A 111,007-nucleotide genomic window follows, 5' to 3' on the forward strand; every position below is an offset into this window, starting at 1 on the left:
GTCCGAGTTTTAATCGCCTGTCCCCGGCCCCGCCGACTGGCCGGCGCACCGCGCTCCCAGTGTTATTACTGGCCTGGTGGCCGGGGGTACCCCCGCGAAAGGGCCGGTACAGGCTGCACAATCTTTGTTAGCTTTGGCGCACAACTACAGGGAATGTGCCATGAGCAGCCTCACCCAACCCGCCACCGCCTTTCGCCACACCGCAGCCGACGGCTACAGCCTCGGCGGCTTCATCTGGCGCCACGCCCTACCTGACCGCCAGCGCCCGCTGGTGATCATCAACGCTGCCACTTCGGTACGCTGCCGCTATTACTCACGCTTTGCCGACTACCTGTTCGCCCAGGGCTGCGATGTGCTGACCTACGACTACCGTGGCATCGGCGAATCCCGCCCGGCTTCGCTGCGTGGTTTTCAGGCGACCTGGAGCGACTGGGGCCGGCTGGATTTCGAAGCCATGCTGGCGCATGCGGCAGAGCGTTTCCCCGGCCAGCCGGTGGACGTGGTAGGGCACAGTTTCGGCGGTTGTGCAGTAGGCCTGGCGCCGTCGGCGGGCCAGGTACGCCGGGTGGTGATGGTGGGCGCACAGTTCGCCTACTGGCGTGATTACGCCGCCGACCAGCGCTGGCAGTTGTTCGGCAAATGGCATGTGGTGATGCCGCTGCTGACTCGGGTGTTTGGCTACTTCCCCGGCAAGCGCTTGGGTTGGCTGGAGGATACGCCATCTGGCGTGGTGCATGACTGGACCACCCGTACCCCGCGTTATGAGCAGCGGCCCAGCGGTCGGGTGTTGGCGATGCTACCGTTCGCCCAGGTGCGGGCGGCGACGCTGGCCATCAGCCTGACCGATGATCCCTTTGGTACAGTGGCGGCGACCGAGCGGTTGCTGGGTTATCTGCAGGGGGCTGAACGCCGGCACCTGCGCATTGCACCTGTGGATATCTCGGTCGAGGAAATTGGCCATTTCGCGTTTTTCCATGATCGGTTTCGCGAAAGCCTGTGGCCGGTGGCGTTGCAGTGGTTGGAGCGGGGCGGGTTGGTAGAGGGAGTGCCGGGAACCCTGATCGATTGATGTCGGTTTTGATAATTTGGGGCCGCTTTGCGGCCCATCGCGACGCAAGGCCGCTCCTACAGGAGACCGCGTTCCCTTGTTGGAGGGGCTTGGTGGCGCGATGGGCTGCAAGGCAGCCCCGACTACCTCAAGCCTTGCGCGACAGCGGCTGCGCGGCAAACTTGACGCCGGCCAGCCCATGCTTGATCAGCGCACGGATGTTGCCGTGATCACTGCCCTCAGGCGTGGCCAGCACATCCCGGTAGTGCTCGCCAAAGGCCAGCAGTGCTTCCTGATCGCTCAACCCTTCCAGCAAGGCCAGGCCCAGGGTCTTGCACGAACCTTCGTTCTGCCCGGAAGCATTCTCCACGCCGCCATTGTTGAAGGCCTGCGGCTGGTAGCTGTAATTGTCGGCAATGAACGCCAGGGTGTCGGCGAATGCGTGTTGGCCGCCGGCCAGGCTGGTGCGCAGGGTGTTCAGATCAGTCATGAGGTTTTCCTTTTTCGAACGCCGCTTGTTGTTCGGCGCTGGCTTCTTTCTGGTATTGGTCTTTCCACTCGGCGTAGGGCATGCCGTATACCGCTTCGCGGGCGTCATCCAGGCTCAGGTCAAGCTGGCGCTCGTCAGCCGCGGCCTTGTACCACTTGGACAGGCAGTTACGGCAGAAACCGGACAGGTTCATCAGGTCGATGTTCTGTACGTCGGTGCGCTTTTGCAGGTGTTCGACCAGGCGCCGGAACGCGGCGGCTTCGAGTTCGAGCTGTTGCTGTGGGGTCATGGGCGTCTCTCAGGTCATGCGACTCTTCAGGTGGCGGCCACCGTTGATGACCACCTGGCTGCCGGTGCTGTACTGGCTGGCGAGCAGGTACTTGACCGTCTCGATCAGCGGGCCGGCGCCGGGTTCGAATTCCAGCAGGGCCTTTTTCAGGGTTTGCTGGCGGTAGGCTTCATCGCCCCCTTCCTTGAGGATCAGCAGCCCGGGCAGGATACCGTTGACATGCACCTTGGGCGCATATTTTTCGGCGAACGACAGCACCATGTTCTGCAACGCGGCCTTGGTGGCGGCATAGCCAATGTGGCTTTTGCTGCCGCGTGAAGAGGTCTCGTCGCAGATGTGGATGATGTCGGCCTTTTCCACCTTGGCCAGCAGGTCGCCCAGGGCCAGGTTGAGGTGGTAGGGCGCTTCGACGTGCAGGCGGAACATGGTCTCGAGGTTGTCGAGGCCATCGTCCAGCCACAGCGAAGCATTGTGGACAATGGCACGCAAGCCGTCGTAATGGTTGTGCAGGTGGTCGATCAGCGCCTGGCGGTCGGCCGCCTGGCACAGGTCGGCCTGGAACTGCACGATGTTAGGGTGGGCCGCTTGTGGCTGGACACTGCGGCTGGCACTGACCACCGTATGGCCGGCCTGTGCCAGTTCTAGGGCCAGGGCCAGCCCGACGCGCTGGCTGGCTCCGGTAACGAGAATGGGGCTGTTCATGTTCGGGGCGGTCAACTTGTCTGTCCTTTGGTTGCCGCCCAGCATACCCGAACTGTTTCCCTGTTGTATGGCCTGGCCTCAGCGGCTGCGCAAGGCACCCGCGGTGGCTGGGGTGGCATGCAGCCAACCGGCCAGCAGGCGGGTGGACAGAGGGATGAACAGGTAGACCATCACCGGTGTCAGGGCCAAGGTGCTGAGCAGTACCCGGGGCACCAGGTCGAGCCCTGCCAGCCAGTGGCCGAACACCACGTTGAACGCCAGCGAGACCGGGAAGAACGCTAGCCAGATAGCCGCGGCCTGTTTCCAGCGCGGCGGTTTTTGCACCATGTTGGTGCCGAACCAGTCATCGATGCCGCTTACGCGCGCCTCTTTGGGGCGTTCGAACAGGCCATTGCCGCGTTGCAACCAGGCCCGACGCGAGGCGGAGTGCTCCCAGGCATGCAGGGTGGGCTCGTCGCTGAAGCGGAAAATGATCTGGAATTCGTCGCCATCGCGGGGCGGGGCGAGGATGCCCGAGCCGAGGTAGCCGGGGAAGTCGGTGGCCAGCTGCTCGCCTTCATGCAGCCAGGCCAGCAGGTCCTGGTAGCGGCCATGGGCGGCGCGGCGCGATACCATCAAGGTGACGGGTGGGGTAGACATCGTGTATCTCCTGGCAACGGGGCTGGCGGGTAGCTGGCCCCTTTGGCTGCGTGGCCCGGGGTGGTGGGCGACGCAGGCGTGCATGCAAGAATCGGGCGCGGATTATCGCGCATGTAAGATCTTCGGCAAATGTCAGCCGGCAAACGGTTGCAGCCCTGTGGGCGCTGCAGTCGTAGTAGACTACGCGTTCAACTTTCGCGCACAGGGTATCTCGTGCAGATGAACGAACAGGGACGTAATCCGGCGATCGATGCGGGCCTCGTGCAGCAGGACCTGTTTCCGATCCGTGAAGTTTCCCGCCTGACGGGCGTCAATGCCGTGACCTTGCGCGCCTGGGAGCGCCGCTATGGTCTGATCCAGCCAACCCGCACCGACAGTGGCCACCGCCTGTACTCGCAGGCCGACATTGATGATATCCGCCGCATCCTCGGCTGGCTGGAGCGCGGTGTGGCGGTGAGCAAGGTCGGCAGCATCCTTGCGCGTGGCCATGCCCTTGCCGGGCAGGCTGTCGGCCTGACAGGCACCTGGCTGCACTGGCAGCAGCAAATTCGCCAGGCGGTGCAGCACTTTGACCTGGTGAGCCTGGACCGCCTGTTCGACGAGGTATTTGCCGCCAGTACCCTGGACCAGGTGTTCGCCGAGGTGTTCATGCCTGTGTGGCACGACCTGGCGGTTGGCCTGGGCGGCTACGGGCAGGCCAGCGAGTGGCTGTTCCTCGACCAGTTCCTGCGTGGCCGGGTGTTTGCCCGCTTGCAGCTTGCCCATGTGCCGCGTAGCCGCACGGTATTGCTGGCGCCGTTGTCGGGGCAGTGCCAGGAGCTGGAGTTGCTGGTGACCAGCCTGACCCTGGGCAGCGACGACATTGGCGTGACGCCGCTGGCGAGCGGGCAGCCGCTGCAGGAGCTGGCGTTGGTCTGCGAGCGCCTGAAACCGGATGCTTTGGTGTTGTTTGCCCACCAGCCGCTCACGGCGGAACTCACCCGGCGCCTGGTGCGCCTGGCGGCCGTGCTGGCATGCCCTTCGTTATTGGCCGGTGAAGCGGCGGAACTGGCACAACACAGCCTGGCTGGCAGCCCGATCGCCTGCCTGGGTGCGCAGGGGGGTGTGATGCGTCAGCGTTTGCGGCAGTTTCTGGCCGGTCAGCTCGATACTTGAGTGTGCAGCTCGGGGTGGGCCTGGCGATGGGCCTGGAGGATGTAGTCGCGCAGGCGCTCGATCTCTTCGGTCGGGCTTTGGCTGAAGTCGTAGGCCGCCAGGTCTGGGCCGATGCGCCGGCCCAGTACGCCATGCAGTTCGATAGGGCTGATGCCGCCAGGGGCGAAGCTCAACTCGAAGCGGGCAGGGGCTTGCGGCAAGCCGCGCAGTTCCAGCAACGCGCCCTTGAACGAAATTTCACGCACCCACAGGCCGCTTTCCTGCTCATGGGCATCGAGCAGTGCACTCGGCTGATCCAGCGTCAGGCGCCAGGGGCGCAGCATGGGGCCGTCTTCGTAGATTTCCGGGGAGCCCACTTGCAGGTGCAGGGCGTGGAATTCGTCTTCCACCAGTTGCAGTGGGAAGCTGATCTGCTGGTTGTTGAACTGGGCCTGCAAGGTCACTTGTTCATTGGTCACCAAGCGAGTGAGCAAGCTCTGGATGCGGCGGTCGCCATTAACCAGCAGGCTCGACATGGAGTCGGCCAGGTTCAATTGCGGCGAATGCTGCATGTTCTGTATGAAGTCCAGCTCGTCCTGGGTCAGGAGCGCTTCTGCTTGCATGATCGAACTCGGTGGTAGCGATTTCTTCAACGGGATTGACCGTGCATGGCGTACTTGGTTCAGGTACGTTCGTCGGGTTTCGGACGAGCGCGCAGTTCGGCCAGTTCCCGTTCCAGTTCGACCTGGCGGCTGACGTCTTTCTGGATACCGATAAAATAGGTGCGTTGTTCGGTGTTGTGCCTCACCGGGGTGATCGACAGCTCGTTCCAGAAGGCGCTGCCATCCTTGCGGTAGTTGCGCAGTATTTCGCGGCACGGGCGGCCTTCGGCCAGGGCCTTGCGGATACGGGCGCGGCCAAGCTGGTCACGGTCGCCGGCCTGCAGGAAGCGGCAATCCTGGTAGAGGATTTCGTCACGGCTGTAGCCGGTAAGGCGTTCGAAGGCGGCGTTCACGTAGATGAGGATGGTGTCGTCGCCTTCCTGTTCGGCGACCACGATCCCGTCATTGGACGCATCGACCATGGATTGCAGCAATTGCGCGTTGATCATGTTCGGGCCATTTGGCGAAGAAGGGCTGAGGCTGGCGACTTTGGTAGAGGCGGCCTTTTGCCAGCGCTGGATGCTAGTATCCTACGTTTTCACTCAGTTTCGGAATCCTCTACCCGATGAAAGTCGCCATTATTTCCGGATCGGTCTACGGCACCGCCGAAGAAGTCGCCCGTCACGCTGAATCGCTGCTCAAGGCCGCGGGCCTGGAGGCCTGGCATGCAGCGCGTGCCACCTTGCAGGACCTGGAAGGTTTTGCCCCCGAGGCCTTGCTGGCCGTGACCTCGACCACCGGCATGGGCGAGCTGCCGGACAACCTCATGCCGTTGTACAGCAGCATCCGTGACATTCTGCCTGCGGCCTGGCGTGGTTTGCCGGGTGCAGTGATTGCGCTGGGCGATTCCAGCTATGGCGATACCTACTGCGGCGGTGGCGAGCAGCTGCGTGAGTTGTTTGCCGAGCTGGGTGTGCGCGAAGTGCAGCCGATGCTGCGCCTGGACGCCAGCGAGACGGTAACCCCGGAGGCGGATGCCGAGCCTTGGTTGGCTGAGTTGATCACTGCATTGAAAGCCTGACGGGCCTCTTTTGCTGTACCGGCCTCTTCGCGGGTAAACCCGCTCCCACAGGGGGAGCGCAGCTTCTGAGTGCTGTGCAGTACCTGTGGGAGCGGGTTCACCCGCGAAGAGGCCAGCAAGGCCAATTCATTCCTTGCTATAAGGCACTGGCCATTCGCGCAATAAGGCCAACCACGCCTGCGCCGCCCGTGACAGGTACGCCCCGCGCCGCCAGATAAAGGCGATATCCCAGCGCAAATCCCCCGGCGAACGCAGTGGCAAGCGCACCACCCCGGGGCGCTCCAGCGCTTTTGCCACCACTCGGGGCAGCAACACCACGCCTTGGCCTGCCGCTACCAGCGCCGCCAAAAAATCCGCCTGGCCACTGCGCCCACCTTCCTTCGGGGTAAACCCCTGCTGCTGGCACGCCTTCATCAGCCGGTCATTCAGCACGAAGCTGCGTTGGTACAACAGGAACGGTGTATCGGCCAGTTGCCCCAGGTCCACTCCGTCCAGGCCCGCCAGGTCATGGCCGGCCGGTAGCAAGGCATCCAGTGGTTCGTTGCAGAACGGTTGATAGTCAAACGCCTCGTCACTGGGCGTCAGGCTGCCGCCCAGCTCCAGTTCGCCAGTTCTGACCGCCTGCTCGACGCTGCGGCTGCCGCCTTCAAGCAACTGGACCGCGATGTTCGGGTGGCGCCGCCGATACTCGGCGAACAAGCCGGCGAACAAGGCGTCACTGCCCAGCATCGGTAAGCCCAGGCGCAGCTCGCCACGCTCCATCTGGCTGAGGTCGTCCAGTTCGTTGAGCAGCGCCTGGCGCTGGCGCAGCAGGGTTTCGCCACGCTCCAGCACGATGCGCCCGGCAGCGGTCAGGTGCAGCTGCGAAGCCTGGCGCTCCAGCAGTGGCTGGCCCACATCTTGCTCCAGCTGGGCCACCTGCTTGCTCACGGCCGACTGGCTGATGTGCAGGGTCTGCGCCGCCTGGGTAAAACCACCACGGTGGACCACTTCGATAAAGCTGCGCAGCTGTTTGAATTCCATGCTTTGGATTCCATTCTGGAATGGCAATCAGTCTAACAATTCGCTTCTGGCCTAGGCAGCCGAATCTTAAAATGAGGGCCTGTCGAGGAACCCGTCCATGAAACCCGCGTTACTGAAAAAAGCCCTGCGCCTGCTCGTCGAGCTGGCCATTCTCTGTGCCCTGTTCCTGCTGGGCGGCCAGCTTGCCACCTGGCTGGGCTGGCCGATTCCTGGCGGCGTGGTGGGCCTGGCAGTGCTGCTGTTGCTGTTTGCCTCAGGGGTGCTCAAGCCGGCCATGCTGCAACTAGGCGCCGGCTGGCTGATGGCCGAGATGCTGCTGTTCTTCATCCCGGCACTGATGAGCCTGCTCGATTACGGCACCCTGCTGCGCGAAGAAGGCTGGCGCATCTTGCTGGTGATCGCCGTGAGTACCCTGATGGTCATGGTGGTGACCGCGCTGACCGTGGAGTTGGTGTGCCGTTGGAGTCTGCGCCATGAGCCTTGAACCGATGCCGCTGTTCTGGCTGGCCCTGACCTTGCTGGCCTATCTGGGCAGCCGCTGGCTGTACCGGCGCAGCAAGCGCTACCTGCTGTCGCCGCTCATTCTGGTACCGGTGCTGCTGCTGGCGGTTGCCGTACCGCTGCATACCGCCTATGCCGAATACGCGCGCAACACCCACTGGCTGATGAGCGTGCTTGGCCCGGTGACCGTGGCCTTCGCCGTACCGATCTGGCAGCAGCGGGCCATGCTGGCGCGCAATTGGCCGGCATTGATGGTGGGCATGGTGGCCGGTAGCAGCGCCTCGATCGCCAGCTCCTGGGGGCTGGCGCATTTGCTGGCGCTGGACAGTGCCACCAGTCTGTCGTTGGTACCTCGCTCGATCACCACGCCGTTTGCCATGCCGCTGGCCCATGACCTGGGGGGCGTACCGGAACTGACGGCGGTGTTCGTGATGTTCACCGGCGTGCTCGGCGCCATGTTCGGTGGCGTGTTGCTGCGTTGGTTGCCACTGCGCACACCGCTGGCGCGGGGCGCGCTGTTTGGCGTCGGTGCGCATGGAGCCGGGGTCAGCCGGGCACAAGAGGTGGGCCGCGAGGAAGGCTCGGTGGCCGGGCTGGTCATGGTCCTGACCGGGCTGTTGAACCTGTTCGCGGCACCGCTGCTGGCCATGCTGCTCTGACCGTTCGTGCCACTGACTCGCTCAGTCATCAAGCTGGCTGGCAATGCAACTTCCAGCCTATGAGCTGCTGGCTATGCTCAGCCTCGACATAGAGAGCACATGTAAGTGCCGAGGTGACATGCAATGACCGCAGCCTTGCCCTATTCCGCCAACACCACTTCACCGGGACCGTTCTGATGCCTATGGCCGAAATTCCATTGTGCGTCTGGCGTACCCGGGGACAAAGTTTCACTTTCCGGGGCCAGAGCATCCGCTACTGGACCGCAGGGCAAGGAGAGCCCCTGCTTCTGTTACATGGTTTCCCCACCGCCAGCTGGGACTGGCACTACCTGTGGGGGCCCCTGAGCCAACGCTTCCGGGTGATCGCCTGCGACATGCTTGGCTTTGGCGATTCGGCCAAACCGGTCGATCACGCCTACAGCCTGATGGAGCAAGCTGACTTGCAGCAGGCCTTGCTCAGCCACCTGCAGGTCGACCAGCCGGTGCACTTGCTGGCCCACGACTACGGCGGCAGTGTGGCCCAGGAGCTGCTGGCGCGGCGCCATGAACAGCGTGCCGACATTGCCAGTTGCGTATTCCTCAACAGCGGGTTGTTCCCCGAAAGCTGCCGCATGCTGTTGATCCAGAAGCTGCTGCTCAGCCGAGTGGGTTGGCTGGTGGGGCGCTCGTTCGGGCGTGACGACCTGGTACGCAACGTGACCCAGGTCTACGGCCCTTGCACTCACCCCAGTGAAAGCGCGTTGGATGACTGCTGGAGCCTGATCGTCGCCAACCGGGGCACGCGCATCCTGCACAAGCTGGTGGGCTACATGCCCGAGCGCAGGTTGCACCGCGAGCGCTGGGTCGGGGCGATGCAGCGCGAAGGCGTGCCATTGCGCTTCATCAATGGCGCGGTTGATCCGCTTTCCGGTGCACACATGGTTGAACGCTACCGGCAACTGGTGCCGGAGCCAGACACCGTGCAATTGCACGGCATCGGCCATTACCCGCATACCGAAGCGCCGATGCAGGTGCTGCGCCATTACCTGGCCTTTCGTGAACAACCGCTGAGCTACCCCCAGCAGAAGGTGGCGTGGTCCTGACCGGGCCCCGTATCCATCGCCCTGCGTTATTGCCAGGCATTCAGCCTGCGTGAGCTTGATTGTCCGCCCGTCGTTGGCGGCGGACACTCGGCTTACCTGAACCTGCCTGGAGCCCTGAGCATGAGCGAACCTGTCCGTCTGCAAGATCGCGTGGTGATCGTCACTGGAGCCGGCGGCGGCCTGGGCCGTGCCCATGCGCTGCTGTTTGCCGCGCGTGGGGCCAGGGTCGTGGTCAACGACCTGGGCGGCTCCACCCACGGTGAAGGTGCCAGCGCCTCTGCCGCTGACCGGGTGGTGGCGGAGATCCGCGCTGCCGGTGGCAGCGCCATTGCCAACCATGACTCGGTCAGCCACGGCGCACGTATCGTCGAGCAGGCGCTGGACAGTTTCGGCCGGGTCGATGTGCTGGTGAACAATGCTGGCATCTTGCGCGACAAAACCTTCCACAAGATGGATGACAGCGACTGGGAGCAGGTCTACCAGGTGCACGTCGAGGGTGCCTACAAAGTTACCCGTGCCGCCTGGGCGCATTTGCGCGAGCAGAACTGGGGGCGGGTGATCTTTACCGCCTCTACCTCCGGCATCTACGGCAACTTCGGCCAGGCCAACTACGGCATGGCCAAGCTTGGCCTGTATGGGCTGACCCGCACCTTGGCCATTGAAGGGCGCAAGCATGGCATCCTGGTCAACGCCATCGCCCCCACGGGCGGCACCCGCATGACCGAAGGGCTGATCCCGCCCCAGGTGTTCGAGCGGCTCAAGCCGGAGCTGGTCAGCCCGCTGGTGGTGTACCTGGGCAGCGAGCAGTGCCAGGGCACCGGTGAACTGTTCGAAGTGGGCGGTGGCTGGGTAGGCAAGGTGCGCTGGGAGCGCAGCCTGGGGGTGGGCTTTGATCCGCGCGAAGGCTTCACCCCGGAGCAGGTGGCGGAGAGCTGGGCACGGATTGGCGACTTCGAGGGGGCCGTGCATCCGCAGGACAGTTTGCAGGCACTGCAGCAGATGATGGCCAACCTGCAGAAGTATCCGCTGAGCTGACAGCCCAAGAAGTTGCGGCTCAGCCGGGCAGGGCCCCCTGCAAGGTGATCAGCGAGCTGCCCAGCAGGGTATTGATCAGCGCCAGTGCGGCGACCACTACCAAGGCTACCAGCAGCACTGTCATCTGGATCCAGCGCCGGTGGCTGGCTGCGGCGATTGGGGACAATTGCACGGCCATTTCGATCTTGCCCGGTGAGCCCATCAGCAGGAACGCGGCGGCTACGTTGTGCACCGCGATGAAGCCGAGTACATCAACGCCGAGCGAGCGGGCGATTTCACCCTGGGTGGTGGCGAACATTGCATTGGCGCCGCTGTTGGAACCGGTGACGAAGCCCCCAATGGCGCCAACGAAAGGTGCCGCAACCAGGTAGGCCGAGCCGGTTTGTGCCAGCGCCTGGGCCAGGTAGGCCGCCATGCCAGAAACCGCCATCAGGATACCCAGGCCGATGAATAAGCCGGTTACAGGGGCCACCTTCGTCCAGGAGGACCACGCGCGTTGGCGCACCGCGCACAGCGGCAACCCGCGGCAGAACCAGAGGGCCGCGACGAACAGCCACAGCGCGGGTGAAGCCAGGTAGCGCCAGTGCTCGGGCAGCCCGGCCGTGCGCACCAGCGCACCCGCCGCCAGCACGCCGCCCAGCAGGATCGCGTAGCTGCATAACGCACGGCGCCCTGCGGGGTCGAGTGCCACCGCCTGTGCGGCAACGTTGCCGCGCAGCAAGTGCAGGGTGATCACCAGCAGTGAGCCCAGCGCGCCAGCAGGTGCTGTACCGAACAGCATGTTGGCGACCAGTACCGCGACGGTCAGCAGGATGCCGGACAATAGCCCCTGCAGCACCGCTGCCAAGCGGGCTTCAGGTGGGCTGGCGAGCCAGGCCGCAACCACCCCGGTGACAACAAACGGGACCAGGCTGAGGATGGCCGAGGCCACGCCCAAGTCGTGGAATGGCACCTGGGCCATGGTGGCCGCAATCAATGTGCCCGGCCCCATCGAGCCCCAAGGTACGGCGCACAGCCCCAGCAAACCAATGACGGCAACCTTGCGTGCCGGCAGGCCGAAATGCGCCAGCAGCGGGATGGCGATGGTGACGCCGATACCAAACCCGGTCAGCGACTCGGCAAACGGCGTGATGCCATGCATCACCAGTAGCACTGCGCCAACACCTTGGCCAGAGCGCCCACGTATCCAGTTGGCCAGTGCGGCCTGGCCCCCTGCCTGCTGCAAGGCTTCCGACAGCAGCAGCCCGCCGCCGACGATCAGTAGAACCTCGGCCAGGATGGGCGCCCAGCGCAGTATGGCAGGGGCGATGCCCTCTACGGGTATCGGAAACGCCAGCAGAATTGCCAGCAAGGCTGACGCGACACCGAGCACGGCTGCGTACAGGGAGCGCAAGCCAAGCGCTAGCGCCAGAAGGGTGGAGAGTACGGGCAAACCAGCGAGCAGAGAGGACATGGTGAAATCTCTATTTGCGTATATGCAATAAGATTTGCATATATGCAAATATTCCGCAAGATGGCGCCATGCCTTCCTGTGCTGTGCCAGAATGGCCAAGGCCGCTGGGCCAGAGCACAAATTAGCAAGGGGCACGGTTTGGAAAGTGAGCTGCAAGAACAGGACATTTATTTCGGCAACGCGGTGCGCATGCGCCGTACACAGCTCGGGGTTACCCTCGACCAGTTGGCCGAAACCAGTGGCGTATCGGCGGCGGCGTTGTCACGGGTCGAACGCGGCCTGCTCAGCCCCAGCCTGCGCAATGCTTTGGCTATCGCCCGCGGGCTGGGATGCGAGCTCAACGAACTGGTGGAGCGCGAAGGTGCGCAGGTTACGCGTGCTGGCGACAACCTGCGGTTCTACGATGAAACCAGCGGCATCGAGCGATTGGCGTTGGCCCGCCCCAGCGCCGATGTCGAGTTGCTCGCCTACACCGTCCCGGCGGGGGCAACCTCAAGCCGTTTTGCCGCGCATGCGCCGGGCACCCGCGAGATTTTCCACATTTTGACCGGGCGCCTGGAGATTCATACTGCGCAGGAAACCATCACCCTGAACGCGGGGGATACGGCGATCGTGCGAGTTGACTCGGAACACTGGTTCAAGGGTATTGCAAAGGGGCCGACGCGGGTCATTTTGACAGTGGTCGGGGGCTAGGGCAGGTGCATGGCTTGATGTGGGTGGCGGCGCTCGATCTCACAGGCAATGAAAATGATAGGGCAAGCACCCAGCAGCCCAAACGCATTTTCACTCAGCAAAAAAAAAGGCCACTGCAAGCCGCAGCGGCCAATCGAGACGTCAGATCAAGGAGCTTCAAAATCTACGTCGGTGAACCTCGCAGGCCTGAAAGGCGGGGGGGAGTGCCCTTCATGCCGGCCAGTGAGTTAAGAATAAGCGCTTGATCCTGTAGGAAAAATAGCCGCTTATGACATTCACCTTTACGTATCGGGCAATAGTGCCGCAGGCACTCAACCGGCGGGCGAATAGCCCATGCGCCAGCTGGTTTCCCGCGCTGCCGCCAATAGCCTTTGCGCCGCCGGGCCATGCTCGTCGGCATGGAAGATCGACGTGGGCCCGACCACGGTCATTACCGCAGCGACTTGCCCCATGGCATTGAACACTGGGGCCGACAGCGCATCCACGCCTGGCATCAGCAGCCCGTGCACATGGTGCAGGCCACGTTCGCGAATGCCCGCCAGTACCGCCTGGTAGTCATCGGCGCTGTGCTGCAGGGCGGCCAGCTCCTGGTCACGCAACTCCACGGTCTCGCGCTCGGGCAAGTAGGCGGCGAATACCAGGCCGGTGGACGACGTGAGCAGCGGCAGTACTGAACCGATCTGCGTCACCACGGTGACTGCCCGCACCGCCGGTTCAATGCTGACCACGGTCGCGCCCCGGTTACCCCACACTGCAATGAAGCAGCTCTCGTTCAGTTCATCGCGTAATTGCGACAGCGGCAGCGCGGCGATCTTCAATACGTCGATGCTGCCCAGCGCCGCCAGCCCCACCCGCAGTGCCTCGCGCCCCAGGCCGTAATGGTTGGTGGCCGCATCCTGCTCGGCAAAACCACTGGCGATCAATGCCTGCAGGTAACGGTGCACCTTGCTCGCCGGCATCTGCACATGTTCGGCCAGGCGTGACAGCGAGGTGGAAGGGGAGAGTTCGGCAAGAGCCTTGAGGATGTCGGTGCCTACCTCCGCCGAGCGGACTTTCTGCTTGCCGTTGTCGGCGGGGGAGCTGGCTTTGGTCATGGACATTTTCTTCCGGATTCTTCAAGTCGCGCCTTTATAGCTTGACGCATTGCTCGGAGCAAATTACGTTATTCGTAATCTGATTACGATAAAAACAATGCAGACGTGCTGCCACCCCACACCGGGCCTGCAGCCAGCTGCCAGCAACGGCTCGGCCAGAGCCCGGAGGCATCGATGAATCGCGACACGTCACCCGACCTTCACTACCTCAGCGGCTTCGGCAACGAGTTTGCCAGCGAAGCGCTGCCAGGTGCCCTGCCGGTCGGGCAGAACTCGCCGCAGAAAGCCCCTTACGGGCTGTATGCCGAGCTGCTTTCGGGCACGGCGTTCACCATGACCCGCAGCGAGCTGCGCCGCACCTGGTTGTACCGCATTCGCCCGTCTGCATTGCACCCGCGTTTTGAGCGCCTGGCGCGCCAGCCGCTGACCGGGCCCCTGGGGGCGATCAACCCCAACCGCCTGCGCTGGAGCCCCCAGCCGATTCCTGCCGAGCCGACCGATTTCATCGAAGGCTGGCTGCCCATGGTTGCCAACGCCGCGGCGGAAAAACCGGCCGGCGTAAGCATCTACATCTACCGCGCCAACCGTTCTATGGAGCGGGTGTTTTTCAACGCCGACGGTGAACTGCTGCTGGTGCCGGAACAAGGCCGCCTGCGCATTGCCACCGAACTGGGTGTAATGGAAGTCGAACCGCTGGAAATCGCCGTGATCCCGCGCGGCATGAAATTCCGCGTCGAACTGCTCGACGGCCAGGCCCGTGGCTATATCGCCGAAAACCACGGCGCACCGCTGCGCATCCCGGACCTGGGCCCGATCGGCAGCAACGGCCTGGCCAACCCGCGTGACTTCCTCACTCCGGTGGCGCACTACGAAGAGGCCGAGGGCCCGGTGCAGCTGGTGCAGAAATTCCTTGGCGAACACTGGGCCTGCGAACTGCAGCATTCGCCGCTGGACGTGGTCGCCTGGCACGGCAGCAACGTGCCGTACAAGTACGACCTGCGCCGCTTCAACACCATCGGCACGGTCAGCTTCGACCACCCGGACCCGTCGATCTTCACCGTGCTGACCTCACCGACCAGCGTGCATGGCTTGGCCAACATGGACTTCGTGATCTTCCCACCACGCTGGATGGTGGCCGAGAACACCTTCCGTCCACCATGGTTCCACCGTAACCTGATGAACGAGTTCATGGGCCTGATCAACGGTGCCTACGATGCCAAGGCCGAGGGCTTCCTGCCGGGCGGTGCTTCGCTGCACGGGGTGATGAGCGCCCACGGCCCCGACGCCGAAACCTGCGAAAAAGCCATTGCCGCCGACCTGGCGCCGCACAAGATCGACAACACCATGGCCTTCATGTTCGAGACCAGCCAGGTGCTGCGCCCGAGCCTGCAGGCCCTTGAATGCCCGCAATTGCAGGCCGACTACGATAGTTGCTGGGCCACCTTGCCGAGCACCTTCAACCCGAACCGGAGATAACCCATGAACCAGAACGCCATTGCCCGTAGTTGGGTCGAGCACGCCAATGGGCATAGCGATTTCCCGTTGCAGAACCTGCCATTGGGCATCTTCAACCGGCCGGGTGAAGCCAAGCGCTGTGGCGTGGCCATCGGCGACGCCATCCTCGACCTGGAAGCGGTGCTGGCCGCCGGCCTGTTCGACGGTGCCGCCAAGACTGCCGTCGAAGCCACCCGCGGCGGGGCATTGAACGCATTCTTCGCCTTGGGCCGCAGCGCCCGTGTCGCCCTGCGCGAGCGCCTGCAGGTGTTGCTGGGCGAGCACAGTGAACACCAGGCAGCGCTGCAAGCCGCGCTGTACCCGGCCAGCGCTTGCCAGCTGCATGTACCGGCGCAGATTGGTGACTACACCGACTTCTACGTGGGCATCGAGCACGCCAAGAACGTGGGCAAGTTGTTCCGCCCCGACAACCCGCTGCTGCCCAACTACAAATACGTGCCGATCGGTTACCACGGCCGCGCCTCGACCATCCGCCCGTCCGGCACCGACGTGCGCCGGCCCAAGGGCCAGACCCTGCCGGCTGGGCACACCGAGCCGAGCTTCGGCCCATGCGCACGGCTGGACTACGAGCTGGAACTGGGCATCTGGATTGGCCAAGGCAATGACATGGGCCAGGCCATCCCGGTCGGTGATGCCGCCGAGCATGTGGCCGGCCTGTGCCTGCTCAACGACTGGTCGGCACGTGATATCCAGGCCTGGGAATACCAGCCACTGGGGCCGTTCCTGTCCAAGAGCTTCATCACCAGCATTTCGCCCTGGGTAGTCACCGCCGAAGCCCTGGAGCCGTTCCGCTGCGCCCAACCGGCACGCCCGGAAGGCGACCCGCAGCCACTCTCGTACCTGCAGGACAAGCGTGACCAGGCCGCTGGTGCATTCGATATCGAACTTGAAGTGCTGCTGCTGACCGAGCGCATGCGTGAGCAAGGCATTGCCCCGCACCGCCTTACCCTGAGCAACACCCGCAGCATGTACTGGACCGTGGCGCAGCTGGTTGCACACCACAGTGTCAACGGCTGCCAGCTGCAGCCGGGTGACTTGTTCGGTTCGGGCACGCTGTCGGGCGCTACGCCGGGTTCGTTCGGCAGCCTGCTGGAGATCACCGAAGGCGGCAAGCTGCCGGTGGAGCTGGGCAGTGGCGAGGTGCGCAAGTTCCTTGAAGACGGCGACGAGATCATCCTGCGTGCGCGCTGCACGCGTGACGGCGTGGCCAGCATCGGCTTCGGCGAATGCCGTGGCACGGTCATCGCGGCCAACTGAGGAGGCTGGGGCATGGAGCTGTACACTTATTACCGTTCCACCTCGTCCTACCGGGTGCGCATTGCCCTGGCACTGAAGGGGCTGTCTTACCAGTCCCTGCCGGTCAACCTGCTGCAGGGTGAACAGCGCGGTGCGGGCTACGTTGCCGTCAACCCGCAGGGCCGGGTGCCAGCCTTGCGCACCGACGGCGGTGAATTGCTGGTGCAGTCGCCGGCGATCATCGAGTACCTGGAAGAGGTTTATCCACAGCCTGCGCTGCTGCCGGCCACGGCTGAGGCGCGCGCCAAAGTACGTGGCGTGGCGGCAATCATCGGCTGTGACATCCACCCGCTGCACAACGTCAGCGTACTCAACCGGCTGCGCCAGGCCGGCCAGGACGAAGGCCAAGTCAACCAGTGGATTGGCCATTGGATCAGCCAGGGGCTGGCGGCAGTGGAGCAACTGATTGGTGATCACGGCTTCTGCTTTGGTGATAAGCCGGGGCTGGCGGATGTGTACCTGATCCCGCAGCTTTACGCCGCCGAACGTTTCAACATAGACCTCGACAGCTTCCCGCGCATCCTGCGGGTTGCCGCCCTTGCAGCCGGGCACCCGGCGTTCGCCAAGGCCCACCCCGCCCAGCAGCCGGACAGTCCGGCTCAGTGAAGCGAACGGTTCGCCGCCGGAAGCTTGCCGATCCGCTCGGACAGCTTCAGGCGCTGGACCGGGTCTTCCGTTAGCAGTAACGCATGCTCCAGGTCGAAGCGCTCGGCCTGTGGGCAATCCAGGTGCTGATAGAGCGAGGCGCGGGTCACGTAGTCGCTCACCTGCACCGGCCCAAGTTGCATGATCCGTTCGGCATCGATCAATGCCGCCAGATGGTCGTCGTTGCTGATGTGCAACTGGCGCAGGTTACGTGACAGGCGTTGCAGCATCTGCAGCGGGCTGGCACTGCGCATGTGCTCTGCCGTCAGCGCCACGTGCGGGCCGAACTGGCGGGCCAGCAGTTCACGGCAATCGTTGGGGTACAGGCGCCGGCCACCGCAGGGGTCGAGCAGGTGGTCGGCACCCGGTACGCGCAGCAGGAAATGGCCAGGAAAGCCCACGCCCTCCAGCGGGATGGACAGGTGGCGAGCCAGTTCCAGGGCGAGGATGGCCAGGGTCAGCGGCTGGCCGCGGCGGCGTTGCAGCACCTTGTCCATCATCGCTGCCTGCGGGCGCAGGGGGTGGTACTCATCCTGCTGGAAGCCCAGTGCATTCAGCTGGCGCAGCAGTGGCTGGGCCAGCTCGCACAGCGGCAGCATCGGCAGGTTGGTGCTGATCTCGCGCTGCAGGGCGTGCAGCGTGGCAAGGCTGGCTGCGGGCTCGACACTACGGTCGTGCTCGGCAGCAATCCACAATGCGGCTTCCAGCAGGGCGACAGGCTCGCGTTCCAGGCAGGCCAAGCAGGCTTGACGTGGCTTCATGGGGCTTCTCCACACACGCTTGAGTATTAGCTGTGGCGCGTGGTTTCGTCCAGTGGTCCGGCGGCGGCGCCTGCCTCGGGGCCGTGCCTATACTGGAAGGAGCACCTCGTTGGGGGAGCCCGTCTATGTTCGCACTGATGCAAAGCACCCGTACCCAGTCACTGCACCTGTTCAACGACCCGTCCACGGGCCTGAAGGCCGTGGTGGCGATTCACAGCGAGCAGTTGGGCCCGGCCATGGGCGGTTGCCGCTACCTGCCTTACGCCGATGACGAAAGCGCCATGACCGATGCCATTCGCCTGGCCCAGGGCATGAGCTACAAGGCCGCGCTGGCCGGCCTACCGCTGGGTGGCGGCAAGGCAGTGATCATGCGCAACCCGCATGTGGAAAACCGCGCGGCACTGTTCGAGGCCTTTGGCCGCTTCATCGATACCTTGCAAGGGCGCTTCATCATCGCCGTGGACAGTGGCACCTCGACCGTAGACATGGACTGCATAGCCCAGAGCACACCGCATGTGACCAGTACCACGGCTTCGGGTGATCCCTCGCCGCATGCGGCGATGGGCGTATTCGCCGGTATCCGGGCAACCACGTCGTTCCGGCTTGGCAGTGATGACCTGAAAGGCCTGCGGGTGGCGGTGCAAGGGCTGGGCAATGTCGGTTTTGCGTTGGCGGAGCAACTGCATGCGGTGGGTGCGGAACTGCTGGTGAGCGACCTGGACCCAGGCCGTGTGCGGCTGGCAATGGAGCAGTTCGATGCCAAGCCGGTGACCAACGATGCGTTGATCAGTACCCCCTGCGACATCTTTGCCCCGTGTGGTGTGGGGCCGGTGCTGAACGGGCAGAGCGTGATGCAGCTGCGTTGCGCTGCAGTGGCGGGGGCGGCGAACAACCAGCTGACCACCTTGCAGGTGGCCGACCAGCTGGAATCGCGCGGGATACTGTATGCGCCTGATTATGTGATCAATGCCGGCGGGCTGATCTACGTGGCACTTACCCATCGTGGCGAAGACTTGGGCACCATCACCGCGCACCTGGCGCGGATACCTACACGGCTGACCGAAGTGTTTGGCCATGCGCAGGCTGAGAAGCGCTCGCCGGCGCGGGTGGCGCAGATGCTGGCGGAGCGGTTGCTCTACGGCTGAAAATTGATGTTGGCCTTGTCGGCCTCTTCGCGGGTAAACCCGCTCCCACAGGTATCGCACAGGTCTTGAACACTGTGGAGTACCTGTGGGAGCGGGTTTACCCGCGAAGCAGGCGCCGCCGATATCACTCGGCAGCCCCACCCTCGAGCAGTTCGGCCAAGGCATCTGGCTGGCTCTTGAACGCTCGGGCAAACACATCGCGGTTCTTGGCCATGAAGATACCGGCTTCCTCGACCTGCTGCTCGGTCAGCGATGGCACTGCCTTGTGCAGCACTTCGGCCAGGCGCTCGGCCAGTTCGAGCATCTTGTCGTGACGGTCTGCTTCGGCCTTATCCATGAACAAGCGCTCCGGGTCGCGGCTGCTGCGGTACACCACTTCGACGGCCATTCATCACCTCTATGCCTTTTTGCTGGTTGTGTTGCAGTTTACTGTATCTATATACAGTAATGGCATTTGCCATCCCTGTGCAACCTGATTCTCAGCCTAGTTCACAAGTGCCTTGCGGCAATCGGTCGCCTTCCAAGGCAGGGGCCTGGCCCTTTAACTGCATGGCACAAGCGTCACACCGGTGACGCATCATCCATCAAGACGTATCGGGGAATGGAACATCGTGAACATCAAATGGGCAGAAAAACTGCGCAAGGGCTTGCACGGCTCGGCGGACTCGCTGGGCAACCTGTGCGTCGAGGCCTTCCATTACCTGGCATTGTTCGGCATCGGCGCAATCACCGCCTATGCGGCGGTAATGACCTTCCTGGATATGCTCGGCAAGGGCGGGGTCAGTGTCGATGACATCCTGCTGCTGTTCATCTACCTGGAGCTGGGGGCAATGGTTGGCATCTACTTCAAGACCAACCACATGCCAATCCGCTTTCTGCTGTATGTGGCGATCACTGCGCTGACCCGCCTGCTGATCGGCGATGTTTCGCACCACAAGGCGCCGGACGAAGGGCTGCTGTACCTGTGCGGCGGCATCCTGTTGCTGGCGTTCTCGATTCTGGTGGTGCGCTACGCCTCGTACCGCTACCCCTCGACCAAGGTGCTGGACGCCAACGGCAAGGAAGTGGAGGAGGGCAAGTAGCCTTCAGTTGGCGACGAAATGGCGCGGCTGGTGGCGGGCGTCGCGGGTCAGCGCTGCCAGCACCTGCATGGGGTTCTGGCCCAGTTCGATGGCCAGCCCCAGGCGGATGCTGTCGATCACCCGCTGCAGGCGCACTGGGTTGTTGCGCTGGGCCTGGGTGATGAGGCGCTTGGCGACCACGCCGGCGTCGTCGGACAGGGTCAGCATAATGCTGCCATCGAGGTTTGCAATGCTCAGGTTGACCCGGTATTCGGGGGCGAATGCAGCACTGATTCGTTCGAATGGGTTGTTCATGGTCATGCTTCTACGCTGAATGAATGCAGAAGTTGACCGGGAAAGTCGCCAATTGGTTCAGCGCCATTGATCAATACAAACGAAAACGCCCGGCATCAGGCCGGGCGTTTTGCATTGCCGATCAGGCGTCTGGGTCACTCAGTTCCAAGGCGCCGCGCTTGCTGCGCAGTTTGCCGTAGAAGTGTTCCAGCGCGTGGTTGAGCTTGGTGGCGGCACCGTCCACTGCCTGGTCCAGCGAAGTGGCGGTGTGGGTCACGGAAATCGGTTGGTGGCCTTTGGGGCGAGCCTCCATCTGGCAGCGTTTGTCATGCGGTCCGGGCTTGGCGCCGTTCTCGTCGCGCAGGTGCACCTCGATGCGGGTGAGGTCGTCCTCGTAACGTTCAAGTGAGCTTTCCAGTGTACTGCGGACCCACTGGTCGAGCCGGGCGTTGCCTTCGAAATGGTTGCTGCTGTTGACCTGGATTTGCATGATTCAATCCTTATTCAGCTTGCTCGCATGGAGACGCGCCTAGGCCCTTGAGACCCTTGGTATTTCTGCGTCTCTTGACTCTAAGGTCAGCCAACGGCGCAACGAATTCAAGCCCTTTTTGAAAATAAATTTCTTGTTGCAAATGGGGGCCGCACAGCGGCCCCGTACAATCGGTCAGAACTCCACCGACGTCTGCACATACAAGGTACGCGGCTCACCCACATACTTGCCCTTGTTGTTGTCATCGTAAGAGCGTGTGTAGTACTCGCGGTTGAACAGGTTCTTCACCCCTACCGCCACCTTCAGGTTCGACAGCTGCGGGCCAAAGTCATACCCGGCGCGGGTGCTGACCAGCATGTAGCCCGGGATGCGCCCGGTGCTGCCATCGGCGCTTTCCGTTCCGGTGTTGGCGTTGTCGGCGTACTGGCTGCTCTGGAAGCTACCGTCCAGGTTCAGCTGCCATGGCCCTTCGGTATAGCCCACCCCCAGGTTGCCCTTGTGCCGCGACGAGAACGGCACCTGGTTGCCCTTGTTCGGGCCGTCCTCACGGATGGTGGCATCGACGAAGGCGTAGCTGGCGTGCACGTCGAAGCCGGCCAGCGCCGGGCTCAGGCCGTCCAGTGCGTAGCGGATGCTGGTCTCGATGCCCTGGTGGCGGGTTTCGCCACGGGCGATCACCGAGTCGTTGGTCTGGTTGCTTTCGTACTGGTTGTCGAAGTTGATCAGGAACGCGCCGATCTCGGCCTGCAGGTCACCGTTGTCATAACGGGTACCCACTTCCCAGGTGCGCGCCTTCTCCGGCTTCACTTCGCCGCTGCTGACCCGGTTGGGCATCTGGCTGTACTGCACGCTGCCGAACGAACCCTCGGTGTTGGCATACAGGTTCCAGTTGTCAGTCAGGTGGTACATCACGTTCAACGCCGGCAGCGCGGTGTTGTAGCTGCCCTGGTAGCGCTGGCCGTTGAGCTTGTTGCTCTGCTCGGAATCGATCATCTCGTAGCGTACGCCCGGGGTGATGGTCCAGCGGCCGATGTCGATGCGGTCATCCAGGTAGATGGCGTGGGCTTCGGTGCTGCCGCGGGTGTCGCGGTCGTTGCGGCTGGCAGTGGTCGGCAGGTCGCCGTTGGCCGGTTCACGGAAGCGCAGTTCGTGGCCGGCTTCGTTGATGTAGCGGTAGCCGACGCCCAGTTCATGCCAGCTGTCGCCCAGGGCCAGGCCCTGCGAGAAGCGGGTTTCGATGCCGCGCACCCAGTACTCGCGCGGCGACAGCGAAACGAAGCTGCCTTGGTCCAGGTAGCCGCTACGCAGGGTCTTGGTGAAGAAGCTGTTGACGCTGAACTGGCGGTCGTCCTGCTTGTAGTCGTAGCCGAAATTGAACAGGGTGCGGCGGCCCCAGAACTTGTCTTTCAGGCGCGTCGACTGATACGGGTCGGCAGCGAAGTCGGCCGTGCTCAGGCCCCCGGGCATCTCGGCTTCGCCCTCGTAGTACTGGGCCATGGCGTGCAGGCTGTTGGCTTCGTCCAGTTGCAGCTTGCCCTTGAGGATCAGGTCGTCGATCTGTGTGTCGCTGTGCTCGCGCCAGTCACCACCGCGGGTGCCAGAGTAGAGCAGGGCGCCGCCCAGGCCGTTGGCGTTGGTGCCGCCGACCAGCAGGTTGGCGCTGTTCTTGAAACCATCGTGGCTGGAAGATGGGCTGATCTGGTTCTGCATGGCGGCCTTGAACGTGGCCTGCTCGGGGATTGCCCGGGTCACGAAGTTGACGATACCGCCGACGTTCTGTGGGCCATAACGCACTGCGCCACCGCCGCGCACCACATCCACGGCGTCCATGTTGCCCATGCTCAACGGTGCCAGCGACAGCTGCGGCTGGCCATACGGGGCGAAGGGCACCGGGATGCCATCCATCAGCACGGTCGAACGTGATGCCAGGCGCGGGTTGAGGCCGCGAATGCCGAAGTTCAGCGCCAGGTCGTGGCTGCCAGTGCCGTTGTTGTCGGGGGCGTTGACCCCGGGGATGCGGTTGAGCACCTCGCGGGCGGTGGTGGCGCCGTTGCGTTCGAACGCTTCGCGGCGCACCACGTCCCGGGCGCCGGGGTGCTCGAACACATTGTCCTGTTGCGCTTCGGCCAGCCAGTCGCCGACCACGGTCGAGGCGCCCAGCTCGACGGCACCATCTGCTGCTGGGCTGGCGGCAGGTTGCAGGCTGAAGGCGTTATCGGTTTCCTGCCGCGCCTGCAGGCCGCTGCCACGTAGCAGTGCATCGAGGCCCTGGCGCACATCGTACTGGCCATCCAGGCCTTGAGTGTTTATGCCCTGGGTCAGTTGCGAGCCGAACGAGATCAGTGCACCGCTTTCACGGCCGAACTGGTTGAGGGCGTCTTCAAGCGAGCCAGCGGCGATGTGGTAGCTGCGGGTTTCGGCGTGGGCGGCAGGCATGGCCAGGCCGAGGGTGGTGGTAAGCAGCAGGGCGTGGACGAGGGAGCTGGGGCGCAACGACATGGGTCGGGTCCTGAAAGAGGGGTTCTGCCATGTCTGTCACGCGAGGTTGGGAAAATGGCTCAGTTGATTTGAAATTTGTTTTGGAGCCGGGGGCGCAAAGCGGCCCCGGCGATCTCAAGCACTTACACCATCGACCGTCACCCAGTACCGGGTAAATCGCCGCACCCGCACTGGCAGTGCCACCTCCAGCATCTGCAAAATACGTTCGCTGTCGTCCAGCGGATAAGACCCGGAGATGCGAAGGTCAGCAACCCGCTCGCTACAGCTCAACTGCCCATGGCGATAACGCCCCAGTTCGGCGAGGAAATCGGCCAGGCGCATTTGCGATGCCACCAGCATGCCGTCGACCCAGGCCCCGACATTGCGATCGAGCGCTGACACCGACCGCCAACCACCTGTGAAGCGTGCCTGTTGCCCGGCCTGCAGCGGTTGACCGCCTGCACTGGCAACCCCGTCGAACACCGACACCAGGCTGTAACCGTCGAACTGGCGCACGTTGAAGCGCCCACGGTCCAGGCGTAGCGCGCCCTCGGCGGTACGCAACAGTAACGGCCGTGCATCACTGGCCACCTGCAATGCCAGTTCACCCTCGAACAGCCGTACCAACCGCTGCTGGCCGTCGAAGCGCACGTCGGCGGCACTGCGGGTGTTGAGCTGCAGCACGCTGCCATCGTCCAGCTGCATGCGTCGGCGCTGGCCCACCGGGCTGCGGTAGTCGGCCATCAGCCCGGGCAAAGGGCTGTGCTGTTGCAGGCCAAGCCCGGTGGCACTGGCCACACCAACCAGCAACAAGGCCTTGAGCGCGCGCCGCCGGGCCGGCGAGGGCGGGGCTTGCAGCGCTGCGTGCAGCACCGGCGACGACACGCCGCGCAGCCGCTGGTTGACCTGCTGAATATGCGCCCAGGCACGCTGGTGCTCCTGGTCGGCCTGCAACCAGTGGTTAAACGCCAGCTGCTGCACCTGGCCGAAATCATCGCTCTGCGACTCGATCAGCCAATGCACTGCCTGCTCCGCTACTTGCGGGGAAAACGAGGCGTTCACAGGGCGAAATAGCAGCGCATGGCCGCCTTGCTCAGGTAACGCTTGACCGTGGCCAGCGAGATGCCCAGTTCACGGGCGATTTCGCCTTGTCCCAAGCCATCTACCTGGGCTAGCAGGAAGGCGCGCTTGACCAGCGCTGGAAGGCCATCCAGCAGGCGGTCGAGCTCCAGCAGCGTTTCGAAAATGATCGCTTTCTGCTCTTCACTGGGTGTCAGCTCTTCCGGCACCTGGGCCAAGGCCAGCAGGTAGGCGCGCTCCAGCTCCTGGCGGCGAAAATGGTTGCACAGTACGCGCTTGGCCACGGTGGCGAGGAACGCGCGCGGCTCGACCAGCTGCGGCGCTTCGCGGGCCTGGAGCAGGCGCAGGTAGGTGTCCTGGGCCAGGTCGGCAGCACTCTGCGGGCAGCCCAGCCGACGGCGCAACCAGCCGGTCAGCCAGTTGTGGTGGGCATGGTAGAGGCCTTCGACGGTGGAAGAGAGCGCGCTGGGCACCGTGATACTCCGGCGCCTTGTCGCGCAACTGGTAGTAAGAATTGTTCGCATTATATTGAGGGGCGGCTTTTTCGGCAATCGCCGACGCTGCTTCAGGACCATGCGGCAAGACATCGCCTGGCCTTTGCTTATGAGAATTGAAATCATTATTATTGCACCCCCGAAAACGCCCGGACCTTCGCCATGACGCGCAAAACCGCCGGCCTCTCGCTTAGCTATCGCCTGGCCGTGACCTCACGCAGCCTCGCTGCGCTGCTGGGTGGCTACCTGCTGGCGTCCATGGCCAGCGCCTGTATTGCCTTGGTGGCACCCATGCCGAGGGTCGATGCCACGCTGATCGGGCTGCTGCTGTCGTTCGTTTTCTACCTGCTAGCGTTCATCTGGTGCTTCGCCTGTCGCAGCGCGTTGCGCGCCTGGCTGGGGGTATTGGCGCCTGGTGTGCTACTGGGCGTGATCAGCGGGTTGGCCTACTGGATGAAAACCCCATGAAAGAAGGCTTCCGCCAGGCCATGGCCTGGCTGCACACCTGGACCGGTCTTATCTTTGGCTGGCTGTTGTTCGCCATCTTCCTGACTGGCACGCTGTCGTACTTCAAGGACGAGATCAACCACTGGACTCAGCCCGAAGTGCGTCGCCACGCGCTCGACCCTGCAGCGAGCCTGGGGCTGGCGCAGCGCTACCTGGAAGCCAATGCCGGGCACGCTGGCAACTGGATGATCCGCTTGCCCAACGAGCGTGAAGCCGCAGTGAATGTGGGCTGGCGCGACCCGGATGGCGGGCGCCGGGGCTTTGTTAGCAAAAACCTCGACGCGCAGAGCGGTCAGCCGGTCGAAGCGCGTGAAAGCCGGGGCGGCGAGTTTTTCTACCGCTTCCACTTCCAGCTGGAAATGCCGCATCCCTTCGGCCGTTGGCTGTCGACCTTCTGCGCCTTCATCATGCTGCTGGGGCTGGTCACCGGCATCATCACCCACAAGAAGATCTTCAAGGAGTTCTTCACCTTCCGCCCCGGCAAGGGCCAGCGTTCCTGGCTGGACGGGCACAACGCCATCGGCGTGCTGGTGCTGCCGTTCCACCTGATGATCAGCTACAGCAGCCTGGTGCTGTTCATGTACCTGGTGATGCCGGCGGGCATCATGGCCAGCTATGGCAGTGACACCGGCAAGTACTTCAACGACCTGTTCGGTCGCAACGATGCACCCAAGGCGGCGCAAGTGGCCACACCACTGATAGCGCTGCCGGGCCTGTACGCCAAAGTGCAGGAACTGCAGCCGGGCGCGGGTATCGGCTTCATCCAGGTGCAGAACCCGGGTGACAGCAATGCACGCGTCACTTTCACGCAATCGGCCGCCGACCACGTGGCCTACCGGCGCAGCGCCAACTGGACCTTCGATGGCGTCAGTGGTGCGCTGCTGAGCCAGGGCAAGCCGGAGAGCGGGGTGATGATGACCGCCTTCAGCTTTGCCGGCCTGCACATGGGCAACTTCGCCGGGCCTTGGCTGCGCTGGTTGTACTTCTTCTTTGGCGTGGCCGGTACTGCGGTGATCGGCACCGGGCTGGTGATGTGGCTGGGCAAGCGCCAGCTCAAGCATGCCAAGCACGAACGCCTGCCGGGTGAGCTGCGCTTGGTCGAAGTGCTCAATATCGCCAGCATGAGCGGCCTGCTGCTAGCCGTGGCGGGCTTCTTCTGGGCTAACCGCCTGATCCCGTTGGGCGTCGACGGCCGGGCCGACTGGGAGGTCAACGCCTTCTTCACTGCCTGGGGGCTGTCACTGGTGCATGCCGTGGTGCGCAGCGGGCGTCGGGCCTGGGGCGAGCAACTGGCGCTGGGCGCGCTGGCTTTCGCCTTGCTGCCGCTGCTCAATGGCCTGACCACCGACCGGGGCCTGAACCATTCGTTACTGGCGGGTGACTGGGCCATGGCCGGCTTCGACCTGACCGCGCTGGCTACCGGCCTGCTCCTGGCCTGGCTGGCCGGCAAGATGCTGCGTAGCCCCAAGCCCGTGGCCAAGCGCCCCTCACGAGCGGTAAAAAAACCTAGCCCTGAAACAGCGGAGGCGAACTGATGCTGGGTAACGCACTGATCGCATTCGCCGGCTTCGTCGCCCTGTGCCTGGCCATGGAAAAACACTTCAGTGACCTGCTTGGGCGCAAGCCGCGCCCAGGGCAGCTGCGCCAGTTGCGTGGCGCTGGGTGGCTGCTTTTGCTGCTGTCGCTGCTGCTCAGCGTGCATTTGCGTGGCTGGGCCCATGGCCTGGTGGAGTGGACGGCGGTGATCATGGCCGGGGTGAGCTTGTGGGTGTTTGGCTTGCCATACCAGCCGCGCCTGCTGCTGGGCCTGGCCGCCGCCAGCGTGGTGCTGGGCCCGTTGCTGGCCGTGTTTGCCGTGTGAACCCGTGAGCGAACAAGGTGATATCAGCGAGCTTGACGCCAACAGCACAGGCGCGCGTGCGCGTTTCGTCCAGGTGTTCCAGGCCCAGCGGGCGCGCATGGAGGCACTGGTAAGCCGTCGGGTTGGCTGCCGCGCCACAGCATCGGACTTGATCCAGGAGTTGTTCCTGCGCTTCTGGCGCCGCCCTGAAGTCACGGTGGAGGCGCTGGACACCTACCTGCTGCGTTGCGCCGGCAACCTGGCCATCGACCACCTGCGCAGTGAAGGTAGCCGCGAACGTGTGGCCGAAGCCGCATTGCCGGTTGATGAAGCGACCATGGCCCAGGCGCCCGAGCTGGCCGTGGAAGCCGATCACGACTTGCAGCGCATCGAGGCCGCCTTGCGTGCCCTGCCCGAGCGTACCCGGCAGATCTTCCTGCTCAACCGCATCCACGGCTGCAAGTACGGCGAAATCGCCAAGGCCATGCAACTGTCCCAGAGCGCGGTGGAAAAGCATATGATGCGCGCCCTCGAAGCGTGCAAGGCGAGTGTTGCCGAGCCCGCGCATACCCCACGCCGGCCAGGGAGTGCCCGTCGATGAGCCGTTTACCGCCGATCACCGAGGCGCAGTCGCAGGCCGCCCTGCAGTGGCTCAGACGCATCAACGAGCAGCCTGCGCAAGCCGAGGGTGCGGCATTCAAGCGTTGGTTGCTGGCCGAACCCGGGCACCGCGCAGCCTATGACCAGGCCCAGGCGCTGTGGCAGAAAACTGCTGCCCCGGCGGCACGCTTGGCCGCCGAAGAACAGCAAGGCCTGCAACGCTACCTGGATGCCATGGCCAGGCCGCCGGCCAGGCGCCCGTGGCGGCAGCGGGTTGCGGCGCTGGCGGTAGCTGCCTGCCTGGTACTGGCCATGGGTGTTGCCGGTGGTTGGCACCCGGGGTACTGGTTGCGGGACTTGCAAGCCGACTACAGCAGTGCCGGGCAAATTCGCCAGGTAGTCCTGCAAGACCAGTCGCAGGTGACGCTGGATGCGGGCAGTGCAATTGCGGTCGACTTCGCCCATGGCGAGCGCCGCGTGCGGCTGTTGCATGGCGCGGCGTTCTTCCAGGTCACACATACCGGCGCGCCGTTCCTGGTCGAAGCTGGCGGTGGCGAGGTACGGGTGCTCGGCACTCAGTTCGAAGTGCGTGAGCAAGGGGAGGGCACCCAGGTTACGGTGCGCAACGGGCGTGTGGCGGTGAGCCCGGTACAGGGCGCCGTGGCGCGTGAACTGACGGCCAATCAGCAGGTGGCCTACGCCGCAGGCCGGGTGGGCGACACCCTGGCGGTGGACAGCGACAACCGCCTGGCCTGGCGCCAGGGCTGGCTGAATTACTACCAGGTACCGCTGGCGCAGGTGGTAGAGGACCTGGGACGTTATTACCCGGGGCGCATTCTGGTGCTTGATGGCGAGCTGAGGCAGCGTAAGGTCAGCGGCAGTTTCCCCGTTGATGAGCCGCTGCTGGCGCTGGATTCGCTGGGCAAGGTAATGGGTTTTTCGCGGCAGACCGTTTTGGGGCGGTTGACCTTGATTCGTTAGTCGCCTGTGCCGGCCTCTTCGCGGGTTCACACGCGAAGAGGCCCGCACAAGAAAAATATTCTTAGAAAGCGGGTGAGGTAACAGGACGTGGCATCCGTGTAATGAGTGGAAGTGCGATTCATTCGCAGTAATATCCCTCTCACAGGTCAGCGTCCATGAAGTTCTCCCCGCGTTGCGTCCCCCTCTGGCTCGGCCTTGCCATACTGCCAGCCATCGCTGTCGCCCCTCATGCCTGCGCCGCCGAGCAACAACAGGCCTACGCCTTCGCTCAGCCGGCCCAACCCCTGGCCCAGGCACTCAACGCCTTCAGCCGCATCACTGGCCAGAGCGTGGTCTACACCCTCGAATTGCCAGGCGTGCAGGCCCCGGCGCTGAACGGCAGGTACAGCGCCGAACAGGCCCTGCAACTGCTGCTGGGCGGCTCCGGCCTGGCCTGGCGGCGCATCGATGCTCGCACCCTGACCCTGGAAACGCTGGACATCTCCGGCGCCCTCAACCTGCAGGCCACCACCGTGACCTCGCAACTGGATGACTACAGTTACCAGCCCCCGGCCACGGCCTCGATCATGCGCGGGCAGGGCCCGAACCAGGACATCCCCCAGGCGATCAACGTGGTACCGGCCCAGGTCATCCGCGACCAGGCCCCGCGCAACCTCGACGATGCCCTGGCCAACGTCAGCGGTATCACCCAAGGCAACAACTTCGGCGGCACCGCCGATACGGTGATGAAGCGCGGCTTCGGCGACAACCGCGACGGCTCGATCATGCGCGATGGCATGCCCATCGTGCAGGGCCGCAGCCTCAACGCCAGCACCGAGCGGGTCGAAGTGCTCAAGGGCCCGGCCTCGCTGCTGTACGGCATCCAGGACCCGGGCGGGGTGATCAACGTGGTCAGCAAGCGCCCGCAGCTTGAGCAGTACAACGCCCTGACCGTGCGTGGCTCGACCTATGGCAGTGGCAAGAACGGCAGTGGCGGCGGGTTCGACAGCACCGGTGCGCTGGGCGACAGCAACTTTGCCTATCGGCTGATCGTCGACCACGAAGACGAGGACTATTGGCGCAACTTCGGCGTGCACCGCGAATCGTTGGTAGCGCCGTCGCTGGCCTGGCTGGGCGAGGACACCCAGGTGGTGCTGGCCTACGAGCACCGCGAATTCCTTTACCCCTTCGACCGTGGCACAGCGTTCGGCAAAAACGGCCACCCGCTGGATATCCCGGCCACGCGGCGCCTGGACGAGCCCTTCAATGACATGGAAGGGCGCTCCGACCTGTATCGCCTGGAGGTCGACCACCAGTTGGCCGATGACTGGAAGCTGCACTTCGGCTACAGCTTCAACCGCGAGACTTACGATGCCAGCCAGGTGAGGGTGTATGGCGTAGATGAAGAAAACGGCACGCTGTCGCGCAGTATCGACGGCACCCGCAACGCCATGAGCCGTGACCAGTTCGCGACCCTGAGCCTGGCAGGTAATGTGCAATTGGCCGGTATGCAGCACGATCTGTTGTTTGGCGTCGATCATGAGGACCGCAAGATCTTTCGCGGTGACCTGATCCGGCAAACGGCACAATCCACTTTCAGCTATGTAAACCCGATCTACGGCCAGGAGGTGGAGGGCACCACCGTAAAGGCCAGTGACAGTGACCAGACCGACAAGCTGCGTACCGATGCACTGTTCGTGCAGGACGCGCTGCACCTGGACGAGCACTGGATCCTGGTAGCCGGTGCGCGCTTCCAGCAATACGACCAGTGGGCCGGGCGCGGTCGGCCGTTCCAGGTCAACACCGACACCAGTGGCCAGGCCTGGGTGCCGCATGCCGGCATCGTCTACAAGGTCGACGACCAGCTGTCGTTCTATGGCAGCTACAGCGAGTCGTTCAAGCCCAATTCGACCATTGCACCGTTGACCGGCAATGTGCAGATCGACTCGTCGGTAGCGCCGGAGGAGGGCAAGTCGTGGGAGCTGGGTGCCAAGCTCGACATGCCGGGCCGCGTCACTGGCACTTTGGCGCTGTTTGATATCACCAAGCGCAACGTGCTGGTATCCAACTACGACACCGGCCTGCGCGAGACGGTGTACAGCAATGCTGGCGAGGTTAGCTCGCGCGGTGTCGAACTGGACCTGACCGGCCAGCTTAGCGAGCGCTGGAGCCTGATCGGCAGCTATGCCTTCACTGATGCCAAGGTCACCAAGGACCCTGCCCTGCAAGGCAATCGCCTGCAGAACGTGGCCCGGCACAGTGGCTCGCTGTCGGCGGTGTATGACTACGGCAGCCTGTTCGGCGGTGACCGCCTGCGTATCGGCACGGGGGCGCGCTATGTGGGGGAGCGAAGCGGCAACTCGACCAACACCTTCGACCTGCCGTCTTACACGGTGGCTGATGCCTTTGCCAGTTACGAGACCAAGCTGGACGAGCACAAGGTGTTGTTGCAATTGAACGTGAAGAACCTGTTCGACAAGGTTTACTACAGCTCGGCGGTGAACCAGTACTTTGTGGCCATTGGTGATGCGCGGCAGGTGAGCTTGTCGAGCACCTTGGAGTTCTGAACTGGCCTGTACCGGCCTCTTCGCGGCTAAAGCCGCTCCTACAGGTACAGCGTTGCCTTGGGGACTGGCGCGGCCCCTGTGGGAGCGGCTTCAGCCGCGAATGGCCAAACGGTACTCGCCCGGTGTGGCGCCAATGGCCTGCCGGAAGCGGTTACTGAAATGACTGGCACTGGCAAACCCGCACAACAAGGCAATTTCCCCCAGCGGCATCGCCCCCAACTGCAACAGCTGGCAAGCCCGATGCAGTCGCCGGGCCAGCAGGTACTGGTGCGGTGGCAGCCCGAAACTGGTGCGGAACATGCGCGCAAAGTGGTACTCGGACAGGTTGCAGCGCAGCGCCAGCTCACCCAGGGTGATGGGCTGGTCCAGGTATGCCTCGATGTAGTCGACCAACTGCCGGCGCAAACTCGGTGCCAGCCCGCCTTTCAGGCGCAGGCCCTGGCGCAGCCCCACCTGGCTGAGCAGCGCATGGTCGACGATCTCGTGCGCCAGGCTGCTGGCCAGCAAGCGCTCGCCAGGTTCGTCCCAGTCCAGGGTGATCAGCTGGCGAAAGCGCGCAGCCTGCTGCGGGTCGTCGAGAAAGGTCGCTTCCTGCAGCTGCAATTCGCGTGGTTCACGGTCGAGCAGGCGCACGCAGCCCAAGGCGAACTGCGCCTCGCTGACGTACAGGTGCGCCAGGCGGATGGCACCGTTCACCACCCAGTTCGACTCATGGCCAGCCGGCATGACGCACAACTTGCCGGGCGCGCCCTTGTCCGCCGGGCGCTGGCGGCGGAAGGTGCCGGTGCCGTCAGCGATGTAGCACGACAAGGTGTGATGGCTTGGCGCCTGGTAGTCACGGGCATCGTCGCGGTTGCGCCACAGCGCCGCCGCCAGCCCATCCCCCAGGTGCGCACTCAGCTCCAGGCGGGCGTGGGGCGAGGCGTGCATGGCGTTGAACACTTGCAGCTGGGTGAGTGGGGTCATGGCTGGTTCCTCTGAGGCCCATCCTACTGCGCCTTGGGCTTGCGTACAGCCACCAGAGGGACAAAAGCGCAAGTTTGTGCAAGCGCTTGGGGGCCTGATGCAAGAACACTGGAGCCTCGGCGAGGGCTGCGCCCTCGATCGCAGGCAAGCCAGCTCCTACAGGGACCGCGCCAGTCTGTAGGAGCGGGCTTGCCCGCGAAAAGCCGGGCACCGATCTGAAGGCCCCAAGGAACCACCGCCATGAACCTGTCACTCTACCTGCTCACCGTCCTGATCTGGGGCACCACCTGGATCGCCTTGAAACTCCAGCTGGGTGTGGTCGCCATCCCGGTTTCGATCGTCTACCGCTTTGCGCTGGCGGGCCTGATCCTGTTCGCCTTCCTGCTGCTCACCCGCCGCCTGCAGCCGATGAACCGCCGTGGCCACCAGATCTGCCTGGCCCAAGGCCTGTGCCTGTTCTGCGTCAACTTCATCTGCTTCCTCAGCGCCAGCCAGTGGATCGCCAGTGGCCTGATCGCCGTGGTGTTTTCCACCGCCACGCTGTGGAACGCGCTGAATGCACGGATCTTCTTCGGCCAGAAGATCGCCAGCAATGTGCTTGGTGGCGGTGCGCTGGGCTTGCTTGGCCTGGGCCTGCTGTTCTGGCCCGAGCTGTCGCACCACGCGGCCAGCCGCGAAACCCTGTACGGCCTGGGCTTGGCTTTGCTCGGCACGCTGTGCTTCTCGGCCGGCAACATGCTGTCGAGCATGCAGCAGAAGGCCGGGCTCAGGCCCATGACCACCAATGCCTGGGGCATGGTCTACGGGGCGCTGATGCTGGGGGTGTTCTGCGTGATCAGCGGCGTGCCGTTCAGCATGGAATGGAATGCGCGCTACATCGGCTCGTTGCTGTACCTGGTGGTGCCGGGTTCGGTAATTGCCTTTACCGCCTACCTGACCCTGGTCGGGCGCATGGGGCCGGAGCGGGCAGCGTACTGCACGGTGCTGTTCCCGTTGGTGGCGCTGAATGTGTCGGCGGTGGCCGAGGGGTATCAGTGGACGGCGCCGGCCTTGCTTGGGCTGGTGGCGGTGATGGCGGGGAATGTGCTGGTGTTTCGCAAGCCCAAGGCCCGGGTGGCTGAGGGCGTTGTGGTGGCCAAATAGGTAATGGTCTGCCTGCACTGGCCCTATCGCCGGTACAGGCAGAATAAGGCTATCAGCCCTTCCACACCTGCGGGTTCACCAGGTCCCGCGGCCGCTCACCCAGCAGCGCCGCACGCAGGTTGTCCATCGCCCGGTTGGCCATGGCCTCGCGGGTTTCGGCAGTGGCCGAGCCAATGTGCGGCAAGGTCAGCGCATTGGGCAGCTTGAACAGCGGCGAGTCGCTCAGCGGCTCTTTCTCGTACACATCCAGGCCGGCGCCGCGAATGGTGCCGTTCTGCAGTGCTTCGATCAGCGCCGCTTCATCGACCACCGGCCCACGGGCGATGTTGATCAGGAACGCGCTAGGCTTCATCAGCCTCAGCTCGCGGGTGCTGATCAGCTTGCGGGTGGCATCGGACAACGGCACCACGATGACCACGAAGTCCGCTTCGGCCAGCAGCTGTTCCAGGCTGCGGAACTGCGCGCCCAGTTCTTGCTCCAGCGCGGTCTTGCGGCTGTTGCCGCTGTACAGGATCGGCATGTTGAAGCCGAAGCGGCCACGGCGCGCCACCGCTGCACCAATGTTGCCCATGCCGACGATGCCCAGGGTCTTGCCATGCACATCGCTGCCGAAGTGGGCCGGGCCCACGGTGGCTTGCCAGTTGCCAGCCTTGGTCCAGGCATCCAGCTCGGCAGTGCGGCGGGCGCAGCCCATGACCAGCGAGAAGCCCAGGTCGGCCGTACTCTCGGTCAGTACATCCGGGGTATTGGTCAGGGCGATGCCGCGTTCGTTGAAGTAGTCCAGGTCGTAGTTGTCGTAACCGACCGACACGCTGGAAACCACCTCCAGCTTGGCCGCGCCTTCAAGCTGGGCGCGGCCGAGCTTGCGGCCAACGCCGATCAGGCCGTGGGCCTCGGGCAGGGCTTCGTTGAACTGGGCGTTGATGTCGCCGAGCTTGGGGTTGGGCAGGATCACGTTGAAGTCTTGCTGCAGGCGCTCGGCCATGGCCGGGGTGATACGGCTGAAGGCCAGGACGGTCTTTTTCATCGGGCTACTTCTCTGCAAGGCGGGGGCGGTGGAGGCCTCTTCGCGGGGTCACCCGCGAAGAGGCCAGCAATGGTTAGCAACCTACCATTGTCCGCCCCTGCAATGCAGCAGCTTTTTAGTTGGCGATCAGCACCTGATGGGTTTTCAGGTCCGCCTCATGCGCGGCAAGAATCTCCGGCAACGAATTGCGCAGGTACTCGACCCAGGTCTTGATCTTGGCATCCAGGTACTGCCGCGACGGGTAGATGGCATACAGGTTCAGCTCCTGCAGGCGGTATTCAGGCAACACCCGCACCAGGCTGCCGTCGCGCAGCCCGTCGATGGCCGAATAGATTGGCAGCACACCCACGCCCATGCCACTGCGAATCGCGGTTTTCATGGCATCGGCGGTGTTGACCATGAACGGCGAGCTGGTGATGTTGACCATCTCCTGGCCTTCCGGGCCGTCGAACAGCCACTTTTCCAGCGGGATCACCGGGCTGACCATGCGCAGGCAGGCGTGCTTGAGCAGGTCGGCAGGCTTCTGCGCCCCGCCGTGGCGGGCGATGTAGGCCGGGGAGGCGCAGACGATGCTGTAGGTGATACCCAGGCGCTGCGACACGAACCCCGAGTCGGGCAGTTCGGTGGCCAGCACGATGGACACGTCATAGCCCTCGTCGAGCAGGTCGGGCACGCGGTTGGCCATGGTCAGGTCGAAAGTCACGTCCGGGTGCGATTCGCGGTAGCGGGCAATGGCATCGACCACGAAGTGCTGACCAACCCCGGTCATCGAGTGCACCTTCAACTGCCCGGCCGGGCGCGCATGGGCGTCGCTGGCCTCGGCCTCGGCTTCTTCGACATAGGTAAGAATCTGTTCGCAACGCATCAGGTAGCGCTTGCCGGCTTCGGTCAGCGCAATGCGGCGGGTGGTACGGTTGAGCAGCCTTGTTTGCAGATGGGCTTCCAGGTTGGAGACCGCCCGCGACACGTTCGCGGTGGTCGTATCCAGTTGCGCGGCGGCAGCGGTAAAGCTGCCGAGCTGGGCTACGCAACTGAAAGCACGCATGTTTTGCAGGGTGTCCATGGGTCACTCTCGATGTAGAGGACAAAATTGTGTCACGAAGTAACGTAAAAAAGATGAAAAGTTGCCTTCGACCAAAGGCGGATTATCGCTGTTTTGGTAACAAAGATTCGCAGGAATCTGCGCTTATCGCCAGTGCTGCCGCCCCCTAGAATTGCCCGGCCCCTTCACCTCTTCCTCGGGAAATCGCAGCTGTGCCGCGTCGCATCATCAGAACGCTCAATGCGTTCAGTGCCTGTGCCCTTACCCTCACCTTGAGCGGCTGTATTGGAACCTGGGGCATTGCCCCGCAAAGCAAGACACTGCAAGCCAATACCCTGACCACCGATGCGGCCATACGCGAAGCCGCGACCGATGCCCATTGGCCCGACCAGCAGTGGTGGCACGCCTATGGCGACCCACAGCTGGACCGCTGGGTAGCCCTGGCCGTGGCCGGTAGCCCGAGCATGGCCATGGCCGCGGCGCGTGTGCGCGAGGCCAAGGCCATGGCTGGGGTGGTCGAGTCGGCAGAAAAGCTCCAGGTCAACGGCCAGGCCACGCTCAAGCGCCACAACTGGCCTGAAGACCAGTTCTACGGCCCTGGCGCGCTGTCGGGTGCCAACACCTGGGACAACAACGCCGCCATCGGTTTCAGTTACGCCCTCGACCTGTGGGGCCGCGAACGTAATGCCAGCGAGCAGGCCGTGGACCAGGCGCACATGAGCGTGGCCGAGGCCCGCCAGGCGCAGCTGGAGCTGCAGAATAACGTGGTGCGTGCCTATATCCAGCTGAGCCTGCACTTTGCCCAGCGCGATATCGTCAAGGCCGAGCTGGAACAGCAAGAGCAGATCCTGGCCCTGGCCAAGCGCCGCCTGGATGCCGGCATCGGCACCCATTTCGAGGTCAGCCAGGCCGAAGCGCCGCTGCCGGAAACCCACCGCCAGCTTGACAGCCTCAACGAAGAAATCGCCCTGACCCGCAATCAGCTGGCTGCTCTGGCCGGTAAAGGCCCGGGCGAGGGCGCGCAGTTGCAGCGCCCGACCCTGGCCCTGGCCGCGCCGCTGAAACTGCCGTCGAACCTGCCTGCCGAACTGGTCGGCCAGCGCCCTGACGTGGTCGCCAGCCGCTGGCAGGTGGCTGCCCAGGCGCGTGGCATCGACGTTGCCCATGCCGGCTTCTTCCCCAACGTCGACCTGGTCGGCAGCCTGGGCTTCATGGCCACCGGTGGCGGCCCGCTGGAGTTCCTCACCGGGCGCAAGTTCAACTACAACGTTGGCCCGGCCATCAGCCTGCCGATCTTCGACGGTGGCCGCCTGCGTTCGCAGCTGGGTGTGGCCTCGGCTGGCTATGACGTGGCCGTGGCGCGCTACAACCAGACCGTGGTCGGTGCGCTGAAGAACATCTCCGACCAGTTGATCCGTCGCGAGTCGATGAAAGAGCAGTCGCACTTCGCCGCCGAGTCGGTCGCCGCCGCGCAGAAAACCTACGACATCGCCATGGTCGCCTTCCAGCGTGGCCTTACCGACTACCTCAACGTGCTCAACGCGCAAACCTTGCTGTTCCGCCAGCAGCAGGTGCAGCAGCAGGTGCAGGCCGCCCGCCTGATTGCCCATGCCGAGCTGGTCACCGCCCTGGGTGGTGGCCTGCAGGCCGGCCAGGATGTGCCGAAAGAAGAACGCCAGGCAGCGCCGAAAACCCCGGCCACCCTGGCCATTTTCGACAAGAAGCCGGGTAACGCCGAATGAGCACTTCCAGTTTGCCCGTGCGCTGGCTGCAGAGCCTGGAATGGCGCCGGGGCTTCTTTGCCTGGGCACGCACCGACGGCGTGACCTGGGTGTACATCTTCAAGGTGCTGGCCGCGGCGTTCATCACCCTGTGGCTGGCCATGCGCCTGGAGCTGCCACAACCGCGCACGGCGATGATCACCGTGTTCATCGTCATGCAGCCGCAAAGCGGGCATGTGTTCGCCAAGAGCTTCTACCGGGTGCTGGGCACGCTGGCTGGCTCGGCGATGATGGTGGCGCTGATTGCCATCTTCCCGCAGAACACCGAGCTGTTCCTGCCCAGCCTGGCCCTGTGGGTAGGCCTGTGCTCGGCCGGTGCCATGCGCTACCGCACCTTCCGCGCCTATGGCTTCGTGCTGGCTGGCTACACCGCTGCGATGATCGGCCTGCCGGTGCTGCAACACCCCGACCAGGCATTCATGGCGGCGGTATGGCGGGTGCTGGAAATTGCCCTGGGCATCCTGGTGTCGACCTTCGTCAGCGCCGCGATCCTGCCGCAGTCGGCCAGTGCCGCCATGCGCAACGCCCTGTACCAGCGCTTCGGCGTGTTCGCCGGGGTTGTGGTGGAGGCCTTGCGCGGCGACAGCCAGCGCGACCGTTTCGAAAGCAGCAACGTACGCTTCGTTGCCGAAGCGGTGGGCCTTGAGAGCCTGCGCAACGTCACCGCTTTCGAAGACCCGCACATGCGCCGCCGCAGTGGCCGCCTGGTGCGGATGAACAGCGAGTTCATGGCCATCACCACGCGCTTCAATGCCTTGCACCGCTTGCTGGAGCGCTTGCGCGCCCGTGGCCCGCGGCAGATCGTCGGCGCCATCGAGCCAGGCCTGAATACCTTGGTGGAGCTGTTGCAGCCCTATGTGGGCCGGGCGTTGACCGACGCCGACGCGTTGCGCCTGACCCTGGAGCTGGCCGCCTACAAGGAAGGCCTGCAGGCCCAAGTGCGCGGCCTGCGCGCCGAGTACCTGGCGACCGACCCGAGCGAGGCCGACCAACTCGACTTCCACACCGCGTTCGAACTGCTGTACCGCTTCGTCGACGAGATGTACAGCTACGCCGAAACCCACGCCTCGCTGGCCGCGCACAAGCACGAACGCGAGCAGTGGGACGAGCCCTACGTGGCGCAGACCAGCTGGCTGGTGTCGCTGGCCGCCGGTGTGCGCGCCTCGGCGGTGCTGTTGCTGCTTGGTAGCTATTGGTTGCTCAGCGACTGGCCCAGCGGTGCCATGATGACCCTGATCGCCACGGTCACCGTAGGCCTCTCGGCAGCTTCACCGAACCCCAAGCGCATGTCGTTCCAGATGGCCTGCGGCACGGCCATCGGCGCCTTCGTCGGCTTCTTCGAAACCTTCTTCGTGTTCCCCTGGATCGACGGTTTCCCGCTGTTGTGCATGGTGCTGGCACCGGTGTTCGTACTGGGCGCGTTTCTCTCGTCACGGCCGGCTTATGCCGGCTATGGCATCGGCCTGCTGGTGTTCTTCGCCATTGGCTCGGTACCCAACAACCTGACCGTGTATGACCCGTACACCTTCATCAACGACTACATCGGCATGGTCATCGGCATGTTCGTCTGTGCCGCGGCCGGGGCGATCATCCTGCCGCCCAACAGCCGCTGGCTGTGGAGCCGCCTGGAGCAGGAACTGCGCGAGCAAGTGCTGTTCGCCATCAGCGGCCGCCTGCGCGGTATCGGCACGGCCTTCGAAAGCCGCACCCGTGACCTGCTGCACCAGGCCTATGGCCTGGCAGCCGGCAAGCCGCAGGTACAGAGCCAGCTGATGGGCTGGATGTTCACCGTGCTGGAAATTGGCCACGCCGTCATCGAACTGCGCAAGGAGCAGGCCCGTGCACCGGTGCACCCGGCCTACGCCGAGTCGCAGCCGTGGCGCCAGGCAATCCGCGTCATGGGCCGCGCCCTGGCCCGGCTGTTCCTGCAGCCCAGCGCCAGCAACCACGAACGCGCGCTGGTGGCGGTGGACCACGCCATCGCCCGCGTGCAGGCCACCGACGAGCCGTTCGCGCGGCACTTCGACACGTCGGTGCTGCGCCGCGCGCAAAGCTACCTGCACTTCATTCGTTCTTCCCTGCTCGACCCACAGTCGCCGCTGGTACCGGCGAAAGGACTGCACGATGCTCCGTGAAAGCATGCCCCGTGAAATCGCCTTCCATGGCGTGTACATGCCCACCATGACCTTGATGTTCCTGTTCGCCCTGGGCCTGGCCTGGGGCCTGGACCGGTTCATCGCCAGCCATGATGGCTACCGCTTCTTCTGGCACCCGGCGCTGCTGCGCCTGAGCCTGTTCGTCTGCCTGTTCGGCGCCCTGGCGCTGTCGCTCTACTGGTGAGAACCCCTTCGATGAAAAAGTTTTTCAGCCTGATCGCCACCCTGCTGGTGCTGACCGCTGCCGTGGTGATCGGTCGCCAGTTGTGGCTGCACTACATGACCACCCCATGGACCCGTGACGGCCGCGTGCGCGCCGACATCATCAACGTCGCCGCAGACGTGCCCGGCTACGTGGTGGACGTACCGGTCAAGGACAACCAGCGGGTGAAAAAGGGCGACCTGCTGATCCAGATCGATCCCGAGCACTACCAGCTGGCGGTCGACCAGGCCAAGGCGCTGGTCGCTTCGCGCAAGGCCACCTGGGAAATGCGCAAGGTCAACGCCAAGCGCCGTGCCGACATGGACAACCTGGTGATCTCCAAGGAAAACCGCGACGACGCCAGCAACATTGCCAACTCCGCCCAGGCCGACTACCAGCAGGCCCTGGCCGAACTGGCTGCCGCCGAGCTGAACCTCAAGCGCACGCACATCGTGGCGACAGTGGACGGCTACGTGACCAACCTGAATATTCACAAGGGCGACTATGCACGCACCGGTGAAGCGGTGATGGCGGTGGTCGACGAGAACTCGTTCTGGGTGTACGGCTTCTTCGAGGAAACCAAGCTGCCGCACGTGAAGGTGGGTGACCAGGCCGAGCTGCAGATGATGAGCGGTGAGCGCATCAAGGGCCATGTGGAGAGCATCGCTCGCGGTATCTACGACCGCGACAACCCGCAAAGCCGCGAGCTGATCGCCGATGTGAACCCGACCTTCAACTGGGTACGCCTGGCGCAACGGGTGCCGGTACGCATTCACATTGATGAAGTGCCGGAAGGGTTTTTGCTGGCGGCGGGGACGACGTGTACGGTGGTGGTGAAGCCGAGCGAGGGGTGACCTTCGGCGCCATCCCGGCCCACAGCAACTGCACCGCCTTCGAATACAGCGCTGGACCTGTGGGAGCGGGCATGCCCGCGAAGAGTCCAACGCAGTGGCTGGCACCGGCTACGCCGGTGTTCGCGGCGGTTCGACGCCTCGACGCGCCCGCTCCCACAGGGTATGCGGCGCGCCTGCCAGGATTGGTTCTCTGCGCGACAGCGCAGCCCTGTAGGGCTGTGTGATCTCCCACAATCACGCGCATTTTTTGAGTTTTGGGAAATGGCCTACTCGATTCAGAGAAGAATCGCGAGTTTTTGCTATTGGCGGTGTTTTACCAGGAGAGCAGTCTGGGACCGCCATTCAAGCAACTTTTCGCCTGATCGAGGAACACTCATCCCATGCCAGAAAAAGCGCCATCTCTGATCGACACGCCCACTGGCTACGGTGATTGGCTAGCTGACCTCAAGGTTCGTATTCATAAGGCCCAGCAAAAGGCCAGCCTTGCCGTGAACCGGGAGCTGGTGAGCCTTTACTGGCATCTTGGGCGAGACATCGTCGAACGACAGGTTGCTCAGGGTTGGGGGCCAAGGTGATAGAGCGACTGGCTCATGATCTGAAAACCGCGTTCCCGACGATGAAAGGCTTTTCGCGGGCCAACCTGATGTACATGCGTGCGTTTGCCGAGGCGTGGCCACAGGAGGCAATTGTCCAACAGGCTGTTGGACAATTGCCTTGGGGCCATAATCTGGTATTGCTGACGAAGCTTAAAAAGCCGGATGAGAGGCTTGCCTATGCGGTGCGTGCATCGGAGTACGGATGGTCGCGATCAACCTTGCAAATGCACATTGAGTCGAGGCTGCTGGAGCGGGAGGGCAATGGCGTCGCGAATTTTTCGACCTGTCTACAGCAGCCAGGCACTGATCTGGCTAATCAGCTTCTCAAGGATCCTTACCTTTTTGACTTCCTGAACGTAACCCCGGAAGCGAGTGAACGAGAGATTGAAGCAGCGCTGGTAGAGCACATCACTCAATTCCTGCTTGAGTTAGGAGCAGGTTTTGCCTTCGTCGGGCGGCAGGTACATCTGGAAGTCGGGGGTGATGACTTCTATATCGACCTCTTGTTTTACCACCTGAAGCTGCGTTGCTATGTGGTCATTGAATTGAAGGCTGAGAAGTTCAAGCCGGAGTATCTGGGGCAACTGAGCTTTTATCTCACTGCAGTTGACTTGCAGATGAAGCTGGAACAGGACAACCCTACGATTGGATTGCTTCTTTGCCAAGGTAAAAACGAGGTGGTCGCCGAGTACGCATTGCGAGGCAAGGCTCAACCTATTGGTGTCGCTGAGTTTCAGTTGATCAGTGCTTTACCGGAAGAGTTGCAGGCAAGCTTGCCCAGTATCGAGCAGATCGAGCGGGAACTGGCTAGTCGACGAGAATGATCCATACCTGTGGGAAGTCGCTCAAGCTTTCCCCACCAACACCGGCATCTCTACTTGATCAATCACCTTCGCGCTGATCGACGGATCCAACAGCCGCCCCAGCCGCGACAGGTGGCGGTGGCCCATGATGATCAGCTCGCAGTTCAACTCCTGCGCCTTGGCCACGATAGCTTCGACCGGCTGCCCGGCCACCATGCAGCCCTGGCTGGCGAAACCGGCCTGTTGCAACTCGGCAACGGCCTTGGCCACCGCGTCGTCGGCCTGGTGCTGTTCTTCGCAGGCGGCGGGATATTCCTCCAGTTCTTCGGAGGTGTAGGGCGCGGGTTGCTCGTGTACGGCGAAGGTGGCGTCGATGGCCAGCAGCACGTGCAACTCATCTTCGCCGGGGCGGCAGTAGCGGCGGGCGAGGGTGAGCAGGGCGGTGGACGCGGGGGAGGCGTCGATGGCGATCAGAACGGGGCTGGGCATTGGGGATCCTTGTTTCAGTCTGGCTGTGTGGTTGTCTGTTCTGGCCTCTTCGCGGGTAAACCCGCTTACACAGTAACCTCACAATGCCCGAGGGTTGTGCAGTACCTGTGGGAGCGGGTTTACCCGCGAAAGGGCCGAACCTGCCATACATTATTCTTGGCCCAATTCACTGCCTGAATAAATGCCCCACCACGCACGAGCGCATTGCGTCTGGTGCAATCCAGCAACCTGCTACCATCGCCGTTCCCACAGCTGTAACGGAAAACGGCCATGCAACTCCCGGACATGAACCTGCTCGTCGCCCTCGATGCCCTACTCGACGAAGGCAGCGTGGTGGGTGCGGCGCAACGCATGAACCTGAGCCCGGCAGCCATGAGCCGGACCCTGGGGCGCATCCGCGATGCCCTGGGTGACCCGATCCTGGTGCGTGCCGGCCGTGGCCTGGTGCCAACCCCGCGGGCGCTGGCCCTGCGCGAGCAGGTGGCGGCGCTGGTGGAGCAGGCCGGCGAGGTTTTTCGCAGCGCCGATGAGGTCGACCTGGCCAAGCTCGACCGGGCCTTCAACATCCGCACCAACGACCTGTTCATCGCCCTGTACGGCGCCCAGTTACTGCGCCGCATGCACGAGCAGGCACCACGCACGGTGCTGCGTTTCGTGCCGGAAAGCCCCGGCGGCGATGACGACAGTGTGCTGCGCGACGGGCGTACCGACCTGATCATCAGCTCGACCGTGGACCTGGGGCCGGAGATCAAAGTGCAGAGCCTGTTCCAGACTTACTACGTGGGCCTGGCGCGGCGCGACCACCCGATCTTCGATCAACCGATCACGCCGACCAGCTTTGCCAGTTACCCACAAATCAGCGTTTCCCGCCGCGGCAGGGCCAACGGGCCGATCGATGTCGAACTGGCCAACTTCAAGGTGCAGCGGCGGGTGGCGTTGATTACCCCGAGTTTTCACTCGGCGCTGTTCTCGTTGCCAGACTCCGATCTGATCCTGCCGATGCCGGCGAACATCCTCAACAGCGTGCACAAGCTCGGGCTGCCGCTGCGCTCTTTCGAGATTCCGGTGCCGCTCGAGCGGGTGACCGTACTGCAGGCGTGGCACCCGAGGTTTCACAATGACCCGGCACACCGCTGGTTGCGGCAGACTCTGAAGGCCTGCTGCAGTGTTGACCCTTGAAAGAGTTTTCGCCTGTACTGGCCTCTTCGCGGGTGACCCGCTCCCACACCAGGTGTGGTGTACCTGCGGGAGCGGGCGTGCCCGTGAAGAGGGCAACTCGGTTCCGAGGTGGATTGCGTCTGACGCAACATAAACCTACCGAGAAGTCAGTTTTCGTCAGCATTCGACCTTCTTAGACTTGCTCCAGTCGCAAATTTGTTGCTGGAGATGTCTGCCCATGAGTTCCCTGTCCGCCCCGTCTGCCGCGATTGCCGCCGCCCCCGCGCCGGCCGCCCCTGCGCAGACTGCGTTCGGCCTGCAGGTAGTGGTCGGCCTGTTCGGTGTGTTGCTGGCTGTGCTGTGCGCGGGCCTCAACGAGTCGGTAACCAAGATTTCCCTGGCTGATATCCGTGGGGCCATGGGCATCGGTGCCGACGAAGGCGCCTGGCTGCTGGCGGTGTACAGTGCCGCCTCGGTCTCGGCCATGGCCTTTGCGCCATGGTTGGCCACCACCTTTTCGCTGCGGCGCTTCACCATGAGCGCTATCGGCCTGTTCGCCGTGCTCGGCCTGCTGCAACCCTTCGCCCCCAACCTGCACAGCCTGATGCTGCTGCGCGTGCTGCAGGGCTTCGCCTCTGGCGCCTTGCCACCAATGCTGATGAGCGTGGCCCTGCGCTTTCTGCCGCCGGGCATCAAGGTCTATGGCCTGGCCTGCTACGCCCTCACCGCCACCTTCGGCCCTAACCTCGGCACGCCACTGGCTGGGTTGTGGACCGAATACGTCGGCTGGCAATGGGCGTTCTGGCAGATCATCCTGCCCTCGGCACTGGCCATTGCCTGCGTCGGCTGGGGCCTGCCACAGGACCCGCTGCGCCTGGAGCGCTTCAAGCAGTTCGACTGGCGTGGCCTGCTGCTCGGCCTGCCGGCCATCAGCTGCATCGTGCTGGGCCTGTCGCTGGGCGACCGCTGGGGCTGGTTCGACTCGCCGCTGATCTGCTGGCTGCTCGGCGGCGGCCTGCTGCTGCTGGTGCTGTTCATGTACAACGAGTGGTCCGAACCGCTGCCGTTCTTCCAGTTGCGCATGTTGTCGCGGCGCAACCTGAGTTTCGCCCTGGTAACCCTGGCCGGTGTGCTGATCGTGCTTTCGGGCGTGGGCAGCATCCCGTCGGCCTACCTGGCGCAGATCCAGGGCTACCGCCCGGCACAGACCAGCCCGTTGATGATGCTGGTGGCCATGCCGCAGCTGATCGCCCTGCCGCTGACTGCCGCACTGTGCAACGTCCGCGCAGTGGACTGCCGCTGGGTGCTGGGCATCGGCCTGGCGATGCTGGCGGTGTCCTGCGTTGGTAGCAGCGTGCTGACCAGCGAGTGGATCCGTGGCGACTTCTACCCGTTCTACCTGCTGCAGGTGTTCGGCCAGCCGATGGCGGTGCTGCCGTTGCTGATGCTGTCGACCAACGGCATGACCCCGCAGGAAGGCCCGTTCGCCTCCAGTTGGTTCAACACCGTCAAAGGGCTGGCTGCGGTGATCGCCGGTGGCCTGCTGGACGCCCTTGGCACCCTGCGCCGGCATTTCCATTCCAACCACCTGGTAGACAGCCTGGGCAACGCCCCGCTGGTCGACGGCAACGCCGCAGGCCTGGCCAAGCGCATCCACGACCAGGCGCTGGTGCTGACCTCGGCCGACCTCTACCTGGTCATGGCCTGCATCGCCGTTGCCCTGATCTGCCTGATTCCTTTCGTGCCTACCCGGGTCTATCCGCCGCGCGCGGTGGCCTGAACCCTGGATGAATTCGAGAACCACTGAAATGACCAACAACCGCAAAACCCTATTCATCGGCTCGGTGCTGGCCGTCGCCGTCCTGGCTGGCATCGTCGGCCCCTGGATGTTCGGCAGTGACCACCGCCAAAGCACCAATGATGCCTATGTGATCGCCGACTACACCGTGGTCGCGCCGAAGGTTGCCGGCTTCATCAAGGAGGTGCTGGTGGAAGACAACCAGCAGGTCACGGCCGGCCAGTTGCTGGCGACCATCGATGCCCGTGACTACCAGGCCGCGCTGGATGCCGCGCAGGCGCAGTTGCTGGTCGCCCAGGCGCAAAGCGCCGATGCCCGCGCCACCCTTGAGCGCCAGGCGGCGCTGATTGCCCAGGCCGAGGCCGCAGTGAAAGCGGCCCAGGCCGAGGTGGCGTTCGCCGACCACGAGGTCAACCGCTACAGCCGCCTGGCCGAACAGGGCGCCGGTACCGTGCAGAACGCCCAGCAGGCGCGCAGCGGGGTCGACCAGGCCCGTGCGCGCCTGGCCAATGCCCAGGCGGCGCTGGTGGCGGCGCGTAAGCAGGTGGACATTCTTACCGCGCAAGTGGCCAGTGCCGATGGCCAGCTCAAGCGCGCCGAAGCGGGCCTGGAAAAGGCCCAGCTCGACCTGTCCTACACCCGTATCACCGCGCCGGTAGACGGCATGGTCGGCGAGCGCGCCCTGCGTGTCGGTGCCTATGTCAACCCGGGCACGCGCCTGCTGTCGGTGGTGCCATTGCAACAGGCCTATGTGGTTGGCAACTTCCAGGAAACCCAGCTGACCCACGTGCAGCCTGGCCAGCCGGTGAGCATCAGCGTCGACACCTTCTCCGGTGAAAAGCTGCAAGGCCATGTGGAAAGCATCGCCCCGGCCACCGGCGTGACCTTCGCTGCAGTCAAGCCAGACAATGCCACGGGTAACTTCACCAAGGTGGTGCAGCGCATCCCGGTGAAGATCGTCTTCGATGACGGCCAGCCGCTGCTCAGCCGCCTGCGTGTGGGCATGTCGGTGGAAGCGACCATCGATACCCGTGGCGACAAGCTGGATGGCACAGAGGTAAGCGCACGATGAAACCGGTATTACGCTTGAGCCCGTTGCTGCTGGCCGCACTCATGGCCGGTTGCACCATGGGCCCGGACTTCCTGCGCCCCGACAGCCAGGCACCGCAACAGTGGGCGCCGCTGCAAGGCGAGGCAGCGGCCAGCCAGCCACAGGCCGAGCCGTTGGAACTGCGCTGGTGGGAAACCTTCCACGATGCCCGCCTGAGTGCCTTGATCCAGCGGGTTGCCGAGCGCAACCTCGACCTGCAGATGGCCAGTGCGCGACTGCTGCAAAGCCGTGCCCTGCGCAGTACCGTGGCCGCAGAAGAAGTGCCGTCGGTGGATGTGAACGCCGGCTACACCCGCGCCCGCAACAGCGCCGAAGGCCTGAGTGACCCGTCTGGCAAAGCGGGTAAAGAAGCTTTCAACCTGTGGCAGGGTGACCTTGTGGCCGGCTGGGAGCTGGACTTGTGGGGCCGCGTACGGCGCCAGGTCGAAGCTGCCGATGCCACCGTCGAAGTGGCCGAGAACGACCGTCGCGGCGTGCTGTTGGCACTGCTTTCGGAAACCGCCGGCAACTACATCCAGCTGCGCGCCGTGCAGCACACCCTCGATGTGACGCAGGACAACCTCAAGGTCGCTCAGCACAGCCTGAAGCTGTCGGAAGATCGCCAGGCCGAAGGCGTTGCCACGCGCCTGGATGTGGCCCAGGCCAGTGCCCAGGTCGCTTCGATCGAGGCCCGCCTGCCAAGCCTGGAAGCCCGCCGTGATGACCTGATCAACGCCCTCAGCCTGCTCGCCGCCGAACCGCCGCGCAGCTTGCAGGCCGAGTTGCTGCAGGGCGGCGAACTGCCTGTGCCGCAGCAGAAGTTTGCTATCGGTTTGCCGTCCGAACTGGCCGAGCGCCGTCCGGACATCCGCCAGGCCGAGGCCCGCCTGCATGCCGCCACTGCCAGCATTGGCGTGGCCAAGGCCGACTTCTACCCGAGCATCCGGTTGTCGGGCAGTGTCGGTTTCCAGGCCATGCAGTTGTCCGATTTCGGTGGCTGGGATTCGCGCCGTTTCGCCTTCGGGCCGCAGCTATCGTTGCCGATTTTCGAGGGCGGCCGGCTCAAGGGCACCCTGGAACTGCGTGAAGCTCAGCAGCAGGAAGCCGCGCTGAACTACCGCAAGGTGGTACTCGGTGCCTGGCATGAAATCGACGATGTGCTACGCCTGTACAACGCCAGCCAGTTGCGTCGTGACCACTTGGCCGAGGCGGTGCGGCAGAATCGCATCGCCCTGGAAACTGCCCAGCGCCAGTATGTGGAAGGGGCGGTGGACTTTCTCAATGTGCTGACGGTGCAGGGTGCCTTGCTGGCCAGCGAGGAGCAGTGGATCGACAGCTCGGCGGCGGTGTCGCAGGCGCTGGTGGGGCTGTACAAGGCCCTGGGTGGTGGCTGGCAGGCGTTTGATGAGCAGCCGGTGAAGAAAGCATAAAAGCGGGGGCTGCAAAGCAGCCCCGGCAATTGACCTGTTTACCTAGGAGGCACAGATGCACATTTCCTTGAACGGCAAGCGCGCCATCGTCAGCGGCTCCACCGCCGGCATTGGCCTGGCCATCGCCATTGGTCTGGCCGAGGCGGGGGCCGAAGTGGTCCTCAACGGCCGCACCCAAGCCCGCGTCGACGATGCCCTCAAGGCTGTGCGCGCGCGCCTGCCACAAGCACGCATCATCGGTATCGCCGCCGACCTCGGCACCCAGGACGGTGCGCAGAAGCTGTTCAACCAGGTGCCGCACACCGACATCCTCATCAACAACCTCGGCATCTTCGAGCCCAAGCCGTTCTTCGAGATCGAGGATGACGACTGGCAGCGCTTCTTCGACGTCAACGTGCTCAGCGCCGTACGCCTGTCGCGTCACTATGCCCAGGGCATGGCCGAGCGCAAATGGGGGCGGGTGGTGTTCCTGTCCAGTGAGTCGGCATTGCAGATCCCGACCGAGATGATTCATTACGGCATGACCAAGACTGCGCTGCTGGCGGTGTCGCGTGGGTTGGCCGAGACCCTGGCCGGTACCGGGGTGACGGTGAATTCGGTATTGCCGGGGCCTACCCGCTCGGAGGGTGTGGGAGCGTTCTTTGCCAAGCTGGCCGAGGAGCAGGGGGTGCCGACCGAAAAGTTGGAGGCTAATTTCCTGGCTGAGCACCGGCCGACTTCGCTGATCAAGCGGCTGGCTACGGTGGAGGAGGTGGCCAACATGGTGGTGTATCTGGCTTCGATGCAGGCCAGCGCGACTACCGGGGCGGCCTTGCGAGTGGATGGTGGGGTGCTGCGTTCCATTGCCTGATTTGTAGTGCCCGTGCGGGCCGATTCGCGGGTGAACCCGCTCCTACAACGATCGCGTAACCCTGTGGGAGCGGGTTTACCCGCGAAGAGGCCCGTACAGGCAACCCATCAATCAGAGCGGGCGCAGCAAGCCAAAGCGTTTGCGCAACGCCCAATCCAGCAACCGCCGCGGCAGTAACCCGGCCATCAACGGCAACGCCTTACTGCCATTGCCCAGCCGCACCACTGCCGGCACCGGCGACTTGCCCACAGCCGCCAATACCCCCTGGGCAAACACTGCCGCCGATGTCGGTTTGTCCTGCGAAGCCCGTGCCCGCGCCTGCACATATTCGCGCAATGGCCACCACGCCGAATCCGCCGCCAGCACCTGCTCGGCCTGGCGCTGGGCATTGCTGGCGAACTGCGAGGCAATCGCCCCCGGCTGCACTTCCATTACCTGAACACCAAACGGCGCCAGTTCCAGGCGCAAGGCATCGCTCAGGGCATGCACGGCGGCTTTCGAGGCGCAGTAGGCGCCAGCGAACGGGGTAACCAGCACGCCGGAAACGCTGCCGATATTCACCACCAGGCCCCGCGAACGGCGCAGCAGCGGGAACAGTGCACGGGTGACGCCGACCACGGCGAACACGTTGGTTTCGAACTGCTGGCGCAAGGCATCCACGCCGCCATCGAGCAACGGGCCCATGGCGCCGTAGCCGGCGTTGTTGATCAGGATATCGAGGGTTTCCAGTTCCTCGGCCAGCCGGGCCAGGGCCTCGCTGTCGTTCACGTCCAGTTGCCGGGCGGTATAGCCAGCGGCACTCAGTTGCTCGACATCTTCAGGCTTGCGGGCGGTGGCCCAAACGTGGTGGCCGGCATCGCGGAAGGCGTCGGCCAGGGCGCGGCCGATGCCGCTGGAACAACCGGTGATCAGGACGGTGGGCATGGTTGGGCCTTTGATCAAGGTGAGAGATGTGTAGCTTGCACTGGTCCTATCGCCGGCAAGCCAGCTCCCACAAGGACCCCACAGGCTCTGAAACCTGTGCAGTAACTGTGGGAGCTGGCTTGCCGGCGATAGGGCCGGTACAGGCAATGAATCAATTGGCAAATGTACCCTGCAGGTGCTCAGCCCGAAACTCCAGGGTCTGCGGCCGGTAGCCGGAGCGCAGCGGCGGCAATGGCAGGCAGTCTTCCCACTCGGCCCCTGGCTGCAGTTCACCCGGCCCACGGTAGCGCGGGGCGTTGTAGGTGTTTTCGGCCAGGTTCACGGTATCGCCCGGCGCATACGCCGCTACACGCCAGCGCAGTTCGGTCAGCGGTACTTGGTTGCCGTTCTTCATGCGTACCTGCAAGGCACGGTCGGCAGGGCAGTGTTCAGGGGCATAGCTCAGGCGCAGGTCCAGACGGGCCAGTTGCGAGCTTTCGCGGGTGTCCTGCCAAAAGACCAACAGGGCTACCAGGCCCAGGCCACATACGGCAGCCAAGGAGATCGGCAGGGCCTTGGCCGGGTAGCGCAACAGCAGCACCAGCCAGGTGAGGATGAGGAAGGCACCGATGATCATGGCGCTTGCAGACCTTGGTTGCGCGGGGTCTGACCATCGTAGCCTGAAATGGCATTTGCTCAAAAGCGGGAGGGCACCGTGCAGTTGACATGCGCTTCGCCACGTTCACCGCATGCGTTCGAAAGCCAGCACCATCACACGGCGGTGCTATCTGTAACTCCCAATACTGTGAGTAGTTGCAAAGCCGAAATGCTCATACATTTTTTTCGCCACTGTAAAGAAAGCGAGTGTGTGGCAGTGGTCTTGAGGGCGCTAAGGCCCAGTCAATGTTATTTGAGTTTATCAACAGCCTACGAGCGAACAGAGCATGATTGACATTCAGGAAAAACAGGCCGTGGAATTTGAACAGGAAATGATGACCGCGCAATCGAAACCGCTTGAAGGCAAGAGCTCTGCGGCGCTCTCACCGGCTTACCTTGGTCACGACAGCTACTATACCGAACTGCCTGAGTTCTCCGAAGCTTCTGAGGGCGGCATGATCTTGCGGGCATATGAACAGCTGGAAAAAGGGAAACTGGGGGTTTTCTTTCGCGCCGGCGTAGATCGCGATGGAAAATTTGTCATCTATCGGGCGTTTGGCAATTTGGGTGCTGGCCTGTATAACGCGACAAACTTGGTGGTGAAAAACATGAAATGGCAACCGGGCCAACAACTCAGCTTCGACTATAGCCTGAACTTCTCAACCGGGGGCGAAACGTATGAAATGTCACAAGGACATTACTGCGTAAACTTTTGAATATTGCCCTCGTGCGTGATGCGCAAGCCTCTGGACAGACCCGCTACGGTAAAACCCGCGGCGGGTTTGTCCATTTATCAAACCGCGCGTTACTGCGCGATGGTCTTCACCGAAATCCCACGCTCCACCGGCGTTGAAGTCCGCCCATACACATCCTCGAAGCGCTCGATATCATCCTCGCCCAGGTAGCTGCCAGACTGCACCTCGATGATCTCCAGCGGGATCTTGCCCGGGTTGCGCAGGCGGTGGATCGAGGCAATCGGAATGTAGGTCGACTGGTTCTCGGTCAGCAGGAACACGTTCTCGTCACAGGTCACCTCGGCAGTGCCAGACACCACGATCCAGTGCTCGGCGCGGTGGTGGTGCATCTGCAGCGACAGGCTGGCGCCGGGCTTGACGGTGATGTGCTTGACCTGGAAGCGGCCGCCCATGTCCACCGAGTCGTACGAGCCCCACGGGCGATACACCTCCAGGTGGTTCTGGGTTTCCGTGCGGCCCTGCTCGTCGAGGGTCTTGACCATCTGCTTGACGCCCTGGACCTTGTCCTTGTGGGCAATCATCATGGCGTCCTTGGTCTCGACCACCACGATGTTCTCCAGGCCGATCACCGACACCAGCTTGCCGTTGCCGTGGATCATGCAGTTGTGGCTGTCCTGCACCACCACGTCGCCCTTGGTGACGTTGCCGTTGTCGTCCTTCTCGTGCACTTCCCACAGCGACGACCAGCAGCCCACATCGCTCCAGCCGGCTGACATCGGCACCACGCAGGCGCGTTGGGTTTTTTCCATTACTGCGTAGTCGATGGAGTTGTCCGGGCAGCAGGCGAAGGTGGCTTCGTCGATGCTCAGCACATCGCCGTCTTCCTGGCTGCGCTCCAGGGCCAGCACGCAGGTGTCGTAGATGTCGCCGTCGTGCTTTTTCAGCTCTTCGAGGAAGCGGCTGGCGCGGAACAGGAACATGCCGCTGTTCCAGAAGTAGCCACCGGCCTGGACGAACTCGGCGGCGCGTTTTTCGTCAGGCTTCTCAACGAATTGCGCAACCCGCGCCACGCCTTCAGGCAGCAGGGCGTCCTGGCTGGAGCGGATGTAGCCGTAGCCGGTTTCCGGCTTGGTCGCCGGCACGCCGAACAGCACCATTTCGCCACGCTCGGCGGCCACGGTGGCCAGGGCCAGGGCGCGCTGCAGCGCCTTCTGGTCATCGATCACATGGTCGGCGGGCAGTACCAGCATCAGCTCGTCGCGGCCTTCGTTGACCAGCTTCATCGCGGCCATGGCCACGGCCGGCGCGGTGTTGCGGCCGAACGGCTCCATCAGGATGCCCTGGGTTTCCAGCTTCAGCGCGGCCAACTGCTCCTGGACGATGAACTTGTGGTCCTTGTTGCAGACCACGATCGGCGTGTCCATGCCTTCGAACACCAGGCGCTCGATGGTTTGCTGGAACAGTGTGTGTTCACCGGTCAGGGCCAGGAACTGCTTGGGGAACTGCTTGCGCGACAGAGGCCACAGACGCGAACCGCTACCACCAGAAAGAATTACCGGGATCATCATGTTTCTCCAATAGTCGTTTAGAGGCAGGGGAATCAGTTGCTAGCCACGGGGCGAGTTACCCACACCGGCGACAAGGCGTTGCCGGAACCCGTTACGTACAGCACTGCGGCTTCGCCGCGCTCCAGGGCGACGGGTTTCACGTCGCCCACTTTCTTGTCTCCTTGGTACAGCGCCAGGCTGACCTTGACCGGGTTGATTTCGCGCTCGCCACGGCCGTTGGCGGCCACCGGCTTGACCACTTCGGTCTTGCCATCGGCAGTTTTCAGGGTCAGCTGCTGGTCGCTCAGGTTCTGCACGCGTACCAGGGCTTTCTGCTTGTTCTTGAACGGCGGTTCTTCAATCAGCTGCGGGTTGCCGCTGCTGCTGTTGACCAGGGTGTAGTACTTGTCCGAGGCCAGCTTGACCGGCACGCTCTTGCCGCCGACCTGGGCGGTGTAATCACCCCCTGGCAGGAAGCTGAAGTCGCTGCTGGCCTGGGCGCCAACCTGCTTGATCTGGGTGTTGCCGACGCTGGCGGCAGCCGGTGCGCTGGCGGCGTTGTACAGGCGCACGAAGGTCGAGCCTTTCGGCGCGCTGGGGCCATACAGCGCAGCGTCGGCACCGGCAAAGGCCTGCAGGGAAGCAAGGGAAAGGCCGGCCGCGAGGGTGAGGGCTTTGGCAATGGAAGTCTTGGTAGTCATGTGCATTTCCTCTCTATCAATCAGTGGTCTGTCCGGATGGACGACAAGGCCAGGTTTTCTTCGGATTTACGGGAGTTCTTCAGCTGCGCGATCCACTGCGGGTCGAAGCTGCTGAGGTCGTTTTTCATTGGCAGATAACGTTCGGGGAATTCCCACACCACCACTTGTGGTGCGGCGTTTTTAAAGGCATCGCTTTGCAGGTACTTGAGCATTGGCAGCAGCGGGCCGTGGCCGTCTTCGGCGTAGTTGGCGACGTCGCTGTGCAGGGCCTGCTGCAGCGCGCCGAGGAAGTTCCAGTGCGGGTTGGCGCTGTAGCTGGTGCCCACCAGCGCAACCGGGATCTGCTTGTCGGCGAACAGTGCGTCACCGGCGTCAGCTTCAGCCTCGACCGGCCGGGTGGTGCGCTGCTGCAGGCTGTCCGGGGCCGGTAGCAGGTTGCTGAACAGCGGGTCCAGGGGCAGGAAGTTGGTCAGGTCACCCTTGTACGGCGCAGTGCTGCCGGCTTCGGTGATGAACGCCTGCGGGTCGCCATTGAGCAGGCTCTGGCGGCTGACCGCTTCGGCCAGTGCCTGCGCCGCCACTTCGGCGCCCATCGGCGTCCAGTGGGTGTCGGTGCGCAGGAATACCTGGCCGCGGGCCTTGGCCTGCTCCAGCGGCGCTATCAGGTCCGGGGCGAACACGTTGGCCTGGCGCACCTGGGCATGGAACTGGTTGTACAGGTCGTCATGCAGGCTGGCAGGCTGCTCCTTGCCGATGTATTCGGCATAGACCCGTGCCTTGGCCGGCACGATCGCCAGCACCAGCTGGCTGCCATGCTGTTGCAGGGCGTCGCGTACGCCGCGGATCAGCGCCAGGTTTTCCTGCATCAGATGCTCGGCACCGGCACTGGGCTTGAACTCTTCGTCGCTGAACAACCACTGGTCGCGGCCCAGCACCACACCGGGGCGGCCTTCGTTGAACAGCTTGAAGTCCATTGCCGCCCACAGGTTGGTGCCCAGGCGCTTGATCGGGAACTCGGCGTCGTAGTGGGTTTCGGCGGCCTTGGCCAGCTTGCCGTTGAGCAAGGTCATCTGCTCGGTGCGCTGGAAACTCTGCAGGCCACCGGTGGACCAGGCGCCCATGCCCACCAGCAGGCCGAGGAACGACAGCGAATAGGTAATGCGTAATGTCCGGGTCATGTCATCAACCTCAGAACTGGAAGTAGAGGAACGGCGAGTAGCTCTGCGCCGAAAGCTTGAGGATCGAGGCCACGAACAGCAGCAGCACCAGGGCGCGGGTCATTACCCGGGTCCAGTCCAGGCCGAGCGAGCCGTCGTTGTTGATTTGCACCGGGGTGGCCTTGGGCTCCGGCTTGGCATTGCGGAAGAAGTCGCGCAGGCCAAAGAACGCCAGGGTGATGTAGGCAACCACCAGGGTGGCCACCTGCAGGCCGGTGAGCTGGGCGCGGTTGAGTTCCGACAGCTGCCAGTCGCCGAAGCTGAACATGGCGCCGTACATGCGGGCGGCTACGTGCAGGTTCTCGGCGCGGAAGATCACCCAGCCGACCACCACCAGCAGGAAGGTGAAGGCCCATTTCACCGGGTTGAAGCGCTGCGGGTTGGTGTCGATGCCCAGCGCACGCTCGATTGCCAGCCACATGCCGTGCCAGGCGCCCCAGATGATGTAGGTGAAGTTGGCACCGTGCCACAGGCCGCCCAGCAGCATGGTCAGGAACAGGTTGCGGTAGGTGTTGAGGGTGCCTTTGCGGTTACCGCCCAGGGTGATGTACAGGTAGTCGCGCAGCCAGGTCGACAGGCTGATGTGCCAACGCCGCCAGAACTCGGTGATCGACTGGCTGATGTACGGCTGCTTGAAGTTTTCCATGAAGCGGAAGCCCATCATCAGGCCCAGGCCGATGGCCATGTCGCTGTAACCGCTGAAGTCGAAGTACAGCTGCGCGGTGTAGGCCAGGGCGCCGAGCCAGGCATCACCGGTGGTCGGGTTCTGCAAGGCAAAGCAGTGGTCGGCCACTACCGCGAGGGTGTCGGCGATGAACACTTTCTTGATGAAGCCCTGCATGAAGCGGGTGCAGCCTTCAGAGAACTTGTCCAGGGTGTGGGTGCGGTTGTTGAACTGGTCGACCAGGTCCTTGAAGCGCAGCACCGGGCCGGCGATCAGGTGCGGGAAGATCGCCACGAACGCTGCGAAGTCGATCAGGTTGCGGGTGGCCGGGGTGTCGCCGCGGTACACATCGATGATGTAGCTGATCGACTCGAAGATGTAGAACGAGATACCAATCGGCAGCAGCACGTGGGTGAGGATGAACGGCTCCAGGCCGAACGAGCTGATGATCGCGTTCAGGCTGTCGACACCAAAGTTGGCGTACTTGAAGTAGCCGAGGATCGCCAGGTCGACACTTACGCCAAGCAGCAGCCAGCGTTGGGCCGGCTTGGTGCGCACACCGGCGGCACCGACTTTCAGGCCGATCCAGTAGTTCCACAGGGTGACCCCGGCGAACAGGGCCAGGAAGTCCACCCGCCACCAGGCATAGAAGATGTAGCTGGCGACCAGCAGCAGCAGGTTGCGATAACGTTGCCCGCTCAAGTAGTACAGGCCGAGGAAGATCGGCAAGAACAGGAACAGGAACACGTTGGACGAGAAGACCATCCCGGTTCTCCTTTTTGTTCACAGCATCCAGGGCAAAGCGCCCCCCAAACCCCCCACACAAATGTGGTGGGCTACCTAGATCCCTGTTGGTGGTGGGTTGCCGGCGATGGGCCCCTACGCGCACCCCGACAATGGCCGGGCAAGGCTTCGCCTTGCATCGCAGGCAAGCCAGCTCCTACAGGGTTTTGTGTTACTTCTTGCTCCCTGCGCTCGGGTCATAGACCCGGGTCAGGTCGCCGCCCAGCCGGAAGCTGTTGAACGGCTGCATGCCGCGCTTGCGTTGCAGGGTGTCGCCAGTGCACGCATAGAGGCTGCAGTAGGGCTCCATCCAGGCGTACTTGCTGTCTATCTTCAGGTCTTTCATGTCCTGCTTGTCGCCATTGCGGGCCTTGAACGCGCTGGGGTCCTTCGACCCGCTGAGCACCCGTTGCGCCAAGCGCTGCAGGGCGTTGTTGTTCTCGCCGCGCACATCCACGCCATTGACCTGGGCAAAGCTGGCGATCATCGCCAGCGGCGGCAGGGCGTAGTTGTGGTAGGCCAGGGCACGTTGCTTGCGCTTGAGCTCGTTGGGCAGGAAGCCCTGGGCATCGACCTGGTTGGCACCCACCCGGTATTCCTTCACGGCCCAGTCGAACAGGTCGCGACGGTCGGTGGCCACGGCGGTGGCCATTACCGACCAGGCCGCCCAGTAGCTGTGGTTGTTGACTTTCTCCAGCGGCAGGTCGCTCCAGTCGCGCACGACTTGCGAGGCCAGGCGGGCGAACCATTTTTCGATCAGCTCGGCCTCGGCCTGGTGCGCGGCCAGCGGCTGCGAGTTGGAGAACTTCAGGCGCAGCCACGAACCACTCATGCTGCCCAGTGCCCATTTGCGCATCGACTTGCCGGTGTGGTTGTAGTCGGTGGACAGCAGCGCATCGGCGCGTGCCCAGCTGCCCAGCCAGGCCAGGGTGCAGTCAAGCTGCGCCGGGCGGCCGTCACGCATGTACTGGCCGACCATCTTGCTCACGCCTTTCTCAAGGGTGGTGATGTCTTCGGTCGACTTGCGGAAGGCCTTTTCCGAGGCGACGTTGAGTGTCGCCCGCGCCTTGTCCGAGCCTTCGTACTTGCTGCGAAACTGCAGGGCGCCGGTGTACGGCTTGGGTGCCGCTGCGCAGCGGAAGTTACCGTCGCCTGTCTTGAGCTTTTCGATCCCCTCGTAGTAACCCTGGGGCGGTACCAGCGCGGCGTGCGCGGCACCGCCGCACAACGCCAGAGCGAGCAGGGCGGGGCTGGAAATTCGCTTGAACGGAATCATGGTCGCCTCACTGGCCGGCCTGCGCGGTCTGCGCGGGCACGGCGAAGTTGTTGCGTTTGCAGAGCTTGGCTTCGACTTTCTGCGTGCCTTGTTCCGGGCCCTGGATTTCAAAGGCCAGCAGGCTCTGGCTGGCCCAGTCCTCGTCTTCACGCATCTGGAAGACAAAGCGCCCGTCGGTGTCGGAGGTTTCCGGTTTTTCCAGCTTGATGTCCTCGTGGCGGCCGTTGAGGTACCACAGGGTGGCCTGCAGCACCTTCACCGACGGGTCTGCGAACTTGACGTCCATCTGCAGGTTGCGGTTGATCAGGTCTTTGAGCACGCCGCCCTTGCCGTTGACCATCAGCTCGTTCTTGCCGGGCTTGAGGGTGGTGCTGGCGCTCATCAGGGCCGGGCGGTCGTCGCAGCCGTCGTCGAGCAGGCCGAGGATTTGCCGCCAGATGGTTTCCTGGTCCAGGCGGTACAGCGGGGAGAATTCCCATACCAGGATCTTCGGCGGGTTCTTCTGGAACTCCTCGCTACCCAGGTACTGGATCATCGAACCTTCCAGGCCACCGCCAGGGAAGGCGACGTTGAGCACGTCGGCGCCGATGTATTGTTCGAGGAAGCCCGAGAAGTTGTAGTTCTTGCCACTGTGGCTGGTGCCGACCAGGGTGATCTGCGCGTTGCCGCCGTCACCGAACAGGTCGTCACCGCCGCTGGAGCCTTTCGGCTCGGTAGCGAACTGGTCCATGTACTGCACCGCGTAGCTGGTGCCGCACAACTGGCCGGCAACGTTGTGCAGGGTGCCGGTCTTGCCCATGCGCCCGGACTTTTTCGTTTCGAATTCCTTGCGCGGGATGCCTTCGAAGGCCGGCATCTTGTGCACGGTGTCGGCCACGATCTTCGCCGCGCGCTCGGCGCCGTATGGCGTCCAGTGCTGGTCGCCACGGAAGTAGAAGTCCTTGCCCTGGTCGGCGGCGGCCAGTTGCTCGTTGGTCAGCGGCGACAGGTCGGGCACGTTGTAGCCCATGCTGGCGAAGCGCTTGAGCATGGCCTGGTAGTTGCCCAGGGCCTTCTGGTAGTCGAAGGCGGCTTTTTCGGCCGGGTTGAGCATGTTGCGGTTCACCAGGCCACGGGTCGGCTGGTACACCACCACCAGTTCCACGCCGCGCTTCTTGAACGCGTCGTGCACTTGCTGCAGGCGTTTGTAGCCGGCCGGGGTGGTGTTGAACTCGGTGCGCAGGTCTTCGCGGGTACGGAACAGCCAGTCGCCCTTGGCCTGCACCAGCGTGGTGAAGTTCTGCTGGTAGCGGGTGGTGTAGCGGCTGGCGTCGTGCGCCTCCGGGCACAGCTGGCAGCAAGGCTCGGCGCTGAAGGTCGGGGCCTTGACGTCTTCGGCGCGCACGCCTTGGCTGATCGCCAGGAGGGCCGCGGACAGGCCCAGCAGTTTCATCAGGTGTGGAGTCATGGTCTGGGCTTCCTTAATCGATCATTTCGGTCTGGCGTTCGACCGGGTCGATCAGCACAGCCTTCTGCTGGCGCACCAGCAGGTCGAGGATTTCGTCCTGGCGTTCGCCGAGGATGCCGTTCAGGCTGATACCGTTGGCCTTGCGCGGGGCGAGCATGGACACCTTGTACAGCTCGACCGACAGCGGCGAGTCGATCGACAGTGGCCCGGAGCCGTTGGCCGCCAGTTCACCGCCAACCAGAATCAGCGATACCTTGGTGTCGAACGGGTCGAGGGCGATGTCGCGGTCGGTGTCGGACAGGTCCTTGATGTGGCCGTACACACCCACCAGGCCGTTGGCCATGGCGACGTTTTCGTACAGGCGAATGTTCACGCTGTTACGCACGCGGATGCCGTGGCGGCGGTTGTTGATCAGCTTGTTGCCCCACAGCAGGTTGTCGCCGCTTTCGTACAAGGTGATGCCGTCGGTGTGGTTGCGGTAGATCTCGTTGTAGGCCACCAGGTTGTTGACGCTGTTACGGTCGATCACCACGCCCGAGAGCTTGTTGTCGAAGCTCTTGTTGTTGATGATCCAGCTGTCGTTGACCTCACGCGAAACGATGATGCCGTGCTTCTTCTTGGTGCCGTACACCGTGTTGCCGGCAATGATCAGCCGGTGCGAGCGGTCGTGCGGGTCGATGCCATAGACGATGTTGTCGCGGTAGGTGCTGTCCTTGACCACGAAGTCCTGGGTTTCGTAGCAGTAGAAGCCGTACCACATGTCGCTGAACTCCGAGCCGATGATCCAGCCGGTGGGCTCAGGGCGGCCCATGCGCTTGGCCATGTTCGGCGTGTACTGCGAGATGCTCACGCCATACGACTTGGACTTGGCGTAGCCGAAGCTGGCCATTTTGGTGTTGACGATGTAGGTCTCGGTGCCGCCCCACGACAGCAGGAACGGGCGGAATTCCTTGGGCGAACGGAAGGTCGCCGGGCCATTTTCCTTTTCGCGCCAGCCGGTCACCTGGGTGTCGGTAACGAACAGCTTGCCGTCGTTGACCAGGAACGCGCCGCCTTCCTGGGACAGGCGCAGCTGCTTGACCTTGCCGTCGATCTCGAGGATGCCCTTCTGCCCGACCACGATCGGCAGGCGCGCCAGGTACACGCCTGGCTCGACTTCGCTGAGGTACTGCTTGGGTACCTGCTTGCTCAGCTCGACCAGGTCGACATGGCCGTCATCGACAAAGATCGCCTGCGGAATGCCGTGCTGGCGCTGCACCCACTCGGCCGCCTTGTTGTCGCCGCCGACGAACTCCTTGAGGGAGTCCTCCTGGAACATCCGGCGCAGGCTGACCTTGCCTTTGTGGCGGCGGTCGATCTTCTTCTGCACCGCCTCGGCCGTGAAGCCGGTCAGGTCGGGCAGCTTTGGCGGGTCCATTTGCAGCGGCTCGATCGGCGCGCTGGCCACCGTGTAGGTCTTGGCCTGCTGCAATTCCTTGGCGATTACCTTGGGCTCTGCGGCGACGGCCAGGCCCGAGGCCAGCAGCAGGGCGCTGGCCAGCAGGCTGTGACGTAAGTGCGGGTGAAGGTTCATCAGGTTTCTCCCGGCCTCAGAAGCGCCAGATCACGTCGACGAAGGCGCGGTGCATGTACGAATCCGCTTCCTTGCCGTAGGCGTCGCCCGGCTTGAACACACCGGCACGCAGGCGCACCAGGGCCGAAGGTTCGTCGATGGCCTGGCTCATCGATGCCGGCAGCAGGCCTTGCTTGAAGTACTTGGTCACGACCACGTCCATTTCCTGGCCAAGGTCTTTTTCGCCATCGACCAGCGGGCGGTTCACGCCGTCGTCGTTGACCGTTGCGTTGATGCCGCTGGAGCCGATGTTCTGGTTGCCGTCGACACGCCAGAACTTGTGGTAGATGAAGCTGGCGTCGTAGTCGTCGCGCAGCTGCCAGGAGGCGAACAGGGTGGCCGCTTGCAGGTTGCCCAGCTCGCCACGGAAGGCTTCGCCGAAGCGGTGCACACGCGAGCGGGTGCCGGTGTAGTTGGAGCGATTGCTCTCCAGGCCGGTCTGCTCGTAGTTGTTCGAACCGTCGTCGCCACCGCCGCCGCTGCCACGGGCATACGCTGCGCCGACCTGCCAGTTGGGGTCCAGCCGCAGACGGATGCCGAGGTCGGTGGCCCATGCGTTGACGTCGCCGCTCTGCTTGCCAGTCGCAACCTGGTCGTCGCCAACGGCCTGGCTGCTGAGGGTATCGCGGTTACCGGTCAGCCAGGTCAGGCTGCTCCAGTAGTTGATGGTGTGATCGTTGCGCCAGTTGTAGGCGTCGCTGTTGGCCTCAAGGCCCAGCCAGGTGAGGTCGCCGGTGCGGGTCTTGTCCAGCGCGTCGACGGTTTCGCCGGGGCTCTTCAGGCTGCCGCTGTCATGCGTGTGGTGGGCGCGCACGCCGACCCAGTGGCCAGGGGTCCACTGCGTGGCGACGTTGCCATAGATGTGCGTGCGGTCCTTGTCTTCCGGGGCCAGCTCGGTGAGGTCGGTGCGGTATTCGCTGAAGCGCTGGGCCACGCCCAGGTCGGCCTTGAGCAGGGTGGTGTCGAAGGTCCAGTTCAGCGCTTCGATGTTGGTATCACGCCACATGCCGTCGTCGCTGCGCAGGCGCTGGCGGCCGAGGCGCAGTTGCTCGCCGGGGTAGGCGGTAAGGCCGCTGTAGCCTACCCAGAACTCGCGCATGGCCAGGTAGTTCTTGTCAGGCTTGCGGCTGTCGTCACCGCTATCGGTAGTGGTGCCGTCGTCGTTCTGGCGCAGCGTGTCGGTTTCGATGGTGTCGGTGGCCGCGACTGCCTGGCCCATGGCATAGGCGCTCCAGTTGCCACGCTCGCCATACACCCACGGGCGCAGGTCCAGGCCCAGGCCGTTGACGTCGCCGCCAGGGCGGGTGCCGAGGTCACGGTCGTCTTCCGACTGGCCGGTAATTTTCACATCCAGGCCGAAGTTTTTTTCGGCGGTCATTTCCGCCAGGGTCGGGCAGGACCACAGCAGGGCGAAGCTCAGGCCGATGCCAGCTTTCACGAAGGGATTGAGCGTCATAGCGAGTCCTCACCGTCTACTTCTTTTTCGTCGTCTTGCAGGGCTTCGATGGCCAGGGTGCTGTTGGCGCCTTGGCTCATGCTGCCGCGTGCCTGCTTTTCCTGCGCCAGCAGTTGCTGGGCCTGGCTGCGCTGGTCGGGGGTCAGTTGCTGGTCGAGTTGCTGCAGCAGTTCGCCCGATTGCGGCGTTGGGTTGACCTGCGACAGCTGGGCGAATACCCAGGCGTTGCCGGGTTGCGGGCGAATGCCGTGGCCTTCGCTGAACAGCTGGGCCAAGGCGTAGTCGGCGCTGTTCTGCCCGCCACGGGCAGCGGCCAGCAGGTGGTCGACGGCCTTCTGTGGCTCGACGTTGCCCAGGTAACCGCGGCGGTACAGCTGGCCCAGGTAGTAATGGGCGCTGATTTCGCCGGCGTCGGCGGCGGCTTGCAGGTGTTGCTCGGCTTTTTGGGCGTCGGCTGGCAGGGTCTTGCCTTCGTAGTACAGGCGGCCCAGCAACAGCTCGGCGCGTGGCTGTTCGGCTTCGCGGCCTTTGTCGATGTAGGCCAGCAACTGGTCGGTATCGCCCAGCTCGGGGAAGTCGTAGACCAGTTGCGCCAGGCTGACCCAGGACGCCGGGTTGGCCGGCGCCACTTGCTCGAGCAGGTCCTTGGCGGTTTTCTCGTCGGTCTGGCCGAGGCTGCGGTCGGCCAGTACCCGGGCCACGCTGTCGATCCGGGTGGCTGGCACCGCGCCACGGGCGTAGGCGGCTTTCAGCTGGCTGAGCAGGGCGGCCTGCTGGTCGGCCTGGCTGCGCTTCTGGTACACGGTGGCCAGTTCGACATAGCAGATGTCAGTGCTATTCAGGGCTGCCTTGCAGATCTTCTCCACATCGCCTAATTGCTGGTCGTAGGTGCCCTGGGTGCGGTACAGCAGTATCTGGGCCAGGCCGGCTTCCGGGCTGCCGGCAGCGCGCCACTGGTCGATCTGCTGTTGCGCGTTGACCTTGGGGAAACTCTGCGGGTAGCTGAGGTAGAGCATCGCCAGCGGGATCAGGGTGTTGCTTTCACCTTGCCTGGCCGCTTGCTTGAGCAGTGTTTCGGCTTCTTCGCGCTCGGCCTGGGTGCTGTCGGGCTTGGCCACCAGCAGGCGGCCGAGGCGCGCCTGTGCACGCGGCGAAGTAGAGGCTGCGGCGCGGTAAGTGGCCTCGGCTTCCTTGATTTGCGATGGGTCGCGGGTGGCCACCTTGATGTCGGCCAGGCCCACTTGCGCTTCGCTGTAGCCCAGGTCGGCCAAGGCCTTGTAGTTGCGCTCGGCCAGTGCCGTGTCACCGCGCTTCATGGCTTCGTTTGCCAGGCGCTGGTCGGGCAGGCCGGCACAGCCGGCCAAGGCGATGGCCATGGCCAGGCTGCACCATACTAGCGGGCGAGCTGGTGCAATCCCTGTGGGAGCGGGTCGTTGGCTAGTCATAGGCTTTCCCTCTTACAAGCCACGGGCCACGGCTTTGTCGATCAGCCAGTTCAACGACGGGCCACGGTCGCTGTTGACCGAAGCCGGGCGGCCGGCCAGTTCTGCAGGCAGGCCGTCATCAGGCTTGATCTGCACGCGGATATCGGAGGCAAGGTTTTCACTGTCCAGGCTGGCGCTGCTGACGATCTGGCCAGTGCGTACTTCGTCTTCGCCGGCGACCTGGAAATTGACTCGGGTGCCTGGCTTGACCTCGTCGAACTGGCGGTAGCTGAAACGCGCCTCGACCATCGGGTTGGTGGTGCGCGGGATCAGCTGGAAGATCGGCTGGCCCTTGGCGGCGTACTGGCCGTCGTCCACCAGCTGGCGGGCGACCACGCAATCGCAGGGGCTGGTGAGGGTGCCGGACAGCTGCTTGCCGAACAGTTCCTCGATTTTCGCCGGTTCCAGCTGCGCGTCGTCCAGGTTGCCCTTGAGCATGTCCAGCATGCTGGTGGTGAAGCTGGCCAGTGGCGCGCCCTTGGCGATCTGCCCGCCGCTTTCCACCAGGCTGTTCACGGTGCCGTCGCGCGGCATGGTGACGTTGGTGGTGGGCACCGCGACCACACCGGCTTCGGCATGGCTGACGAAGTACATGCCGTACAGCGACTTGGCGACGAAGCCGAAGGCAGCCACGCCGACCACGAACACGCCGAGGGTGACGGTGACGGCCTTGAGGCGGCCAAAGGCGCTCAGGCCGGCACCGCCGTCCTTCTGCTTGCGTGCCTTGGTGAAGTTGTCGCGCTGCAGGGTGCTGAGTACGTCGCCGATGCTGATCAGCTCGCCAGAAAGGTGGCTGGTGATGATGTGCCGCAGCGTGGCGATGTCGCGTGGTTCGAGGTTCTGGAACTGCGCGCCGGTACGGCCGCTGCTCGGGTTGTAGGAGCGCACCTGGAACTCGATGTCGATCGACAGGCCGAGGTTGTCGACCACGAACTGCAGGCGCCCACGCAGCACATCACCCACCGCCAGCTGTTGCTTGGTGTGGAAGCTCAGGCCACCGGCGGAAAGGTCGTCGACCTTCACTTCGTGGGTCTGGCGCTGGGCGTCCAGGAAACGCAGTTTGGCGGGAATGCGCACCCGAGCGTGTTGGCGCTGGGCTTCGGACTCATGCACGACATTGACGTTCACGGCGGTATTCATGGTGGTTTGTTCCTGTTAGATCCGATCCGGGTTGGGCTCACACGACCATGAACAGCACAGCAACGAAGATGCTGGCAGCCGAGAAGGTCATGGTCCGCGAGGACCAGGTGTTGAACCATTGTTGAAAGCTGGCGAGGTCACGCTTGAGGGCAGTGGGCTGACGCGTCCACGACTGCTTGTCGAGGCGGAAGAACACGTAGATCTTCATCAGCGCGCCGATGATCTGGTTGTAATAGAGAATCAGCGGGTAGGCCGGGCCTACGTTGTGGCCGGAGCACAGCAGCATGATGGTGAGGATCAGGCGGGTGATGCCGATCCACAGCAGGTACACCAGCAGGAACGCCAGGCCGAACTTGAGGCTGGCGATCACCGCCACGGTCAGGCCCAGCAGGCTGGTCCACATCGACACGCGCTGGTCGAACAGCACGATGCTGGTGAACAGCCCCAAGCGGCGCAGGCCCAGGCCCAGCGCACGGGAGTTCTGCCGCAGGTTGTTGCCGTACCAGCGGTACATCAGCTTGCGGCTGGCCTTGAGGAAGCTCTTCTCCGGCGGGTGCTCGACCGTGTTGATGGCGGCGTCCGGCACGTAGAAAGTGTCGTAGCCCAGGCGCATCAGGCTGAACCAGCTGGACTTGTCGTCACCAGTAAGGAATTTGAAGCGGCCCAGGCGCCAGTGCATCAGCGAGTCGCTTTCGACGTCGGCGATGAACTCGGGGTTGGTCACCACGCTGGCGCGGAACATCGACATGCGCCCGGTCATGGTCAGCACGCGCTTGGACAGGGCCATCGAGCACATGTTGATGTGGCGCTGGGCGAAGCGCAGCTTGTGCCACTCGCTCATGATGTAGCCGCCGCGCACTTCGCAGAACTCGTTGGTGGTCAGGCCGCCAACGTTGGGGAACAGCTTGAACCACGGCACGGTCTTGCGTACCACGCCATCGGCCAGCACGGTGTCACCGTCGATCACCGCCACCACGGCGTTGTCGTCTGGCAGCATGCGCGAGATGGCACGGAAGCCGTAGGCCAGGCCGTCACGCTTGCCGGTGCCGGCGATGCGCACGATGTCCAGCTTCACGTGGGCCGGCGGGTTGTATTTGGCCCACAGGCTCTTCACCAGCAGTTCATCGGACATTTCCACCAACGAGCAGACCACGGTGGTGGGGAAGCCGCAGTTGATTGCCTCGCGGATCACCGAGCTGTACACCTGGGCGGTGGTCAGCGCTTCGATACGGAAGCTGGTCACCATCAGGTACACATGCGACGGGTCGGCAGCGTTGCCCATTTTCTGCACCTTGCGGCGCAGGTACGGGTACACGCCGTAAAGAAAGATCATGCCGCGGATGAAATGGGTGGCGCCCATGGAATAGCGCCAGATGCCGACTGCGCCGACCAGGAAGATGAAGTGCTTCGACTGCGAGTCGAAGATATCGGCTGGCAGGGCCAGGGCGATCAACATGAGCAGGCTCATGTAGAGCAGCCAACCGGCGCACTGCAACAGCACTGTCTGGAGCCTTTGCATGTTCAGCATCCGTCGAGAATTCGGGGGAAGGTGGGCAGCGCAAGTGGGGAGGCTTGCGCTGCCCGGCCAGGCACTTACCAGCAGATGCCTTCGGTGCGGCTGGTGGTACAGGTCGCTTTGCTCATGAAGCCGACCAGGTCGATCACGTGCTTGCCGGCCGGCGCTTGCTGGGCGAGGGCGCGGAACTGCTCGTCACGGTTGCCGAGGACGATGATGTCGGCGTTGTCGATGACCTTCTGGAAGTCGGCGTTGAGCAGCGACGACACGTGCGGGATCTTCGACTCGATGTAGTCCTTGTTCGCCCCGTGGACGCGGGCGTACTGCACGTTCTCGTCGTAGATATCCAGCTGGTAGCCCTTGCCGATCAGGCGCTCGGCCAGTTCCACCAGCGGGCTTTCGCGCAGGTCGTCGGTGCCGGCCTTGAAGCTCAGGCCCAGCAGGGCGACCTTGCGCTTGTCGTGGGCTTCGATCAGCTCGAAGGCGTTCTGTACCTGCGACTCGTTACTGCGCATCAGCGAGTCGAGCAGCGGTGCGCGCACGTCGAGGCTGGCGGCACGGTAGGTGAGGGCGCGCACGTCTTTCGGCAGGCACGAGCCGCCGAAGGCGAAGCCAGGGCGCATGTAGTACTGCGACAGGTTCAGCACCTTGTCCTGGCAGACCACGTCCATCACTTCACGGCCATCGACGCCGACGGCCTTGGCGATGTTGCCGATTTCGTTGGCGAAGGTGACCTTGGTGGCGTGCCACACGTTGCAGGTGTACTTGATCATCTCGGCCACTTCGATCGGCTTGCGGATGACCGGGGCGTCGAGCTCTTCGTACAGGGCCTGGAGGATGTCGCCGCTGGCGCTGTCCAGCTCGCCGATGACGGTCATCGGTGGCTGGTCGTAGTCCTTGATCGCGGTGCTTTCACGCAGGAATTCCGGGTTGACCGCGACACCGAAGTCGACGCCGGCCTTCTTGCCCGAGCAGTCTTCGAGGATCGGGATGACCACATTCTTGACGGTGCCTGGCAGCACGGTGCTGCGCACCACGATGGTGTGGCGGCGGGTGGTGTCACGCAGCACGTAGCCGATTTCGCGGCACACCGACTCGATGTACTCCAGGCCCAGGTCGCCGTTCTTCTTGCTAGGGGTACCCACGCAGATCATCGACACGTCGCTGGCACGGATGGCTTCGGCGAAGTCGGTAGTACCGCGCAGGCGGCCATTAGCGATGCCCTGTTGCAGCAGTGCTTCCAGGCCAGGTTCGACGATGGGCGACTTGCCCTGGTTGATCAGGTCGATCTTGGTGCTGGACACGTCCACACCGATCACTTCATGGCCACGCGCCGTCAGGCAGCCTGCACAGACTGCACCCACATAACCCAAACCAAAGATGCTGATACGCATCGCTATCACCTCATGTGTTTATCACGCCGGCACCTCCGAGAAGTGCCGGGCTGGGTTGATTAACAACAGTTTTCGGGCGCACGGATCCATGGCGAAAGCACACTTCGCCGAGCGCAGGCAAAATAAATCCGGAGCGCAAAAGTTATGCACTCAAATGTGGCAGTAAATAGCCATTAATTAAAAAACGTGCCCTGGAATGCAGCCGTCTTTATTGCAAAGCGCTACTTGGCGCGTTGCTGTGCTTGTTTTTTCAAGTGGAAAAATCCTTTGAAATCAACCACTAGGACGAATTGTAAGGGACGCGTCTCTCCTGCGTGGACAGGGCTTTCGGGGGAACCCGTGATGCCTGTCGAAGTTACCTAAGCGGGTAGTGGATACCTGCCGTTGTCATCTGTAAGTCATCTCTCACAGCCCGCAGGCAGGAAAATCGTTACGGCACTATGAGCGGTTGGCCGTATGAGAAGTTCCTGAGTGAGTTTCACCCGGATGAAAGATTTCTAAATATTTATTCAGAGGTGGGCAATTTCAATCTGATAGCACGTGGGTGTTTTGCCCCTATATATAAAGGACGAAACTGTTGCGAGATGTTTTTATGCCAGCATCGAAAAATATTTTTCAAAATTCGTCAAAAAAGCTATGAACGGTCTTATGGCGTTTGGCGATAAAGGTAGGTGTGCTGGATTTTTGGCGTCGGATTTATGTCGTAATGGCAATTTGAAGCTTGCCCTGTTGCAGGGCGGGAGGGGGTATCGTGGCTACTGGCCTCTTCGCGGGCACGGTGGATGGCACCGGCTTTGCCGGTGTTCGCGGGTAAACCTGCTCCCACAGGTTCGGGAGAACCCGAAGCCAGCGCAATACCTGTGGGAGCGGCTTTAGCCGCGAAGAGGACCTGTCAGGCTTACTCGGTGGGATGATCGCGCAGAAACACCAGGTGGTCTGCCTTGGACTGCTCGGCACTGTAGTAGTAGCCCTGCACATCGAACTGCTTGAGCTGCTCCGGGTCGCTGATGCGCTGCTGGATGACGAAGCGGCTCATCATGCCGCGGGCTTTCTTGGCGTAGAAGCTGATGATCTTGTACTGGCCGTTCTTCAGGTCCTTGAAGTCGACGTTGATCACCCGGGCCTTCAGGGCACTGCGTTTTACCGCGCTGAAGTACTCGTTGCTGGCCAGGTTCAGCAGCACGTCATCACCCTGGTCGGCCAGGGCCTGGTTCAACCATTCGCTGATGCGCGTGCCCCAGAAGGCATACAGGTCCTTGCCGCGGGCGTTGGCCAGCTTGGTACCCATTTCCAGGCGGTAAGGCTGCATCAGGTCGAGCGGGCGCAGCAGGCCGTACAGGCCCGAAAGCATGCGCAGGTGGCCTTGCGCGTAGCTGAAGTCGTCCTCGCCCAGGCTCTCGGCGTCGAGGCCGGTGTACACGTCACCCTTGAATGCCAACAGCGCTTGCTTGGCATTGGCCGGGGTAAAGTCCGGGGTCCAGCTGCCAAAGCGCGCGGCATTCAGGCCGGCGAGCTTGTCGGACAGGTGCATCAGCTCGCTGATCTGCGCTGGCGACAGCTCGCGCAGCTGCTGGATCAGTTCCTGGGAGTCGTCCAGGTACTGGGGCAAGGTGAAACGCTCGGTCACAGGCTTGGTGTCGTAGTCGAGGGTCTTGGCGGGGGAAATCACCGTCAGCATCGGGTCGGCTCCTGGCATCGTTGGCCGGGGATTCTACGGGCTGTGCGGTGCAAGTCCAAACTATGGCGACGATAGTCACAGACCATGGCCGGTACAGGCGCTATAGTGCGCGTTTTGCCGTTGCGGAGCCTTCAACCGTGCGCATCGCCCCTGCCTTGCTGGCCGCTCTGCTGAGCCTGGCCGTGCAAGCCGCCCCATCACCACAAGTCAGCATGGACCGCAGCCTGTGGCCCGAGAAGCTGGACAGCCCGGCGCTGTTCGATGTGGCTTCGCGGGCCGAAATCCTCTCGTTCGCCCAGGCGCTGCATGAAAGCGAGCTGCTGGACGATGCGGCGTTGGCGGCGCGGGTGGGGTTGCGGCAGATCAACCTGCAGAAGGTTCGCCAAGTGCGGGCACACATGTGGCAGCGTTTGTGGGAGGGGTACCAGCAGGCGCAACGCAGTTGCGAGCAGGATGCGTCGTTTTGCTATCCGGTAACTTCAATGGCGGATTTGCGCACGCAGGCGGCGACGTTCGCTACTGATGTCGGCACGTTTTATACCGGCTGGATCGAGCCAAGCCACCAGTTCCATGCGCGCTACCTGGATGAACAGCTGCGCAAGGCTGCGTTACTGCCGCAGACCAGCAGTGAGGTGGAGCGGCTGTCCTCGCGCGAGCGTAATGGTGATGAACTGAACGACCGCATGTTCCTGCTGACCTTCGTCGGTGGGCCGGGGCCTGATGCCGGCAGTACCGACTCACTGGCCGAATACCTGCGCCGGCAAAAGCTTGAAGGCATGTTCTTCGTACTCGGCAACCGCTTGCAGCAACGCCGCGACGCCGGCGCGGCGAACGCGCTGCGCCAGCTCTATGGCAGGCAGTGCGTGGGCATCCAGGGCTGGGAATACCGCTCCCATGCGCAGTGGACGGGCTGGCAGGACTCGCTGCGGCGTAGCCAGGCGCGGGTGCAGGCCGACTTGCCGCAGCAATATGTACCGCTGTTCCGGCCGCCTTATGGCCAGCGCCGGGCCGATGGCGAGGCGTTCATGGCCAGCCAGCAGTTGCGGGTGTCGTTGTGGGATATCGATGCCCAGGACGATGGCGCATTGAGTGCAGAGGCCTCGGCGCAGCGGGTGCTGACCCTGATGCTGCTGTGGCGCAAGGGCGTGATCCAGATGCATGACAGCCAGCCCAAGGCCCAACCGGCGCTGGAGTGGTTGCTGCGCAATACCGCCCAGAGTGGCATCGGCTGGGCGGATTGCCGCGAATATGCTTATCGCGAATAGAGGGTATGACTTCTGAGCGTAGTCCCCTCTGGCTTTGCCGCCAAGGCCTCTTCGTCAATCGGAAAAATAAACTTCAAATTCTCGTAAAAATGCTTTTTTTGGTCATGGTTTTTGCGGTATGAAGAAACCAGACAGCCGATTCCTGCAGCACAGGTGGCGTCATCCAGGCCCACCTTGCCAGGTTCACTTCCCGCCCGTAGCAACGCGGATACGGGGAGCACGGCAGTCACTTTGCGGCGCAGCAGACCGTGCCGTGTGGCTTCGACATAAGGTGACCGAGTATGGATGACCAAGGACGCAACCCTTCCTCCAGCAAGCCAATCCTCTATGTGCTCGATACCAACGTCCTGATTCACGACCCCAACGCATTACTCAACTTCGAGGAGCATCACGTTGCCATCCCGATGACGGTGCTGGAGGAACTCGACAAGCTCAAGACCGGTAAACAGACCATCGCCGCCGAGTGCCGCCAGGCCATCCGTTTGATCGACCAGACCCTCGGTGACGCCTCGCCCAGCGATGTCGAGCAGGGCGTGCCGATCCAGCGCAACAAGAGCGGGCCCAAGGGCTTCCTGTCGATCCTGATGAGCCCGCGCAACGAACCCAGCAAGTTGCTGCCGGAAAACCTCAACGACAACATTATCATCAACACCTTGCTCGAAGTACGCAGCCGGCGCACCGACCTGGACGTGGTGCTGGTGACCAAAGACATCAACATGCGCCTGAAGGCGCGCGCTTGTGGCATCGCGGCCGAGGACTACAGCACCGACCAGTTGGTGGATGACGTGTCCTTGCTGTCCAAGGGCTACCATTCGGTAACCGGCTCATTCTGGGACCGGGTCAGCAAGGTCGATACCCGGCAGGAGCGTGGCCGTACCTGGCACCGCGTGCAAATGATCGACAACCTGCCCGCAGTTCACGTCAACGAGTTCATCATCGATGAGCAGGGCTTTGTCGGTTGGATCAAGGGCATCCGCAACGATGAGCTGCTGCTGCTCGACCTGCACCAGGAGCCACTGCTGCACCAGGAAGCATGGGGCTTGAAACCGCGCGACATCCATCAGAGCCTGGCGCTGTTCGCCCTGCTCGACCCGGATATCCACCTAGTCAACCTGACCGGTGCTGCCGGATCCGGTAAAACCATCCTGGCCCTGGCTGCAGCCATCGAGCAGACCATGGTCAGCAAGCGCTACCGGCGCATCATCGCCACCCGCAGCGTGCAGGGGCTGGACCAGGAGATCGGCTTCCTGCCGGGTACCGAAGCAGAGAAGATGGAGCCATGGCTGGGTGCCATCACCGACAACCTCGAAGCCTTGCACATGGATGACGAAAGCACCCATGGCAGCGTCGAGTACATCCTCGAGCGCGTGCCGTTGCAGTTCAAGTCGCTGAACTACATCCGTGGCCGCAGCTTCCAGCAGAGCCTGATCCTGATCGACGAGTGCCAGAACCTGACGCCGCACCAGATGAAAACCATCATCACCCGTGCCGGCTCCGGGTCCAAGGTGGTCTGCCTGGGTAACCTGGCGCAGATCGACACCCCCTACCTGTCCGCGACCAGCTCGGGCCTTACCTACCTGACCGAGCGTTTCAAGGACTTCCCCCATGGCGTGCACATCACCCTGCAGGGCGTACCACGCTCGGTGCTGGCCGAGTACGCCGAGTCGCATCTGTAACCTTCCCCGCCGGGCGGTTCGCCGCCCGGCCTCTTCGCGGGTAAGCCCGCTCCCACAGGTACAGCGTAAAACCTGAGGGCAGCGCGGTATCTGTGGGAGCGGGTTTACCCGCGAAGAGGCCGGCCCAGTTGACGCATCCCTCTGCTCAAACCTGACCCACAGGTTTACACTGCAGGTTCCCTTCACAGGAGCAGAGCAGTGCTGACACATCTTGATTCCCAGGGGCGGGCCAACATGGTCGACGTCACTGAAAAGGCCGTGACCGAGCGCGAGGCCACCGCCGAGGCACGTGTTCGCATGTTGCCGCAGACCTTGCAGATGATCGTCGACGGCGAACACCCCAAGGGCGACGTGTTCGCCGTGGCGCGCATTGCCGGGATCCAGGCGGCGAAAAAGACCAGCGACCTGATCCCGCTGTGCCACCCGCTGATGCTGACCAGCGTCAAGGTCGAGCTCAGCGCCGAGGGCCAGGACGCCATACGTATCGTCGCCCGCTGCAAGCTTGCCGGGCAGACCGGTGTGGAGATGGAAGCGCTGACCGCTGCCAGCGTTGCGGCGCTGACCATCTATGACATGTGCAAGGCTGTGGATAAAGGCATGGTCATCGAACAGGTGCGCCTGCTGGAAAAACTGGGCGGCAAGAGCGGCCACTACAAGGTGCAGGCGTGATGAAGGTCAAGGTGATGTATTTCGCCCGCTACCGCGAGCTGCTGGGCGTGGATGCCGAGCGTGTAGAGGGTGAGTTCAAGGTTGTCGACGATGTGCGTCAGGCCTTGTTGGGCAAGGGTGGGCAGTATGAACTGCTGGCCGAACAGAACCTGATGTGCGCGCGCAACGAAGAGCTGTGCAAGCTCGATGAGCCGCTGGAAGAGGGCGATGAAGTGGCGTTCTTCCCGCCGGTGACCGGAGGCTGAACATGGCAGTGCGAGTGCAGGAAGGCGCGTTCGACCCTGGGGCCGAGACCAATGCCATGCACGCGGCCAACGTTGGCGTGGGCGCGGTGGTCGGTTTTGTTGGCTATGTGCGTGATTTCAACGATGGCCGGGAAGTGGCGGGGATGTTCCTTGAGCATTATCCGGGCATGACCGAAAAGGCCCTGGCCAAGATCGTGGTCGAGGCCGAGCAGCGCTGGCCGTTGCTCAAGGTAGAGGTGCTGCACCGCATCGGAGCGCTGGAACCGGGCGAGCCGATCGTGTTCGTCGGCGTGGCCAGTGCCCATCGGCAGGCAGCGTTCGATGCCTGCAATTTCATCATGGACTACCTGAAGACCCGGGCGCCGTTCTGGAAGAAGGAAAATACCCAGGAAGGGCCTAGGTGGGTGGAAGGCAAGCAGAGCGACCAGGATGCGGCGGGGCGCTGGTAGTTATGTGATTGATGGCCTGGGCTTTGCCCCGGTTCGCGGGTAAACCCGCTCCCACAGGTACTGCGCAGTTTCCGAAACCTGTGGAGTACCTGTGGGAGCTGGCTTGCCGGCGATTGGGCTGCAAAGCAGCCCCGGCATCAGTGGTGTTTACGGGGCACCGGCTTGAGCAGCTCATCCGGCGGCATTTCGCACTTGATCTTGCGCCCCAGCAACTCTTCGATTGCTGGCAGTTGATAAGAATCATCTTCCCCGGCAAAGCTGATCGACACGCCTTCAGCCCCGGCACGCCCGGTACGGCCAATGCGGTGCACGTAGTCGTCCGGGTCTTCCGGCAGGGTGAAGTTGATCACGTGGCTGATGCCATCGATGTGAATGCCGCGCCCGGCCACGTCGGTGGCTACCAGCACGGTAATGCGCCCTTCGCGGAAGCTTTCAAGGGTGCGGATACGCTTGTGCTGCGGCACATCGCCCGACAGCTGGGCGGCATTGATACCGTCGCGCACCAGTTTTTCTTCGATGCGCCGCACTTCGTCCTTGCGGTTGGCGAACACCATCACCCGTTCCCACTTGTTCTGGGTCACCAGGTTGTACAGCAGCTTGTACTTGTCGCTGCCGGCCACCGCATATACGTGCTGCTCGACCGTTTCGCTGGCCACGTTCTCCGGCTCGATCTCGACGATGGCCGGGTTGGTGGTCCACTGCTTGGCCAGGTTCATCACGTCGTCGGTGAAGGTGGCGGAGAATAGCAGGGTCTGGCGCTCGCTTTTCGGCGGCGTCTGGCGAATGATCTGGCGCACTTGCGGGATGAAGCCCATGTCGAGCATGCGGTCGGCTTCGTCCAGCACCATCACCTCGACCATGTCCAGGTGCACCTCGCCGCGCTGGTTGAAGTCCAGCAGGCGGCCTGGGGTGGCCACCAGGATGTCGCAGTGGCGTGCTTCCAGGGCCTTGAGCTGCTTGTCGAAGTCCATGCCGCCGACGAAGCTCATCACGTTCAGGCCGGTGTACTTGGTCAGGGCGATGGCGTCCTTGGCGATTTGCACCACCAGTTCGCGGGTCGGCGCGATGATCAGCGCACGTGGCTCACCCATGTAGCGCTCTTTGGGCGGTGGCGTCTGCTGCAGCTGGGAAATGATCGAAATCAGGAACGCCGCTGTCTTGCCGGTACCGGTCTGGGCCCGGCCGATGGCGTCCTGGCCACGCAGGGTGTAACCCAGCACCTGCGCCTGGATCGGCGTGCAGTACGGGAAGCCCAGGTCGTGGATGGCGTGCATCAGCTCGTTGGACAGCTTGAAGTCGTGGAAGCGGGTCTTGCCTTCCTGCGGCTCGACCACGAAGTCTTCCGGTTTCCACAGGCTGGCCTGCGGTTTGGGCTTGCGCTCGCGACGCGGTTTGCCACTGGCCGGTTTGTCGGCAGGTGGCTTGGCGGCGTCAGGTTGTTCAGCCTGGGGGGCTGGGGTGGCGTGCGGAGCGGCCGGTTGTGGCACAGGCCGCGCCTCGGGCGCGGGCGCAGGCGGCGTCACGCTGGCAGCAGGAGCGACGGCCTGTGGCGCGGCGTCTCCCTTGCCGAATATTTTCTTGAGTGCCTTGAGCACGATCGTCTCATCAACTGGTTAAGGAATGTACGCCGGGCAGTGTAATGCAAGATTCGGGCGCGGCGTAGTGGAATAGCCTTACAACTACAGGCGGCCTTGGCTTATTGAAGTTGCTTTGCCAGCCAGTCGTGGATGTCGCTCAACTCTTCGACCACCACCTCGTGTTCCATTGGGTATTCGTGCCAGCGGGCAGCAACGCCCCAGGTGTTCAGGTACTCGAAGGCGGTGCGGCCCATGGAAGGGATCACCACCGGGTCGTGCACGCCGTGCAGGCACAGGGCCGGGGTGCGTTGCTGGCAGGCGCTCAGCTGATGCTGGTCGTTGAAGGTCGGGGCATAGGTGGACAGGGCGATGACCCCGCCCAGTGCTTCCTGCCACTTTATATAAGCAGTGTGCAGCACCACCGCGCCGCCCTGAGAGAAGCCGGCGAGGAAGATCCGCGACAGGCTGACGCCCTTGGCTTGCTCGGCCTTGATCAGGGCAACCACCTGCTCGGCCGACTCTTCCAGCTGCGCTTCGTCGATGGCGCGGGCCGGGGTCATGGCCTTGATGTCATACCAGCTGGGCATGGCGTAGCCGCCATTGATGGTCACCGGGCGGGTTGGCGCCTGGGGCATGATGAAGCGGGTGCTGAGCAGGCGCTCCTGCATGAATTCGGCAACCGGTAGGAAGTCGTAACGGTCGGCCCCCAGACCGTGCAACCAGATCACACAGGCGTCAGCGGTTTTCTGCGGTTCGAGAATCAGCGGGTTGGTCATGACTGCTCCGAAAGTGTGCGGGTCTTGTTATGGCGTGCGTGAAAAGAAGGCGCTGCAAATGATTGTCGGAAAAAGAATGTCGCAACGATACAACTTTCCCTACTTGACGAGCGCTTAAACGCTACAGCCAGAAAATTTGGTACGCGCTTTGCAATTCAACCTTCGATGCAAAGGGCAGGCCGTGACGGTAACACCCTTTGCACGCGAAGGCTGTCACAGAACAGCCCATTGCGCCATTGACCCAATAACAAGCCAATACGGGTCGGATATGCCTCAAAAGGGTGCGGTGCAATTCCGGCTCGATACAACAAGAGCGATTTGGAGGTTGTGAATGAAGATGTTGAAAACCACCCTGGCAGTCCTCACCGCTGCCGCCGCACTGGGCGCCGTTAGCACCGCCCAGGCCGGCGCCACCCTCGATGCGGTAAAGAAGAAGGGCTTCGTCCAGTGTGGCGTGAGCGACGGTCTTCCAGGCTTCTCGGTACCTGATGCGCAGGGCAAGATCGTCGGTATCGACGCCGATGTCTGCCGCGCCGTGGCCGCCGCCGTGTTCGGCGACGCCAGCAAGGTCAAGTTCAGCCAGCTCAACGCCAAGGAACGCTTCACCGCACTGCAATCTGGCGAAGTCGACGTGCTGTCGCGCAACACCACCTGGACCAGCTCGCGCGATGCCGGCATGGGCCTGGTGTTCGCCGGTGTTACCTACTATGACGGCGTCGGCTTCCTGGTCAACAAGAAGCTGGGGGTTTCCAGCGCCAAGGAGCTCGATGGCGCGACCATCTGCATCCAGGCCGGTACTACCACCGAGCTGAACGTTTCGGACTTCTTCCGCGCCAATGGCCTGAAGTACACCCCGATCACCTTTGACACATCCGACGAGAGCGCCAAGTCGCTGGAATCGGGCCGTTGCGACGTGCTGACCTCGGACAAGTCGCAGCTGTTCGCCCAGCGTTCCAAGCTGGCCGCGCCGACTGACTATGTAGTGCTGCCAGAAACCATTTCCAAGGAGCCACTGGGCCCGGTGGTGCGCAAAGGCGACGAAGAGTGGTTCAGCATCGTCAAGTGGACCCTGTTCGCCATGCTCAACGCCGAAGAGGCGGGCATCACCTCGAAGAACGTCGAGGCTGAAGCCAAATCCACCAAGAACCCGGACGTCGCCCGCCTGCTGGGTGCGGATGGCGAGTACGGCAAGGACCTCAAGCTGCCCAAGGACTGGGTAGTGCAGATCGTCAAGCAAGTCGGCAACTACGGCGAAGTGTTCGAGAAGAACCTGGGCCAGAGCACCGACCTGAAGATCGACCGTGGCATGAACGCCCTGTGGAACAACGGCGGCATCCAGTACGCGCCACCTGTGCGCTGATGGTTGCACCCTGCGGCGGCATCCCGCCGCCGCAGGTTGTTCGGAACCCTACTTTCCGGGGCACTTCATGCAAAATCGAATCGGCGCACAAAAGGGGTTATCCCTGAGCGATCCACGTGTGCGCGCGTGGCTGTTCCAGATTCTCACGATCGTGTTCGTGGTCGGTCTGGGCTGGTACCTGTTCCACAACACGCAAACCAACCTGCAGCACCGGGGTATCACCTCGGGCTTCGACTTCCTCGAGCGCAGTGCCGGCTTTGGCATCGCCCAGCACCTGATCCCCTACGTGGAGTCCGACAGCTATGCGCGGGTGTTCGTCATCGGCCTGCTCAACACGCTGCTGGTAACCTTCATTGGCGTGGTACTGGCGACCCTCCTCGGCTTCATCATCGGCGTGGCGCGGTTGTCGCCGAACTGGATGATCAACAAGCTGGCGACCGTGTATGTGGAAACCTTCCGCAACATCCCGCCGCTGTTGCAGATCCTGTTCTGGTACTTCGCCGTGTTCCTGACCCTGCCAGGACCGCGGGGCAGCATCAATATCGAAGACACCTTCTTCATCAGCAACCGGGGCCTGAACATGCCTGGTGCGTCGATGGCCGACGGCTTCTGGCCTTTCATGGTGGCCTTGGCGGTGGCAATTGCCGCGATTGCCGTGATGGTGCGTTTCGCCAATAAACGCTTCGACGAGACCGGCGTGCCGTTCCACAAGTTCTGGGTGGGGCTGGCGCTGCTGGTCGCCATTCCAGGCCTGAGCGTGCTGTTGTTCGGCAGCCCGGTGACCTGGGAAGTGCCGCAGCTCAAGGGTTTCAACTTCGTTGGTGGTTGGGTACTGATCCCAGAACTGCTGGCGTTGACCTTGGCGCTGACTATCTATACGGCAGCCTTCATCGCCGAGATCGTGCGTTCCGGTATCCGTTCGGTCAGCCATGGCCAGACCGAGGCCGCGCGTTCGCTGGGCCTGCGCGAGGGCCCGACCCTGCGCAAGGTGATCATCCCCCAGGCACTGCGGGTGATCATTCCGCCGCTGACCAGCCAGTACCTGAACCTGGCGAAGAACTCGTCGCTGGCGGCCGGTATCGGCTACCCGGAGATGGTCTCGCTGTTCGCCGGTACCGTGCTCAACCAGACCGGCCAGGCCATCGAGGTGATCGCCATCACCATGAGTGTTTATCTCGCCATCAGCATCAGCATTTCGCTGCTGATGAACTGGTACAACAAGCGCATTGCGCTGATCGAGCGGTGAGGATACGCCCGTGAATGCCCATGTTTTCAAACCCGACATGCCGCCACCGGTGAAAACCGTCGGCGTGCTCGCATGGATGCGTGCCAATCTGTTTTCCAGCTGGCTCAACACGCTGCTGACCCTGTTTGCCATCTACCTGGTGTGGCTGATCGTACCGCCGTTGCTGCAGTGGGCGTTGATCGACGCCAACTGGGTCGGCACCACTCGTGCCGACTGCACCAAGGAGGGCGCTTGCTGGGTGTTCGTGCAGCAGCGCTTTGGCCAGTTCATGTACGGCTACTACCCGGCCGAGCTGCGCTGGCGGGTGGACCTGACCGTGTGGCTTGCCGTGCTCGGCGCCGCGCCGCTGTTCATCAAGCGCTTCCCGCGCAAGGCCTTTTACGGCCTGGGCTTCCTGGTGCTGTACCCGGTGCTGGCCTACACCCTGCTGCACGGGGGCTACCTGGGCCTGGAGAACGTACCGACCAGCCAGTGGGGCGGGTTGATGCTGACCTTGGTGATCGCCACCGTGGGCATCGTCGGCGCCTTGCCACTGGGCATCCTGCTGGCCTTGGGGCGGCGTTCGAGAATGCCGGCGGTGAAGGTGGTATGCGTGACCTTCATCGAGTTCTGGCGTGGTGTGCCGTTGATCACCGTGCTGTTCATGTCGTCGGTGATGTTGCCGTTGTTCCTGCCTGAGGGCATGAGCTTCGACAAACTGCTGCGGGCGATGATCGGCGTGATCCTGTTCCAGTCGGCATACATCGCCGAAGTGGTGCGCGGTGGCTTGCAGGCTATCCCCAAGGGCCAGTACGAAGCAGCCGCGGCCATGGGCCTGGGCTACTGGCGGGCGATGGGCCTGGTGATCTTGCCGCAGGCGCTCAAGCTGGTGATCCCCGGCATCGTCAACACCTTCATTGCCCTGTTCAAGGACACCAGCCTGGTGATCATCATCGGCCTGTTCGACCTGCTGAACAGCGTCAAGCAAGCCGCCGCCGACCCGGCCTGGCTGGGCATGGCCACCGAGGGCTACGTGTTCGCCGCCCTGGTGTTCTGGATTTTCTGTTTCGGTATGTCCCGCTACTCCATGCACCTGGAGCGCAAGCTGGACACTGGCCACAAGCGTTAGGAGTTTGGAAATGAGTGAAGCGATCAAGCAGCCTGCTGGCCCCGAAGGCATCATCCAGATGCAGGGTGTGAACAAGTGGTACGGCCAGTTTCATGTGCTCAAGGACATCAACCTGAACGTGCGCCAGGGTGAGCGCATTGTGCTGTGCGGGCCGTCCGGCTCGGGCAAGTCCACCACCATCCGCTGCCTCAACCGCCTGGAAGAACACCAGCAGGGGCGCATCGTGGTCGATGGCGTGGAGCTGACCAACGACCTCAAGCAGATCGAGGCGATCCGCCGCGAGGTTGGCATGGTGTTCCAGCACTTCAACCTGTTCCCGCACCTGAGCATTCTGGAAAACTGCACCTTGGCACCAATGTGGGTGCGCAAGATGCCGCGGCGCAAGGCCGAAGAAATTGCCATGCACTACCTGGAGCGGGTGCGTATTCCGGAGCAGGCGCACAAGTACCCGGGGCAGTTGTCCGGTGGCCAGCAGCAGCGTGTGGCGATTGCCCGTGCGTTGTGCATGAAACCAAAGATCATGCTGTTCGACGAACCGACCTCGGCGCTGGACCCGGAAATGGTCAAGGAAGTACTCGATACCATGGTAGGCCTGGCCGAGGATGGCATGACCATGCTCTGCGTAACCCACGAAATGGGCTTTGCCCGCACCGTGGCGAACCGGGTGATCTTCATGGACAAGGGCGAGATCGTGGAGCAGGCGGCGCCGGATGACTTCTTCGACCGGCCGCGTAGTGACCGGACCAAGTTGTTCCTCAGCCAGATCCTGCATTGATGTAGCCGGGGCCGCTTTGCGGCCCCATTGCTACTGCTGACGCGATCAACTGTGGGAGCGGCCTTGTGTCGCGATAGGGCCGCAAAGCGGCCCCGGGGATATGTGCTGCGAAGCTGCATTTCTGGGTCCGCTACGCGGCCCATCGCGACGCAAGGCCGCTCCCACAGGGTGCGAACAGCCTGGGTTGCAGCGTTACTTCTCTTCTGTGGCCACTGCCGGCGCCGGTGGCGGCCGCAGCCCCACCTCGGCAATCAGCTTCAACTGCTCCCCATTGCGCATCACCTCGATGGTGATCTTCTCGTTGGGCTTGATCCGCGCCACCTGGTTCATCGACTTGCGCCCGTCGCCGGCCGGTTCGCCGTTGATGCTCAAGATCACGTCACCAAGTTGCAACCCGGCCTTGGCCGCTGGCCCTTCGCGGAAGATACCCGCCACCACGATGCCCGGGCGGTCCTTCATGCCGAACGATTCGGCCAGCTCCTGGCTCAGCGGCTGCACCTCGATGCCCAGCCAGCCACGGATTACCTGGCCGTGCTCGACGATCGACTTCATCACCTCCAGTGCCAGTTTCACCGGGATGGCAAAACCGATGCCCTGCGAACCGCCAGACTTGGAGAAGATTGCCGTGTTGATGCCAACCAGGTTGCCATTGGCATCGACCAGCGCGCCGCCGGAGTTGCCTGGGTTGATCGCCGCGTCGGTCTGGATGAAGTCTTCGTAGTTGTTCAGGCCCAGCTGGTTGCGGCCGGTGGCGCTGATGATGCCCATTGTCACGGTCTGGCCGACGCCGAACGGGTTGCCGATGGCCAGTGACACGTCGCCGATGTGAATGTTGTCGGAGCGGCCGATGGTGATCGCTGGCAGGCTCTTCAGGTCGATCTTCAGCACTGCCAGGTCGGTTTCCGGGTCGCTGCCGATGACCCGGGCCAAGGTCTCGCGGCCATCCTTCAGGGCCACGACAATCTGGTCTGCACCGCTGGTGACGTGGTTGTTGGTCAGCAGGTAGCCCTCGGGGCTCATGATCACTGCCGAGCCCAGGCTCGACTCCCAGCGGCGCTGCTTGGGCAGGTTGTCACCAAAGAAGCGGCGGAATTGCGGGTCTTCGAACAGCGGGTGGGCGCTCTTGTTCACCACCTTGGTGGTGTACAGGTTGACCACCGCAGGGGCAGCCAGGGTCACGGCGTCGGCGTACGACACCGGGCCTTGCATGATCCGCGTGGTCTGCGGCGCTTGTTGCAGGTTGACGTCCTGGCTGGGCAAGCCGACCCATTGCGGGAAGCGCTGGATGATCAGCATGGCGATCAGTACGCCGGTAAGCAGGGGCCAGCCAAAGTAACGCAAAGCCTTGAACATGAACGAATCCTGGAAAGAGCGGGGGCCAGCGGCCGCGCAGTGGGGCATGAGCGCGCGCGATCATACACCGGTTCCCCCAGTGCCGGCGACGGCCCATAATGGCCGGCATTATACGGGCGTTCCATTGGCGTTGTGCCCGAGAAAAGCGCAGTTTTCGAGGAGATTTTCATGGCCGTCGCTCTCAACACCCTTGTCGAGGAAGCCGAGCGTTACCTGGGCAGCGCGAAGATCCAGGATTATTGCCCAAACGGCCTGCAAGTCGAAGGCCGGCCGCAGGTCAGCCGCATCGTCAGCGGCGTTACCGCCAGCCAGGCGTTGCTGGATGCCGCAGTCGAGGCCGAGGCCGACCTGGTGCTGGTGCACCATGGTTACTTCTGGAAGGGCGAAAACCCCTGCATCACCGGTATCCGTCAGCGTCGGCTGAAGACCTTGCTGAACAACGATATCAGCCTGCTGGCGTTCCACCTGCCGCTGGATGTACACCCGGAGGTGGGCAACAATGTGCAGCTGGCGCGGCAATTGGATATCACCGTCGAAGGGCCGCTGGACCCGGAGAACCCCAAGGTGGTCGGGTTGGTCGGCTCGTTAGCCGAGCCGATGACCGCGCGCGACTTTGCCCGGCGGGTGCAGGAGGTGCTGGGGCGTGAGCCATTGCTGGTGGAAGGCGACGAGATGATCCGCCGGGTTGGTTGGTGCACCGGGGGTGGGCAGGGCTACATCGACACCGCGATTGCGGCGGGGGTGGACCTGTACCTCACCGGTGAGGCGTCGGAGCAGACCTATCACAGTGCCCGCGAGAACGGGGTCAGCTTCATCGCCGCCGGGCACCATGCCACTGAGCGCTATGGGGTGCAGGCGCTGGGCGATTACCTGGCACGGCGGTTTGCCGTGGAGCACCTGTTCATCGATTGCCCGAACCCGATCTGACATCGGTGTAGCCTTCTTCGTTCTCTGTGGGAGCTGGCTTGCCGGCGATGGGCCGCACAGCGGCCCCGTTCCAGCCCAAACCCCCAGTCATATCGTTAGACTTTTTCGATCTAGCCAGCCTCCTAAATAGAAGAAGCCGCTGTGATAAAGTGGCTCGCTCGAACACGGCCCGCAGGCCGTCCATAAGATCGTTTTTCGTGAGTAGCCATGGTCGACAAACTGACGCACTTGAAACAGCTGGAGGCGGAGAGCATCCACATCATCCGCGAGGTGGCAGCCGAGTTCGACAACCCGGTGATGCTGTACTCGATCGGCAAGGATTCCGCCGTGATGCTGCACCTGGCGCGCAAGGCCTTCTTCCCAGGCAAACTGCCGTTCCCGGTGATGCACGTCGACACCCAGTGGAAATTCCAGGAGATGTACAGCTTCCGCGACAAGATGGTCGAGGAAATGGGCCTGGAGCTGATCACCCACGTCAACCCCGAGGGTGTGGCGCAGGGCATCAACCCGTTCACCCATGGCAGCTCCAAGCACACCGACATCATGAAGACCCAGGGCCTGAAGCAGGCGCTGGACAAGCATGGTTTCGACGCCGCTTTCGGTGGCGCGCGCCGCGACGAAGAGAAGTCGCGGGCCAAGGAGCGTGTGTACTCGTTCCGTGACAGCAAGCACCGCTGGGACCCGAAGAACCAGCGCCCAGAGCTGTGGAACGTGTACAACGGCAAGGTCAACAAGGGCGAGTCGATCCGCGTCTTCCCGCTGTCCAACTGGACCGAGCTGGACATCTGGCAGTACATCTACCTTGAAGGCATCCCGATCGTGCCGCTGTACTTCGCCGCCGAGCGTGAAGTCATCGAGAAGAACGGCACCCTGATCATGATCGACGACGAACGCATCCTCGAGCATCTCACCGATGAAGAGAAAGCGCGCATCGTCAAGAAGAAGGTGCGTTTCCGTACCCTCGGCTGCTACCCGCTGACGGGCGCTGTGGAGTCGGAAGCCGAGACCCTGACGGACATCATTCAGGAAATGCTCCTGACCCGTACGTCCGAACGCCAGGGCCGCGTCATCGACCACGATGGCGCCGGTTCCATGGAAGACAAGAAACGCCAAGGCTACTTCTAATTTCAGGGTTACTCCATGTCGCACCAATCTGATCTGATCAGCGAGGACATCCTCGCCTACCTGGCCCAGCACGAGCGCAAGGAACTGCTGCGCTTCCTGACTTGCGGCAACGTTGACGACGGCAAGAGCACCCTGATCGGGCGCCTGCTGCACGACTCGAAGATGATCTACGAGGACCACCTCGAGGCCATCACCCGTGATTCGAAGAAAGTCGGCACCACTGGCGAAGAAGTCGACCTGGCGCTGCTGGTAGACGGCCTGCAGGCCGAGCGTGAGCAGGGCATCACCATCGATGTCGCCTACCGCTACTTCTCCACTGCCAAGCGCAAGTTCATCATCGCCGACACCCCAGGCCACGAGCAGTACACCCGCAACATGGCCACCGGCGCGTCCACCTGCGACCTGGCGATCATCCTGGTCGACGCCCGCTACGGTGTGCAGACCCAGACCCGCCGCCACAGCTACATTGCCTCGCTGCTGGGCATCAAGCACATCGTGGTTGCGGTCAACAAGATGGACCTCAAGGGCTTTGATGAAGGCGTCTTCGAGTCGATCAAGGCCGACTACCTGAAGTTCGCCGAAGCCATCAACCTGACCCCGAGCAGCCTGCACTTCGTGCCGATGTCGGCGCTCAAGGGCGACAACGTGGTCAACCACAGCGAGCAATCGCCGTGGTACGCCGGCCCGACGTTGATGGAAATCCTCGAAACCGTTGAAGTGTCGGCTGACCGCAACTTCACCGACCTGCGTTTCCCGGTGCAGTACGTCAACCGCCCGAACCTGAACTTCCGCGGCTTCGCCGGCACCATCGCCAGCGGTGTGGTACACAAGGGCGACGAAATCGTCGTACTGCCGTCGGGCAAGAGCAGCCGGGTCAAGTCCATCGTCACCTACGAGGGTGAACTGGAAAACGCCGGCCCAGGCCAGGCCGTTACCCTGACCATGGAAGACGAGATCGACATCTCCCGTGGCGACTTGCTGGTACATGCCGACAACGTACCGCCGGTAACCGACCAGTTCGATGCCATGCTGGTGTGGATGGCCGAGGAGCCGATGCTCCCGGGCAAGAAGTACGACATCAAGCGTGCTACCAGCTACGTGCCAGGCTCGATTGCCAGCATCACCCACAAGGTCGATGTGAACACCCTGGAGCAGGGCGCTGCCAGTGCGCTGCAGCTGAACGAAATCGGCCGCGTCAAGGTTGCCCTGGACGCCTCGATCGCCCTGGACGGCTATGACAGCAACCGCACCACCGGTGCGTTCATCGTCATCGACCGCCTGACCAACGGCACTGTCGGCGCCGGCATGATCATCGCCCCGCCAGTACTGCCGCACGGCAGCACCGGCCAGCATGGCAAGCAGGCTCACGTGTCTACCGAAGAGCGCGCCCTGCGCTTCGGCCAGCAGCCGGCCACCGTGCTGTTCAGCGGCCTGTCCGGCGCTGGCAAGAGCACCCTGGCCTATGCCGTGGAGCGCAAGCTGTTCGACATGGGCCGTGCGGTGTACGTGCTCGACGGCCAGAACCTGCGCCACGACCTGAACAAGGGCCTGCCGCAGGACCGCGCCGGCCGCACCGAAAACTGGCGCCGCGCCGCCCATGTAGCGCGCCAGTTCAACGAAGCTGGCATGCTGACCCTGGCCGCGTTCGTCGCCCCGGATGCCGAAGGCCGCGAACAGGCCAAGGCGCTGATCGGCAAGGAGCGCCTGGTGACCGTTTACGTCCAGGCCTCGCCGCTGGCCTGCCGTGAGCGTGACCCGCAAGGCCTGTACGCTGCCGGTGGCGACAACATCCCGGGCGAAAGCTTCCCGTTCGATGTGCCGCTGGACGCCGACCTGGTGATCGACACCCAGAGCACCAGCGTGGACGACGGCGTGAAACAGGTGCTGGACGTGCTGCGTCAGCGTGGCGCGATCTAAGCGCTAGCCTGCAAAGAAAACCCCGCCTCGGCGGGGTTTTTTGTTGGTATTTGCCACGCGTAAAGTCCCTCTTTTGCTGCGTGAAATGTCCATTCATATCTATTCCATACTACAAATCACGTCGCCTTTTCCTACAGCCTTGGGCGATAAGCCCGACTATTGAGTAGGAAACCGTTCGCTCACTCTGTGTGCTCCTGAGCATAAGGAGGCATAGCGATGAAACTTTCCCGTCTTTTTGCAGCATTGACGTTGGTAGCGGCTATTGGATTATCGGGTATGGCAAGTGCCGATCTGGGCGCAAAATGCTGCCCGTTCAGTGATGCGCGCCTGAAGACGGATATAAAGGAGCTGCTGGACTCTACTGACACCCTGATGAAGATTCACGGTGTTCGGATGAAGTGGATAGAGTCCGGTCGGGAAGACATTGGAGTGCTCGCCCAGGACGTACAGAAGGTGTATCCGGAGCTGGTACATGAAAAGGACGGGCTGCTGACGGTGGATTACGAAAAGCTGGTTGCGCCTTTGATCGAGGCTGTTCGTGAGCTGGATCAGCGTGTAACGGCTTTGGAAAAGGCCGGCGACTCGCACTAGCAGCTGTAACAAAATGCCCCATTCAGCAAATTCAAATCTGTTTCAGCGCGCAGGAAAGCCCTGCCGTGGCGGGGTTTCTGCTTCGGGTAAAGATGCCAATGGCGGTAGAATAGAAAGCTGTACTTCCAGCTTAGATGTGACTTTCCGACACCGGAATTACCCGCCGTTCCTTCACCGCCTTGTACGAAAAACTCGAGTAAATCTCCTTTACCCCAGGCAACCGCTGTAGCACTTCGCGGGTGAACTCGCCAAACGATTCCAGATCCCGCGCCAGGATCTCCAGCAAGAAGTCATAGCGCCCAGATATGTTGTGGCAGGCGACAATCTCGGGAATCTCCATCAGCCGCTGCTCGAACGCCAGCGCCATGTCCTTGGTGTGCGAGTCCATCATGATGCTGACGAACGCGGTCACGCCAAAGCCCAGCGACTTGGGCGAGAGGATGGCCTGGTAGCCGGTGATGTAGCCGTTGTCCTCCAGCAGCTTGACCCGTCGCCAGCAGGGCGAAGTCGTCAGTGCCACCTGGTCGGCCAGTTCGGCAACGGTGAGGCGGGCGTTGTCCTGCAGGGCGGCGAGCAGGGCGCGGTCGGTGCGGTCGAGGCTTGAAGGCATGTTTTGCCCTCCTGATCATTTAATTATTGTTTTTGTTCCAATAAGCACAAGGATGCGTGGGCAATTTTGGAAAAAATCGGGCAGCTCGGTGGCATAAGCTTATAGCAAACCACAAGAGGCTGTTGCCATGCGCGACTCCCATAACAACACCGGTTTTTCCACGCGGGCCATTCACCATGGTTACGACCCGCTGTCCCACGGTGGCGCCCTGGTGCCGCCGGTGTACCAGACCGCTACCTATGCCTTCCCCACCGTCGAATATGGCGCGGCGTGTTTCGCCGGAGAGGAGCCGGGGCATTTCTACAGCCGCATTTCCAACCCCACCCTGGCCCTTCTGGAACAGCGCATGGCCTCGCTGGAGGGGGGAGAGGCGGGATTGGCGCTGGCGTCGGGCATGGGGGCGATTACTTCGACGATCTGGACCTTGCTGCGGCCCGGTGACGAACTGATCGTCGGTCGCACTTTGTACGGCTGCACTTTCGCCTTTCTGCACCATGGCATTGGCGAGTTCGGGGTAAAGATTCGCCATGTCGACCTCAATGATGCCAAGGCCCTGAAAGCGGCGATCAACAGCAAAACGCGAATGATCTACTTCGAAACACCGGCCAACCCCAATATGCAGCTGGTGGATATCGCGGCAGTTGCCGAAGCGGTGCGGGGGCTAGATGTGCATGTGGTGGTCGACAACACCTATTGCACGCCCTACCTGCAGCGGCCGCTGGAGCTGGGGGCGGACCTAGTGGTGCATTCGGCGACCAAGTACCTCAGCGGCCATGGCGATATCACCGCCGGCCTGGTGGTAGGGCGCAAGGCGCTGGTTGACCGCATTCGCCTGGAAGGGCTGAAAGACATGACCGGGGCGGTGCTTTCGCCGCACGACGCCTCGCTGTTGATGCGTGGGATCAAGACCCTGGCCCTGCGCATGGACCGGCATTGCGCCAACGCCCAGCAGGTAGCGGAGTTCCTCGCTCGGCAGCCGCAGGTTGAGCTGATTCACTACCCGGGGTTGCCGTCCTTCGCCCAGTACGCGTTGGCGCAACGGCAGATGCGTTTGCCAGGCGGGATGATTGCCTTTGAGCTCAAAGGTGGCATTGAGGCCGGGCGGCGCTTCATGAATGCCCTGCAGCTGTTTGCCCGGGCGGTGAGCCTGGGGGATGCCGAGTCGCTGGCGCAGCACCCGGCGAGCATGACCCACTCCAGCTACACGCCGCAGGAGCGCGCTCATCACGGCATCTCGGAAGGGCTGGTGCGTTTGTCGGTGGGGCTGGAGGATGTGGAGGACCTGCTGGCGGATGTGGGGCAGGCCTTGAAAGCTAGCACATGACTTGGCCAGAACGTTCGGGAAGCGTTGCCTGCTGCCGGTGTCAGCAGGAGAAGGCCATTCTGGGCCCGCTGGTGAATTGTCAGCTTATCCGAAGAGGAGTATCGCCATGATTCTTTGTACTAAGTATGTAGACCTGTCCATTCGCCGCAGTGGCGGTGACGACGATGAAGGTGGTCAATCCTGGCGCAAGCCTTGAGCTGAAAGGTAAGGCTCGCTTCTGCGGGCTTTCCTTGCAGATACAGCCCACATGACAAAGGCCTCTTGCGAGGCCTTTGTCATGTTCAGCAGATCAACGCTTGAGCCCGTAGCTCTCGTCAAGCATGCCCGGCGAGTTCGGCGCTTTCGGCGCGTAGTCGCGTGGCACTTCCGCAGTGTCCTTCGGCGGCGTCAGGCGGTCGCGCGGGCCTTGCGAACCTTCGGAATGCAGCGCAGCCAGCAGGCGTTGGCGGGTCACGTCGTCGAGGGCCAGGGTATTGGCGCCGTCAGCCAGGTGGTCCTGGACATCCTGGTAGCTCTGGGTCAGTTTCTTGACCAGCACAGCGGTGCTGTTGAAGTGGGTGACCACTTCGTTCTGGTAGCTGTCGAAGCGCTTCTGGATGTCATCCAGTTGACGCTGCGTGCTGCTCGGCGCGGCATTGGGCAGCAGGCGAGCCACGACGAAACCAACCACCACACCAATGACCAGGGCCAGGGTCGGCAACAACCAAACAAGGAGCGAGAGTTCCACGAGTCCTTCCTCTATAAACGGCTTTGCTTTACGTTAACGGCTCAGACCTGCGCTGTATACCGCGAGCGATCGCAAATCAGAACAGAATTCCTCACCTAGACGAATCGACCCCTCCTGAGGTCACGGAGTAGTGCCTTGCTTGTCCGCGAAACCCCCTTGTTCATCGATGGCCCCTGCGGCCAGCTGGAAGCCTTGTACCTGGACGTGGCCGAAGCCCGTGGCGCGGTGCTGATCTGCCACCCTAACCCGGTCCAGGGCGGCACCATGCTCAACAAGGTGGTCTCGACCCTGCAGCGCACCGCCCGCGATGCCGGCTACGTGACCTTGCGCTTCAATTACCGTGGCGTCGGCCAGAGCGCCGGCAGCCACGACATGGGTGCTGGCGAAGTGGCCGATGCCGAGGCTGCCGCAGCCTGGCTGCGTGATACGCACCCAGGCCTGCCGCTGGTGCTGATGGGCTTCTCGTTCGGTGGCTTCGTCGCCACCAGCCTGGCCGGCCGCCTGGAGGCCGCCGGGGTGGGCCTGCAGCACCTGTTCATGATCGCCCCGGCGGTCATGCGCCTGACTGACGAGTTCCCTCTGCCCCAGCATTGTCCGATCACCGTGGTACAACCGGATGCCGACGAAGTGGTCGCGCCGCAGCTGGTTTACGAATGGTCCGACAGCCTGTCGCGCCCCCATGAGCTGCTGAAAGTGGCAGAATGCGGACACTTCTTCCATGGCAAGCTGACCGATCTGAAGGATCTGCTGCTGCCGCGCCTTTCGAACTGAGCCAAGCCTGAATAAGCGAACACCCATGACCACGCGCATTCTTACCGGTATCACCACCACTGGCACTCCGCACCTGGGCAACTACGCCGGCGCCATCCGCCCGGCGATCCGTGCCAGCCAGCAGCCCGGTGTCGATTCGTTCTACTTCCTGGCCGACTACCACGCCCTGATCAAGTGCGACGACCCGCTGCGCATCCAGCGCTCGCGCCTGGAAATCGCCGCCACCTGGCTGGCCGGTGGCCTGGACCCGGCCAAGGTGACCTTCTACCGCCAGTCCGACATCCCGGAAATCCCCGAGCTGACCTGGCTGCTGACCTGTGTCGCGGCCAAGGGCCTGCTCAACCGTGCGCACGCCTACAAGGCCTCGGTGGACAAGAACCTGGAAACCGGCGAAGACCCGGATGCCGGCGTGACCATGGGCCTGTTCAGCTACCCGGTGCTGATGGCTGCGGACATCCTGATGTTCAACGCCAACAAGGTGCCAGTCGGTCGCGACCAGATCCAGCACGTAGAAATGGCCCGCGACATTGGCCAGCGCTTCAACCACCTGTTCGGCCAGGGCAAGGACTTCTTCGCCCTGCCGGAGGCGGTGATCGAAGAGAGCGTGGCGACCTTGCCGGGCCTGGACGGGCGCAAGATGTCCAAGAGCTACGACAACACCATCCCGTTGTTCACCAGCGCCAAGGACATGAAAGACGCCATTTCGCGCATCGTCACCGACTCGCGCGCGCCTGGCGAAGCGAAAGACCCGGACAACTCGCACCTGTTCACCTTGTACCAGGCCTTCTCGACGCCGGAGCAGTGCGCGGAGTTCCGCGAAGAGCTGTTGCAGGGCCTGGGCTGGGGTGATGCCAAGCAGCGCCTGTTCCAGCTGCTGGACGGCCAACTGGCCGAGAAGCGCGAGTACTACCACCAGCTGATCGCCCGTCCGGCAGACCTGGAAGACATCCTGCTGGCTGGCGCCGCCAAGGCCCGCAAGATCGCCACGCCGTTCCTCGAGCAACTGCGCGAGGCCGTTGGCCTGCGTTCGTTCCGCAGCAGCGTGCAGGCCAACACCGAAGTGAAGAAAAAAGCCGCCAAGAGCGCGCGGTTTGTCAGCTTCCGTGACGAAGACGGCAGCTTCCGCTTCCGCCTGCTGGCCGCCGATGGCGAGCAACTGCTGCTGTCGCGCAGCTTTGCCGACGGCAAGAGCGCCGGCGCCGTCAGCAAGCAGCTGCAGCAGGGTGGCGAGGCCGATGTGCGTGTCGAAGGCCTGGGCTTCGGCCTGTGGCTGAACGGTGAGCAGGTTGCCGACGGGCCGCAGTTCGACAGCGCTGAAGCCCGTGATTCGGCTATCGAAAGCCTGCGCGAAGCCCTGGCGCCACAGCAGGACTGAGGCATATTGACGCAAGTCTGATTGCCATTAAGCGGGCCTGTCGCTACAGTGACGGCCCGTTTTTTGTTGCCTCGCTAACGAATCATGACGCCCCTAGAACGATATCAAGCAGATCTGAAACGTCCCGACTTCTTCCATGACGCGGCGCAGGAAACTGCGGTGCGTCACCTGCAGCGCCTGTACGACGACCTGGTACACGCGCAGAACAACAAGCCGGGCGTGTTCGGCAAGCTGTTCGGCAAGAAAGAGCAGGCCCCGGTCAAGGGCCTGTATTTCTGGGGTGGGGTAGGGCGAGGCAAGACCTATCTGGTCGATACCTTCTACGAGGCGCTGCCGTTCAAGCAGAAAATGCGCACGCACTTCCACCGCTTCATGAAGCGTGTGCACGAGGAAATGAAAACCCTCAAGGGCGAGAAGAACCCGCTGACCATCATTGCCAAGCGCTTCAGCGAAGAAGCCAAGGTGATCTGCTTCGACGAATTCTTCGTCTCGGACATTACCGACGCGATGATCCTCGGCACCCTGATGGAAGAGCTGTTCAAGAACGGCGTTTCGCTGGTGGCCACTTCCAACATCGTGCCAGACGGCCTGTACAAGGACGGCCTGCAGCGCGCGCGCTTCCTGCCGGCCATCGCCATGATCAAGCAGTACACCGACGTGGTGAACGTCGACAGCGGAGTCGATTACCGCCTGCGTCACCTGGAGCAGGCCGAGCTGTTCCACTTCCCGCTCAATGATGCGGCGCACCAGAGCATGCGCGCCAGCTTCAAGGCGCTGACCCCTGAGTGCACCCAGGCGGTCGAGAACGACGTGCTGATGATCGAGAACCGCCCGATCAATGCCCTGCGTACCTGCGACGACGTTGCCTGGTTTGACTTCCGTGCCCTGTGCGACGGGCCACGCAGCCAGAACGACTACATCGAACTGGGCAAGATCTTCCATGCCGTGTTGCTGAGCAACGTGGAGCAGATGAGCGTCACCACCGACGACATCGCCCGCCGCTTCATCAACATGGTGGATGAGTTCTACGACCGTAACGTCAAGTTGATCATCTCGGCCGAGGTGGAGCTGAAGGACCTGTACACCGGTGGGCGGCTGGCCTTCGAGTTCCAGCGTACCCTGAGCCGGTTGCTGGAGATGCAGTCGCACGAGTTCTTGTCGCGCGCGCACAAGCCTTAAGATTTTTGGGGCCGCTTTGCGGCCCTTTCGCGACACAAGGCCGCTCCCACATTGACCTGTGTATGCAGGACCTTGTGGGAGCGGCCTTGTGTCGCGAAAGGGCTGCAAAGCAGCCCCATGGCCCTCAAGCCTCTTGCATGAACTGCTGCCGATACTGGTTCGGCGACAATTCGGTATGCTGGCGGAACAACCGCGCAAAGAAACTGGCATCGTCATAGCCGACCTCATAACTGATGGTCTTGATGCTCTTGCGCGTGCTCGACAACAACCCTTTGGCCGTCTCGATCCGCAACCGTTGCAGGTAGTGCAGCGGCTTGTCACCCGTCGCGCCCTGGAAGCGGCGCATGAAGTTGCGGATGCTCATGCCATGGTTGCGGGCCACATCCTCGAAGCGGAACTTGTCGGCGAAGTGCTCCTCCAGCCAGTGCTGGATCTGCAGGATGATCAGGTCCTGGTGCAGCTTCTGCCCGCCAAAGCCCATGCGCCCCGGGGTGTAGTTGCGCTGCACCTCGTAGAGGATGTCGCGCGACACCGCACGGGCCACGTTGGCACCGCAGAAGCGCTCGATCAGGTAGATATATAGGTCGCAGGCCGAGGTGGCGCCGCCGGCGCAATAGATATTGTCGGCGTCGGTCAGATGCTTGTCCTGGTTCAGGCGTATGTTCGGGAAGCGTTCGGCAAAGCTGTTGAAGAAGCGCCAGTAGGTGGTTGCCTCCTTGCCGTCGAGCAGGCCTGACTCGGCCAGCCAGAACACGCCACTGGCCTCGGCGCACAGTACTGCGCCACGTGCATGCTGCTCACGCAGCCACGGTAGCACCTGCGGATAACGTTGCAGCAGGTTGTCGAAGTCTTCCCAGTAGGCCGGGAGGATGATCACATCGGCGTCGTCCAGGCCACCGTCGACCGGCAGCTGCACATTGCTGAAGCTGTCCACAGGCTGGCCGTCCGGGCTCACCAGGCGGATTTCGAACATGGGCTGCAGGCCCAGGCCCAGCTGCTTGCTGTAACGCAGGCTGGCGAGGTGGAAGAAGTCCTTGGCTTGCATCAAGGTCGAAGCGAACACCTTGTCAATGGCCAGGATGCTGACGCGCCGCAGCGACGCGGAGGGTTGGGTAAACATCATTGTCATTGTTCTTATAGGGTAGAGTGGTCAATCACCGGCTGGATCGTCTTATTTTTTGGCGATTGTGTCTAGCCCATGTAACAGAGGGCCGCAAAGCGGCCCCTTTACACTCAAGGCGCCGGGTTCGGCTGCTCCTGGTGAATCGCCTCGATCGCCGCCAGCAGCTCGTCGCTCAGGTTCAGCTCTAGGCTGGCCAGGTTGCTATCCAGCTGCTCCAGGCGGGTGGCGCCAATGATGTTGCTGGTCACGAACGGCTGCCGGGTAACGAACGCCAGGGCCATCTGCGCCGGGTCCAGGCCGTGCTCGCGGGCCAGCTGTACGTAACGGCTGCAGGCCGCCACGGTCTGTGGGTTGGAGTAGCGGGCAAAGCGGCTGAACAGGGTCAGGCGGGCGTTTTCCGGCCGTGCGCCATTCTCGTACTTGCCCGAAAGCATGCCGAAGGCCAGTGGCGAATAAGCCAGCAAACCGCACTGCTCACGGATGGCCACTTCCGCCAGGCCAACCTCGAAGCTGCGGTTGAGCAGGTTGTACGGGTTCTGGATCGACACCGCCCGCGGCCAGCCACGGCTTTCGGCCAGCTGCAGGAACTTCATGGTGCCCCACGGCGTTTCGTTGGACAGGCCGACGTGGCGGATCTTGCCTGCGCGTACCTGCTCGTCGAGCACTTCGAGGGTTTCTTCCAGCGGGGTGAAGTGGTCTTGTGGCAGGTGCTGGTAGCCCAGCTTGCCGAAGAAGTTGGTGCTGCGCTCCGGCCAGTGCAGCTGGTACAGGTCGATGTGGTCGGTCTGCAGCCGCTTGAGGCTCTCGTCCAGCGCCGCGACGATGTGCTGGCGGTTGTGCTTGAGCTGGCCGTCGCGGATATGGCTGATGCCGTTGCCGGGGCCGGCAACCTTGCTGGCCAGCACCCAGTCATCGCGGTCTCCATGCTCGCGGAACCAGTTGCCGATGATCCGCTCGGTGGCAGCGTAGGTTTCCGGGCGGGGCGGCACCGGGTACATCTCGGCGGTGTCGATGAAGTTGACCCCGGCGGCCTTGGCCCGGGCAATCTGCTCGAAGGCCTCGGCCTGAACGTTCTGTTCGCCCCAGGTCATGGTGCCCAGGCACAGGGCGCTGACATTGAGGTCGGTACGGCCGAGCTGGCGGTATTCCATCGGTTAGACACTCCTTGGCAATAGAAGCCCATCAAAGCAGGTTGAAATTTTTCGCGCAATCTGGATAATTCGGCACCTCTCCGTGTGGCGGAAGTGATGCACCACCACGCAGGAAGAACCCCGTCGAACATTGGCGTGCCCGACCCGAGCCCCCAAAAGCGTCAGCGTTCGGCTGCGCGCTTGCCCTTGGCAAGTTGTGCACTATCCAGTAAGATTCGCCGTCTATTTTTCGCTGGGCGGCCTCTGAGGCTTTAGAGAATGAAAACTTTTACTGCTAAACCGGAAACAGTAAAGCGCGAGTGGTTCGTAGTCGACGCCGCTGGCCAGACCCTGGGTCGTCTGGCTACCGAAATCGCTAGCCGTCTGCGTGGCAAACACAAACCAGAATACACCCCTCACGTTGACACCGGCGACTACATCGTCGTTATCAACGCCGAGCAGGTTCGTGTGACTGGTGCCAAGTCTTCCGACAAAATGTACTACTCCCACTCCGGCTTCCCGGGCGGTATCAAGGAAATCAACTTCGAGAAGTTGATCGCCAAGGCCCCTGAGCGTGTTATCGAAACCGCGGTCAAAGGCATGCTGCCTAAGAACCCGCTGGGTCGCGACATGTACCGCAAGCTGAAAGTGTACGCGGGTGCTGCTCACCCACACACTGCTCAGCAGCCTCAAGAACTGAAGATCTAACGGGATAGTTCATTATGTCGGCGACTCAAAATTACGGCACTGGCCGTCGCAAGACCGCAACCGCTCGCGTATTCCTGCGTCCGGGTACTGGTAACATTTCCATCAACAACCGTTCTCTGGACGTGTTCTTCGGTCGCGAAACCGCTCGCATGGTTGTTCGCCAGCCGCTCGAGCTGACCGAAACCGTTGAGAAGTTCGACATCTACGTCACCGTTTCCGGTGGTGGTGTCAGCGGTCAGGCCGGTGCGATCCGTCACGGTATCACCCGCGCTCTGATGGAATACGACGAAACCCTGCGTGGCGCTCTGCGTCGTGCTGGCTACGTCACCCGCGACGCTCGTGAAGTTGAGCGTAAGAAAGTGGGTCTGCGTAAAGCGCGTAAGCGTCCTCAGTACTCCAAGCGTTAATACCGCTTCGGCAGTCGAAAAAAGCCCGGTTCCTTGGAACCGGGCTTTTTTTTTGGCTTGAACTAACCTGTCAGCATGTCAGTGGCCGCTTGTCGCATAGACGCAGATCAAGCAAAGCGCGGGTAGTTGCCCCTTGTCGGGGTAATCCCTTGTCAGTGTGTGGATTTGTTTCTTACCATGGCGGCCAATTTTTAGTGCCACTGACACAACCTAAGTACAAGCCTGGTTCAACAGGCCAAGCAAGCTGATGGGAGAGGACTGAATGAGCAATGACGGCGTCAACGCAGGCCGGCGCCGCTTCCTCGTAGCCGCGACATCCGTGGTCGGGGCAGCGGGAGCAGTGGGGGCTGCGGTACCGTTCGTGGGGTCATGGTTTCCCAGTGCCAAGGCGAAAGCCGCGGGTGCACCGGTGAAGGTCAATATCGCCAAGGTCGAGGCCGGGCAGCAGATGGTGGCCGAGTGGCGCGGCCAGCCTGTATTCATTGTGCGGCGAACGGATGAGATCCTTGGCAATCTGAAAAAAGTCGTCGGTGATTTGGCTGACCCCGAGTCCAAGGCTTCGGTGCAGCCGACTTACGTCGACCCACAGGTTCGCTCGATCAAGCCGGAAATCCTCATTCTTGTTGGCCTTTGCACGCATCTGGGCTGCTCGCCCACCTTCCGACCGGAAGTCGCGCCTGCCGACCTTGGGCCGAAATGGGTGGGGGGCTACTTCTGCCCGTGCCACGGTTCCCACTACGACCTGGCTGGCCGTGTCTACAAGTCGCAGCCGGCGCCTCTCAACCTGCCAGTGCCACCACACTCTTACGAGTCGGACGAGATCGTCGTCATCGGCATCGACCAGGAGAAAGCATGATGAGCAAGTTCATGGACTGGGTTGATGCTCGCTTCCCTGCCACCAAGATGTGGGAAGACCACCTGAGCAAGTATTACGCGCCCAAGAACTTCAACTTCCTGTACTTCTTCGGCTCCCTGGCATTGCTGGTGCTGGTCAACCAGATCGTCACCGGTGTGTGGCTGACCATGAGCTTCACGCCCTCGGCGGAAGAGGCGTTTGCCTCGGTCGAGTACATCATGCGTGATGTGGAGTACGGCTGGATCTTGCGCTACCTGCACTCCACGGGGGCGTCGGCGTTCTTCATCGTGGTTTACCTGCACATGTTCCGCGGCCTGCTTTACGGCTCCTACCAGAAGCCACGCGAGCTGGTCTGGCTGTTCGGCATGCTGATCTACCTGGCGCTGATGGCTGAAGCGTTCATGGGCTACCTGCTGCCGTGGGGGCAGATGTCGTACTGGGGTGCTCAGGTTATCATCTCGCTGTTCGGTGCCATCCCGGTGATCGGCGGCGACCTCACCCAGTGGATCCGCGGTGACTACCTGATCTCGGGCATCACCCTGAACCGCTTCTTCGCCCTGCACGTGGTTGCCCTGCCAATCGTGATTCTTGGCCTGGTGGTGCTGCACATCCTTGCCCTGCACGAGGTGGGGTCGAACAACCCCGATGGCGTCGACATCAAGAAGAAAAAGGACGAGAACGGCATTCCGCTGGATGGCATTCCGTTCCACCCGTACTACACCGTCAAGGACATTGTCGGCGTGGTGGTGTTCTTGTTCGTGTTCTGCGCCGTGGTGTTCTTCTTCCCGGAAATGGGTGGTTACTTCCTGGAGAAACCGAACTTCGAGCAGGCCAACGCCTTCAAGACGCCGGAGCACATCGCGCCTGTGTGGTACTTCACACCGTTCTACGCGATCCTGCGTGCGGTGCCTGACAAGCTGATGGGCGTGATCGCCATGGGTGCTGCCATCGCCGTACTGTTCGTGCTGCCCTGGCTCGACCGTAGTCCGGTGCGCTCCATGCGTTACAAGGGCTGGATCAGCAAAGTCTTCCTGCTGGTGTTCTGCGTGGCCTTCGTCATCCTCGGCGTGCTGGGCGTACTGGCACCGACACCTGGGCGTACCTTGCTGTCGCAGGTGTGCACGGTGTTGTACTTCGCCTACTTCCTGCTGATGCCGTTCTACACAAGGCTCGAGAAGACCAAACCGGTTCCGGAAAGGGTGACTGGCTGATGAAAAAGTTGATTGCAGTATTTTTGCTGGCAGTGATGCCTGCCTTTTCCTTCGCTGCCGAACACGGCCTGGAGCTGGACAAGGCCGATATCGACCTGACCGACAAGGCCGCCATGCAGGACGGTGCGCGTACCTTTGCCAACTATTGCATGGGTTGCCACAGCGCCAAGTTCCAGCGTTACGAGCGGGTCGCCGATGACCTCGGTATCCCGCACGAGCTGATGCTCGAGAAGCTGGTGTTCACCGGTGCCAAGATCGGTGACCACATGCAGATTGGCATGAAGCCCAGTGACGCCAAGACTTGGTTCGGCGCCGCGCCGCCCGACCTGACCCTGGTGGCCCGGGTGCGTGGCACTGACTGGCTGTACACCTACCTGCGCAGCTTCTACGAGGACCCATCGCGGCCTTACGGGGTGAACAACAAGGTGTTCCCGAACGTTGGCATGCCTAACGTGCTGGTCGGCCTGCAGGGTAACCAGGTGATTGGCTGCAAGCAGGTGCAGACGGTGACCGATGGCAAGAAGCAATTCGACCCGTTGACCGGCAGCCCGATCACCCATGAAGCCTGTGACCAGCTGACCATTACGCCGAAATCCGGTACCCTGACCACCGAGCAGTTCGACGAGAAGGTCAAGAACCTGGTGACCTTCCTGGCTTATTCGGCCAACCCGGTCAAACTGGAAAGCCAGCGCATCGGTACCTACGTGTTGCTGTACCTGGCTTTCTTCTTCGTATTCGCCTACTTGCTCAAGCGTGAATACTGGAAGGACGTGCACTGATCACGCAGTAGTTTCTGGTTGTTGAACGCGCCCGGGGCGCCCTGGCAGAAATGCCAGGGCGCCCCGGGCGCGTTTTCATTTACAGTTGCACAAGCATCCCGTGCGAGGAGCCGCTACATGGGCGCAACCAACAGGTTAGCCTGCTATTCCGATCCCGCTGATCACTATTCACATCGGGTACGCCTGGTGCTGGCCGAGAAAGGCGTCAGCGTGCAGGTCATCGATGTCGACCCTGCCCGCCTGCCGCCCAAGCTGGCCGAGGTCAACCCTTATGGCAGCGTGCCGACTCTGGTTGACCGTGACCTGGCGTTGTATGAATCGACCGTGGTGATGGAATACCTCGAGGAGCGTTACCCGCACCCGCCGCTGATGCCGGTTTACCCGGTTGCGCGCGGTAACAGCCGTTTGCTGATGCACCGCATCCAGCGCGACTGGTGTGCCTTGGCCGATACCGTGCTTGATTCGCGCAGCAGTGAGGCTGCCCGCACCGAGGCGCGCAAGGCCCTGCGCGAAAGCCTGACCGGCGTTTCGCCACTGTTCAATGAATTCGCCTGCTTCATGAGTGATGAGCAAAGCCTGGTCGATTGTTGTCTACTTCCAATACTCTGGCGTTTGCCGGTGTTGGGTATCGAATTGCCGCGGCAAGCCAAGCCGCTGCTGGATTACATGGAGCGTCAGTTCGCCCGCGAGCCTTTCCAGGTGAGCCTGTCCTCCGTAGAACGTGAAATGCGCAAGCTTTAAGGAGCCGTTGATGAACTCCAGTCGCCCCTATCTGGTTCGAGCACTGTACGAGTGGATCGTCGACAACGATTGCACGCCCCATATGCTGGTCAATGCCGAATTCCCGGAGGTACAGGTACCGGATGGTTTCGCCAGTGATGGCCAGATCGTCCTGAATATCTCGCCAAATGCCGTGCGCAGCCTGCACATGGACAACGATGCGGTCAGCTTTGAGGGTCGCTTCAGTGGCGTGGCCCACTCGCTGTTCGTGCCGGTTGGCGCCATCCTGGGCATCTATGCCCGCGAAAATGGCCAGGGTATGGTCTTCGAGTTGGAGTCGTCGCTGGATGGCGAGGACCTGGAAGACGATGAAGTGCAGCCGGATGACGATGGCCCACCAGAGGGTGGTGGCCAGCCGCCGCGCCCGAGTGGTCGGCCAAGCCTGAAAGTGGTCAAGTAACAAAAAAGGCGATCCAACCGGATCGCCTTTTTCTTTGCCGCAAACTTGGGTTACAGGTCGCTGATGGTGCGAACCTGGTCCTTGTTGATGCGGGTGCGCTTGCCGTCGAGTTGCTGGAACTCGTAGAAGCCGGTGTTGCGGTCGAAATCTGGTGCATCGACAGCCTGGAACTCACGGCCATCGTTGAGGGTGATCAGGCTTGGGGTGGAGCAGCCGGCCAGGGTGGCGAAGGTGCCGATCAGCAGGGCAGGCAGCAGAAGCTTTTTCATGCGGTGTTTCCTGGGTTTCTGAAGGGTGGGGCATTGTTGTTGCCTGTGCTGGCCTCTTCGCGGCGGTTCGACGCCTCGACAAACCCGCACGCAGGGCCAGTACAGGCGACTGAATCAGTCGATGTACTCGAACAGCTTGACGATCTTCTGCACGCCAGACACGCCCTGTACCACGGCAGTGGCCGAGTTGGCCTCCTGCTGGGTCACCAGGCCGAGCAGGTAGACGATACCGTTCTCGGTAATCACCTTGATGCGCGAGCTGGGCACGGAATTGTCGGTCAGCATCTGCGTCTTGATCTTGGTGGTCAGCCAGGCGTCGTTGTTACGCGCCAGGATGGAGGAGGGCTGCATCACTTGCAGCTCGTTGTGCACTTTCTTGACCCGCTGTACCTGGCTGGCGGTTTGCTCGGCGAGGCTCTTGAGGTCGGCGCGTGGGGTTTGGCCGGCCAGCAGGACGATACCGTTGTAGCTGCTGACAACGATGTGCGAGGCCTTGTCCAGATCGGGGTTGGCCTTGGAAATGTTCACGGCGGCTTTGGTTTCGATCAGCGAGTCGTCGATCTTGCTGCCGATGGTGCGGGTGCCGCGATCGTCCTCGATTGGCGAATTGCGGGTAGAGGTAAGTACCGAGCTGCAACCGGTGACGCTCAGGCACAGGGTGAGGGCCATCAGGCCGAGGCGCATAGGGGTCATTCTTCACTCCCGAACAGTTGGCTGTCGATCAGGTCGCACAAGCAGTGGATCGCCAGCAGGTGGACTTCCTGGATGCGCGCGGTAACCGTGGAAGGTACGCGGATTTCCACGTCTTCAGGCAGCAGCAGCGAAGCCATGCCGCCGCCGTCGCGACCAGTCAATGCTACGACAATCATTTCGCGGTCATGTGCGGCCTGGATCGCCTGGATCACGTTGGCCGAGTTGCCGCTGGTGGAGATCGCCAGCAGAACGTCGCCGGGCTGGCCCAGGGCGCGGATCTGCTTGGAAAAGACTTCGTTGTAGCTGTAGTCGTTGGCGATCGAGGTCAGGGTCGAGCTGTCGGTGGTCAGCGCGATGGCCGGCAGGCTCGGGCGTTCGCGCTCGAAGCGGTTGAGCAGCTCCGAGGAAAAGTGCTGGGCGTCGCCGGCCGAGCCGCCATTGCCGCAAGCGAGCATCTTGCCCTCATTGAGCAGCGCATTGACCATGACCAGGCTGGCCTGCTCGATGTGCGGTGCCAGGATGTCCATTGCCTGTTGCTTGGTATCGATGCTGGCCTGGAACAGCCGGCGAATTCGGGATTGCATGTCCATCTGGTGACCTTAAGTGGGGCGGTGGCCTTTGCAACGCGCAACAACGACCAGCCCGCGATACATAGAGCAAAAAAAACGAAGAGGGTTCAGCATTCGAAGGCGTTTTTCAGCCATTGAAGCGGTCTGCCTGCATGGTGGCTACCCTGCAGGGCGACTACGTCGAAGCGGCAGGGGTGGTTGCCCCAGTGGGGCTCCTTTTGCAGGAACAGGCTGGCGGCGAGCACCAACCGTTTCTGCTTGCGCCCGTCGATACTGCCGAGGGCGCCACCGAAGCCCGCGTGCAACCGGTAGCGGACTTCGACGAATACTACTGTATCGGCGTCGAGCATGACCAGATCAAGCTCACCGCCTTTGCATCGCCAGTTGCGTGCCAGCAGTTGCAGACCCTGCCCTTGAAGGTATTCAAGGGCTTGGGTTTCTGCCGCCTGTCCGGCGCTGGTGGGCGACGCTGCTGGCATCAACGCGGGGTGTCAGGCAGGCGCTTGACCTGGCCGCCGGAGAACTCGGCCCATGGCAGCTGGCGCTCGACACGCTGGTTGGCGTTCATGCTCAGGCTGCCCGAAAGGCCCTGGACACGGTTGCCTGGCAGCGCTTTCAGCTGGCCCAGGCGCGGCGCCAGGCTGTAGGCATCGACGCCCATGGCATACAGGCGGCCCAGGCTGCCAGCGGCTTGCGGCCACTGCTGCACCACCTGCTGACGCAGGCTGTTGCTGGTGTCCAGCAGCCACGGTGTTTCGCAGAAGCGGATGCCGTTCATGTCGTTGTACTGGTTGACGTCACCGCTGGCGCTGTACAGGTTCGAGGTGGCGTAGACCGGTACGTCACCGGCGTACTGGAAGTTCAGGGTCGGTTTGATCTGCTGCGCCTGCTGCGGGGTCGAGGCCAGGAAGATGAAATCGATGTCCTGGCGGCGTGACGGTTGTGCGGCGATGCTGCCACCTACCGTGCTCTGCAGGCTCTTGGCGCGGCCTTCGCTCTGGCGCAGCTGGAACAGGTCAGCAATCTGCTGGGCCAGGGCGACCGGCTGGGCGATGCGCTGGGCTGCGATCACGGTACCGCCGTTGCCTTCCCAATCCTGGCGGAAGGCGGCCAGCACGCGGTCACCCCATTCGCCACTCGGTACCAGGGCGACGGCACGGACCATGCCGTCGGCGCGGGCGCGGCGGGCTACTTCGCGGGCTTCGTCTTCGGCAGCCAGGCCGAACTGGAACAGTTGCGGCGGGGCCACCTGGCCGGCGTCGGCGTAGTTCAGTGCCAAGGTGGTGATCGGCAGTTGCGGTTTGGCGGCCAGTTGTTTCACCAGTGGTTTTTCCAGCGGGCCGATAACCAGCTGCACGCCGGCGGCCTGGGCCTGGCGGTAGAACTCGTCGAGCGAGCCGATGCGCGAGCTGTCGAACACCTGTACCGCAGGCGCTGGCTGGCCGGCTTGCTGGGCCTGGAAGTGGGCGGCCATGAAGCCGTCACGCAGGGCGCGGGCTACACCGGCCAGCGGGCCTTCCTGTGGCAGCAGCAGGGCGATCTTGGTCAGCGGCTGGCTGGCCAGCTCCTTGAGCTTGGTCAGGGCCAGCGGCAGCTGCTGGGCAGCAGGGTGGTCCGGGTGCTGTTTGACCCAGGCCTCGATAGCTGCTTGCTGCTGCTCCAGGGTGCCGGCGCTTTTCACGGCGAAGGCCAGGCTGGTCCAGCCGGCCAGGGTCTGGTCGTTGCCAGGCTGTTGCAGTTGCTCTGCAGGCAGCGAGGCGACCAGGGCCCAGATGGCGTCATTGTTGGCGCTGGCGGCCTGGCCGCTGAGCAGCGGGGCCAGCAGCACGCGCTGTTGCGCAGCAGCCAGGGCCTGGCCGTCGGCTTCGAGGGCGGCGGCGTGCACGCTGTAGGTGCGCACTTGCTGTTCTGCCGGCAGCTCGGCGACGCGCTGCAGGCTAGGGTGGGCCAGGGCAGTCAGGGCCGCCTTGGGCTGGTTGCGGCTCATGGCCAGTTCGGCGCTGAGGGTGCTGGCGAACACTTGCTGGGCCGGCTTGAGCGTGTCCAGCGGCACCTGCTCGAGAATGCGTGCGGCGCGTGGGAAGTCCTTCTGCTTGTAGGCCAGGTCGGCTGCGCTCAGGCGCAGCAGGGCGGCGTCTTCGGCAGACTTGCTGGAAGCGGCCTTTTCGAGCAGTTGCTCGATGCTGGCGTCCGGGGTGCGTGGCAGCTCGCCCAGGCTGGATGAGGGCGAGCTGGCGCAGGCTGCCAGCAGGGCAGCGAGGCAGAGGGCTGTGAACAGCCGCAGGCAAGCGATCATGTAAAGGTCCTGTTACTCGATCAAGTTGGCCGGCAATTGTACCCAAGCACTGGCCGGGGCGCGATGTTGCTGTGTCGATCCTTCACTATAGGTGGCCTGCCGATGATCGCCGGTGAAGTTCTTTGCGCCCTGTTGCAGGCGCTCGGGCTACAATGGCGCCTTTGATCCGAACGACAGGTGTGCGCAGTGACTGATGTGGCAGGGGCTTCGAAATCCACCGTGGGGACGCTGTATGTGGTGGCAACCCCCATCGGCAACCTCGACGACATGAGCGCCCGGGCGCTGAAGGTGCTGGCGGACGTGGCCCTGATCGCCGCCGAAGATACCCGCCATTCCATTCGTCTGCTGCAGCACTTTGGCATCGACACGCCGCTGGCGGCTTGCCATGAGCACAACGAGCGCGACGAGGGTGGGCGCTTTCTCACCAAGCTGCTGGCTGGCGAGAATGTGGCGCTGGTTTCCGATGCCGGCACGCCGCTGATTTCCGACCCGGGTTACCACCTGGTGCGCCAGGCGCGGGCTGCGGGGGTGAATGTGGTGCCGGTACCGGGCGCCTGTGCCTTGATCGCGGCCCTGTCGGCCGCTGGCTTGCCGTCGGACCGTTTCATCTTCGAAGGTTTCCTGCCGGCCAAGGCCGCAGGGCGCCGGGCGCGCCTGGAGCAGGTAAAGGAAGAGCCGCGGACACTGATTTTCTATGAGGCCCCTCACCGTATCCTTGAATGCCTTGAAGACATGGAGGCGGTTTTTGGTGGCGAGCGCCCGGCACTGCTGGCGCGTGAGCTGACCAAGACCTTCGAGACCTTGAAGGGCCTGCCACTGGCCGAACTGCGTGCGTTCGTCGCCAGCGACAGCAACCAGCAGCGCGGTGAATGCGTGGTGCTGGTGGGTGGCTGGAGTGCGCCCGAGGGTGAGCAGGCGATCAGCACCGAGGCCATGCGTGTGCTTGACTTGCTGCTGGCGGAGTTGCCGCTCAAACGTGCGGCCGCATTGGCGGCGGAAATTACCGGCGTGCGCAAGAATCTGTTGTATCAAGCGGCATTGGAAAAACAGAAGGCCGAGTAGTGGCTAATTGATATACATTGAGCTATCACTTGTTCTTGAGCGCGCGTGCCGGTAACCTTGTCGGCGGAGAGTCGATCGGACAGTCGCTGCCTGTATTTTGTTCCGCATTCTTGTTGAACAAAAGCAGGGGGAGGAAAGTCCGGGCTCCATAGGGCAGAGTGCCAGGTAACGCCTGGGAGGCGTGAGCCTACGGAAAGTGCCACAGAAAATAACCGCCTAAGCACTTCGGTGCCGGTAAGGGTGAAAAGGTGCGGTAAGAGCGCACCGCACGGCTGGCAACAGTTCGTGGCTAGGTAAACCCCACTCGGAGCAAGACCAAATAGGGTTCCATCAGGCGTGGCCCGCGTCGGAACCGGGTAGGTTGCTAGAGGCGTCCAGTGATGGCCGTCGTAGAGGAATGACTGTCCTCGACAAAACCCGGCTTACAGATCGACTCTCCACCTTTCCCTCCTCTGCTTGATTCGATAGCAGATGCGCGCCGGTAATACCGAAAAAATCTTAATCTTAATAAATCACTTTAACTTCGAACTCCATTCGCTTGCGTGGGTTTGATTTTTCTCGTGTTTTTTTCCCTGCGGAAGTCGTTCCGCATTCCGATATCGCGCTAAATCTCGGTCCTGTAAGGCTTTTCCTTCCGAACGTGCCTTGACGGTGCTGCGGGCGGATTCCTATAGTGTGCGCAAGTGGCAGAAAGTGGGATGAAGTGGGTTTTCTGGCACAAAAAAGCTAACATTGTGGGGAATCGCAGCCGTGTTCCGCGGAGCCAACGCCGTCAGCCTCGATGCCAAGGGCCGTCTCGCCATGCCGAGCCGGTACCGTGACGAGCTCGATTCGCGTTGCAATGGTCAGCTGATCGTGACCATTGACGCCGTAGATCCCTGTTTGTGTGTTTATCCCCTCGATGAGTGGGAACAGATAGAAGCCAAGTTGCGTGCCTTGCCATCGTTGCGTGAGGAAAACCGCCGCCTGCAGCGTTTGCTGATCGGTAATGCGGTTGACCTGGAGCTCGATGGCAGCGGGCGTTTCCTGGTACCGCCCCGTCTGCGTGAATACGCCAAGCTCGACAAGAAGGCGATGCTGGTGGGGCAGCTGAACAAATTCCAGCTGTGGGATGAGGATGCCTGGAACGCGGTTTCGGCAGCCGACCTTGCAGCTATTCAACAACCGGGCGCCATGCCCGACGAATTGCGTGACCTGATCCTGTGACCATAGATAGCGGCTTCAACCACATCACCGTCCTGCTCGACGAAGCTGTCGAGGCATTGGCCCTGCGCGCCGACGGTTGCTATCTGGACGGCACCTTCGGCCGTGGCGGGCACAGCCGGCTGATCCTCAGCAAGCTCGGGCCACAAGGGCGGCTGCTGGGCTTCGACAAAGATCCACAGGCGATTGCCACGGGGCAAGCGCTGGCGGCCGAAGACGGCCGCTTTGTCATTGTGCAGCGCAGCTTTGCCGAGCTGGGCGCGGAAGTGGCCGAGCGCGGCCTGGACGGCAAGGTCAGCGGTGTGCTGCTGGACCTGGGCGTATCCTCGCCGCAGCTGGATGACCCCGAGCGTGGCTTCAGCTTCCTCAATGATGGCCCGTTGGACATGCGCATGAACCCGGACAAGGGCATCAGCGCCGCCGAGTTCATCGCCACTGCGCCGGTGGAAGAAATTGCTCGTGTTTTCAAAGAGTACGGCGAGGAGCGCTTTGCCGGCCGCATGGCGCGTGCCGTGGTCGAGCGTCGCGAAAAACAGCCATTCACCCGTACTGCCGACCTGGCGGAAGTGCTCAAGGTTGCCAACCCAGCCTGGGAAAAGGGCAAGAACCCGGCTACCCGTGCCTTTCAGGGCCTGCGCATCCATGTCAACAACGAGCTGGGCGACCTTGAGGTTGGCCTCGAAGCCGCCCTTGAAGCGCTCGAGGTCGGTGGTCGCCTGGCGGTGATCAGCTTCCACTCGCTGGAAGACCGCATCGTCAAGTTGTTCATGCGCAAGCTGGTCAAGGGCGAGGCCGACAACCTGCCGCGCAACCTGCCGGTACAGCACAAGGTCTTTGAACCGAAAATCAAGCTCATCGGCAAGGCCCAGTTCGCCTCCGAAGCCGAGCTCAAAGCCAACCCGCGGTCGCGTAGCGCCGTGATGCGTGTGGCGGAGAAGCTGCGGTGAGCAGGCTGTTTGCCAAACCCTTGCCAGGCGGAAGCTTCCTGATGCTTCTGCTGTTTGTTGCCGTGCTGGTTTCGGCCATCGCCGTGTCCTACAGCGCGCACTGGAACCGCCAGCTGCTCAATACCCTGTACGGCGAGCTGAGCGAGCGTGACAAGGCCCAGGCCGAGTGGGGCCGGCTGATTCTCGAACAGAGCACCTGGACCGCCGCCAGCCGCATCGAAAACCTGGCTTCCGAGCAGTTGAAAATGCGCGTGCCATCGGCTGACGAAGTACGGATGGTGGCGCCATGATGAAGCTCGAAGGCGCACTCTACCCGTGGCGCTTCCGCGTGGTGATCGGCTTGCTGGCGATCATGGTCGGGGCCATCTGCTGGCGCATCATCGACCTGCAGGTGGTCGACCGTGCCTTCCTCAAAGGCCAGGGCGATGCGCGCAGCCTGCGGCATATTCCTATTCCTGCGCACCGCGGGCTGATCACCGACCGTAACGGTGAACCGTTGGCGGTCAGCACTCCGGTCACCACCCTGTGGGCCAACCCCAAGGAAATGCAGGCTTCCAAGGACCGCTGGCCACAGTTGGCCGCAGCACTGGGGCAAAACCCGCAGCAGTTGATCGAGCGCCTGACCCAGCAGGCCAACAAAGAGTTCATCTACCTGGTCCGCGGCCTGACCCCGGAACAGGGCCAGCACGTGCTCGACCTGAAAGTGCCAGGTGTGTACGGCCTGGAAGAGTTCCGCCGCTTCTACCCAGCCGGTGATGTCACTGCGCACATGGTCGGCTTCACCGACCTCGATGACCACGGCCGCGAAGGTGTGGAGCTGGCCTATGACGAGTGGCTGGCCGGCGTGCCTGGCAAGCGCCAGGTGATCAAGGACCGGCGTGGCCGGCTGATCAAGGACATCCAGGTAACCAAGAACGCCAAGGCCGGCAAGACCTTGGCGTTGTCGATAGACCTGCGCCTGCAGTACCTGGCTACCCGCGAGCTGCGCAATGCCATTGCCGAACAGGATGCCAAGGCCGGCAGCCTGGTGATCATGGACGTCAAGACCGGTGAGGTCCTGGCCATGGTCAACCAGCCGACCTACAACCCCAACAACCGTCGCAGCATGTTCCCGGCGGCCATGCGCAACCGGGCAATCATCGATGTGTTCGAGCCGGGCTCCACGGTCAAGCCGATCTCCATGAGCGCGGCGCTGCAGAGCGGCCGCTGGAAGCCGACCGACAAGGTCGAGGTGTACCCGGGCAGCCTGCAGATCGGCCGCTACACCATCAAGGACGTGTCGCGCAGTGAGGGCCCGATCCTCGACCTGACCGGCATCCTGATCAACTCCAGTAACGTTGGCATGAGCAAAATCGCCTTCGACATCGGCGGCGAGGCCATTTACCGGGTCATGTCCCAGGTCGGCCTGGGCCAATACACCGGCCTTGGCTTCCCCGGTGAGCGCGTCGGCAACCTGCCTAACCACCGCGAATGGCGCAAGGCCGAGACCGCAACGCTGTCGTATGGCTATGGCGTGTCGGTAACTGCCCTGCAGCTGGTGCATGCCTACGCGGCGCTGGCCAACGACGGCAAGATGGTGCCGCTGTCGATCCTCAAGGTCGACAAGGCCCCGGAAGCCGTGCAGGCCATTCCGAAGGAAACCGCCGAAACCGTCCAGGGCATGCTGCAGCAGGTGATCGAAGCGCCGCGTGGCGTGTTCCGCGCCCAGGTGCCGTTCTATCACGTGGCTGGCAAGTCCGGTACCGCGCGTAAGGCCACCGTAGGTTCCAAGGGCTACACCGAAAACGCCTACCGCTCGTTGTTCGCCGGCTTCGGGCCGATGAGCGACCCGCGCTACGCCATTGTCGTGGTCATCGACGAGCCGGGCAAAGGCGGCTACTTCGGTGGCCTGGTTTCGGCGCCGGTATTCAGCAAGGTCATGTCCGGCACCCTACGCCTGATGAACGTGCCGCCAGACAACCTGCCGCCACCAGTACCTGCCGAACAATCGCAAGTCAATGCAGCAGCCGCCAAGGGAGGGCGTGGATGATGACAATGCCATTAAGCAAACTTTTCGCCCACGCCAGCCGTGACCCGCTGATCCGCGAACTGACGCTCGACAGCCGCAATGTGCGCCCGGGCGACCTGTTCCTGGCGGTGCCGGGTGCCAAGGTCGATGGCCGCGAGCATATCGCCGATGCCCTGGCCCGTGGGGCTGCCGCCGTGGCCTATGAAGAGCAGGGCGCCAACGTGCTGCCGCTGACTGATGTGCCGCTGATCCCGGTCAAGGGCCTGATTGCCCAGCTGTCCGATATCGCCGGGCGCTTCTATGGCGAGCCCAGCCGCCAGCTCAACCTGGTCGGCGTCACCGGCACCAACGGCAAGACCAGCGTCACCCAGCTGGTGGCCCAGGCGCTGGATGTCCTCGGCCAGCGTTGTGGCCTGATCGGCACCTTGGGTACTGGTTTCTATGGCGAGCTGCAAAGCGGTCGCCTGACTACGCCAGACCCGATTGCTGTGCAATCGACCCTTTACGACCTGAAAAAGCAGGGCGCCAAGGCCGTGGCGATGGAAGTGTCCTCCCACGCCCTAGAGCAAGGCCGTGTTGCCGCGCTGGCGTTCGATATCGCGGTCATGACCAACCTGTCCCGCGATCACCTGGACTACCACGGCAGCATGCAGGCCTACGAGGCCGCCAAGGCCAAGCTGTTCGCCTGGCCGAACCTGCGTTGCCAGGTGGTCAACCTGGATGATGACTTCGGTCGTCGCCTGGCTGTCGACTTTGCCCGCCGCCCGAGTGTCGATCTTATCGAGACCCGACTGCTCAGCTATAGCCTGGAAAACCCGGAAGCCTCGTTGTTTTGTCGCGAAGCGGCATTCAGCGATGATGGCGTGCGCGCCACGCTGGTCACCGCCCAGGGTGAACACATCCTGCGCAGCCAGCTGCTCGGCCGCTTCAACCTGAGCAACATGCTCGCCGCCGTCGCGACCCTGCTGGCGCTGGATTACGCGCTGGACGAGATTCTCAAGGTCACCCCGCAACTGCAGGGCCCGGTAGGGCGCATGCAGCGCCTAGGTGGCGGCGACAAGCCACTGGTGGTGGTCGACTACGCGCACACCCCGGACGCCCTGGAAAAAGTGCTCGAAGCCCTGCGCCCACATGCCCACGGCAAGCTGCTGTGCCTGTTCGGCTGTGGCGGCGACCGTGACCGCGGCAAGCGCCCGCTGATGGCCGAAGTGGCCGAGCGCCTGGCCGACCGCGTGCTGGTCACCGACGACAACCCGCGTACTGAAGACCCGCTGCGCATCTTCGATGACATCCGCCCCGGTTTCGCCAAGCCTGCCGAAGTCGAGTTCGTTGCCGGCCGTGGCGAAGCCATCGCGCACCTGATCGCCACCGCTGCAGCCAACGATGTGATCGTGCTGGCCGGCAAGGGGCACGAGGATTACCAGGAGATCAATGGCGAGCGCCATGATTTCTCCGACTTGATTGAAGCCGAAAAGGCACTTGCAGCCTGGGAGGCGCCACATGCTTAAGCCGATGTCACTCAGCCAGCTGACCACAGCACTGAGTGGTCAACAAATCGGAGCCGATGCCATCTTCACCGGCGTCAGTATCGACAGCCGCAGCGTCAGCGCCGGGCAACTGTTCGTCGCCCTGGCCGGCCCGCGTTTCGATGGCCACGACTACCTGGCTGATGTAAAAGCCAAGGGCGCAGTTGCTGCCCTGGTCGAGCGTGAAGTGGCCGATGTCGACCTGCCGCAGCTGCTGGTGGCTGATTGCCGCCTGGCGCTGGGCCAGCTCGGCGCATTGAACCGCGCTGCCTTCGACAAGCCGGTGGTGGCCATTACCGGTTCCAGCGGCAAGACCACGGTCAAGGAAATGCTTGCCAGCATCCTGCGCACCCGTGGCCTGGTGCACGCCACCCGTGGCAACCTGAACAACGACCTGGGCGCGCCGCTGACCCTGTTGGAGATCGCCCCGGAGCACAGCGCCGCAGTGATCGAGCTTGGCGCTTCGCGCATTGGCGAAATCCGCTACACCGTCGGCCTGACCCAACCGCAGGTCGTCATCATCAACAACGCCGGTACCGCCCACGTTGGCGAGTTCGGCGGCCCGGAGAAAATCGTCGAGGCCAAGGGCGAGATTCTCGAAGGCCTGGGCGAGGGTGGTACAGCCATCCTCAACCTCGACGACAAAGCTTTCGCCATCTGGAAGGCCCGTGCCGGTGCGCACAAGGTCATCAGTTTCGCGCGCAGCAACAATAAGGCCGATTTCTACGCCACAGACATCGGTCGCGATGCCCGTGGTTGCCCGTCGTTCAAGCTGCATGGCGCCGGTGAATCGGTAGACGTGCAACTCAATGTGCTGGGTGAGCACAACGTCAGCAACGCCCTGGCCGCTGCCGCCGCTGCGCATGCCGTTGGTCTGAGCCTGAGCGGCATCGCCGCCGGCCTGGCTGCCGTGCAACCGGTCAAGGGCCGCACCGTGGCGCAGATCGCGCCGAACGGTGTGCGGGTAATCGACGACAGTTACAACGCAAATCCCACCTCCATGTGCGCGGCCATTGATATACTCGCCGGCTTTTCCGGGCGCACCGTCCTGGTGCTTGGGGATATCGGCGAACTGGGGCAATGGGCGGAAGAAGGCCACCGTCAGGTGGGTGACTACGCGCGTGGCAAGGTCGACGCCCTGTACGCAGTGGGTTCCAACATGACACATGCGGTCAAGGCGTT

At 62.9% G+C, this 111,007-nt stretch carries 108 protein-coding genes, 1 other RNA gene and 1 pseudogene (1 of these 110 cut by a window edge); 63 read left to right on the forward strand and 47 right to left on the reverse strand.

Annotated features, from left to right (window positions below):
* The first annotated feature begins 160 nt into the window (after positions 1-160).
* Positions 161-1,069 carry an alpha/beta fold hydrolase gene (locus ABE456_RS01360; protein WP_346642384.1) on the forward strand — a complete coding sequence of 303 codons (909 nt, stop codon included), beginning with the start codon at positions 161-163 and terminating at the stop codon, positions 1,067-1,069.
* Between the two features lie 127 nt (positions 1,070-1,196).
* Here the strand turns inward: ABE456_RS01360 and ABE456_RS01365 are convergent, their stop codons facing one another.
* From ABE456_RS01365 to ABE456_RS01380, 4 genes are read right to left on the reverse strand one after another with little or no spacing between them, the layout of a single operon-like run.
* Positions 1,197-1,538, reverse strand: a complete 342-nt coding sequence (locus ABE456_RS01365) for a HopJ type III effector protein (protein ID WP_346642385.1) — start codon at positions 1,536-1,538, stop codon at positions 1,197-1,199.
* A complete protein-coding gene (locus ABE456_RS01370; protein WP_346642386.1) occupies positions 1,531-1,827 on the reverse strand; it encodes a DUF1244 domain-containing protein in 297 nt (98 codons plus the stop codon). The genes ABE456_RS01365 and ABE456_RS01370 overlap by 8 nt, the downstream gene beginning before the upstream one ends.
* 9 nt (positions 1,828-1,836) lie before the next feature.
* Positions 1,837-2,574, reverse strand: coding sequence for a dihydromonapterin reductase (folM, locus tag ABE456_RS01375; RefSeq protein WP_346642387.1), 738 nt, complete (start codon positions 2,572-2,574; stop codon positions 1,837-1,839).
* Positions 2,575-2,607: 33 nt separating this feature from the next.
* Positions 2,608-3,168 carry an antibiotic biosynthesis monooxygenase gene (locus ABE456_RS01380; RefSeq protein WP_346642388.1) on the reverse strand — a complete coding sequence of 187 codons (561 nt, stop codon included), beginning with the start codon at positions 3,166-3,168 and terminating at the stop codon, positions 2,608-2,610.
* A 219-nt stretch (positions 3,169-3,387) separates the two neighbouring features.
* On the opposite strand from ABE456_RS01380, the gene ABE456_RS01385 reads away from it, so the two are divergent.
* Positions 3,388-4,323, forward strand: coding sequence for a MerR family transcriptional regulator (locus tag ABE456_RS01385; protein WP_346642389.1), 936 nt, complete (start codon positions 3,388-3,390; stop codon positions 4,321-4,323).
* On the opposite strand, the gene ABE456_RS01390 is transcribed toward ABE456_RS01385, so the two are convergent.
* A complete protein-coding gene (locus tag ABE456_RS01390; RefSeq protein WP_346642390.1) occupies positions 4,308-4,925 on the reverse strand; it encodes a hypothetical protein in 618 nt (205 codons plus the stop codon). The genes ABE456_RS01385 and ABE456_RS01390 overlap by 16 nt on opposite strands.
* Before the next feature lie 59 nt (positions 4,926-4,984).
* Complete coding sequence (locus ABE456_RS01395) at positions 4,985-5,413, reverse strand: PAS domain S-box protein (protein WP_346642391.1); 429 nt, start codon at positions 5,411-5,413, stop codon at positions 4,985-4,987.
* A gap of 116 nt (positions 5,414-5,529) precedes the next feature.
* Between ABE456_RS01395 and ABE456_RS01400 the strand changes: the two genes are divergently transcribed.
* Positions 5,530-5,985 (forward strand): flavodoxin, encoded by a 456-nt coding sequence (locus tag ABE456_RS01400; RefSeq protein WP_346642392.1) that lies wholly within the window; start codon positions 5,530-5,532, stop codon positions 5,983-5,985.
* A 126-nt stretch (positions 5,986-6,111) separates the two neighbouring features.
* Here ABE456_RS01400 and ABE456_RS01405 read toward each other — a convergent pair whose 3' ends face one another.
* The gene (locus ABE456_RS01405) at positions 6,112-7,008 is read right to left on the reverse strand and encodes a LysR family transcriptional regulator (RefSeq protein WP_346642393.1); all 897 of its coding nucleotides are present in this window, start codon (positions 7,006-7,008) and stop codon (positions 6,112-6,114) included.
* Between the two features lie 97 nt (positions 7,009-7,105).
* On the opposite strand from ABE456_RS01405, the gene ABE456_RS01410 reads away from it, so the two are divergent.
* From ABE456_RS01410 to ABE456_RS01425, 4 genes are all read left to right on the forward strand, one after another.
* The gene (locus ABE456_RS01410) at positions 7,106-7,492 is read left to right on the forward strand and encodes a CidA/LrgA family protein (protein ID WP_346642394.1); all 387 of its coding nucleotides are present in this window, start codon (positions 7,106-7,108) and stop codon (positions 7,490-7,492) included.
* On the forward strand, positions 7,482-8,168 hold the full coding sequence (locus ABE456_RS01415) for an LrgB family protein (protein ID WP_346642395.1): 687 nt from the start codon (positions 7,482-7,484) through the stop codon (positions 8,166-8,168). The genes ABE456_RS01410 and ABE456_RS01415 overlap by 11 nt, the downstream gene beginning before the upstream one ends.
* 176 nt (positions 8,169-8,344) lie before the next feature.
* On the forward strand, positions 8,345-9,250 hold the full coding sequence (locus tag ABE456_RS01420) for an alpha/beta hydrolase (RefSeq protein ID WP_346642396.1): 906 nt from the start codon (positions 8,345-8,347) through the stop codon (positions 9,248-9,250).
* A gap of 120 nt (positions 9,251-9,370) precedes the next feature.
* Entirely contained in the window at positions 9,371-10,285 is a 915-nt protein-coding gene (locus ABE456_RS01425) for an SDR family oxidoreductase (RefSeq protein ID WP_346642397.1), read from the forward strand.
* Between the two features lie 19 nt (positions 10,286-10,304).
* On the opposite strand, the gene ABE456_RS01430 is transcribed toward ABE456_RS01425, so the two are convergent.
* Entirely contained in the window at positions 10,305-11,738 is a 1,434-nt protein-coding gene (locus tag ABE456_RS01430) for an L-lactate permease (RefSeq protein ID WP_346642398.1), read from the reverse strand.
* A gap of 42 nt (positions 11,739-11,780) precedes the next feature.
* On the opposite strand from ABE456_RS01430, the gene ABE456_RS01435 reads away from it, so the two are divergent.
* Positions 11,781-12,431 carry an XRE family transcriptional regulator gene (locus ABE456_RS01435; protein WP_346642399.1) on the forward strand — a complete coding sequence of 217 codons (651 nt, stop codon included), beginning with the start codon at positions 11,781-11,783 and terminating at the stop codon, positions 12,429-12,431.
* A 311-nt stretch (positions 12,432-12,742) separates the two neighbouring features.
* Here the strand turns inward: ABE456_RS01435 and ABE456_RS01440 are convergent, their stop codons facing one another.
* The gene (locus tag ABE456_RS01440) at positions 12,743-13,525 is read right to left on the reverse strand and encodes an IclR family transcriptional regulator (RefSeq protein WP_346642400.1); all 783 of its coding nucleotides are present in this window, start codon (positions 13,523-13,525) and stop codon (positions 12,743-12,745) included.
* Between the two features lie 174 nt (positions 13,526-13,699).
* Here ABE456_RS01440 and hmgA point away from each other — a divergent pair, with 174 nt between their 5' ends.
* The 3 genes from hmgA to maiA are packed head-to-tail and all read left to right on the forward strand — an operon-like array spanning position 13,700 to position 16,942.
* The gene (hmgA, locus tag ABE456_RS01445; protein WP_346642401.1) at positions 13,700-15,001 is read left to right on the forward strand and encodes a homogentisate 1,2-dioxygenase; all 1,302 of its coding nucleotides are present in this window, start codon (positions 13,700-13,702) and stop codon (positions 14,999-15,001) included.
* A 3-nt stretch (positions 15,002-15,004) separates the two neighbouring features.
* The gene (gene fahA, locus ABE456_RS01450; RefSeq protein ID WP_346642402.1) at positions 15,005-16,297 is read left to right on the forward strand and encodes a fumarylacetoacetase; all 1,293 of its coding nucleotides are present in this window, start codon (positions 15,005-15,007) and stop codon (positions 16,295-16,297) included.
* A 12-nt stretch (positions 16,298-16,309) separates the two neighbouring features.
* The gene (gene maiA / locus ABE456_RS01455) at positions 16,310-16,942 is read left to right on the forward strand and encodes a maleylacetoacetate isomerase (RefSeq protein ID WP_346642403.1); all 633 of its coding nucleotides are present in this window, start codon (positions 16,310-16,312) and stop codon (positions 16,940-16,942) included.
* Here maiA and ABE456_RS01460 read toward each other — a convergent pair.
* Positions 16,936-17,742, reverse strand: coding sequence for a tetratricopeptide repeat protein (locus ABE456_RS01460; RefSeq protein WP_346642404.1), 807 nt, complete (start codon positions 17,740-17,742; stop codon positions 16,936-16,938). The genes maiA and ABE456_RS01460 overlap by 7 nt on opposite strands.
* A gap of 125 nt (positions 17,743-17,867) precedes the next feature.
* On the opposite strand from ABE456_RS01460, the gene ABE456_RS01465 reads away from it, so the two are divergent.
* A complete protein-coding gene (locus tag ABE456_RS01465; RefSeq protein WP_346642405.1) occupies positions 17,868-18,887 on the forward strand; it encodes a Glu/Leu/Phe/Val dehydrogenase dimerization domain-containing protein in 1,020 nt (339 codons plus the stop codon).
* A gap of 124 nt (positions 18,888-19,011) precedes the next feature.
* Here the strand turns inward: ABE456_RS01465 and ABE456_RS01470 are convergent, their stop codons facing one another.
* Positions 19,012-19,275: a YebG family protein gene (locus ABE456_RS01470; RefSeq protein ID WP_346642406.1), complete on the reverse strand. Its 264-nt coding sequence runs from the start codon at positions 19,273-19,275 to the stop codon at positions 19,012-19,014.
* Between the two features lie 223 nt (positions 19,276-19,498).
* Here ABE456_RS01470 and ABE456_RS01475 point away from each other — a divergent pair, with 223 nt between their 5' ends.
* A complete protein-coding gene (locus tag ABE456_RS01475; protein ID WP_054899178.1) occupies positions 19,499-19,969 on the forward strand; it encodes a phosphate-starvation-inducible PsiE family protein in 471 nt (156 codons plus the stop codon).
* 3 nt (positions 19,970-19,972) lie between these two features.
* Here the strand turns inward: ABE456_RS01475 and ABE456_RS01480 are convergent, their stop codons facing one another.
* The 5 genes from ABE456_RS01480 to ABE456_RS01500 form a co-directional block, all read right to left on the reverse strand.
* Positions 19,973-20,263 (reverse strand): DUF3509 domain-containing protein, encoded by a 291-nt coding sequence (locus ABE456_RS01480; RefSeq protein ID WP_346642407.1) that lies wholly within the window; start codon positions 20,261-20,263, stop codon positions 19,973-19,975.
* 121 nt (positions 20,264-20,384) lie between these two features.
* Complete coding sequence (locus tag ABE456_RS01485) at positions 20,385-20,732, reverse strand: HPF/RaiA family ribosome-associated protein (RefSeq protein WP_110742537.1); 348 nt, start codon at positions 20,730-20,732, stop codon at positions 20,385-20,387.
* Positions 20,733-20,906: 174 nt separating this feature from the next.
* Entirely contained in the window at positions 20,907-23,231 is a 2,325-nt protein-coding gene (gene fecA / locus ABE456_RS01490; protein ID WP_346642408.1) for a TonB-dependent Fe(3+) dicitrate receptor FecA, read from the reverse strand.
* 114 nt (positions 23,232-23,345) lie between these two features.
* A complete protein-coding gene (locus ABE456_RS01495; RefSeq protein ID WP_346642409.1) occupies positions 23,346-24,272 on the reverse strand; it encodes a FecR family protein in 927 nt (308 codons plus the stop codon).
* Positions 24,269-24,763, reverse strand: a complete 495-nt coding sequence (locus ABE456_RS01500) for a sigma-70 family RNA polymerase sigma factor (protein WP_346642410.1) — start codon at positions 24,761-24,763, stop codon at positions 24,269-24,271. The genes ABE456_RS01495 and ABE456_RS01500 overlap by 4 nt, the downstream gene beginning before the upstream one ends.
* A gap of 183 nt (positions 24,764-24,946) precedes the next feature.
* On the opposite strand from ABE456_RS01500, the gene ABE456_RS01505 reads away from it, so the two are divergent.
* From ABE456_RS01505 to ABE456_RS01530, 6 genes are all read left to right on the forward strand, one after another.
* The gene (locus ABE456_RS01505; RefSeq protein ID WP_346642411.1) at positions 24,947-25,252 is read left to right on the forward strand and encodes a DUF3649 domain-containing protein; all 306 of its coding nucleotides are present in this window, start codon (positions 24,947-24,949) and stop codon (positions 25,250-25,252) included.
* The gene (locus ABE456_RS01510) at positions 25,249-26,826 is read left to right on the forward strand and encodes a PepSY-associated TM helix domain-containing protein (RefSeq protein WP_346642412.1); all 1,578 of its coding nucleotides are present in this window, start codon (positions 25,249-25,251) and stop codon (positions 26,824-26,826) included. The genes ABE456_RS01505 and ABE456_RS01510 overlap by 4 nt, the downstream gene beginning before the upstream one ends.
* Positions 26,826-27,152, forward strand: coding sequence for a DUF3325 domain-containing protein (locus ABE456_RS01515; RefSeq protein ID WP_346642413.1), 327 nt, complete (start codon positions 26,826-26,828; stop codon positions 27,150-27,152). Before ABE456_RS01510 ends, ABE456_RS01515 begins: the two co-directional genes overlap by 1 nt.
* A 4-nt stretch (positions 27,153-27,156) precedes the next feature.
* On the forward strand, positions 27,157-27,732 hold the full coding sequence (locus ABE456_RS01520; protein WP_346642414.1) for a sigma-70 family RNA polymerase sigma factor: 576 nt from the start codon (positions 27,157-27,159) through the stop codon (positions 27,730-27,732).
* The gene (locus ABE456_RS01525) at positions 27,729-28,712 is read left to right on the forward strand and encodes a FecR domain-containing protein (protein ID WP_346642415.1); all 984 of its coding nucleotides are present in this window, start codon (positions 27,729-27,731) and stop codon (positions 28,710-28,712) included. Before ABE456_RS01520 ends, ABE456_RS01525 begins: the two co-directional genes overlap by 4 nt.
* Before the next feature lie 155 nt (positions 28,713-28,867).
* Positions 28,868-31,258: a TonB-dependent siderophore receptor gene (locus ABE456_RS01530; protein WP_346642416.1), complete on the forward strand. Its 2,391-nt coding sequence runs from the start codon at positions 28,868-28,870 to the stop codon at positions 31,256-31,258.
* Between the two features lie 90 nt (positions 31,259-31,348).
* Here the strand turns inward: ABE456_RS01530 and ABE456_RS01535 are convergent, their stop codons facing one another.
* Positions 31,349-32,224, reverse strand: a complete 876-nt coding sequence (locus ABE456_RS01535; RefSeq protein WP_346642417.1) for an AraC family transcriptional regulator — start codon at positions 32,222-32,224, stop codon at positions 31,349-31,351.
* Positions 32,225-32,464: 240 nt separating this feature from the next.
* Between ABE456_RS01535 and ABE456_RS01540 the strand changes: the two genes are divergently transcribed.
* Positions 32,465-33,367 carry an EamA family transporter gene (locus ABE456_RS01540; protein WP_346642418.1) on the forward strand — a complete coding sequence of 301 codons (903 nt, stop codon included), beginning with the start codon at positions 32,465-32,467 and terminating at the stop codon, positions 33,365-33,367.
* Positions 33,368-33,419: 52 nt separating this feature from the next.
* Here the strand turns inward: ABE456_RS01540 and ABE456_RS01545 are convergent, their stop codons facing one another.
* Both ABE456_RS01545 and ABE456_RS01550 read right to left on the reverse strand, forming a co-directional pair.
* On the reverse strand, positions 33,420-34,394 hold the full coding sequence (locus tag ABE456_RS01545) for a D-glycerate dehydrogenase (RefSeq protein ID WP_346642419.1): 975 nt from the start codon (positions 34,392-34,394) through the stop codon (positions 33,420-33,422).
* Positions 34,395-34,509: 115 nt separating this feature from the next.
* The gene (locus ABE456_RS01550; protein ID WP_346642420.1) at positions 34,510-35,457 is read right to left on the reverse strand and encodes a LysR family transcriptional regulator; all 948 of its coding nucleotides are present in this window, start codon (positions 35,455-35,457) and stop codon (positions 34,510-34,512) included.
* Between the two features lie 191 nt (positions 35,458-35,648).
* Here ABE456_RS01550 and ABE456_RS01555 point away from each other — a divergent pair, with 191 nt between their 5' ends.
* The 5 genes and pseudogenes from ABE456_RS01555 to ABE456_RS01575 all read left to right on the forward strand — a co-directional run bounded on the left by ABE456_RS01555 (position 35,649) and on the right by ABE456_RS01575 (position 41,849).
* Positions 35,649-37,178 (forward strand): efflux transporter outer membrane subunit, encoded by a 1,530-nt coding sequence (locus ABE456_RS01555; protein ID WP_346642421.1) that lies wholly within the window; start codon positions 35,649-35,651, stop codon positions 37,176-37,178.
* Entirely contained in the window at positions 37,175-39,352 is a 2,178-nt protein-coding gene (locus ABE456_RS01560; protein ID WP_346642422.1) for an FUSC family protein, read from the forward strand. The genes ABE456_RS01555 and ABE456_RS01560 overlap by 4 nt, the downstream gene beginning before the upstream one ends.
* A gap of 4 nt (positions 39,353-39,356) precedes the next feature.
* The gene (locus ABE456_RS01565; protein WP_008097766.1) at positions 39,357-39,557 is read left to right on the forward strand and encodes a DUF1656 domain-containing protein; all 201 of its coding nucleotides are present in this window, start codon (positions 39,357-39,359) and stop codon (positions 39,555-39,557) included.
* A gap of 11 nt (positions 39,558-39,568) precedes the next feature.
* Positions 39,569-40,429 (forward strand): HlyD family secretion protein, encoded by an 861-nt coding sequence (locus tag ABE456_RS01570; RefSeq protein ID WP_264360721.1) that lies wholly within the window; start codon positions 39,569-39,571, stop codon positions 40,427-40,429.
* A gap of 380 nt (positions 40,430-40,809) precedes the next feature.
* Positions 40,810-41,849: pseudogene (locus ABE456_RS01575) on the forward strand (PDDEXK nuclease domain-containing protein).
* A 21-nt stretch (positions 41,850-41,870) separates the two neighbouring features.
* Here the strand turns inward: ABE456_RS01575 and ABE456_RS01580 are convergent.
* A complete protein-coding gene (locus ABE456_RS01580) occupies positions 41,871-42,317 on the reverse strand; it encodes a universal stress protein (protein WP_346642423.1) in 447 nt (148 codons plus the stop codon).
* A gap of 270 nt (positions 42,318-42,587) precedes the next feature.
* On the opposite strand from ABE456_RS01580, the gene ABE456_RS01585 reads away from it, so the two are divergent.
* From ABE456_RS01585 to ABE456_RS01605, 5 genes are all read left to right on the forward strand, one after another.
* On the forward strand, positions 42,588-43,496 hold the full coding sequence (locus ABE456_RS01585) for a LysR family transcriptional regulator (RefSeq protein WP_346642424.1): 909 nt from the start codon (positions 42,588-42,590) through the stop codon (positions 43,494-43,496).
* 217 nt (positions 43,497-43,713) lie between these two features.
* Positions 43,714-45,255 carry an MFS transporter gene (locus ABE456_RS01590; RefSeq protein ID WP_346642425.1) on the forward strand — a complete coding sequence of 514 codons (1,542 nt, stop codon included), beginning with the start codon at positions 43,714-43,716 and terminating at the stop codon, positions 45,253-45,255.
* Positions 45,256-45,283: 28 nt separating this feature from the next.
* On the forward strand, positions 45,284-46,345 hold the full coding sequence (locus ABE456_RS01595) for an HlyD family secretion protein (RefSeq protein WP_346642426.1): 1,062 nt from the start codon (positions 45,284-45,286) through the stop codon (positions 46,343-46,345).
* Complete coding sequence (locus ABE456_RS01600) at positions 46,342-47,793, forward strand: efflux transporter outer membrane subunit (RefSeq protein ID WP_346642427.1); 1,452 nt, start codon at positions 46,342-46,344, stop codon at positions 47,791-47,793. The genes ABE456_RS01595 and ABE456_RS01600 overlap by 4 nt, the downstream gene beginning before the upstream one ends.
* A 55-nt stretch (positions 47,794-47,848) precedes the next feature.
* Positions 47,849-48,643, forward strand: coding sequence for an SDR family oxidoreductase (locus tag ABE456_RS01605; RefSeq protein WP_346642428.1), 795 nt, complete (start codon positions 47,849-47,851; stop codon positions 48,641-48,643).
* 111 nt (positions 48,644-48,754) lie between these two features.
* Here the strand turns inward: ABE456_RS01605 and ABE456_RS01610 are convergent, their stop codons facing one another.
* Together ABE456_RS01610 and ABE456_RS01615 are read right to left on the reverse strand one after the other, a co-directional pair.
* Positions 48,755-49,567: an SDR family oxidoreductase gene (locus ABE456_RS01610; protein ID WP_346642429.1), complete on the reverse strand. Its 813-nt coding sequence runs from the start codon at positions 49,565-49,567 to the stop codon at positions 48,755-48,757.
* Between the two features lie 151 nt (positions 49,568-49,718).
* Positions 49,719-50,183: a multidrug transporter gene (locus ABE456_RS01615; RefSeq protein WP_346642430.1), complete on the reverse strand. Its 465-nt coding sequence runs from the start codon at positions 50,181-50,183 to the stop codon at positions 49,719-49,721.
* A gap of 307 nt (positions 50,184-50,490) precedes the next feature.
* Between ABE456_RS01615 and ABE456_RS01620 the strand changes: the two genes are divergently transcribed.
* Positions 50,491-50,919 (forward strand): hypothetical protein, encoded by a 429-nt coding sequence (locus ABE456_RS01620; protein ID WP_346642431.1) that lies wholly within the window; start codon positions 50,491-50,493, stop codon positions 50,917-50,919.
* An 89-nt stretch (positions 50,920-51,008) separates the two neighbouring features.
* Here the strand turns inward: ABE456_RS01620 and ABE456_RS01625 are convergent, their stop codons facing one another.
* The 13 genes from ABE456_RS01625 to yaaA form a co-directional block, all read right to left on the reverse strand.
* The gene (locus ABE456_RS01625; RefSeq protein WP_346642536.1) at positions 51,009-52,463 is read right to left on the reverse strand and encodes a mannose-1-phosphate guanylyltransferase/mannose-6-phosphate isomerase; all 1,455 of its coding nucleotides are present in this window, start codon (positions 52,461-52,463) and stop codon (positions 51,009-51,011) included.
* 35 nt (positions 52,464-52,498) lie between these two features.
* Complete coding sequence (locus ABE456_RS01630) at positions 52,499-53,146, reverse strand: alginate O-acetyltransferase AlgF (protein WP_346642432.1); 648 nt, start codon at positions 53,144-53,146, stop codon at positions 52,499-52,501.
* Positions 53,147-53,166: 20 nt separating this feature from the next.
* Positions 53,167-54,324 carry an alginate O-acetyltransferase gene (locus ABE456_RS01635; protein ID WP_346642433.1) on the reverse strand — a complete coding sequence of 386 codons (1,158 nt, stop codon included), beginning with the start codon at positions 54,322-54,324 and terminating at the stop codon, positions 53,167-53,169.
* Positions 54,325-54,334: 10 nt separating this feature from the next.
* Positions 54,335-55,792 carry an MBOAT family protein gene (locus ABE456_RS01640; protein WP_346642434.1) on the reverse strand — a complete coding sequence of 486 codons (1,458 nt, stop codon included), beginning with the start codon at positions 55,790-55,792 and terminating at the stop codon, positions 54,335-54,337.
* Between the two features lie 190 nt (positions 55,793-55,982).
* Positions 55,983-57,086 (reverse strand): mannuronate-specific alginate lyase, encoded by a 1,104-nt coding sequence (locus tag ABE456_RS01645; RefSeq protein WP_346642435.1) that lies wholly within the window; start codon positions 57,084-57,086, stop codon positions 55,983-55,985.
* Between the two features lie 7 nt (positions 57,087-57,093).
* Positions 57,094-58,533, reverse strand: a complete 1,440-nt coding sequence (locus ABE456_RS01650; RefSeq protein WP_346642436.1) for an alginate O-acetyltransferase — start codon at positions 58,531-58,533, stop codon at positions 57,094-57,096.
* Between the two features lie 13 nt (positions 58,534-58,546).
* A complete protein-coding gene (algG, locus tag ABE456_RS01655) occupies positions 58,547-60,106 on the reverse strand; it encodes a mannuronan 5-epimerase AlgG (protein ID WP_346642437.1) in 1,560 nt (519 codons plus the stop codon).
* Between the two features lie 16 nt (positions 60,107-60,122).
* Positions 60,123-61,601 (reverse strand): alginate export family protein, encoded by a 1,479-nt coding sequence (locus ABE456_RS01660; protein ID WP_346642438.1) that lies wholly within the window; start codon positions 61,599-61,601, stop codon positions 60,123-60,125.
* Positions 61,598-63,046 (reverse strand): alginate biosynthesis TPR repeat lipoprotein AlgK, encoded by a 1,449-nt coding sequence (algK, locus tag ABE456_RS01665; protein WP_346642439.1) that lies wholly within the window; start codon positions 63,044-63,046, stop codon positions 61,598-61,600. The genes ABE456_RS01660 and algK overlap by 4 nt, the downstream gene beginning before the upstream one ends.
* Before the next feature lie 12 nt (positions 63,047-63,058).
* Positions 63,059-64,225, reverse strand: a complete 1,167-nt coding sequence (locus ABE456_RS01670; protein WP_346642440.1) for an alginate biosynthesis protein Alg44 — start codon at positions 64,223-64,225, stop codon at positions 63,059-63,061.
* 37 nt (positions 64,226-64,262) lie between these two features.
* Complete coding sequence (gene alg8, locus ABE456_RS01675; protein WP_346642441.1) at positions 64,263-65,744, reverse strand: mannuronan synthase; 1,482 nt, start codon at positions 65,742-65,744, stop codon at positions 64,263-64,265.
* Positions 65,745-65,818: 74 nt separating this feature from the next.
* The gene (locus ABE456_RS01680; protein ID WP_346642442.1) at positions 65,819-67,135 is read right to left on the reverse strand and encodes a UDP-glucose/GDP-mannose dehydrogenase family protein; all 1,317 of its coding nucleotides are present in this window, start codon (positions 67,133-67,135) and stop codon (positions 65,819-65,821) included.
* Positions 67,136-68,033: 898 nt separating this feature from the next.
* On the reverse strand, positions 68,034-68,813 hold the full coding sequence (gene yaaA / locus ABE456_RS01685; RefSeq protein ID WP_346642443.1) for a peroxide stress protein YaaA: 780 nt from the start codon (positions 68,811-68,813) through the stop codon (positions 68,034-68,036).
* 137 nt (positions 68,814-68,950) lie between these two features.
* Here yaaA and ABE456_RS01690 point away from each other — a divergent pair, with 137 nt between their 5' ends.
* The 5 genes from ABE456_RS01690 to moaE all read left to right on the forward strand — a co-directional run bounded on the left by ABE456_RS01690 (position 68,951) and on the right by moaE (position 73,117).
* Entirely contained in the window at positions 68,951-70,078 is a 1,128-nt protein-coding gene (locus tag ABE456_RS01690; RefSeq protein ID WP_346642444.1) for a polysaccharide deacetylase family protein, read from the forward strand.
* A 281-nt stretch (positions 70,079-70,359) separates the two neighbouring features.
* Entirely contained in the window at positions 70,360-71,754 is a 1,395-nt protein-coding gene (locus ABE456_RS01695; protein ID WP_346642445.1) for a PhoH family protein, read from the forward strand.
* 198 nt (positions 71,755-71,952) lie between these two features.
* Positions 71,953-72,423, forward strand: coding sequence for a cyclic pyranopterin monophosphate synthase MoaC (moaC, locus tag ABE456_RS01700; protein WP_346642446.1), 471 nt, complete (start codon positions 71,953-71,955; stop codon positions 72,421-72,423).
* Entirely contained in the window at positions 72,423-72,668 is a 246-nt protein-coding gene (gene moaD / locus ABE456_RS01705; protein ID WP_346642537.1) for a molybdopterin converting factor subunit 1, read from the forward strand. The genes moaC and moaD overlap by 1 nt, the downstream gene beginning before the upstream one ends.
* A 2-nt stretch (positions 72,669-72,670) precedes the next feature.
* Entirely contained in the window at positions 72,671-73,117 is a 447-nt protein-coding gene (gene moaE, locus ABE456_RS01710) for a molybdopterin synthase catalytic subunit MoaE (protein WP_070384329.1), read from the forward strand.
* A 137-nt stretch (positions 73,118-73,254) separates the two neighbouring features.
* Here the strand turns inward: moaE and rhlB are convergent, their stop codons facing one another.
* Positions 73,255-74,712, reverse strand: coding sequence for an ATP-dependent RNA helicase RhlB (gene rhlB / locus ABE456_RS01715; RefSeq protein ID WP_346642447.1), 1,458 nt, complete (start codon positions 74,710-74,712; stop codon positions 73,255-73,257).
* A gap of 101 nt (positions 74,713-74,813) precedes the next feature.
* Positions 74,814-75,470 carry an alpha/beta fold hydrolase gene (locus ABE456_RS01720; protein ID WP_346642448.1) on the reverse strand — a complete coding sequence of 219 codons (657 nt, stop codon included), beginning with the start codon at positions 75,468-75,470 and terminating at the stop codon, positions 74,814-74,816.
* A gap of 331 nt (positions 75,471-75,801) precedes the next feature.
* Between ABE456_RS01720 and ABE456_RS01725 the strand changes: the two genes are divergently transcribed.
* The 4 genes from ABE456_RS01725 to ABE456_RS01740 all read left to right on the forward strand — a co-directional run bounded on the left by ABE456_RS01725 (position 75,802) and on the right by ABE456_RS01740 (position 79,959).
* A complete protein-coding gene (locus tag ABE456_RS01725) occupies positions 75,802-76,830 on the forward strand; it encodes an amino acid ABC transporter substrate-binding protein (protein WP_346642449.1) in 1,029 nt (342 codons plus the stop codon).
* 67 nt (positions 76,831-76,897) lie between these two features.
* Positions 76,898-78,076, forward strand: a complete 1,179-nt coding sequence (locus ABE456_RS01730) for an amino acid ABC transporter permease (RefSeq protein ID WP_346642450.1) — start codon at positions 76,898-76,900, stop codon at positions 78,074-78,076.
* Between the two features lie 10 nt (positions 78,077-78,086).
* Positions 78,087-79,184, forward strand: a complete 1,098-nt coding sequence (locus ABE456_RS01735; protein WP_346642451.1) for an amino acid ABC transporter permease — start codon at positions 78,087-78,089, stop codon at positions 79,182-79,184.
* 10 nt (positions 79,185-79,194) lie between these two features.
* Positions 79,195-79,959 carry an amino acid ABC transporter ATP-binding protein gene (locus ABE456_RS01740; protein ID WP_003251792.1) on the forward strand — a complete coding sequence of 255 codons (765 nt, stop codon included), beginning with the start codon at positions 79,195-79,197 and terminating at the stop codon, positions 79,957-79,959.
* 192 nt (positions 79,960-80,151) lie between these two features.
* Here ABE456_RS01740 and algW read toward each other — a convergent pair whose 3' ends face one another.
* Complete coding sequence (algW, locus tag ABE456_RS01745; RefSeq protein ID WP_346642452.1) at positions 80,152-81,312, reverse strand: Do family serine endopeptidase AlgW; 1,161 nt, start codon at positions 81,310-81,312, stop codon at positions 80,152-80,154.
* 168 nt (positions 81,313-81,480) lie between these two features.
* Here algW and ABE456_RS01750 point away from each other — a divergent pair, with 168 nt between their 5' ends.
* From ABE456_RS01750 to ABE456_RS01765, 4 genes are all read left to right on the forward strand, one after another.
* Positions 81,481-82,239: a Nif3-like dinuclear metal center hexameric protein gene (locus ABE456_RS01750; protein ID WP_346642453.1), complete on the forward strand. Its 759-nt coding sequence runs from the start codon at positions 81,481-81,483 to the stop codon at positions 82,237-82,239.
* Positions 82,240-82,446: 207 nt separating this feature from the next.
* Positions 82,447-83,364: a sulfate adenylyltransferase subunit CysD gene (cysD, locus tag ABE456_RS01755; RefSeq protein ID WP_013974136.1), complete on the forward strand. Its 918-nt coding sequence runs from the start codon at positions 82,447-82,449 to the stop codon at positions 83,362-83,364.
* Positions 83,365-83,379: 15 nt separating this feature from the next.
* Positions 83,380-85,281 carry a sulfate adenylyltransferase subunit CysN gene (gene cysN / locus ABE456_RS01760; protein WP_346642454.1) on the forward strand — a complete coding sequence of 634 codons (1,902 nt, stop codon included), beginning with the start codon at positions 83,380-83,382 and terminating at the stop codon, positions 85,279-85,281.
* A gap of 216 nt (positions 85,282-85,497) precedes the next feature.
* Positions 85,498-85,872, forward strand: coding sequence for a tail fiber domain-containing protein (locus tag ABE456_RS01765; RefSeq protein WP_346642455.1), 375 nt, complete (start codon positions 85,498-85,500; stop codon positions 85,870-85,872).
* Positions 85,873-86,002: 130 nt separating this feature from the next.
* On the opposite strand, the gene ABE456_RS01770 is transcribed toward ABE456_RS01765, so the two are convergent.
* The gene (locus tag ABE456_RS01770; RefSeq protein ID WP_346642456.1) at positions 86,003-86,482 is read right to left on the reverse strand and encodes an Lrp/AsnC family transcriptional regulator; all 480 of its coding nucleotides are present in this window, start codon (positions 86,480-86,482) and stop codon (positions 86,003-86,005) included.
* A gap of 127 nt (positions 86,483-86,609) precedes the next feature.
* Between ABE456_RS01770 and ABE456_RS01775 the strand changes: the two genes are divergently transcribed.
* Positions 86,610-87,806, forward strand: coding sequence for a methionine gamma-lyase (locus ABE456_RS01775; RefSeq protein WP_346642457.1), 1,197 nt, complete (start codon positions 86,610-86,612; stop codon positions 87,804-87,806).
* Positions 87,807-88,095: 289 nt separating this feature from the next.
* On the opposite strand, the gene ABE456_RS01780 is transcribed toward ABE456_RS01775, so the two are convergent.
* Positions 88,096-88,533: a DUF1043 family protein gene (locus tag ABE456_RS01780; RefSeq protein ID WP_025340565.1), complete on the reverse strand. Its 438-nt coding sequence runs from the start codon at positions 88,531-88,533 to the stop codon at positions 88,096-88,098.
* A gap of 135 nt (positions 88,534-88,668) precedes the next feature.
* On the opposite strand from ABE456_RS01780, the gene ABE456_RS01785 reads away from it, so the two are divergent.
* The 3 genes from ABE456_RS01785 to zapE all read left to right on the forward strand — a co-directional run bounded on the left by ABE456_RS01785 (position 88,669) and on the right by zapE (position 91,858).
* On the forward strand, positions 88,669-89,304 hold the full coding sequence (locus ABE456_RS01785; protein ID WP_346642458.1) for an alpha/beta fold hydrolase: 636 nt from the start codon (positions 88,669-88,671) through the stop codon (positions 89,302-89,304).
* Positions 89,305-89,329: 25 nt separating this feature from the next.
* The gene (locus tag ABE456_RS01790) at positions 89,330-90,679 is read left to right on the forward strand and encodes a tryptophan--tRNA ligase (RefSeq protein WP_346642459.1); all 1,350 of its coding nucleotides are present in this window, start codon (positions 89,330-89,332) and stop codon (positions 90,677-90,679) included.
* Between the two features lie 84 nt (positions 90,680-90,763).
* Positions 90,764-91,858 carry a cell division protein ZapE gene (gene zapE / locus ABE456_RS01795; protein ID WP_346642460.1) on the forward strand — a complete coding sequence of 365 codons (1,095 nt, stop codon included), beginning with the start codon at positions 90,764-90,766 and terminating at the stop codon, positions 91,856-91,858.
* Between the two features lie 124 nt (positions 91,859-91,982).
* On the opposite strand, the gene ABE456_RS01800 is transcribed toward zapE, so the two are convergent.
* Together ABE456_RS01800 and ABE456_RS01805 are read right to left on the reverse strand one after the other, a co-directional pair.
* Positions 91,983-92,903: a GlxA family transcriptional regulator gene (locus ABE456_RS01800; RefSeq protein WP_346642538.1), complete on the reverse strand. Its 921-nt coding sequence runs from the start codon at positions 92,901-92,903 to the stop codon at positions 91,983-91,985.
* A 188-nt stretch (positions 92,904-93,091) separates the two neighbouring features.
* Positions 93,092-94,132, reverse strand: coding sequence for an NADP(H)-dependent aldo-keto reductase (locus ABE456_RS01805; RefSeq protein WP_346642461.1), 1,041 nt, complete (start codon positions 94,130-94,132; stop codon positions 93,092-93,094).
* A 258-nt stretch (positions 94,133-94,390) separates the two neighbouring features.
* Between ABE456_RS01805 and rplM the strand changes: the two genes are divergently transcribed.
* The 7 genes from rplM (at position 94,391) to ABE456_RS01840 (ending at position 99,252) form a co-directional block, all read left to right on the forward strand.
* Entirely contained in the window at positions 94,391-94,819 is a 429-nt protein-coding gene (rplM, locus tag ABE456_RS01810) for a 50S ribosomal protein L13 (RefSeq protein ID WP_003260798.1), read from the forward strand.
* A gap of 14 nt (positions 94,820-94,833) precedes the next feature.
* Positions 94,834-95,226 carry a 30S ribosomal protein S9 gene (gene rpsI / locus ABE456_RS01815; protein ID WP_003260797.1) on the forward strand — a complete coding sequence of 131 codons (393 nt, stop codon included), beginning with the start codon at positions 94,834-94,836 and terminating at the stop codon, positions 95,224-95,226.
* Positions 95,227-95,488: 262 nt separating this feature from the next.
* Positions 95,489-96,082: a ubiquinol-cytochrome c reductase iron-sulfur subunit gene (petA, locus tag ABE456_RS01820; protein WP_346642462.1), complete on the forward strand. Its 594-nt coding sequence runs from the start codon at positions 95,489-95,491 to the stop codon at positions 96,080-96,082.
* Positions 96,082-97,293: a cytochrome bc complex cytochrome b subunit gene (locus tag ABE456_RS01825; protein ID WP_346642539.1), complete on the forward strand. Its 1,212-nt coding sequence runs from the start codon at positions 96,082-96,084 to the stop codon at positions 97,291-97,293. The genes petA and ABE456_RS01825 overlap by 1 nt, the downstream gene beginning before the upstream one ends.
* Positions 97,293-98,072 carry a cytochrome c1 gene (locus tag ABE456_RS01830; RefSeq protein WP_012274075.1) on the forward strand — a complete coding sequence of 260 codons (780 nt, stop codon included), beginning with the start codon at positions 97,293-97,295 and terminating at the stop codon, positions 98,070-98,072. Before ABE456_RS01825 ends, ABE456_RS01830 begins: the two co-directional genes overlap by 1 nt.
* A gap of 117 nt (positions 98,073-98,189) precedes the next feature.
* On the forward strand, positions 98,190-98,813 hold the full coding sequence (locus ABE456_RS01835; protein WP_346642463.1) for a glutathione S-transferase N-terminal domain-containing protein: 624 nt from the start codon (positions 98,190-98,192) through the stop codon (positions 98,811-98,813).
* Between the two features lie 10 nt (positions 98,814-98,823).
* Positions 98,824-99,252 (forward strand): ClpXP protease specificity-enhancing factor, encoded by a 429-nt coding sequence (locus tag ABE456_RS01840; protein ID WP_346642464.1) that lies wholly within the window; start codon positions 98,824-98,826, stop codon positions 99,250-99,252.
* Positions 99,253-99,302: 50 nt separating this feature from the next.
* Here ABE456_RS01840 and ABE456_RS01845 read toward each other — a convergent pair whose 3' ends face one another.
* The 5 genes from ABE456_RS01845 to ABE456_RS01865 all read right to left on the reverse strand — a co-directional run bounded on the left by ABE456_RS01845 (position 99,303) and on the right by ABE456_RS01865 (position 103,079).
* Positions 99,303-99,521: a YgdI/YgdR family lipoprotein gene (locus tag ABE456_RS01845; RefSeq protein ID WP_346642465.1), complete on the reverse strand. Its 219-nt coding sequence runs from the start codon at positions 99,519-99,521 to the stop codon at positions 99,303-99,305.
* A 114-nt stretch (positions 99,522-99,635) separates the two neighbouring features.
* Positions 99,636-100,214, reverse strand: a complete 579-nt coding sequence (locus tag ABE456_RS01850; protein ID WP_346642466.1) for a BON domain-containing protein — start codon at positions 100,212-100,214, stop codon at positions 99,636-99,638.
* Positions 100,211-100,804, reverse strand: a complete 594-nt coding sequence (locus ABE456_RS01855) for a phosphoheptose isomerase (protein WP_012274070.1) — start codon at positions 100,802-100,804, stop codon at positions 100,211-100,213. Before ABE456_RS01855 ends, ABE456_RS01850 begins: the two co-directional genes overlap by 4 nt.
* A gap of 86 nt (positions 100,805-100,890) precedes the next feature.
* Positions 100,891-101,262: a YraN family protein gene (locus tag ABE456_RS01860; protein ID WP_346642467.1), complete on the reverse strand. Its 372-nt coding sequence runs from the start codon at positions 101,260-101,262 to the stop codon at positions 100,891-100,893.
* A complete protein-coding gene (locus tag ABE456_RS01865) occupies positions 101,262-103,079 on the reverse strand; it encodes a penicillin-binding protein activator (protein ID WP_346642468.1) in 1,818 nt (605 codons plus the stop codon). Before ABE456_RS01865 ends, ABE456_RS01860 begins: the two co-directional genes overlap by 1 nt.
* A gap of 186 nt (positions 103,080-103,265) precedes the next feature.
* On the opposite strand from ABE456_RS01865, the gene rsmI reads away from it, so the two are divergent.
* From rsmI to murF, 8 genes are all read left to right on the forward strand, one after another.
* Entirely contained in the window at positions 103,266-104,141 is an 876-nt protein-coding gene (rsmI, locus tag ABE456_RS01870) for a 16S rRNA (cytidine(1402)-2'-O)-methyltransferase (RefSeq protein ID WP_346642469.1), read from the forward strand.
* A gap of 67 nt (positions 104,142-104,208) precedes the next feature.
* An RNA gene (rnpB, locus tag ABE456_RS01875) (RNase P RNA component class A) lies at positions 104,209-104,582 on the forward strand.
* Between the two features lie 309 nt (positions 104,583-104,891).
* Positions 104,892-105,347, forward strand: coding sequence for a division/cell wall cluster transcriptional repressor MraZ (gene mraZ, locus ABE456_RS01880; protein ID WP_004575120.1), 456 nt, complete (start codon positions 104,892-104,894; stop codon positions 105,345-105,347).
* A 2-nt stretch (positions 105,348-105,349) separates the two neighbouring features.
* On the forward strand, positions 105,350-106,291 hold the full coding sequence (gene rsmH / locus ABE456_RS01885; RefSeq protein WP_346642540.1) for a 16S rRNA (cytosine(1402)-N(4))-methyltransferase RsmH: 942 nt from the start codon (positions 105,350-105,352) through the stop codon (positions 106,289-106,291).
* Positions 106,288-106,581, forward strand: coding sequence for a cell division protein FtsL (ftsL, locus tag ABE456_RS01890; RefSeq protein WP_346642470.1), 294 nt, complete (start codon positions 106,288-106,290; stop codon positions 106,579-106,581). Before rsmH ends, ftsL begins: the two co-directional genes overlap by 4 nt.
* Positions 106,581-108,320 (forward strand): penicillin-binding protein 2, encoded by a 1,740-nt coding sequence (locus tag ABE456_RS01895; protein ID WP_346642541.1) that lies wholly within the window; start codon positions 106,581-106,583, stop codon positions 108,318-108,320. The genes ftsL and ABE456_RS01895 overlap by 1 nt, the downstream gene beginning before the upstream one ends.
* Complete coding sequence (locus ABE456_RS01900; protein ID WP_346642471.1) at positions 108,320-109,807, forward strand: UDP-N-acetylmuramoyl-L-alanyl-D-glutamate--2,6-diaminopimelate ligase; 1,488 nt, start codon at positions 108,320-108,322, stop codon at positions 109,805-109,807. The genes ABE456_RS01895 and ABE456_RS01900 overlap by 1 nt, the downstream gene beginning before the upstream one ends.
* On the forward strand, positions 109,800-111,007 hold the 5' portion of the coding sequence (gene murF / locus ABE456_RS01905; RefSeq protein ID WP_346642472.1) for a UDP-N-acetylmuramoyl-tripeptide--D-alanyl-D-alanine ligase. 160 nt of this gene lie beyond the right edge of the window; 1,208 of the gene's 1,368 nt are visible here — the first part of the coding sequence; it begins with the start codon at positions 109,800-109,802; its stop codon lies off the right edge, out of view. The genes ABE456_RS01900 and murF overlap by 8 nt, the downstream gene beginning before the upstream one ends.

Source organism: Pseudomonas sp. TWI929 (assembly GCF_039673335.1).
Taxonomy (GTDB): Bacteria; Pseudomonadota; Gammaproteobacteria; order Pseudomonadales; family Pseudomonadaceae; genus Aquipseudomonas.

Excerpts from the sequence above, each read along its gene's own strand:
- ABE456_RS01360 (WP_346642384.1), top strand. The coding sequence starts at position 161 with ATGAGCAGCCTCACCCAACCCGCCACCGCCTTTCGCCACACCGCAGCC.
- ABE456_RS01365 (WP_346642385.1), bottom strand. The coding sequence starts at position 1,538 with ATGACTGATCTGAACACCCTGCGCACCAGCCTGGCCGGCGGCCAACAC.
- ABE456_RS01370 (WP_346642386.1), bottom strand. The coding sequence starts at position 1,827 with ATGACCCCACAGCAACAGCTCGAACTCGAAGCCGCCGCGTTCCGGCGC.
- folM (WP_346642387.1), bottom strand. The coding sequence starts at position 2,574 with ATGCTGGGCGGCAACCAAAGGACAGACAAGTTGACCGCCCCGAACATG.
- ABE456_RS01380 (WP_346642388.1), bottom strand. The coding sequence starts at position 3,168 with ATGTCTACCCCACCCGTCACCTTGATGGTATCGCGCCGCGCCGCCCAT.
- ABE456_RS01385 (WP_346642389.1), top strand. The coding sequence starts at position 3,388 with ATGAACGAACAGGGACGTAATCCGGCGATCGATGCGGGCCTCGTGCAG.
- ABE456_RS01390 (WP_346642390.1), bottom strand. The coding sequence starts at position 4,925 with ATGCAAGCAGAAGCGCTCCTGACCCAGGACGAGCTGGACTTCATACAG.
- ABE456_RS01395 (WP_346642391.1), bottom strand. The coding sequence starts at position 5,413 with ATGATCAACGCGCAATTGCTGCAATCCATGGTCGATGCGTCCAATGAC.
- ABE456_RS01400 (WP_346642392.1), top strand. The coding sequence starts at position 5,530 with ATGAAAGTCGCCATTATTTCCGGATCGGTCTACGGCACCGCCGAAGAA.
- ABE456_RS01405 (WP_346642393.1), bottom strand. The coding sequence starts at position 7,008 with ATGGAATTCAAACAGCTGCGCAGCTTTATCGAAGTGGTCCACCGTGGT.
- ABE456_RS01410 (WP_346642394.1), top strand. The coding sequence starts at position 7,106 with ATGAAACCCGCGTTACTGAAAAAAGCCCTGCGCCTGCTCGTCGAGCTG.
- ABE456_RS01415 (WP_346642395.1), top strand. The coding sequence starts at position 7,482 with ATGAGCCTTGAACCGATGCCGCTGTTCTGGCTGGCCCTGACCTTGCTG.
- ABE456_RS01420 (WP_346642396.1), top strand. The coding sequence starts at position 8,345 with ATGCCTATGGCCGAAATTCCATTGTGCGTCTGGCGTACCCGGGGACAA.
- ABE456_RS01425 (WP_346642397.1), top strand. The coding sequence starts at position 9,371 with ATGAGCGAACCTGTCCGTCTGCAAGATCGCGTGGTGATCGTCACTGGA.
- ABE456_RS01430 (WP_346642398.1), bottom strand. The coding sequence starts at position 11,738 with ATGTCCTCTCTGCTCGCTGGTTTGCCCGTACTCTCCACCCTTCTGGCG.
- ABE456_RS01435 (WP_346642399.1), top strand. The coding sequence starts at position 11,781 with ATGCAAATATTCCGCAAGATGGCGCCATGCCTTCCTGTGCTGTGCCAG.
- ABE456_RS01440 (WP_346642400.1), bottom strand. The coding sequence starts at position 13,525 with ATGACCAAAGCCAGCTCCCCCGCCGACAACGGCAAGCAGAAAGTCCGC.
- hmgA (WP_346642401.1), top strand. The coding sequence starts at position 13,700 with ATGAATCGCGACACGTCACCCGACCTTCACTACCTCAGCGGCTTCGGC.
- fahA (WP_346642402.1), top strand. The coding sequence starts at position 15,005 with ATGAACCAGAACGCCATTGCCCGTAGTTGGGTCGAGCACGCCAATGGG.
- maiA (WP_346642403.1), top strand. The coding sequence starts at position 16,310 with ATGGAGCTGTACACTTATTACCGTTCCACCTCGTCCTACCGGGTGCGC.
- ABE456_RS01460 (WP_346642404.1), bottom strand. The coding sequence starts at position 17,742 with ATGAAGCCACGTCAAGCCTGCTTGGCCTGCCTGGAACGCGAGCCTGTC.
- ABE456_RS01465 (WP_346642405.1), top strand. The coding sequence starts at position 17,868 with ATGTTCGCACTGATGCAAAGCACCCGTACCCAGTCACTGCACCTGTTC.
- ABE456_RS01470 (WP_346642406.1), bottom strand. The coding sequence starts at position 19,275 with ATGGCCGTCGAAGTGGTGTACCGCAGCAGCCGCGACCCGGAGCGCTTG.
- ABE456_RS01480 (WP_346642407.1), bottom strand. The coding sequence starts at position 20,263 with ATGAACAACCCATTCGAACGAATCAGTGCTGCATTCGCCCCCGAATAC.
- ABE456_RS01485 (WP_110742537.1), bottom strand. The coding sequence starts at position 20,732 with ATGCAAATCCAGGTCAACAGCAGCAACCATTTCGAAGGCAACGCCCGG.
- fecA (WP_346642408.1), bottom strand. The coding sequence starts at position 23,231 with ATGTCGTTGCGCCCCAGCTCCCTCGTCCACGCCCTGCTGCTTACCACC.
- ABE456_RS01505 (WP_346642411.1), top strand. The coding sequence starts at position 24,947 with ATGACGCGCAAAACCGCCGGCCTCTCGCTTAGCTATCGCCTGGCCGTG.
- ABE456_RS01510 (WP_346642412.1), top strand. The coding sequence starts at position 25,249 with ATGAAAGAAGGCTTCCGCCAGGCCATGGCCTGGCTGCACACCTGGACC.
- ABE456_RS01515 (WP_346642413.1), top strand. The coding sequence starts at position 26,826 with ATGCTGGGTAACGCACTGATCGCATTCGCCGGCTTCGTCGCCCTGTGC.
- ABE456_RS01525 (WP_346642415.1), top strand. The coding sequence starts at position 27,729 with ATGAGCCGTTTACCGCCGATCACCGAGGCGCAGTCGCAGGCCGCCCTG.
- ABE456_RS01530 (WP_346642416.1), top strand. The coding sequence starts at position 28,868 with ATGAAGTTCTCCCCGCGTTGCGTCCCCCTCTGGCTCGGCCTTGCCATA.
- ABE456_RS01535 (WP_346642417.1), bottom strand. The coding sequence starts at position 32,224 with ATGACCCCACTCACCCAGCTGCAAGTGTTCAACGCCATGCACGCCTCG.
- ABE456_RS01540 (WP_346642418.1), top strand. The coding sequence starts at position 32,465 with ATGAACCTGTCACTCTACCTGCTCACCGTCCTGATCTGGGGCACCACC.
- ABE456_RS01545 (WP_346642419.1), bottom strand. The coding sequence starts at position 34,394 with ATGAAAAAGACCGTCCTGGCCTTCAGCCGTATCACCCCGGCCATGGCC.
- ABE456_RS01550 (WP_346642420.1), bottom strand. The coding sequence starts at position 35,457 with ATGGACACCCTGCAAAACATGCGTGCTTTCAGTTGCGTAGCCCAGCTC.
- ABE456_RS01560 (WP_346642422.1), top strand. The coding sequence starts at position 37,175 with ATGAGCACTTCCAGTTTGCCCGTGCGCTGGCTGCAGAGCCTGGAATGG.
- ABE456_RS01565 (WP_008097766.1), top strand. The coding sequence starts at position 39,357 with ATGCCCCGTGAAATCGCCTTCCATGGCGTGTACATGCCCACCATGACC.
- ABE456_RS01570 (WP_264360721.1), top strand. The coding sequence starts at position 39,569 with ATGAAAAAGTTTTTCAGCCTGATCGCCACCCTGCTGGTGCTGACCGCT.
- ABE456_RS01580 (WP_346642423.1), bottom strand. The coding sequence starts at position 42,317 with ATGCCCAGCCCCGTTCTGATCGCCATCGACGCCTCCCCCGCGTCCACC.
- ABE456_RS01585 (WP_346642424.1), top strand. The coding sequence starts at position 42,588 with ATGCAACTCCCGGACATGAACCTGCTCGTCGCCCTCGATGCCCTACTC.
- ABE456_RS01590 (WP_346642425.1), top strand. The coding sequence starts at position 43,714 with ATGAGTTCCCTGTCCGCCCCGTCTGCCGCGATTGCCGCCGCCCCCGCG.
- ABE456_RS01595 (WP_346642426.1), top strand. The coding sequence starts at position 45,284 with ATGACCAACAACCGCAAAACCCTATTCATCGGCTCGGTGCTGGCCGTC.
- ABE456_RS01600 (WP_346642427.1), top strand. The coding sequence starts at position 46,342 with ATGAAACCGGTATTACGCTTGAGCCCGTTGCTGCTGGCCGCACTCATG.
- ABE456_RS01605 (WP_346642428.1), top strand. The coding sequence starts at position 47,849 with ATGCACATTTCCTTGAACGGCAAGCGCGCCATCGTCAGCGGCTCCACC.
- ABE456_RS01610 (WP_346642429.1), bottom strand. The coding sequence starts at position 49,567 with ATGCCCACCGTCCTGATCACCGGTTGTTCCAGCGGCATCGGCCGCGCC.
- ABE456_RS01615 (WP_346642430.1), bottom strand. The coding sequence starts at position 50,183 with ATGATCATCGGTGCCTTCCTCATCCTCACCTGGCTGGTGCTGCTGTTG.
- ABE456_RS01620 (WP_346642431.1), top strand. The coding sequence starts at position 50,491 with ATGATTGACATTCAGGAAAAACAGGCCGTGGAATTTGAACAGGAAATG.
- ABE456_RS01625 (WP_346642536.1), bottom strand. The coding sequence starts at position 52,463 with ATGATCCCGGTAATTCTTTCTGGTGGTAGCGGTTCGCGTCTGTGGCCT.
- ABE456_RS01630 (WP_346642432.1), bottom strand. The coding sequence starts at position 53,146 with ATGACTACCAAGACTTCCATTGCCAAAGCCCTCACCCTCGCGGCCGGC.
- ABE456_RS01635 (WP_346642433.1), bottom strand. The coding sequence starts at position 54,324 with ATGACCCGGACATTACGCATTACCTATTCGCTGTCGTTCCTCGGCCTG.
- ABE456_RS01640 (WP_346642434.1), bottom strand. The coding sequence starts at position 55,792 with ATGGTCTTCTCGTCCAACGTGTTCCTGTTCCTGTTCTTGCCGATCTTC.
- ABE456_RS01645 (WP_346642435.1), bottom strand. The coding sequence starts at position 57,086 with ATGATTCCGTTCAAGCGAATTTCCAGCCCCGCCCTGCTCGCTCTGGCG.
- ABE456_RS01650 (WP_346642436.1), bottom strand. The coding sequence starts at position 58,533 with ATGACTCCACACCTGATGAAACTGCTGGGCCTGTCCGCGGCCCTCCTG.
- algG (WP_346642437.1), bottom strand. The coding sequence starts at position 60,106 with ATGAACCTTCACCCGCACTTACGTCACAGCCTGCTGGCCAGCGCCCTG.
- ABE456_RS01660 (WP_346642438.1), bottom strand. The coding sequence starts at position 61,601 with ATGACGCTCAATCCCTTCGTGAAAGCTGGCATCGGCCTGAGCTTCGCC.
- algK (WP_346642439.1), bottom strand. The coding sequence starts at position 63,046 with ATGACTAGCCAACGACCCGCTCCCACAGGGATTGCACCAGCTCGCCCG.
- ABE456_RS01670 (WP_346642440.1), bottom strand. The coding sequence starts at position 64,225 with ATGAATACCGCCGTGAACGTCAATGTCGTGCATGAGTCCGAAGCCCAG.
- alg8 (WP_346642441.1), bottom strand. The coding sequence starts at position 65,744 with ATGCAAAGGCTCCAGACAGTGCTGTTGCAGTGCGCCGGTTGGCTGCTC.
- ABE456_RS01680 (WP_346642442.1), bottom strand. The coding sequence starts at position 67,135 with ATGCGTATCAGCATCTTTGGTTTGGGTTATGTGGGTGCAGTCTGTGCA.
- yaaA (WP_346642443.1), bottom strand. The coding sequence starts at position 68,813 with ATGCTGACGGTGATTTCCCCCGCCAAGACCCTCGACTACGACACCAAG.
- ABE456_RS01695 (WP_346642445.1), top strand. The coding sequence starts at position 70,360 with ATGGATGACCAAGGACGCAACCCTTCCTCCAGCAAGCCAATCCTCTAT.
- moaD (WP_346642537.1), top strand. The coding sequence starts at position 72,423 with ATGAAGGTCAAGGTGATGTATTTCGCCCGCTACCGCGAGCTGCTGGGC.
- moaE (WP_070384329.1), top strand. The coding sequence starts at position 72,671 with ATGGCAGTGCGAGTGCAGGAAGGCGCGTTCGACCCTGGGGCCGAGACC.
- ABE456_RS01720 (WP_346642448.1), bottom strand. The coding sequence starts at position 75,470 with ATGACCAACCCGCTGATTCTCGAACCGCAGAAAACCGCTGACGCCTGT.
- ABE456_RS01725 (WP_346642449.1), top strand. The coding sequence starts at position 75,802 with ATGAAGATGTTGAAAACCACCCTGGCAGTCCTCACCGCTGCCGCCGCA.
- ABE456_RS01730 (WP_346642450.1), top strand. The coding sequence starts at position 76,898 with ATGCAAAATCGAATCGGCGCACAAAAGGGGTTATCCCTGAGCGATCCA.
- ABE456_RS01740 (WP_003251792.1), top strand. The coding sequence starts at position 79,195 with ATGAGTGAAGCGATCAAGCAGCCTGCTGGCCCCGAAGGCATCATCCAG.
- algW (WP_346642452.1), bottom strand. The coding sequence starts at position 81,312 with ATGTTCAAGGCTTTGCGTTACTTTGGCTGGCCCCTGCTTACCGGCGTA.
- ABE456_RS01750 (WP_346642453.1), top strand. The coding sequence starts at position 81,481 with ATGGCCGTCGCTCTCAACACCCTTGTCGAGGAAGCCGAGCGTTACCTG.
- cysD (WP_013974136.1), top strand. The coding sequence starts at position 82,447 with ATGGTCGACAAACTGACGCACTTGAAACAGCTGGAGGCGGAGAGCATC.
- cysN (WP_346642454.1), top strand. The coding sequence starts at position 83,380 with ATGTCGCACCAATCTGATCTGATCAGCGAGGACATCCTCGCCTACCTG.
- ABE456_RS01765 (WP_346642455.1), top strand. The coding sequence starts at position 85,498 with ATGAAACTTTCCCGTCTTTTTGCAGCATTGACGTTGGTAGCGGCTATT.
- ABE456_RS01770 (WP_346642456.1), bottom strand. The coding sequence starts at position 86,482 with ATGCCTTCAAGCCTCGACCGCACCGACCGCGCCCTGCTCGCCGCCCTG.
- ABE456_RS01775 (WP_346642457.1), top strand. The coding sequence starts at position 86,610 with ATGCGCGACTCCCATAACAACACCGGTTTTTCCACGCGGGCCATTCAC.
- ABE456_RS01790 (WP_346642459.1), top strand. The coding sequence starts at position 89,330 with ATGACCACGCGCATTCTTACCGGTATCACCACCACTGGCACTCCGCAC.
- zapE (WP_346642460.1), top strand. The coding sequence starts at position 90,764 with ATGACGCCCCTAGAACGATATCAAGCAGATCTGAAACGTCCCGACTTC.
- ABE456_RS01800 (WP_346642538.1), bottom strand. The coding sequence starts at position 92,903 with ATGCAAGCCAAGGACTTCTTCCACCTCGCCAGCCTGCGTTACAGCAAG.
- ABE456_RS01805 (WP_346642461.1), bottom strand. The coding sequence starts at position 94,132 with ATGGAATACCGCCAGCTCGGCCGTACCGACCTCAATGTCAGCGCCCTG.
- rplM (WP_003260798.1), top strand. The coding sequence starts at position 94,391 with ATGAAAACTTTTACTGCTAAACCGGAAACAGTAAAGCGCGAGTGGTTC.
- rpsI (WP_003260797.1), top strand. The coding sequence starts at position 94,834 with ATGTCGGCGACTCAAAATTACGGCACTGGCCGTCGCAAGACCGCAACC.
- petA (WP_346642462.1), top strand. The coding sequence starts at position 95,489 with ATGAGCAATGACGGCGTCAACGCAGGCCGGCGCCGCTTCCTCGTAGCC.
- ABE456_RS01825 (WP_346642539.1), top strand. The coding sequence starts at position 96,082 with ATGAGCAAGTTCATGGACTGGGTTGATGCTCGCTTCCCTGCCACCAAG.
- ABE456_RS01830 (WP_012274075.1), top strand. The coding sequence starts at position 97,293 with ATGAAAAAGTTGATTGCAGTATTTTTGCTGGCAGTGATGCCTGCCTTT.
- ABE456_RS01835 (WP_346642463.1), top strand. The coding sequence starts at position 98,190 with ATGGGCGCAACCAACAGGTTAGCCTGCTATTCCGATCCCGCTGATCAC.
- ABE456_RS01840 (WP_346642464.1), top strand. The coding sequence starts at position 98,824 with ATGAACTCCAGTCGCCCCTATCTGGTTCGAGCACTGTACGAGTGGATC.
- ABE456_RS01845 (WP_346642465.1), bottom strand. The coding sequence starts at position 99,521 with ATGAAAAAGCTTCTGCTGCCTGCCCTGCTGATCGGCACCTTCGCCACC.
- ABE456_RS01850 (WP_346642466.1), bottom strand. The coding sequence starts at position 100,214 with ATGACCCCTATGCGCCTCGGCCTGATGGCCCTCACCCTGTGCCTGAGC.
- ABE456_RS01855 (WP_012274070.1), bottom strand. The coding sequence starts at position 100,804 with ATGGACATGCAATCCCGAATTCGCCGGCTGTTCCAGGCCAGCATCGAT.
- ABE456_RS01860 (WP_346642467.1), bottom strand. The coding sequence starts at position 101,262 with ATGCCAGCAGCGTCGCCCACCAGCGCCGGACAGGCGGCAGAAACCCAA.
- ABE456_RS01865 (WP_346642468.1), bottom strand. The coding sequence starts at position 103,079 with ATGATCGCTTGCCTGCGGCTGTTCACAGCCCTCTGCCTCGCTGCCCTG.
- ABE456_RS01895 (WP_346642541.1), top strand. The coding sequence starts at position 106,581 with ATGAAGCTCGAAGGCGCACTCTACCCGTGGCGCTTCCGCGTGGTGATC.
- ABE456_RS01900 (WP_346642471.1), top strand. The coding sequence starts at position 108,320 with ATGACAATGCCATTAAGCAAACTTTTCGCCCACGCCAGCCGTGACCCG.